Origin of the sequence: Streptomyces sp. NPDC056527, from assembly GCF_042794475.1 — a bacterium.
GTDB lineage: Bacteria > Actinomycetota > Actinomycetes > Streptomycetales > Streptomycetaceae > Streptomyces.
Genome location: NZ_JBHTTQ010000008.1, coordinates 1 through 115,343 on the forward strand (window position 1 = coordinate 1; position 115,343 = coordinate 115,343).

General features: G+C 71.5%; 89 protein-coding genes and 2 pseudogenes. 47 read left to right on the plus strand and 44 right to left on the minus strand.

From position 1 onward, the window contains the following. Positions 1 to 69 precede the first annotated feature (69 nt). On the minus strand, positions 70 to 2,121 hold the full coding sequence (locus ACFQ7Q_RS06690) for a discoidin domain-containing protein (protein WP_383550917.1): 2,052 nt from the start codon (positions 2,119 to 2,121) through the stop codon (positions 70 to 72). Positions 2,122 to 2,398: 277 nt separating this feature from the next. Between ACFQ7Q_RS06690 and ACFQ7Q_RS06695 the strand changes: the two genes are divergently transcribed. After that, positions 2,399 to 3,205 (plus strand): pectate lyase, encoded by an 807-nt coding sequence (locus tag ACFQ7Q_RS06695; protein WP_383550662.1) that lies wholly within the window; start codon positions 2,399 to 2,401, stop codon positions 3,203 to 3,205. Here the strand turns inward: ACFQ7Q_RS06695 and ACFQ7Q_RS06700 are convergent. Continuing rightward, a complete protein-coding gene (locus ACFQ7Q_RS06700) occupies positions 3,196 to 4,467 on the minus strand; it encodes an MFS transporter (RefSeq protein WP_383550664.1) in 1,272 nt (423 codons plus the stop codon). The genes ACFQ7Q_RS06695 and ACFQ7Q_RS06700 overlap by 10 nt on opposite strands. Before the next feature lie 106 nt (positions 4,468 to 4,573). On the opposite strand from ACFQ7Q_RS06700, the gene ACFQ7Q_RS06705 reads away from it, so the two are divergent. Next, positions 4,574 to 5,089, plus strand: coding sequence for a hypothetical protein (locus ACFQ7Q_RS06705; RefSeq protein ID WP_383550666.1), 516 nt, complete (start codon positions 4,574 to 4,576; stop codon positions 5,087 to 5,089). On the opposite strand, the gene ACFQ7Q_RS06710 is transcribed toward ACFQ7Q_RS06705, so the two are convergent. Continuing rightward, positions 5,032 to 6,477 carry a purine-cytosine permease family protein gene (locus tag ACFQ7Q_RS06710; protein ID WP_383550668.1) on the minus strand — a complete coding sequence of 482 codons (1,446 nt, stop codon included), beginning with the start codon at positions 6,475 to 6,477 and terminating at the stop codon, positions 5,032 to 5,034. The two genes, ACFQ7Q_RS06705 and ACFQ7Q_RS06710, sit on opposite strands and share 58 nt — an antisense overlap. A gap of 69 nt (positions 6,478 to 6,546) precedes the next feature. Between ACFQ7Q_RS06710 and ACFQ7Q_RS06715 the strand changes: the two genes are divergently transcribed. Further along, positions 6,547 to 7,266: a TetR/AcrR family transcriptional regulator gene (locus ACFQ7Q_RS06715; protein ID WP_383550670.1), complete on the plus strand. Its 720-nt coding sequence runs from the start codon at positions 6,547 to 6,549 to the stop codon at positions 7,264 to 7,266. A 162-nt stretch (positions 7,267 to 7,428) separates the two neighbouring features. Next, positions 7,429 to 9,051 carry an amidohydrolase gene (locus ACFQ7Q_RS06720; RefSeq protein ID WP_383550672.1) on the plus strand — a complete coding sequence of 541 codons (1,623 nt, stop codon included), beginning with the start codon at positions 7,429 to 7,431 and terminating at the stop codon, positions 9,049 to 9,051. Between the two features lie 19 nt (positions 9,052 to 9,070). On the opposite strand, the gene ACFQ7Q_RS06725 is transcribed toward ACFQ7Q_RS06720, so the two are convergent. The 4 genes from ACFQ7Q_RS06725 to ACFQ7Q_RS06740 form a co-directional block, all read right to left on the minus strand. Continuing rightward, complete coding sequence (locus ACFQ7Q_RS06725; protein ID WP_383550674.1) at positions 9,071 to 10,708, minus strand: amidohydrolase; 1,638 nt, start codon at positions 10,706 to 10,708, stop codon at positions 9,071 to 9,073. Between the two features lie 108 nt (positions 10,709 to 10,816). Next, a complete protein-coding gene (locus ACFQ7Q_RS06730) occupies positions 10,817 to 11,512 on the minus strand; it encodes a formylglycine-generating enzyme family protein (protein ID WP_383550676.1) in 696 nt (231 codons plus the stop codon). Between the two features lie 5 nt (positions 11,513 to 11,517). Next, a complete protein-coding gene (gene bla, locus ACFQ7Q_RS06735) occupies positions 11,518 to 12,486 on the minus strand; it encodes a class A beta-lactamase (protein ID WP_383550678.1) in 969 nt (322 codons plus the stop codon). A 61-nt stretch (positions 12,487 to 12,547) separates the two neighbouring features. Then, complete coding sequence (locus ACFQ7Q_RS06740; protein WP_383550680.1) at positions 12,548 to 13,483, minus strand: hypothetical protein; 936 nt, start codon at positions 13,481 to 13,483, stop codon at positions 12,548 to 12,550. A 221-nt stretch (positions 13,484 to 13,704) separates the two neighbouring features. On the opposite strand from ACFQ7Q_RS06740, the gene ACFQ7Q_RS06745 reads away from it, so the two are divergent. Further along, the gene (locus ACFQ7Q_RS06745; RefSeq protein WP_383550682.1) at positions 13,705 to 14,088 is read left to right on the plus strand and encodes a hypothetical protein; all 384 of its coding nucleotides are present in this window, start codon (positions 13,705 to 13,707) and stop codon (positions 14,086 to 14,088) included. 110 nt (positions 14,089 to 14,198) lie between these two features. Then, entirely contained in the window at positions 14,199 to 15,080 is an 882-nt protein-coding gene (locus ACFQ7Q_RS06750) for an alpha/beta fold hydrolase (RefSeq protein WP_383550684.1), read from the plus strand. Between the two features lie 100 nt (positions 15,081 to 15,180). On the opposite strand, the gene ACFQ7Q_RS06755 is transcribed toward ACFQ7Q_RS06750, so the two are convergent. Next, complete coding sequence (locus ACFQ7Q_RS06755) at positions 15,181 to 15,834, minus strand: Tat pathway signal sequence domain protein (protein WP_383550686.1); 654 nt, start codon at positions 15,832 to 15,834, stop codon at positions 15,181 to 15,183. A 464-nt stretch (positions 15,835 to 16,298) separates the two neighbouring features. Here ACFQ7Q_RS06755 and ACFQ7Q_RS06760 point away from each other — a divergent pair, with 464 nt between their 5' ends. From ACFQ7Q_RS06760 to ACFQ7Q_RS06775, 4 genes are all read left to right on the plus strand, one after another. Then, entirely contained in the window at positions 16,299 to 16,973 is a 675-nt protein-coding gene (locus ACFQ7Q_RS06760) for a TetR/AcrR family transcriptional regulator (protein ID WP_383550688.1), read from the plus strand. A gap of 212 nt (positions 16,974 to 17,185) precedes the next feature. Beyond that, positions 17,186 to 17,842: a DUF6230 family protein gene (locus tag ACFQ7Q_RS06765; RefSeq protein ID WP_383550690.1), complete on the plus strand. Its 657-nt coding sequence runs from the start codon at positions 17,186 to 17,188 to the stop codon at positions 17,840 to 17,842. A gap of 2 nt (positions 17,843 to 17,844) precedes the next feature. Next, positions 17,845 to 18,303: a DUF6114 domain-containing protein gene (locus tag ACFQ7Q_RS06770; protein ID WP_383550692.1), complete on the plus strand. Its 459-nt coding sequence runs from the start codon at positions 17,845 to 17,847 to the stop codon at positions 18,301 to 18,303. Positions 18,304 to 18,462: 159 nt separating this feature from the next. Beyond that, on the plus strand, positions 18,463 to 23,214 hold the full coding sequence (locus tag ACFQ7Q_RS06775) for a hypothetical protein (protein ID WP_383550694.1): 4,752 nt from the start codon (positions 18,463 to 18,465) through the stop codon (positions 23,212 to 23,214). A 134-nt stretch (positions 23,215 to 23,348) separates the two neighbouring features. Here the strand turns inward: ACFQ7Q_RS06775 and ACFQ7Q_RS06780 are convergent, their stop codons facing one another. The 6 genes from ACFQ7Q_RS06780 to ACFQ7Q_RS06805 form a co-directional block, all read right to left on the minus strand. Beyond that, the gene (locus tag ACFQ7Q_RS06780; RefSeq protein ID WP_383550696.1) at positions 23,349 to 24,434 is read right to left on the minus strand and encodes an aldose epimerase family protein; all 1,086 of its coding nucleotides are present in this window, start codon (positions 24,432 to 24,434) and stop codon (positions 23,349 to 23,351) included. An 86-nt stretch (positions 24,435 to 24,520) separates the two neighbouring features. Continuing rightward, positions 24,521 to 25,576 carry a LacI family DNA-binding transcriptional regulator gene (locus ACFQ7Q_RS06785; RefSeq protein ID WP_383550698.1) on the minus strand — a complete coding sequence of 352 codons (1,056 nt, stop codon included), beginning with the start codon at positions 25,574 to 25,576 and terminating at the stop codon, positions 24,521 to 24,523. Between the two features lie 80 nt (positions 25,577 to 25,656). After that, positions 25,657 to 26,715 carry an ABC transporter permease gene (locus ACFQ7Q_RS06790; protein WP_383550700.1) on the minus strand — a complete coding sequence of 353 codons (1,059 nt, stop codon included), beginning with the start codon at positions 26,713 to 26,715 and terminating at the stop codon, positions 25,657 to 25,659. Next, the gene (locus ACFQ7Q_RS06795; RefSeq protein ID WP_383550702.1) at positions 26,712 to 27,683 is read right to left on the minus strand and encodes an ABC transporter permease; all 972 of its coding nucleotides are present in this window, start codon (positions 27,681 to 27,683) and stop codon (positions 26,712 to 26,714) included. Before ACFQ7Q_RS06795 ends, ACFQ7Q_RS06790 begins: the two co-directional genes overlap by 4 nt. Then, entirely contained in the window at positions 27,680 to 29,554 is a 1,875-nt protein-coding gene (locus ACFQ7Q_RS06800; protein WP_383550704.1) for an ATP-binding cassette domain-containing protein, read from the minus strand. The genes ACFQ7Q_RS06795 and ACFQ7Q_RS06800 overlap by 4 nt, the downstream gene beginning before the upstream one ends. A 167-nt stretch (positions 29,555 to 29,721) precedes the next feature. Further along, positions 29,722 to 30,807 (minus strand): ABC transporter substrate-binding protein, encoded by a 1,086-nt coding sequence (locus ACFQ7Q_RS06805; RefSeq protein ID WP_383550705.1) that lies wholly within the window; start codon positions 30,805 to 30,807, stop codon positions 29,722 to 29,724. 568 nt (positions 30,808 to 31,375) lie between these two features. Here ACFQ7Q_RS06805 and ACFQ7Q_RS06810 point away from each other — a divergent pair. Both ACFQ7Q_RS06810 and ACFQ7Q_RS06815 read left to right on the plus strand, forming a co-directional pair. Then, a pseudogene (locus ACFQ7Q_RS06810) lies at positions 31,376 to 34,650 on the plus strand (LamG-like jellyroll fold domain-containing protein). Between the two features lie 156 nt (positions 34,651 to 34,806). Further along, positions 34,807 to 35,949, plus strand: a complete 1,143-nt coding sequence (locus ACFQ7Q_RS06815; RefSeq protein ID WP_383550706.1) for a S1 family peptidase — start codon at positions 34,807 to 34,809, stop codon at positions 35,947 to 35,949. A 93-nt stretch (positions 35,950 to 36,042) separates the two neighbouring features. Here ACFQ7Q_RS06815 and ACFQ7Q_RS06820 read toward each other — a convergent pair whose 3' ends face one another. Together ACFQ7Q_RS06820 and ACFQ7Q_RS06825 are read right to left on the minus strand one after the other, a co-directional pair. Then, positions 36,043 to 37,050, minus strand: coding sequence for a LacI family DNA-binding transcriptional regulator (locus ACFQ7Q_RS06820; protein ID WP_383550708.1), 1,008 nt, complete (start codon positions 37,048 to 37,050; stop codon positions 36,043 to 36,045). A 425-nt stretch (positions 37,051 to 37,475) separates the two neighbouring features. Then, positions 37,476 to 38,627 carry a HEAT repeat domain-containing protein gene (locus ACFQ7Q_RS06825; RefSeq protein WP_383550710.1) on the minus strand — a complete coding sequence of 384 codons (1,152 nt, stop codon included), beginning with the start codon at positions 38,625 to 38,627 and terminating at the stop codon, positions 37,476 to 37,478. 485 nt (positions 38,628 to 39,112) lie between these two features. Here ACFQ7Q_RS06825 and ACFQ7Q_RS06830 point away from each other — a divergent pair, with 485 nt between their 5' ends. The 3 genes and pseudogenes from ACFQ7Q_RS06830 (at position 39,113) to ACFQ7Q_RS06840 (ending at position 41,579) form a co-directional block, all read left to right on the plus strand. Then, a complete protein-coding gene (locus ACFQ7Q_RS06830) occupies positions 39,113 to 39,619 on the plus strand; it encodes a hypothetical protein (RefSeq protein ID WP_383550919.1) in 507 nt (168 codons plus the stop codon). A gap of 57 nt (positions 39,620 to 39,676) precedes the next feature. Further along, positions 39,677 to 41,109, plus strand: a pseudogene (locus ACFQ7Q_RS06835) (flotillin family protein). Between the two features lie 143 nt (positions 41,110 to 41,252). Continuing rightward, complete coding sequence (locus ACFQ7Q_RS06840; protein ID WP_383550712.1) at positions 41,253 to 41,579, plus strand: hypothetical protein; 327 nt, start codon at positions 41,253 to 41,255, stop codon at positions 41,577 to 41,579. Between the two features lie 61 nt (positions 41,580 to 41,640). Here ACFQ7Q_RS06840 and ACFQ7Q_RS06845 read toward each other — a convergent pair whose 3' ends face one another. The 3 genes from ACFQ7Q_RS06845 to ACFQ7Q_RS06855 all read right to left on the minus strand — a co-directional run bounded on the left by ACFQ7Q_RS06845 (position 41,641) and on the right by ACFQ7Q_RS06855 (position 43,799). Beyond that, complete coding sequence (locus ACFQ7Q_RS06845) at positions 41,641 to 41,955, minus strand: DUF3040 domain-containing protein (RefSeq protein ID WP_383550714.1); 315 nt, start codon at positions 41,953 to 41,955, stop codon at positions 41,641 to 41,643. Between the two features lie 109 nt (positions 41,956 to 42,064). Further along, on the minus strand, positions 42,065 to 43,324 hold the full coding sequence (locus tag ACFQ7Q_RS06850) for a cation:proton antiporter (protein WP_383550716.1): 1,260 nt from the start codon (positions 43,322 to 43,324) through the stop codon (positions 42,065 to 42,067). A 4-nt stretch (positions 43,325 to 43,328) separates the two neighbouring features. Continuing rightward, on the minus strand, positions 43,329 to 43,799 hold the full coding sequence (locus ACFQ7Q_RS06855) for a cation:proton antiporter regulatory subunit (RefSeq protein ID WP_383550718.1): 471 nt from the start codon (positions 43,797 to 43,799) through the stop codon (positions 43,329 to 43,331). A gap of 266 nt (positions 43,800 to 44,065) precedes the next feature. On the opposite strand from ACFQ7Q_RS06855, the gene ACFQ7Q_RS06860 reads away from it, so the two are divergent. Together ACFQ7Q_RS06860 and ACFQ7Q_RS06865 are read left to right on the plus strand one after the other, a co-directional pair. Beyond that, a complete protein-coding gene (locus tag ACFQ7Q_RS06860) occupies positions 44,066 to 45,022 on the plus strand; it encodes a HAMP domain-containing sensor histidine kinase (protein ID WP_383550720.1) in 957 nt (318 codons plus the stop codon). Next, the gene (locus ACFQ7Q_RS06865) at positions 45,019 to 45,678 is read left to right on the plus strand and encodes a response regulator (RefSeq protein ID WP_383550722.1); all 660 of its coding nucleotides are present in this window, start codon (positions 45,019 to 45,021) and stop codon (positions 45,676 to 45,678) included. The genes ACFQ7Q_RS06860 and ACFQ7Q_RS06865 overlap by 4 nt, the downstream gene beginning before the upstream one ends. A gap of 144 nt (positions 45,679 to 45,822) precedes the next feature. Here ACFQ7Q_RS06865 and ddaH read toward each other — a convergent pair whose 3' ends face one another. Both ddaH and ACFQ7Q_RS06875 read right to left on the minus strand, forming a co-directional pair. Next, entirely contained in the window at positions 45,823 to 46,635 is an 813-nt protein-coding gene (gene ddaH, locus ACFQ7Q_RS06870) for a dimethylargininase (protein ID WP_383550724.1), read from the minus strand. Positions 46,636 to 46,652: 17 nt separating this feature from the next. Then, positions 46,653 to 47,600: a methionyl-tRNA formyltransferase gene (locus tag ACFQ7Q_RS06875; protein WP_383550726.1), complete on the minus strand. Its 948-nt coding sequence runs from the start codon at positions 47,598 to 47,600 to the stop codon at positions 46,653 to 46,655. A gap of 249 nt (positions 47,601 to 47,849) precedes the next feature. On the opposite strand from ACFQ7Q_RS06875, the gene ACFQ7Q_RS06880 reads away from it, so the two are divergent. The 4 genes from ACFQ7Q_RS06880 (at position 47,850) to ACFQ7Q_RS06895 (ending at position 64,951) form a co-directional block, all read left to right on the plus strand. Next, on the plus strand, positions 47,850 to 49,202 hold the full coding sequence (locus tag ACFQ7Q_RS06880) for a lysine N(6)-hydroxylase/L-ornithine N(5)-oxygenase family protein (protein ID WP_383550728.1): 1,353 nt from the start codon (positions 47,850 to 47,852) through the stop codon (positions 49,200 to 49,202). 123 nt (positions 49,203 to 49,325) lie between these two features. Continuing rightward, positions 49,326 to 50,375, plus strand: a complete 1,050-nt coding sequence (locus tag ACFQ7Q_RS06885; protein ID WP_383550730.1) for an iron-siderophore ABC transporter substrate-binding protein — start codon at positions 49,326 to 49,328, stop codon at positions 50,373 to 50,375. 102 nt (positions 50,376 to 50,477) lie between these two features. Beyond that, positions 50,478 to 64,745, plus strand: coding sequence for an amino acid adenylation domain-containing protein (locus ACFQ7Q_RS06890; RefSeq protein ID WP_383550732.1), 14,268 nt, complete (start codon positions 50,478 to 50,480; stop codon positions 64,743 to 64,745). Continuing rightward, a complete protein-coding gene (locus tag ACFQ7Q_RS06895; RefSeq protein ID WP_383550734.1) occupies positions 64,742 to 64,951 on the plus strand; it encodes an MbtH family protein in 210 nt (69 codons plus the stop codon). Before ACFQ7Q_RS06890 ends, ACFQ7Q_RS06895 begins: the two co-directional genes overlap by 4 nt. Positions 64,952 to 65,159: 208 nt before the next feature. Here the strand turns inward: ACFQ7Q_RS06895 and ACFQ7Q_RS06900 are convergent, their stop codons facing one another. Next, positions 65,160 to 66,956, minus strand: a complete 1,797-nt coding sequence (locus ACFQ7Q_RS06900; RefSeq protein WP_383550736.1) for an ABC transporter ATP-binding protein — start codon at positions 66,954 to 66,956, stop codon at positions 65,160 to 65,162. Between the two features lie 101 nt (positions 66,957 to 67,057). Continuing rightward, a complete protein-coding gene (locus tag ACFQ7Q_RS06905; RefSeq protein ID WP_383550738.1) occupies positions 67,058 to 68,746 on the minus strand; it encodes an ABC transporter ATP-binding protein in 1,689 nt (562 codons plus the stop codon). 266 nt (positions 68,747 to 69,012) lie between these two features. On the opposite strand from ACFQ7Q_RS06905, the gene ACFQ7Q_RS06910 reads away from it, so the two are divergent. From ACFQ7Q_RS06910 to ACFQ7Q_RS06940, 7 genes are all read left to right on the plus strand, one after another. Further along, positions 69,013 to 70,080, plus strand: a complete 1,068-nt coding sequence (locus tag ACFQ7Q_RS06910) for a FecCD family ABC transporter permease (RefSeq protein WP_383550740.1) — start codon at positions 69,013 to 69,015, stop codon at positions 70,078 to 70,080. Continuing rightward, positions 70,077 to 71,183 carry a FecCD family ABC transporter permease gene (locus ACFQ7Q_RS06915; RefSeq protein WP_383550742.1) on the plus strand — a complete coding sequence of 369 codons (1,107 nt, stop codon included), beginning with the start codon at positions 70,077 to 70,079 and terminating at the stop codon, positions 71,181 to 71,183. The genes ACFQ7Q_RS06910 and ACFQ7Q_RS06915 overlap by 4 nt, the downstream gene beginning before the upstream one ends. Continuing rightward, on the plus strand, positions 71,180 to 72,076 hold the full coding sequence (locus tag ACFQ7Q_RS06920; protein WP_383550744.1) for an ABC transporter ATP-binding protein: 897 nt from the start codon (positions 71,180 to 71,182) through the stop codon (positions 72,074 to 72,076). The genes ACFQ7Q_RS06915 and ACFQ7Q_RS06920 overlap by 4 nt, the downstream gene beginning before the upstream one ends. Before the next feature lie 18 nt (positions 72,077 to 72,094). Continuing rightward, complete coding sequence (locus ACFQ7Q_RS06925; RefSeq protein ID WP_383550746.1) at positions 72,095 to 73,675, plus strand: amidohydrolase; 1,581 nt, start codon at positions 72,095 to 72,097, stop codon at positions 73,673 to 73,675. A 128-nt stretch (positions 73,676 to 73,803) separates the two neighbouring features. Beyond that, positions 73,804 to 74,229: a hypothetical protein gene (locus ACFQ7Q_RS06930; protein ID WP_383550748.1), complete on the plus strand. Its 426-nt coding sequence runs from the start codon at positions 73,804 to 73,806 to the stop codon at positions 74,227 to 74,229. Further along, positions 74,229 to 75,587, plus strand: coding sequence for a hypothetical protein (locus tag ACFQ7Q_RS06935; RefSeq protein ID WP_383550750.1), 1,359 nt, complete (start codon positions 74,229 to 74,231; stop codon positions 75,585 to 75,587). The genes ACFQ7Q_RS06930 and ACFQ7Q_RS06935 overlap by 1 nt, the downstream gene beginning before the upstream one ends. A 4-nt stretch (positions 75,588 to 75,591) precedes the next feature. Next, the gene (locus ACFQ7Q_RS06940) at positions 75,592 to 76,059 is read left to right on the plus strand and encodes a hypothetical protein (protein WP_383550751.1); all 468 of its coding nucleotides are present in this window, start codon (positions 75,592 to 75,594) and stop codon (positions 76,057 to 76,059) included. A 102-nt stretch (positions 76,060 to 76,161) separates the two neighbouring features. Here the strand turns inward: ACFQ7Q_RS06940 and ACFQ7Q_RS06945 are convergent, their stop codons facing one another. The 8 genes from ACFQ7Q_RS06945 to ACFQ7Q_RS06980 all read right to left on the minus strand — a co-directional run bounded on the left by ACFQ7Q_RS06945 (position 76,162) and on the right by ACFQ7Q_RS06980 (position 85,270). Continuing rightward, positions 76,162 to 76,662, minus strand: coding sequence for a hypothetical protein (locus tag ACFQ7Q_RS06945; RefSeq protein WP_383550753.1), 501 nt, complete (start codon positions 76,660 to 76,662; stop codon positions 76,162 to 76,164). 54 nt (positions 76,663 to 76,716) lie between these two features. Then, positions 76,717 to 78,117, minus strand: coding sequence for an aminobutyraldehyde dehydrogenase (locus ACFQ7Q_RS06950; RefSeq protein ID WP_383550755.1), 1,401 nt, complete (start codon positions 78,115 to 78,117; stop codon positions 76,717 to 76,719). After that, positions 78,110 to 79,426, minus strand: a complete 1,317-nt coding sequence (locus tag ACFQ7Q_RS06955) for a flavin monoamine oxidase family protein (RefSeq protein ID WP_383550757.1) — start codon at positions 79,424 to 79,426, stop codon at positions 78,110 to 78,112. The genes ACFQ7Q_RS06950 and ACFQ7Q_RS06955 overlap by 8 nt, the downstream gene beginning before the upstream one ends. A 34-nt stretch (positions 79,427 to 79,460) precedes the next feature. Continuing rightward, positions 79,461 to 80,561, minus strand: a complete 1,101-nt coding sequence (locus ACFQ7Q_RS06960; RefSeq protein WP_383550921.1) for an ABC transporter ATP-binding protein — start codon at positions 80,559 to 80,561, stop codon at positions 79,461 to 79,463. Positions 80,562 to 80,566: 5 nt separating this feature from the next. Further along, positions 80,567 to 81,649 (minus strand): ABC transporter permease, encoded by a 1,083-nt coding sequence (locus ACFQ7Q_RS06965; protein WP_383550759.1) that lies wholly within the window; start codon positions 81,647 to 81,649, stop codon positions 80,567 to 80,569. Further along, on the minus strand, positions 81,646 to 82,518 hold the full coding sequence (locus tag ACFQ7Q_RS06970; RefSeq protein ID WP_383550761.1) for an ABC transporter permease: 873 nt from the start codon (positions 82,516 to 82,518) through the stop codon (positions 81,646 to 81,648). Before ACFQ7Q_RS06970 ends, ACFQ7Q_RS06965 begins: the two co-directional genes overlap by 4 nt. A gap of 1 nt (position 82,519) precedes the next feature. After that, the gene (locus ACFQ7Q_RS06975; protein WP_383550763.1) at positions 82,520 to 83,650 is read right to left on the minus strand and encodes a spermidine/putrescine ABC transporter substrate-binding protein; all 1,131 of its coding nucleotides are present in this window, start codon (positions 83,648 to 83,650) and stop codon (positions 82,520 to 82,522) included. 279 nt (positions 83,651 to 83,929) lie between these two features. Then, the gene (locus ACFQ7Q_RS06980) at positions 83,930 to 85,270 is read right to left on the minus strand and encodes an SRPBCC family protein (RefSeq protein ID WP_383550765.1); all 1,341 of its coding nucleotides are present in this window, start codon (positions 85,268 to 85,270) and stop codon (positions 83,930 to 83,932) included. A 440-nt stretch (positions 85,271 to 85,710) separates the two neighbouring features. Between ACFQ7Q_RS06980 and ACFQ7Q_RS06985 the strand changes: the two genes are divergently transcribed. The 10 genes from ACFQ7Q_RS06985 to ACFQ7Q_RS07030 all read left to right on the plus strand — a co-directional run bounded on the left by ACFQ7Q_RS06985 (position 85,711) and on the right by ACFQ7Q_RS07030 (position 95,069). Further along, positions 85,711 to 86,148, plus strand: a complete 438-nt coding sequence (locus ACFQ7Q_RS06985) for a hypothetical protein (RefSeq protein WP_383550767.1) — start codon at positions 85,711 to 85,713, stop codon at positions 86,146 to 86,148. Then, positions 86,145 to 87,473, plus strand: coding sequence for an NADH-ubiquinone oxidoreductase-F iron-sulfur binding region domain-containing protein (locus ACFQ7Q_RS06990; protein WP_383550769.1), 1,329 nt, complete (start codon positions 86,145 to 86,147; stop codon positions 87,471 to 87,473). Before ACFQ7Q_RS06985 ends, ACFQ7Q_RS06990 begins: the two co-directional genes overlap by 4 nt. Then, positions 87,470 to 87,661 carry a ferredoxin gene (locus ACFQ7Q_RS06995; protein ID WP_383550771.1) on the plus strand — a complete coding sequence of 64 codons (192 nt, stop codon included), beginning with the start codon at positions 87,470 to 87,472 and terminating at the stop codon, positions 87,659 to 87,661. The genes ACFQ7Q_RS06990 and ACFQ7Q_RS06995 overlap by 4 nt, the downstream gene beginning before the upstream one ends. A 1-nt stretch (position 87,662) precedes the next feature. Further along, on the plus strand, positions 87,663 to 89,879 hold the full coding sequence (locus ACFQ7Q_RS07000) for an acetate--CoA ligase family protein (RefSeq protein ID WP_383550773.1): 2,217 nt from the start codon (positions 87,663 to 87,665) through the stop codon (positions 89,877 to 89,879). Between the two features lie 169 nt (positions 89,880 to 90,048). Then, on the plus strand, positions 90,049 to 91,221 hold the full coding sequence (locus ACFQ7Q_RS07005; protein WP_383550775.1) for an acyl-CoA dehydrogenase family protein: 1,173 nt from the start codon (positions 90,049 to 90,051) through the stop codon (positions 91,219 to 91,221). Between the two features lie 55 nt (positions 91,222 to 91,276). Further along, complete coding sequence (locus tag ACFQ7Q_RS07010) at positions 91,277 to 92,464, plus strand: acyl-CoA dehydrogenase family protein (RefSeq protein ID WP_383550777.1); 1,188 nt, start codon at positions 91,277 to 91,279, stop codon at positions 92,462 to 92,464. Next, positions 92,461 to 93,345: a 3-hydroxybutyryl-CoA dehydrogenase gene (locus ACFQ7Q_RS07015; protein ID WP_383550779.1), complete on the plus strand. Its 885-nt coding sequence runs from the start codon at positions 92,461 to 92,463 to the stop codon at positions 93,343 to 93,345. The genes ACFQ7Q_RS07010 and ACFQ7Q_RS07015 overlap by 4 nt, the downstream gene beginning before the upstream one ends. 70 nt (positions 93,346 to 93,415) lie before the next feature. Next, complete coding sequence (locus ACFQ7Q_RS07020) at positions 93,416 to 94,027, plus strand: TetR/AcrR family transcriptional regulator (RefSeq protein ID WP_383550781.1); 612 nt, start codon at positions 93,416 to 93,418, stop codon at positions 94,025 to 94,027. Positions 94,028 to 94,097: 70 nt separating this feature from the next. Beyond that, a complete protein-coding gene (locus tag ACFQ7Q_RS07025) occupies positions 94,098 to 94,289 on the plus strand; it encodes a hypothetical protein (protein ID WP_383550783.1) in 192 nt (63 codons plus the stop codon). Positions 94,290 to 94,412: 123 nt separating this feature from the next. Further along, on the plus strand, positions 94,413 to 95,069 hold the full coding sequence (locus ACFQ7Q_RS07030; protein WP_383550785.1) for a hypothetical protein: 657 nt from the start codon (positions 94,413 to 94,415) through the stop codon (positions 95,067 to 95,069). A 12-nt stretch (positions 95,070 to 95,081) separates the two neighbouring features. Here ACFQ7Q_RS07030 and ACFQ7Q_RS07035 read toward each other — a convergent pair whose 3' ends face one another. Then, positions 95,082 to 95,981 carry an aminoglycoside phosphotransferase family protein gene (locus ACFQ7Q_RS07035; RefSeq protein ID WP_383550787.1) on the minus strand — a complete coding sequence of 300 codons (900 nt, stop codon included), beginning with the start codon at positions 95,979 to 95,981 and terminating at the stop codon, positions 95,082 to 95,084. A 476-nt stretch (positions 95,982 to 96,457) separates the two neighbouring features. Further along, positions 96,458 to 97,579 (minus strand): serine hydrolase domain-containing protein, encoded by a 1,122-nt coding sequence (locus tag ACFQ7Q_RS07040; protein ID WP_383550789.1) that lies wholly within the window; start codon positions 97,577 to 97,579, stop codon positions 96,458 to 96,460. Between the two features lie 130 nt (positions 97,580 to 97,709). Here ACFQ7Q_RS07040 and ACFQ7Q_RS07045 point away from each other — a divergent pair, with 130 nt between their 5' ends. After that, positions 97,710 to 98,363, plus strand: a complete 654-nt coding sequence (locus tag ACFQ7Q_RS07045; protein ID WP_383550791.1) for a TetR/AcrR family transcriptional regulator — start codon at positions 97,710 to 97,712, stop codon at positions 98,361 to 98,363. Between the two features lie 70 nt (positions 98,364 to 98,433). On the opposite strand, the gene ACFQ7Q_RS07050 is transcribed toward ACFQ7Q_RS07045, so the two are convergent. Next, positions 98,434 to 98,796, minus strand: a complete 363-nt coding sequence (locus ACFQ7Q_RS07050) for a hypothetical protein (protein ID WP_383550793.1) — start codon at positions 98,794 to 98,796, stop codon at positions 98,434 to 98,436. Positions 98,797 to 99,018: 222 nt separating this feature from the next. On the opposite strand from ACFQ7Q_RS07050, the gene ACFQ7Q_RS07055 reads away from it, so the two are divergent. Continuing rightward, positions 99,019 to 100,203: a S1 family peptidase gene (locus tag ACFQ7Q_RS07055; RefSeq protein ID WP_383550923.1), complete on the plus strand. Its 1,185-nt coding sequence runs from the start codon at positions 99,019 to 99,021 to the stop codon at positions 100,201 to 100,203. 65 nt (positions 100,204 to 100,268) lie between these two features. Here ACFQ7Q_RS07055 and ACFQ7Q_RS07060 read toward each other — a convergent pair whose 3' ends face one another. Further along, a complete protein-coding gene (locus ACFQ7Q_RS07060; protein ID WP_383550795.1) occupies positions 100,269 to 101,795 on the minus strand; it encodes a hypothetical protein in 1,527 nt (508 codons plus the stop codon). A gap of 140 nt (positions 101,796 to 101,935) precedes the next feature. Beyond that, the gene (locus ACFQ7Q_RS07065; RefSeq protein ID WP_383550797.1) at positions 101,936 to 102,982 is read right to left on the minus strand and encodes an alpha/beta hydrolase; all 1,047 of its coding nucleotides are present in this window, start codon (positions 102,980 to 102,982) and stop codon (positions 101,936 to 101,938) included. A gap of 249 nt (positions 102,983 to 103,231) precedes the next feature. On the opposite strand from ACFQ7Q_RS07065, the gene ACFQ7Q_RS07070 reads away from it, so the two are divergent. Then, a complete protein-coding gene (locus ACFQ7Q_RS07070; RefSeq protein ID WP_383550799.1) occupies positions 103,232 to 103,732 on the plus strand; it encodes a MarR family transcriptional regulator in 501 nt (166 codons plus the stop codon). 94 nt (positions 103,733 to 103,826) lie between these two features. Here ACFQ7Q_RS07070 and ACFQ7Q_RS07075 read toward each other — a convergent pair whose 3' ends face one another. Then, positions 103,827 to 104,804 (minus strand): helix-turn-helix transcriptional regulator, encoded by a 978-nt coding sequence (locus tag ACFQ7Q_RS07075; RefSeq protein ID WP_383550801.1) that lies wholly within the window; start codon positions 104,802 to 104,804, stop codon positions 103,827 to 103,829. Positions 104,805 to 104,932: 128 nt separating this feature from the next. Between ACFQ7Q_RS07075 and ACFQ7Q_RS07080 the strand changes: the two genes are divergently transcribed. The 3 genes from ACFQ7Q_RS07080 to ACFQ7Q_RS07090 all read left to right on the plus strand — a co-directional run bounded on the left by ACFQ7Q_RS07080 (position 104,933) and on the right by ACFQ7Q_RS07090 (position 107,721). Next, positions 104,933 to 105,673: an NIPSNAP family protein gene (locus ACFQ7Q_RS07080; protein WP_383550803.1), complete on the plus strand. Its 741-nt coding sequence runs from the start codon at positions 104,933 to 104,935 to the stop codon at positions 105,671 to 105,673. A gap of 36 nt (positions 105,674 to 105,709) precedes the next feature. After that, the gene (locus ACFQ7Q_RS07085; protein ID WP_383550805.1) at positions 105,710 to 106,090 is read left to right on the plus strand and encodes a hypothetical protein; all 381 of its coding nucleotides are present in this window, start codon (positions 105,710 to 105,712) and stop codon (positions 106,088 to 106,090) included. A 113-nt stretch (positions 106,091 to 106,203) separates the two neighbouring features. Beyond that, complete coding sequence (locus ACFQ7Q_RS07090; protein ID WP_383550807.1) at positions 106,204 to 107,721, plus strand: hypothetical protein; 1,518 nt, start codon at positions 106,204 to 106,206, stop codon at positions 107,719 to 107,721. A 24-nt stretch (positions 107,722 to 107,745) separates the two neighbouring features. On the opposite strand, the gene ACFQ7Q_RS07095 is transcribed toward ACFQ7Q_RS07090, so the two are convergent. Together ACFQ7Q_RS07095 and ACFQ7Q_RS07100 are read right to left on the minus strand one after the other, a co-directional pair. Next, on the minus strand, positions 107,746 to 108,219 hold the full coding sequence (locus tag ACFQ7Q_RS07095) for a GNAT family N-acetyltransferase (RefSeq protein ID WP_383550809.1): 474 nt from the start codon (positions 108,217 to 108,219) through the stop codon (positions 107,746 to 107,748). A gap of 192 nt (positions 108,220 to 108,411) precedes the next feature. After that, on the minus strand, positions 108,412 to 108,960 hold the full coding sequence (locus tag ACFQ7Q_RS07100) for a GNAT family N-acetyltransferase (protein WP_383550811.1): 549 nt from the start codon (positions 108,958 to 108,960) through the stop codon (positions 108,412 to 108,414). Between the two features lie 277 nt (positions 108,961 to 109,237). Between ACFQ7Q_RS07100 and ACFQ7Q_RS07105 the strand changes: the two genes are divergently transcribed. Further along, the gene (locus ACFQ7Q_RS07105) at positions 109,238 to 110,827 is read left to right on the plus strand and encodes an MFS transporter (protein ID WP_383550813.1); all 1,590 of its coding nucleotides are present in this window, start codon (positions 109,238 to 109,240) and stop codon (positions 110,825 to 110,827) included. A 54-nt stretch (positions 110,828 to 110,881) separates the two neighbouring features. On the opposite strand, the gene ACFQ7Q_RS07110 is transcribed toward ACFQ7Q_RS07105, so the two are convergent. Then, positions 110,882 to 112,045, minus strand: coding sequence for a Rieske 2Fe-2S domain-containing protein (locus ACFQ7Q_RS07110; protein ID WP_383550815.1), 1,164 nt, complete (start codon positions 112,043 to 112,045; stop codon positions 110,882 to 110,884). Between the two features lie 219 nt (positions 112,046 to 112,264). On the opposite strand from ACFQ7Q_RS07110, the gene ACFQ7Q_RS07115 reads away from it, so the two are divergent. Beyond that, positions 112,265 to 112,504 (plus strand): hypothetical protein, encoded by a 240-nt coding sequence (locus tag ACFQ7Q_RS07115; RefSeq protein ID WP_383550817.1) that lies wholly within the window; start codon positions 112,265 to 112,267, stop codon positions 112,502 to 112,504. After that, complete coding sequence (locus ACFQ7Q_RS07120; protein WP_383550819.1) at positions 112,504 to 112,881, plus strand: fic family toxin-antitoxin system, toxin component; 378 nt, start codon at positions 112,504 to 112,506, stop codon at positions 112,879 to 112,881. The genes ACFQ7Q_RS07115 and ACFQ7Q_RS07120 overlap by 1 nt, the downstream gene beginning before the upstream one ends. A gap of 31 nt (positions 112,882 to 112,912) precedes the next feature. On the opposite strand, the gene ACFQ7Q_RS07125 is transcribed toward ACFQ7Q_RS07120, so the two are convergent. The 4 genes from ACFQ7Q_RS07125 to ACFQ7Q_RS07140 form a co-directional block, all read right to left on the minus strand. Then, positions 112,913 to 113,485, minus strand: a complete 573-nt coding sequence (locus ACFQ7Q_RS07125; protein ID WP_383550821.1) for a GNAT family N-acetyltransferase — start codon at positions 113,483 to 113,485, stop codon at positions 112,913 to 112,915. A gap of 129 nt (positions 113,486 to 113,614) precedes the next feature. Beyond that, positions 113,615 to 114,073 (minus strand): PaaI family thioesterase, encoded by a 459-nt coding sequence (locus tag ACFQ7Q_RS07130; RefSeq protein WP_383550823.1) that lies wholly within the window; start codon positions 114,071 to 114,073, stop codon positions 113,615 to 113,617. Between the two features lie 414 nt (positions 114,074 to 114,487). Continuing rightward, positions 114,488 to 114,781, minus strand: coding sequence for a hypothetical protein (locus tag ACFQ7Q_RS07135; protein WP_383550825.1), 294 nt, complete (start codon positions 114,779 to 114,781; stop codon positions 114,488 to 114,490). A gap of 168 nt (positions 114,782 to 114,949) precedes the next feature. Next, positions 114,950 to 115,201 carry a hypothetical protein gene (locus tag ACFQ7Q_RS07140; RefSeq protein WP_383550827.1) on the minus strand — a complete coding sequence of 84 codons (252 nt, stop codon included), beginning with the start codon at positions 115,199 to 115,201 and terminating at the stop codon, positions 114,950 to 114,952. Positions 115,202 to 115,343 lie beyond the last annotated feature (142 nt).

The following is a 115,343-nucleotide window of genomic DNA, read 5'->3' on the forward strand; positions in this document are numbered from 1 at the left end:
GGGCGCCCCCGAGCCCCCCCCCCCCGCCCGGCCCGGGGGCCGTGCCTTGTCGCTCCGTCTCGCCGCGGCTCAGCCGCTGTAGACGCCCACCTCGTGGAGCGAGTACCCCCAGTCGGTGGCGCGTTGCACTCCTTGGATCCGTACGTACCGGGCGGTGGTGCCGGAGAATCTCGCCGTGTCCAGGCCGCCGTCACCGGCCTCCGTCGACCAGACGGTACGCCACACGGCGCCGTCGTCGGACACCTCGATGCGGTACGCCCTGCCGTACGCCCGCTCCCAGTCGAGCGTGATGCGCTTGACCAGCTGCGGCTGCCCGAGGTCGATCCGCAGCCACTGGCCCTCCCTCCACTCGCTCGCCCAGCGGGTGCCCCGGTCACCGTCCACGGCCCGGCCGGGTGCGTAGGTGACGAACGGGTTCCACCACTCAGTGGTGGAGGCGGAAGCCGCAGCGCCCGCGGCCAGGTTCACCCCGGCCCGATGCTGCTCGGAGGCGCCCCAGGTGTCGAGGTAGGACTCGGCGCCGCGGAACAGGTCGTCCACCACGCCCTGACCGCCGACCTTGCGGATGTCCTCGATCCAGTCCGGCACGAGCCCGACGTGCGAGGCGCCGTCGGTGTTCAGGTCCCAGGTGCGCTGCCCGGTGGTCTGCCGGTCGATGACCGAGCCGCCGTCGACGCTGCGGAAGGGGTACGTGACCTTGTTCGGCGCGTCGGCGCCGCGCGGGCCGGGCCAGCCGCCGACGCCGTTCATGTCGGTCCCGTAGCCGTAGCCGACCCCGTACTTCTCGCGCAGGGCGTCCTTGGCCTTGGCCTCCGCGCTGAACGCCTCGGATCCGTTCATGTACTGGGCGGCGAACCCGCCGAGCTTGTACAGCCGCTCGGTCCAGCTGCTGTCCATCCAGCTGTGCGAGGAGATCGCGCCGGGGTAGGACTCCGACTCCATGATGTCGAAGGCCCGGCCGGCGGCCTTCACACTCATGTGGTCCAGTTCCAGCATCATCTTGCGTTTCATCATCCCGCGCACCGCGTACTCGCCGAGATCGGTGAGTCCGCGGGTGTTGCACCGGGCGTCCTGGCTGTACCCGGGCACGCTCACACCGGCCGGCAGCTCCTTCTGCGCGTTCGGCGCCGCGGCCAGGCCGATCGGGTTGTCCTGCTGCGGGCCCGCGCACTGCTCGGTCTTCCAGAAGGTCCCGGTGGAGAGGAACTGGCCCACGTTGATCGCCGTGCCCAGCGCCCCGGAGTCGAAGCGGACCCCGCAGAGCGCGTTGTCGAACTTGTGGCACAGGAACATGCTGCGCACGCCCAGCCCGTGCAGCTCGTCCAGGCCGCGGTCGATGTCCGCCCGGGAGCACTGCGCGATGTCCAGGATCTGCTTGCAGCCGAAAGGCTCCGAGGTCTCGACGCCGAGCACCACGGCCAGCTTGCCCTGCGCGATGACCTCGCGGGCCTGGGCGCTGTCGGTGACGATCCGGAACCAGCCCTTCCCGGGGCCGCCGAACATCTTGTCGACGTAGTCCTGCATCTCGTACGTCTTCCTGGCCTGCAGGCGGATGGAGTCCATCTCGTCGCAGCCGCGGTCCTTGAAGAAGTAGACCGAGCAGATCACGCCGTTGGTGACCAGGTCGTTGACGAGGACCCGCTGGCCGCCGCGCCAGGCCCGCTCGACCCAGGCGTAGTAGTTCTGCTGGTGGGTCAGCGAGTCATGGGCGGGCCAGTCCTTGAAGGTCGGCCAGCCGTTCGGGTCGTGCTTGCCGTCGCCGCCCTTGGTGATGAAGTCGAAGATCGCGAGCGAGCCGTCGGGGTAGTGCTCGGGACAGTCCTTGAGCGCGTCGGCGACGCCCAGTTCGGAGAAGGTCTTGCCACAGATGAGGCGCCCGCCGAAGGCCTCGTTCGACATCAGGTGGTTGTGCGCGTCGACGAACCCGCGCACCTCGCCCTGGGCGTTGGTGCCCTTGAAGGGCTCGCCCGTGACGTTGACGGCGGAGTCGGGCTGGGGGCGCGCGGAAGGGTTCCACCAGCTCTCTTCGGCGGCGGAACCGGGTGCGGGGCCGAGCAGCATGGCGGCCACTGTGGCCAGGAGCAGCGACAGGACGGCCAAGGCCCTGCCTCTGGCGGTCATGGAGCTGCGTGGGGGGCGCGTCAGGGACATCGCTCACGTCCTCGGTCGACGGGTCGGCGGCGCGGCGTGTGAGTTGTCATGTTCCGCGCTGAGGGTGTGACGAGAATCCCGACTGCCGCGACCCGAGTCAAGAGTCCGGGACACTTGACCTGATGGACCGTCGGATCGAGCCGACGCAGAGAAGGGATCCCGATTCCCACGGCAACCTTCGGCCGACCGGTGACGACAAGGAGGCGCAAGGAACGAACAGACCCCCCACATCGAAGGCATGGGATACATGAGCAGACACAAGAGACGGCCCAAGCGCGTCGTCGTCCTCTCCGCGGCCGCCGCCACGCTCGGGCTGACCACCGCCGTGCTGGCGACCACCCTGATGAGCCCCGCGAGCGCGGCCGGTGCCTGGCCCAAGGCCAAGGGTGACAAGCCGGTCACGAGCACGATCGAGGTCTCCGGGACGTACGACGGCAAGCTGCAGCGCTTCCACGGGAGCGGCGCTCTCGGCGGGGACGGGCAGGACGAAGGGCAGGCCCCGCTCTTCAGGCTGAAGGACGGCGCCGTCCTCAAGAACGTCGTGCTCGGCTCGCCGGCCGCCGACGGGATCCACTGCATGGGCAGTTGCACGATCCAGAACGTCTGGTGGGAGGACGTCGGCGAGGACGCCGCCACCTTCAAGGGCACCTCGGCGGACTCCGTGTACTCGGTCTACGGTGGCGGCGCCCGCAAGGCCTCCGACAAGGTGTTCCAGTTCAACGGAGCCGGCAAGCTGGTCGTCACCAGGTTCCAGGTCGCCGAGTTCGGCAAGCTGGTGCGCACCTGCGGCAACTGCTCCAAGCAGTACCGCCGTTCGGTCATCGTCAACGACGTGGACGTGACCGCACCCGGCAAGTCGCTCGTCGGCATCAACACGAACTACGGGGACACCGCCGCCCTGCGCAACGTCCGGATCCACGGTGACGGCGGCGGGAAGATCAAGCCGTGCGTCCGCTTCCAGGGCAACACGACGGGCAAGGAGCCCGTCGAGCTGGGCAGCGGTCCCGACGGCACGCACTGCAAGTACACCGCCACGGACATCAGTTACGACTGAGGCATCGACGCCACCGGCGCCCTGCGTGCCGGTGGCGTCCGCTCGTGGCCCGCCGGGCCCTCGCCGGGGTCGAGGGGCTGATGACGCTGCGCCCAGCGGACGGCCAGGGGTGCGGCCAGGCCCGTCAGTGCGAACAGCGCACCCATGACGTACCACCCGGGTCGTCCCCAGGTGATGCAGAGCGCGATGAGCAGTCCGGGCCCGAGGGTCTCGGCGAGACCGGCACCCAGACCGAAGACGCCCAGGTACTGGCCGGTGGCATGCCTCGGCGCGAGGGCGAACGACACCTCGAAGCCTCCTGCGGCATGCCAGAGTTCGCCGACCGTGTGGACGACGACCGCGGTCATGAGCAGCGTCACGGCGGCCCATGTCGGCGCTCCGGCGGAGAGCGAGATCAGCGAGCAGGAGACGAGGAAGGCCACACCCGATCGTCGGTAGGCGGCTCCGCCGGCGACGGGGGAGTCGACGGCGCGGCTAGCGCGCACCTGGCAGGCGATGACGATGACGGTGTTGACGAGCATCGTGCCCGAGATGAGCCAGCGCGGTGCGGTGACGGCCTCGACCAGCCAGAGGGGGATGGCCACGGTGAGCACCTTGAACTGGATGGCCATGATGCCGTCGAGAGCTGTGAGAAGAAGATAGGGCCGGTCCCGCAGGGCGACCCGGCGCGGGCCGTCCACCGCGGGGACGGGTGCGACCGGCGGCAGGAGGACCAGGACCGCCGCGGAGGCCGCGAAGGCGACCGCGTTGCCGACGACCAGGAGTTGGTACGCGGTGTGGGTGCCCACCTGGACCACCCAGCCTGCCAGCAGGGCGCCGAGCGAGATGCCGATATTGGTCACCGAGCGGAGATACGCGCGGAACCGCTGCGGCCGGTCCCCTCCGTAGTGCCGGATCAGTGGACTGCGCGCGGCCAGGCCCGCCGCCTGCGCCCCGGTGGCCGCGCAGACCGCCAGGACGAACGTCCAGAAGTCGTCGGCGAACACGAAGCCGGCCGTCGCCGCCGTCCGGACCACGAGGGTGATCGCGTAGACACCGCGTGCGCCGTGGGTGTCCGCGAGGCGGCCGACGGCGATGCCCACCGCGAGCGAGACGAATCCGGCGATCCCGAGCCCGAGGCCCACCTGACCCGCCGGAAGGTGCACCGCCTGGGTGAAGTACAGGACCCCGGCGGTCAGATAGAGACCGCTGCCGACCGTGTTGACGAAGTTCGAGGCGGCGATGACTCGTTGAGGTCCGGTGTCAGGCAACAGAGGAGGCATGACGGGGCTCCGCGTCCAGGGCAGGTGGTAAGGACCCGGACAGCTTCTTGCATATTACTTGCAACAGCAAGAGGGAGGCGGAAAGTGCCCCCCGTACGCTGGTGGCATGGACCGGAACCGGAGGCGCGACCACAGGCCGGCCCGGCGCGCGCGGGTGGGCGCGGCCGGGGCGACTTTCCTGCAGGGCGTGGTTGTTGCCGGAAGTGGCGTGGTCCTCGTGGGGTTCTTCTCCGCGCGCCGGAAGGAGTTCGGCGCCCTCATGGAGGCCGCGGCCGGAGAGGTGACGGCGCGGGGCGGGCGGGTCGTGGGGGAGGTCGTCCAGCGCCGGGGCGTGTCCAGGGGCGGGGTGCGGCTGATGGGCTCGCCGTACTCCTCACGGACCGTGCTCGGCTCCGGCAAGGTGCGCGAGGCCGTCGAGCTCTGCGAGCGGACGGGGGCAGACGCCGTCGTCTTCGTGACGCCCCTGACGAAGCATCAGCGGCTCGTGCTGAACGAGGTCTTCGGTCGCCCCGTGGCGACGCTTGCCGACGCCCTCCGCGCTCCCGCCCCGACCGGTATCGACGTTCAGGCGCCCGCGCGGGCCGCGCGTACGGAAGCGGAGTTCCGCATCAGCAGCGCGTAGACGGCGGACGTGACGACGATGCCGGCGGGCAGCGCGAGGTCCACACCGGCCAAGGCGGCGGCGACCGGGCCCGTGTACACCGTGTTGACGCAGAGGGCGGCCGCGGTCACGCCCGCGCCGAGCGCGACCGCGCCGGCGCCGTTGACGCCGCCGGAGTACCAGAACGGGCTTCCCCGGGTCTCGTCCATCAGCGCGCGACCGTCGTAGCGGTTGCGGCGCAGCAGGATGTCGGTGGCGTAGAGGGCCATGGCCGGGCCCAGCAGGACGACGGTCAGCTGGAGCACGTTGCTGACGGTGTCCAGGAAGTTGGACACGAGCAGCGCGTACAGGGTCAGGGCGGAGGCGACGGTGCCGTCGACGATCACGCTGAGCGAACGGCGGATGCGGATGCCGACGGCCTGGAGGGCGAGACCCGCGCTGTACGCGGTCAGGGCGTTGATCGAGATGGTGCCGAGGACCAGGGCGATCAGGAAGACCGGGTAGAACCAGCCGGGCAGGATCTCCTCCAGCGCGGTCTGCGGGTCGGTCATGTCGACCGCCGTCGCGGCCAGTGCGCCGAGCGAGCAGACCACGACGCTCGGCAGGAAGCCGCCGAGCGCGGTCCAGCCGGCGACCGCCCGCGGGGACGCCGTACGGGGCAGATAGCGGGAGAAGTCCGCGCTCGTCGTGTACGAGAGCGGGCCGGAGGCTATGACGGTGACGCCGGCGAGGAGGGTCGCCCACAGGTCGACACCGGTCAGCGGCGCGTCGGGTCCGTGGCCGAAGTCCGCGCGCATCAGCACCGCGTAGGCGACCACGCCGAAGGCGGCGGTGAGCGCGATCGTGATCGGCAGGTACAGCTTCACGATCAGGGCGTGACCGTAGACGCTGATGGTCAGGGTGAGGGCGGCGATGGCCAGGACGACGGCGGTCTTGACCACGGTGTTCGTCGGGAGGCCGATCTTGTCGACGAGGGCGAAGGCCGCGCTCGCGGCGGCGGCCAGGTTCAGGGCGAAGTAGCAGACGGAGATCATCCAGCCGGTGACCGCGTTGTTCACACGGTTGCCGCGGATGCCGTACATCGCGCGCGTGATCACCTCGCTGGGCGCGCCCGCGGCCGGGCCCGACGTCGCCAGCACTCCGGTGAGCAGCCAGAACAGATTGCCCACCACGATCACCAGGAGGGCCTGCCCCAGGCTCAGGCCCATCAGGATCAGAGCTCCGCCGATGACCAGGCTCAGGTAGTTCACATTGGCCGCCGCCCAGATCGCGAACAGCTCACGGGGTCGTCCATGACGCTCGGCATCGGGGATGTGATCGATGCCGTGGACCTCGACCCTTCCCGCCCGGTCGGTGACCGGCGGCGCGCCATCGGCGCCGTGGCGCGGGTCGGGGATGGTGGAAGTCATGAGGTCCTCCGGATACGTGGGGTGCGCACCTGCTTGCTTATTGGTCGCACACTCAATAGCATCGCCGGTATGTCGTCAAGCGTCCAGCGCAAACGAGTTCGCAAGTCCCCGGAGGCCCGACGGGCGGAGATCGTCGAGGCCGCTGCCCGGGTCGCCCTGACCGAGGGCCTCGAAATCGTCACCCTCCGGCGCATCGCCGAGGAGCTCGACGTACGCCCCGGTCTGATCAGCCACTACTTCCCTTCGGCGGAGGATCTCGTCGCCGAGGCGTTCAGTACCGCGGCCACCGGCGAGCTCGACGCGCTGCTGCCCGCCGAGCGGTCCGACGGGACCCCCACGCAGTACCTCGCGCGCTACTTCGCCCTCTCCGTCGGCGAGGCGTACGACGACATCAGCCGGCTCTGGATCAACGCCCGGCACCTCAGCCGCTACCGGCCCCTGCTGCGCGACCGGGTCGCCGAGCAGGAGCTCGCCTCCGACGACAGGCTGGAGGGGCTCATCCGGGACGGCGTCGGCACGGGGGAGTTCCGTACGGACGACCCCCGCGCGACGGCGATCCAGATCCTGGTCGTGCTCGACGGCCTCGGCGCCCACGCGAACACCGACCGCAGCAACCGGCCGGAGGTGGTGACCCGGATGGCCGTCACCACCGCCGAGCGCGACCTCGGCCTGGCGCGCGGCACCCTCGACCCGGCCGCCCCCTCGGCGGACACGGGCGCCGGCGAAGTCCCCGGCGCTTCGGCGCCCACCGCGGCCTCGACCTCCACCGACGCTGACGGCGACCTCTAGCCCGGACGCCGACGGCAGCCCCACGCCCGCCGGGCCTCTAGCCCGGACGCCGACGGCAGCCCCACGCCCGCCGGGCCTCTAGCCCGGACGCCGACGGCAGCCCCACGCCCGCCCCCACCGACCACTGCCCCACCCCTCCTCCCGCTTCTTCCTGGAGCTCTTGTGCGCACCTCTCTCGTCCTGCTCTCCGCCCGCCTGCTCGACCCGGTCACCGGCCACCTCCTGCCGGAGACCGCCCTGGCCGTGGCCGGAGGGCGGATCGCCGCCCTGGGGGACGACCGCGAGATCCGCGCGCTCGCCGACTCCTCGACGACCGTCGTCGATCTCAAGGGAGCCGTCGTCACCCCCGGCCTGACCGACGGCCACCTCCACCCCGTCTCCGGGGCCGAACTCACCCACGGCCTCGACCTCTCGGGCTGCGCCGACCTCGCCTCCGTACGCGAGGCCCTCGCCCGCGAGGTCCGGACGCTGGAGCCCGGTGCATGGCTCTTCGGCTGGGGCCTGGACCCCAACGCGTTCGGCGACCGGCCCGTCGAATCGGCCGCACTCGCCCCCGTGCTGGACGGCGTACCGACCCTGCTCCAGCTCTTCGACGCCCACTCCATGCTCGCCAGCCCCCGTGCACTCGAACTGGCCGGAGTCGACGGACCCCGGACCTTCGACCAGGCCGCCGAAGTCGTCTGCGACGACTCGGGCCGGCCCACCGGCCTGCTTCTGGAGGACGCCGCCTGCGAGCTCGTCGAGCGCGCGGCGCCCCAGCCCACGCACGCCGAACGCCGTGACCGCCTCGCCGCCGCGCTGCGCGCCATGGCCGCGGCCGGCCTGACCGGCGGGCATGCCATGGACGCCAACGGCGAGAGCCTCGCCCTCTACACCGAACTCGACGCGGTCGGCGCGCTGCCCCTGCGCCTGCGCGTCGCCCCCTGGTGCCAGCCGGGAACCGACGCAGAGGGGCTGCGCGCGCTGATCGACCGGCAGGGCACCGGCGGCGCGCTCTGGCGGACAGCCGGCGTCAAGCTCTTCATGGACGGCACGATCGACAACGGCACCGCCTGGCTCGAGCACCCGGACTGCCACGGCGAGTCCACCCACGCCTTCTGGCCCGACCCCGCCGCCTACACCCACATCATCGGGGAGCTGCACCGGGCCGGGGTGCCCACGGCCACCCACGCCATCGGCGACGCTGCCGTCCGGCACGTCCTCGACTCCGTGGAGAAGGCACAGGCGGGCGACCGCAGCGGGGTGCGGCACCGCATCGAGCACATCGAGAGCGTGCCGGACGACACGCTGCGCCGCTTCGCCGAGCTCGGTGTCATCGCCTCCATGCAGCCCACGCACTGCTGCGACTTCACCCGCGCCGACCACACCGACAACTGGTCCCGCCGCCTCGGCGAGGAGCGGGCCTCCCGTGCCTGGCGCTGCCGCGACCTGCGCGACTCCGGAGCGTCCGTCGTCCTCGGCTCCGACTGGCCCATCGCGCCCTTCCCGCCGCTGGGTGTCATGGCAGGCGCCCGGCACCGCCGCCCGAGCCGCGACCTCGCCCAGCCCCCGCACGGCCCCGAGCAGGCGCTCACAGCCCTGGAAGCGCTCCAGGGGATGACCGTCGGCCCCGCGTTCGCGGCGGGCGAGGAGCACGAGGCGGGCCGGCTGGTCGTCGGGCACCGCGCCGACCTCACTGTCCTCGCCGACAACCCGCTCACCGTCGCCGCCACCGAACTGCCGGACCTGCCCGTCCTGCTCACCGCCCTCGACGGCCGGCCCACCCACCGCGACACGAGCCTGTGACCCGACCGACCGGACCGGCTCAGCCCTCGTAGACGCAAGCACCGCCGACGTACGTGGCCTCCACGCGCAGCCCCGCCAGTTCCGAGGCGGACACGGCGTAGGGGTCACGGTCGAGGACGACCAGGTCGGCGAGCCCGCCCGGCCGCAGCGTCCCCGTGTCGTCGAGTCCGTTGACGTACGCGGAGCCGGCCGTGTAGGCGGTGAGCGCCGTCGTGAGGTCGAGCCGCTGACGCGGCAGGAAGACGCGCTCCGGGTCACGGCCCGGCTCGACCCGGTTGACCGCGACGTGAATGCCTTCCAGGGGAGCGGCGGAGCTGACGGGCCAGTCGCTGCCCGCCGCCAGCCGCGCGCCGCTGTGGTGCAGATCCAGGAAGGGGTACTGCCACCCCGCGCGCTCCGGGCCGAGGAACGGGATGGTCAGCTCGTCCATCTGCGGCTCGTGGGCCGCCCACAGGGGCTGCAGATTGGCGACCGCGCCGAGCTGCGCGAAGCGGCGGATGTCGTCGGGGTGCACGACCTGGAGATGGGCGAGGTGATGACGGTTGCCGCGCTGTCCGTTGGCCTTCCCGGCGGCCTCGACGGCGTCGAGGGCCTCACGGACGGCGCGGTCGCCGAGCGCGTGGAAGTGCACCTGGAAGTCCAGGGCGTCCAGCTGGGTGACATACGCGCGCAGCGCGACGGGATCGACGAAGCTCAGGCCGGCGTTGCCCGTGACACAGCCGCAGGAGTCGAGATACGGAGCGGTCATGGCGGCCGTGAAGTTCTCGGCCACACCGTCCTGCATGATCTTCACCGAGTCGGCCCGGAACCGGCCGTGGCGCAACGCCGCGCGCCGCTCCACGAGGTGGGGTATCTGCTCGGCGCCGGCCTCGCGGTCCCACCACAGCGCGCCGTTGACGCGAGCGGTCAGCAGACCGCTCTCGGCGGCCGTCAGATAGGTCTCGGAGACATCGGGATGGCCGCCGTAGGAGCCGAGGATGGCGTCCTGCCAGGCGGTGATGCCGTACGAGTGCAACAGGCGCTGGGCGCGCTCGAGTCCGGCCAGCAGCTCCTGCTCGGTGGGCGCGGGCACGACCCGGCTGACCACGAGGACCGCGCCCTCCTGCAACATGCCCGAGGGGGTGCCGTCCGGCTCGCGTTCGATGCGCCCGTCCGCAGGGTCGGGCGTCGAGGCGGTCACGCCCGCCAGCTCCAGTGCGCGGGTGTTGGCCCAGGCACCGTGGTGGTCCCGGTTGGCCAGGAGCACCGGGCGGTCGGGCACCAGCTCGTCGAGCATCTGCCGGGTCGGCAGTCCGCCGGGGAAGCTCTCGATCGACCAGCCGGCACCCGTGATCCAATGCCTCTCGGGATGGGCGGCGGCGTAGGCCGTGATCCGCCGCCGGTACTCGCCGAGATCCGTGGTCCCCGAGAGGTCGCAGGCCCCCGACTCCAGCCCGGCGTACACCGGATGCACATGCGCGTCCTGGAATCCGGGCAACAGCGCGCGCCCCGCCAGGTCCACCACCCGCGTGCCCGGCCCGACCAGCTCACGCGCCTCCTCGTCCCCGCCGACCGCCACGATCCGCTCCCCGCTGACGGCCAGAGCGGTGGCACGGGGTGCTGAGGGATCCATGGTGAGGACGGCACCCGAGAGGAAGACGAGATCCGCGTGACGCATGGGGAGTTGCTCCTTGACGAGGTAGTACGAGTTGGTACGAGGTAGCACGTGGTGCTTCGGAGTGATGCTGATGTCGGCGAGGGCCGTGGTCGCGCCGCCCGTCGGCGATCAGCGCGGGGCGGGGTCCGCGAGGGAGCGGGCGACGCGGAAGCCCACGTCGTCGACGCGGAACGTCGGGTGGCTGCGCCGGCGGGCGGACGCCCGGCAGCTCCAGTGCTCGTCGAACCAGCCCCCACCGCGCAGCACCCGATAGGACCCGTAGACCTCGGGGTCGTAGACGTCCCAGCACCAGTCCCAGACGTTGCCGATCATGTCGTACAGCCCCCACGCGTTGGGGCGCCTGGTGCCCACCTCGTGAAGACGTTCGTCGGAGTTGCCGCGGTACCAGGCGATCTCGTCGAGCGGCCCGTAGCGCGGGCCGTCCGAACCGGCGCGGCAGGCGTGCTCCCACTCGGCCTCGGTCGGCAGCCGGTATCCGTCGGCCGACCTGTCCCACTCGATGCCGTCACCCTCGCTGTCATCGTCGATGCGGTAGGCGGGTGCGAACCCTTCCCGCTCGGAAAGGGCGTTGCAGAACCGGACGGCGTCCCACCACGACACCCCCTCGACGGGCAACCGCTCCCCGTGGGCGGTGCCGGGCCGCTGCCCGGTGACCTCCGCGTAGCGGTCCTGCGTGACCGGGAAGCGCGCCAGCTCGTACGGGGCGACCTCCACCGACCAGCGGCGTTGCGTCCGGCGGTCCGACAGCGTGACCTGCCCGGCGGGCACGGGGACCAGGGCCGTGTCCTCCGTCTGCTTGCTCACGCGCGTCATGACAGGGACTCGGCGACGACGGCGGCCGCGTCGGCGATCAGTTTGTTGTCGTAACGAGCCTCCTGGGTGGGGCGGTTGGACAGGACGGCCAGGACGACGGGTGCGCGACCGGGGGGCCAGGCGACGGCGATGTCGTTGCGCGTGCCGTACGTGCTGCCCGCGCCGGACTTGTCGCCGACGACCCAACCCTTGGGCATCCCGGCCCGGATGAGCTCCGTGCCCGTGGTGCTCGTCCTCAGCCAGGTCGTCAACCGGGCGCGTTCGTCGGGGCCGAGGACGTCCCCCAGGACCAGGGCGCGAAGGTCCTGGGCGAGGGCCTTCGGCGTACTGGTGTCTCGTGTGGCGCCCGGCGCCCATTCGTTCAGCTGCGGCTCACGGCGTTCCACCCGGGTGATCCGGTCGCCCCACTCGTCGAGCATCGCGTCGAGCCTCTTGGGGCCGCCGAGTCGGTCGAGCAGGAGGTTGACCGCCGTGTTGTCGCCGTGACGCACGGCGGCCTCGCACAGCTCGTTCAGGGTCATCCCGGTCCCCACGTGCTTCTCGGTCACGGGGGAGTGGTCCACCAGGTCGCCCCGCGAGTACGTGACCTTCCGGCCCATCCCGCCCGAGGTGTAGGTGCGCAGTACGGCGCCGGCGGCGAGGGCCTTGAAGGTGGAGGCGTAGGCGAAGCGGGCGCCGTCGTTGTACGCGACCTCACGACCGCTGCCGGTGTCGATGGCGTACACGCCCAGCCGTGCGTCGTACCTGCGCTCCAGCTCCCGCAGACGCGCGTTCACGGGCATCGCCGCCGCACCGCCCGCGGACGCGCGTGGTGGTGAGGGGGGTGGCGACGACGGCGTGGCCGGGGTGCCGCCCCGGCCGCAGGCCCCGAGCGGGACGAGGGTGAGGGCGGCGGCAGCGGCCAGAAGACAGCGCCGGGTGCGGCCGACGGGGTGGGCGGGGGTGCGGTTGCGGACATGCGGCATGGCCCCCAACCTACCGACACCGCCGATCAACCGCGGTGAGCGGCGAGGCGGTTTGCCCGGCTCAGCGACCGGGGGAGCGGAACCCGCCGAGGGCCGCGATCACGGAGTGGCGGACGGACTCCGGCGAGGATGCCTGCATCCAGCCGACCCAGTCGGACGACGGTCCCTGCGACCAGTGCTCCAGGGCCTCACTCCTCAGCTCGGCGAGAGCCTGCTCCGCGAGGACCGCAGGGGGTGCGAACCGTCCGCCCGCGACCCGTACATGCTCCTCCCAGCGGTCCTGCCAGAAATCGACCGTCCAGCCCGGCCAGCGGGCCGCCATGTCGTGGGCTCCTGGTACGGCGTCGAGCAGCCACCAGCCGACCCGTCGCCGCGCGGGATCGACATGGATGCCGGAATCGGCGGCAAGCGCGTACACGCCGTGATCCGGCGCGTCGGTGAGCCGGTCGACGAGAGCCGGACCTTCGGCGATCGGGTGGTCGTTGACGCCGGAGAGGACGTGGCAGCGGCCGGCGTCGCCGATCGTGAGGACACGGACGAGGGGGTCGGGTTCCTCCAACTCGTCGTCCCCCAGGTCCAGGGCCGAGTCCGGGTAGACCCTTCGAGGAGGTTCACGTACCTCTTCCGGGTCCAGGCCCAGACGGGCGGCGAGATCGGCAGCGCCGTCGCACGTCCAGCGCAGCTCCCACCCCTGCCAGGCCCGACGCAGCAGCTCCCAGGTGGCAGCGCGAAGACGCATCTGTGTGACCGGACCTTCCCGGGCGAAGAACAGAAGGGTCTTGCTCCGCAGATCGATCAGCGCCCCGGCCTCGCAGATCCCCTCGTCGCGCCACCGTCCCTCCACCCGGCCGCGTGAGCGGAGCAGAGGCACCACGACATCGGGCCCGGCCAGCAGGTCGAGATCGAGGCCCACCGCTCCGAACCGTGCCTCGTACACCTCGTGACGGTCCGCATCGCCGTCCTCCGGCACCACCACGTACGTCGCCCAATCGGCCATGCCGGGAATGATCCCCTGCGCCGGACCCGGAAGCCCAGCGAATTCCGCGAGCCCGGCGTGCCGACGGTGGGATCCCGGAGCATTCTGGAAGCAACGGAAGGTACGGGGAACGTACGGGGGCGGATCGAGTACGGAGAGAGGACACCATGACGGCTCCTCCCAGCGGTCCGCAATGGTCGGCTCAGCCGCCGCCAGGCCCGCCGCGACGGCGCCGCACGTGCTTGACCACCAGCCTGATCGTCCTCGTCGTGCTCGCCCTCGTGTTCGTCGGTGGGATCGTGGCGGTGGTCCTCTCCGTCGACGACCCGGGGAGTGACGATCCCGACGGGCCGCGTGGCGACGTGCGGATCACCGCCTGCCAGGTCGACGCCGTCACGAAGTGGCCGCATGCGGACGTGACGGTCACGAACCGCAGCGGCAAGCCCAGCGACTACCTCATCGGCGTGGAGTTCGTGGTGCCCTCGGGCGACCGGGTCGCGGAGGCCGACACGACCGTCGATCACCTGGCGCCGGGCCAGGTCTCGCAGGGACGCGCGCAGAGCCTGTCCCAGGTCACCGGCACCGTGGAGTGCAGAGTGACGGACGTGATCCGCACGGCCTCGTGACCGCCGCGACCCTCCCCCCTGCTTGTTTCAGGGGATTCCCGAGCGAGCGATGACTTCCTGAGGCGGAGACGGTCCATACCCAAGACACCGTTACGTCGGAAGGAATGGTCATGGTTGATGTCGAGACCCGTACGATCGAGGCCGTCGGCGCCACGCTGCGCTACGACATCCGGGGGAGCGCGGACGGAGCGGCCGCCGGTCGCACCCCGCTGTTCATGATCGGCTCGCCCATGGATGCCACCGGCTTCGCGACGCTGGCCTCGCACTTCACCGACCGGGTGGTCGTCACGTACGACCCTCGGGGCGTCGGTCGCAGCGACCGTACCGACGGCGCGACGGAGTCGACACCCGAGGAGCACGCCGACGACCTGCGGCGAGTCATCGAGGCGCTGGGCGCGGGGCCGGTGGATCTCTTCGCGAGCAGTGGCGGGGCGGTGAACGCCCTCGCTCTGGTGGCGGCGCACGGAGACCTGGTGCGCACGCTGGTCGCGCACGAGCCGCCGACGGCGCAGGTCCTCCCGGACCGGGAGGCCGCGCTGGAGGTCTGCGCGGACGTTCACGCCACGTACCTGCGGGAGGGGATGGGGCCCGCGATGGCGAAGTTCTTCGCGGTGGCGAGCCGCAAGGGTCCCTTCCCGGCGAACTGGGCCGACGAGCCGGCTCCCTCACCGGCCGACTTCGGGCTGCCGACCGAGGACGACGGCTCGCGCGACGACCCGCTGCTGGGTCAGAACATGCGCGGCTGCACGAGCTACCGGCCCGACATCGACGCGCTGCGTGCCGCGCCGACGCGCATCGTCATCGCGGCCGGCGAGGAGTCCGAGGGAGAGTTCCCCGCCCGCGCCGCGGCGGAGATCGCCACCGGGATCGGCACGGAGCTGACGCGATTCCCGAGCCACCACGGCGGATTCCTGGGCGGCGAGTTCGGTCAGCAGGGAGCGCCGGCGGACTTCGCGAAGACCCTGCACGAGGTGCTCGACAGCGATCGCTGACGCACCGTCACGGCGTCGAGCACTGCCGTGGAGACGAGGGTTCCCCGGACCCGAATCGGTCCGGGGACCCACGTCTCCTTGATTGTGTGGCCGGTCGCGGTCAGTTCACGAAGACCGCGGCGCCGCCCTGGGTGATGTCCTGGACGGGGCCGTACTTCGCCGAGAAGTAGCCGTTGGCCGGGCAGGTGCCCGGGCCGCTGGCCTTGGTGAACAGCTGGTTCGTGAAGGTGAGCGAGTTGTCGGTGTTGGAGGGGGAGGCGGTCAGGCCGGTGGCCCGGTAGACGCAGGTCGTCACGCCCAGGACGGTGTTGATCTTCAGCGTGGTCTGGATCGGCCCGGTGCTGCCCGCGCTGACGGTGAGGCTGCCGCCGGAGGTCACGGACGTGGTGTACGGCAGGTTGTTGACCGTGATGCTCTGCACGCCGGTCGCCCCGAAGATGTTGGTCGTACAACTGCTGAGGGTGTGGGAGTTGAGCGTCTCGGTGGCGGTGCCGGGCGCCGCGGGGTTGCCGGTGACGGTGGCCGAGAAGCCGGAGGCGTTGCAGGTGATGCCGGTGCTGCCGCCCGAGGTGGTGGCGATCTTGGCGGTCGTGCCGGAGGACAGCGACGCGGCGACGACATCGCCGACCGCGACGGCGGGGCCGCCCGCGCTGCCGGTCGTCAGCACACTGCCGGCCGCGGTGGCCGCGGACGTGGCCGCCAGGACGGCGGCGACGGCAGCACCGGCGGTGGCTGACAGGGCTCGCTTGTTCATGGTGGGGGTCCTTTCGATCCAGCGGTGAGGGTGGTGGAACTCGGCACAGCCGGGGGATGCCGGACATCGCCGAGCACGGCTCCCAGCGGCGTCCGCCGCTGGGGTTCGGCGGGCGTGGGCGAGGGGGAGCGCGGGTGAAGGGGAGCGAGGGAAGGACGGCGCGGCCGGGCAGCGTGGGGTGCGGACGCGGCGGAGTACGCCGATCAAGGGGGAACGCGGCTCGTACGGTCGTGCGGGCGGTACGCGATCGCCGCCGGGCCGATCCGGCGCCACGGATCGGCGGAGCGTGTCGCGGGACACGGAGGAGCGTGATACACGGAGGAGCGGGATAGGCCGTGCGGTGTGCGGTGGTGGAGACGATCCCGTCTCGTGGAGCCCCTCCACCGGACACACGAGAGGAAAACCCATCAGGGTTGTAAACCTGTCGAGTATGTGACGTCAACAGCCCTGGAGGGATGTGGCCGATGAAGAGCGCTCGCCCGACCGAGGAGCGGCAGATCCTGCCGGGAGCCCGTACGGGCCGCGACCCGGAACGTTCCCTGCGCCCGGGGCCGCGCCGGCTGACGCCCGAACAGGTCGCGTCGCGGCAGCGGGAGAGGCTCCTCGACGGAGTCGCCCGTACCGTCGCGGCCAATGGGTACGGCGGTGCCCGGATCAGTGACATCTGCGCCGCCGCCGGAGTGACCCGGCCGGTGTTCTATGCCCTGTTCACGGGCAAGGAGGACGCCGTGCTGGCCGCGTACCGCGGTGGTACGCAGGTGGTGGTGCGGGCCATGCAGGAGGCCTACGACGAGGCGGGCGGCGGAGCGGAATGGGCGGCGGCCGTACGGTCCGGACTGCGAGTGATGCTGTCACTCCTGGGCCAGACGCCCGCCTTCGCGAGGATGGTGGTCGAGATCGAGTGCGCCGGGCCTGCCGGGCGTCGGGCACGCGCCGAACTTCTGGCCAGTTTCCGCCGGTTCTTCGTGGACGCGCCTCCCGCACCGCCCGACGTGGAGAGGGACGAGCTGGTGGCCACCGTCGTCGGGGCCGTCTACGCGGCGGTGCACCGCGCGGTCGACGAGGACCGGACCGGGGAGCTCCCGCGACTGCTCGACATCCTGGTGCATGTCGTCGTCTCGCCCTTCACGCGTCCCTGAGCGCCCCAGCGGAACCATCGACACCGATGAGCAACACCCGCTATTCGCACAGTAGTTGACTCTGGAGTAATGACGGGCGTACGGTCCGAGAGGTTCCCTGCGGCATGCCGCCTCGGCACGAGTCCGAGGAAGACCCGGGCAGGTTGGGGAACCGTCCGCGCCAGGACATCGCCGCCACAGGTCTGTTTCCTCACTCATGTCAGGAGCACCTCATGGCTCTGTCCGAAGACTCCACGGACACCACCTCCTCCTTACCCCTGGGCGACGGCTCCGAGCGCCGCGGCAGAGTGCGCTTCCGGCGCGCGGCCCTGATGGGCGCACCCGCCTTCGCGATCGCCTCCACCCTCGTCGTCCTCACCGCACAGGGAGCGCTCGCCGCCCAGTTCGCCATCTCCGGGATGCCGTTCACCGTGACGGCAGACACCCTGCAGGGCACCGGCTTCGGTCAGTTCGGGGGCCTGGACAACATGCCGGAGGGCAGCCCCAACGCCGGCGACACCGGCGGGCAGGTGCTTGTCATCATCACCGCCATCCGCGAGGCGGAACTCACCAACCTCTGCCAGAGCGTGGAGCTCGGCGGCACCTTCCTGCACATCACCGCGGGCAACAAGGGCACACCGGTCAAGGCGTCGGGCCTGACCACCGACTCCACCGAGATCTCCGGCAAGCTCGCCGCGTTCGACAACATCGAGATCGGCGGCGACGCCAGCACCTTCGACAAGCCCCCGGTCAAGGGGCCGCTCGGCGTCTTCGGCCAGCAGGCCGACACCGTCACCATCAAGAACGTGCGCCAGACCAACTACGCCACGACCGCGACCCGGTTCACCCTGCCCGACCTGCACATGAGCTTCAGCTCCAGGGGCTGCTGACGATGACGGCCGGGTCGGAGACCACCGTCGAACCCGCGGACACCGGCCCGCCCGCCCCGAGCGGCCGGCACCCGTGGCGGACGTTCCGCCGATGGCGCCACCGCCGCCCCTTCGGAGCGGGCCTCGCCGTCGCCCTGGGCGGCGTCGAGATTCTGTTCACCCAGCAGGCGAGCATCTCCGTCATCCTCACGGCGGGCGCGGACAGTCTCGTCGGCTACGTACTGCCCGTGATCATGATCCTGTCGGGTGTGCTCATCGTCCTCAACCCAGGTCAGCGGCTGTTCTACTCGATCGTCGCCGTCCTGGCCTCGCTGGGAACCTGGGTCACGTCGAACCTCGGCGGCTTCTTCGTCGGCATGCTCCTCGGCCTCGTCGGCAGCTCACTCGCCTTCGGCTGGCTGCCGGACCAGCCGAGGCGCCGTCGGCTCCGCGCCAGGGCCCGCCCTGAGAAGCGGGCGTAAAACCCGACCGATACGTGACCCGCGCACCCGCCGGGCGCCGGCTCCAAAGGGCCGGCGCCCGGCCTCACAGCGGTGGTGGGCGGCCGGGCGCGGCCCGAGCGCTTCCGTCCGCAAGTCGACCCCCGGGGCGATGTCGGTAGGGCATGCGACGATCCAGGCGTGATCGTCTCGCTCGCTTCCCTGTTGCCCGCCGCCGCTCCGCACGTCTCGACGACCTATGCCGACTGGGTCACCGCCCACGACCCGGACGCGGCCGGGATCGCGCGTGGCCTGATCGACGACATGGGCTCCGAACTCAACCGGTCCCGGGCGAAGCCCGGCCGGTTCGTCGACGCGATGGCCGCCCGCGCGCGGCGACTGCCGGCGGCCCACCTGCCGTGGTTCTGGGACACCGTGGGCCACCGGCTGATCGGTCATGGCAGCCGGCCGGGCGGACGCGCGTACGCGGCGGCGCGGGCGGCGGAGGCGCAGCACGGACTGCCGGTGGATGCCGGCTACCGCCGGGCCAACGCGCTGCTGTTCGCCAAGGGCGGGGCCATGCCCGCCAAGGAGTTCGGGGCCCACCAGCGCTTCCTCGCCGAGACGTTGAATCCGGACGCGGCGCATGTGGCCCTGGACGCGTTCCTGACCGCCTGGGCGGGCTCGCCTGCGGACCTGCCGGCGGATCTCGTGCGACGGGTGCGCGCTTCGGCCAAGGCGGCCGGGCACGGGGACGAGGAGGTCGCGCGGCTGGTGGGCTCGCTCTTGTCCGTCACCAGGAAGAAGTCGGTGCCGGACGCTCTGCTCACCGCGGCGGCCCCGGTCCTCCGAGCCCATCCGCCGACGGACACGGTCGCGGCCGGGCTGGTGGAGGTCTTTCCGGACGGCGTCACCGACGGCGGGGCGTGGCTCCGGATGCTGATCGCCTGCGGCGCGACGGAGGCGATGGAGTCCGGGCGCGTGGTCCCGGAGGGCGGGCCGCACCACTGGGTCGGACACTTCGTGCACATGTACCAGTACGCGGCCCAGTCCGGCGGCGGGGTCGCGAGGCAGCCGCTGCCGGCCGAACTCCTCGATCTGATGGGTCGGTTGGGGCCGCGACTGCGAGCCGCGGGCGAGCCGGTGACCTTGCACACCACCCGGCACCACTACCAGGGCTTCGACGCGGATGTACTGGACGCCGCCCTGGCGGCCGGGGTCACGGTCGTCGACCCGGGTCCGGCGGTCCGGATGCGCTTCTGGGGCGAGGGGTCCCGGCGGGACCTCGCCGCGCTTGCCGCGGATCCGGTCTTCGGCAGCAGACTGGAGGGGACCGTGCACGCGAACCTGCTGCCGAACTGGTCCATGGCCCGCCGGCAACCCGGTTCGGCCGTGACCCTCCTGCCGGGCAACGAGGGCATCGCCCATGAAGTGGCAGCGCGGGTCGGCAAGCTTGTCGACACGGTCGGGGGCGGCGGCATGGCCGGAGCCGAGGAGGCCGTGACCGAGCTGGAGACCCTGCTGGACCGGCCGACGGTGACGGCGCTCGGCGGCATCGCCGACGCCCTCGCCGGGGCGGGCGCCGCGGGTGCGCTGAGGCGCTCGCTGACGGCCGGGCTTCCGGAGGAACTGGCCTGGCCGGCCCTGGAGTCGGTGTACGCCGAGTTCGCGGCGGACGCCGGGCCGGAGGAGGCGGACGCGAGGCTGCCGGGCGTGGCCGGTGTGACGTCCACCTGGCCGGTGCTGACGGTGTTCGGGCGGGACCGGGCGGTCGCCGTCGCGCCCGAAGGGGTGCGGGGTTCCTGCCGGTTCACGGTGCCGCAGGACGCGAGCAGGTTCGCCGTCCACTACGTGGGCGGTTCCTTCTTGGTGAGCTGGACCCTGAAGGCCGGCTCCTTCTGCGACACCGCGGTGTGGGCCGACCGCCCGGAGGAGCGTTTCACGCCTGAAATGGTCGGCGGGCTGGTGCCGTTCGGCGGCAGTCTGGACGGGGCGTACGGCTTCCAGTTCGAGACTGCCGACGGTGGCGGACGGCACGGCGGCACACGCGTGCTGCGCCCGGGCGGTACGGAGGGCATCGACCGGGAAGAGCTGCAGCTCGGCGACGGCTCCCGGATCTGGACCAACGCCGTCCACAGGAGGAAGCCCTGGGAGGTGGTGGACCCGGTCACCGGGGTCCGCCAGGGCCCGACGGTCCTGCCGGACTTCCCGGGGCGCGCCGCGAGCGCCGCTCCGGCGGCGGAACCGTCCGAGGAGGGCATGAGCCTCGCCGTGGAAGCCCTGCAGCTGGCTCCGCTGCCTGCCGCTCTCACCGACTCGCCGCTGGGCAGCCGGGACGGGCTCGTGGGCACCCGGGTGCTGTTCGGCACCCGGTACCGCGATCACACGCCCGACCGCTTCCTGGTGGAGAGCATCGACGGGCGCACCGCGCGGTTCGCCATCGACCGGCCGGGGCAGGAGCCCTGGGGCCTGTGGGCGCCGCCGGAGGGTGCGGTGGAGGACGTGGTCCTCGCCGAGGCGGAGACCCGGACAGGCGTGCGCGCGTACGCCGCCGACGGCGCACTGCTGTGGGAACAGGACGGGCACCGCTCACCCCGGCACACGCGGGTGAGTCCGGCCCGGCGGGCCACCGTGTCGGGCGGCGTGGCCCTGCCACCGGCTTTCTGGTACCTCCTGCGGACCCGGGACGCGGCCGGATCCCGGGCGCTGCGGTCCGTGGGACCACGGACGGCGGACGCGTTGCTGACGGCCGCCCTCGACGGCGCGGAGGCGTTGCGCGCGGCCGTGGTCAGGGAACTGCCGGACGTCGCCGACCCGGTGCTGACGGAAGCCGTCGTGGCGGTGGCCCGACGGGCCGCGCGCGTGGAGGAGCGGCGGCGAGCCCTGCACCGGCGCGTCACCCTCCTCGGCGAGGCACCGCCGACCGGACCGCGCCGAGCAGCGCCGGACACCGAACTGATGCCCGCCTTGGCCGGGTTGGTCTCGCACGGAGCGCCCGACCCGTGGCGCAGGACCCCGGAGGCGGCCCTGCCGGCGACGCTGAGCGCGCTCGCCGCCGACGGCGCCTGCCTGGCGGGGACGATCGTGGAGGAGGTGCGCAGGCTCTCTCCTTCGGCGGCCCCGCACGACTGGTCACAACTGCTGGGCACGATCGACGCCGTGGCGTGGCGGGCGGCAGTGGCACCCACCCCGGAGGCGGCGCGGGCCGCTCTGCTGGCGCTCCTGGACACCTGGGCCGACCAGCCGTTCGCCCGTTCGGGCAGCCGGTGGTGGGTGGGTCGCGCACCCGATTCCGGCGCTCTGGACGGACTGCGCGAGGGAGGTCTCCCGGTGGCATCCGCCACCGTGCGGGGCAGTGGGCCGGAATGCTGGTTCACCGCACCCGCGGCTGACGACGGTCACGACGATCCGGTACCGGCGGCGGTACCGGAGGCGCGACCGGTCCGCGTGGAGCGGGACGACGCCACCCGGCTTCGGGCCCTGGTGGCGGCGATCGACGCGCACGGTCCGGTCCCGTTGCCGGAGGCGGCGGCCGCGAGGTTCGCCGAACTGACGGGTGTTCGAAGGGCTGTGGCCCGGCTGGTGGTGGCCGGGCTGGTCGGCGGGAGCGCCGGGGACGAGGACCGGGCTCTGGCGCGCAAGGCCCCCTACAAGGCCACTCCGATGACGGTCGAGTCGTACGAGCGCCTGCACACGCGGCTAGGGAGCGCCGGTCGGCGCGCCGTCCTGGCGGCAGCTCTGCCCGAGGATCCGGCCCAGCTGTGGCGTCCGGGCGGTGTCGAAGCGGCGGTGGAACGGATGGCCGTCGTCTGGCGGCGACTTCTCGGTGCGCTGCCCGCCGTGCACGACGACACGGCCGACGCCCTGGAGGTCGACCTGGGGCTCTGCGAGGTGTGGGCCCGGCGGCTGGCGGGCGGGTACGAGGCGGCCGAGGACGCGACCGTGGAGGCCACCGACTGGGAGCTGGCGGCGACGCCGTACGGCATCGGGGTGGAGGTCCGGGCCGTGCCGCCGGCGGGACCCGATCTGCCCTACGGCACCCCGGTGGGCATCCCGGTCGACCGGATCGCGAGCGCGCTGGTGTGGGCGTGGACGGACCGTCCCGTCGGCGACCCGGCGGTGGCCGGCGCGACGGCCCTGTACGAGCGGCTGCTGGCCGAACTGGAGCGTCCGGAGCTCCTGCTGGCGCTGCCCGGCGGACGGGTCCAGGACACCTCGGAGCGGATCGCCGAGCGGTTCGGGCCCGGGCTGCTGCCGGTGGCGATGGGCCGTCGCAAGGAAGCGGGGCCGGTCCCGGTCACCGCGTACGACTCCGGGCCCCTCGTGGTGTGCGCGCCCGGTGGCGCCTCCTTCCTCCGGCCCGCGGCGGTTGCCGATCCCGATGTGTGGCGGCGAGTGAAGGAGGTCGCCGATCTGACCGAGGAGCTGAACCGGGTGGCACCGCTGCTGCCCGGCGGAGGCCTTGAGCGGATGATGCGGCGGGCCCGCTCGGGGGCCGTGCGAGCCGGCGCGTACGAGGCGGATCCGCGGCAGTCCTGCCCGGAACTGATCACGCGGGTGTCGCGGGAACTCGGCGTCGGGTCGGACGCGGCGGCGCTGTATCTCCAGGTGGCGACGCTGGCGGCGCCCTCCGACCGCAACGTGCGGCGTTGGAACGGCTGGTCGGCCAAGCGGCACGCGGAGGTCCGGACGGAGCTGCTCGCCACCGGCGCGGTGGTGGAGGCAAAGCGCGCGCGGGCCGGTCGTACGGTGTTCCTGCCGGGTGAGTGGAGCGAGCTGAAGGCCCCGCATCTGCCGTTGGAGACGGTGAAGCTGGCGGCGCACGAGGTGCGCCCGCTGTGGGGCAACGAGATCCGTGCCCCGTTCGGCCGGATCCTGCCGACGGCGCCGCTGCACGAGATGTTCACCGCCGCCTGGGAGCGGAGGGCCGGCGGGAACGGAGGCGCCGGCTAGACCGCTCGCTTCGATCCCGTTCACGGCCGAGGGGGGCACATGGGCGGAAGAGCTCGGCACCGCTGCGTCCACTCAGGCCGCCCCGGCGAGGGCACCCTTGCCGGGGCGGCCCGACCGGCGTCGGGCCCGTGGCGTCAGCGGCCCGCTCCGCCGCCCGCGAGGTGGGGGAAGCGGAACTCGGTGCGGCGGTGAGCCGTCGCACCGGGGCGCAGCACGGCGCTGGGGTAGGCGGGCCGGTTCGGAGCGTCGGGGAAGTGCTGCGTCTCGAGGCAGACCGCGCCATGCCGTTCGAAGGCACGGCCGGTGTCGCCGGTGAGCGAGCCGTCCAGTTGGTTGGCGGTGTAGACCTGGAGCCCTGGCGCCGTGGTCCACACGTCCATGACGCGGGTCCCCGCCGGAGCCGCCAGCCGGGCGGCGCGCCGCGGCCGCCCGGTCTCCTCGCCGGACAGGGCCCAGCAGTGGTCGTATCCTCCGGCCCGGCGGATCTGTTCGTCGTCCGACCGGACGGGCTCCCCGAGGAGTCGGGGCGAGCGCAGATCGAAGGCGGTGCCCGTCACGTCCTGGAGTGGGCCGAGCGGAATCCCGTCGGCGTCGACCGGCAGATAGGCGGGAGCGTCGACCTGGAGGGTGTGACCCAGGACGTCCCCGGCCCCGGCCAGGTTGACGTAGGCGTGGTTGCTGAGGCTGACCACGGTCGGGCGGTCGGTCGTGGCCGCGCATGCGAAGGACAGCGTGCCGGCCGCGTCGAGGGCATAGGTGACCGTGACGTCGAGCGCGCCCGGGAACCCCATGTCGCCGTCGGGGCTGTGCAACGACAGGCGCAGCGCGGCCGTTTCGTCGCCCGCGACGGGAGTGGCCCGCCACACCCTGGTGTCGAATCCCTCGGGACCGCCGTGCAGGGCGTGGCCGCGGTCGTTGGCCGGGATGTGATGCGTCGCGCCGTCCAGGGTGAAGCGGCCGTGTGCGATGCGGTTGGCGTACCGGCCGATCAGCGCGCCGAAGTAGGGGCTCTTCTCGGCATACTGGTCGACCGAAGGGAGCGACAGGACCACATCGGCCGTCTCGCCCCGCGTGTCGGGCACGCCCAGCGCGTGCAGGACGCCTCCGTACGTGAGGATCTCGGCGTACACGCCGGAGGGGGATTCCAGCCTCCAGAGGCCGACGTCCTCACCACTCGGGGCGGTGCCGAACGGCCGGTGGCGGACGGTGGGTCGGGGCATGATGAGTCCTCGGTGCGAGCGGTGGCCGGACGGAGCCGGTACGAAGGGACGCGAGCGGGAGCGATGGGCGCGGACAGGCCCGCGGGTCAGTCGGCTGCCGGGGCGCCGCCGCCTGCCTGGTGCTTGCCGGAACGCCCTCCCCCGGTCGACTCCCTGACGACGAGTCGATGCCCGGGGCTGATCCTGCGGGGCTCGGACACCGGTCCGCCGCTGAGCCGCTCGACGAGTCGGTCGACGCAGAGGCGGGCGATGGCCTGTTTGTCGGGGCGGACGGTGGTCAGACTGGTCGCTCCGTAGCGGCTCTCCTCGATGTCGTCGAAGCCGACCACGGCGACGTCGTCGGGGACCCGGAGGCCGCGTTCGGTGAGGGTGCGCATGGCACCGAGGGCGATCAGGTCGTTGTACGCGAAGACCGCGTCGGGCCGTTCCCCTCGTTCCAGGAGCTCCGCCATGGCCGCCGCCCCGTCGGCGCGACCGTAGCCGTCCGTGGCCACGACCAGTCTCTCGTCCGGTTCCCGGCCCGCCGCGGTGAGCTCCTCGCGCCAGCCCCGCAGCCGCAGATGCGCGGGCCGGCGTTCGCGGCCGGTGCGTGAGCCGAGGAAGGCGATACGGCGGCGGCCGAGGTCCAGGAGGTGGCGGACCGCGTCGCGCGCGGCCGCCACGTTGTCGATGGCGATCTGGTCGTAGGGCGCGTCGTACTCGCGCTCGCCGAGCAGCACCAGGGGCGAGGTCTCCTGCCGGGCGACGAGGTCGGCGGTCTCCAGATGGATGGGACTGAGGATCAGCCCGTCGATGACATGGGAACGGAACTCCTGGCAGACCAGCAGTTCCCGCTCGCGCAGACCCGCGGTGTGGTCGACGAGCACGGTGTAGTCGTGCAGGGCCGCGGCGTCGATGACGGCGCCGGCCAGCTCCGCGAAGTAGGGGTTGCCCAGTTCGGGCACGGCGAAGGCGATGATGCCGGTGCGCCCCTTGCGCAGATGCCGGGCGGTGAGGTTCGGCCGGTAGCCGAGTTCGTCGATGGCCTGCTGCACCTTGGCGCGCATCCGGGGTGTGACGTGGGGGTAGTTGTTCACCACGTTGGACACGGTCTTGATCGACACGCCTGCCCGCTGCGCGACGTCCTTGAGGCTGACGCCCACGGCACTCCTCTTGTTCGGCTCTGATCGGCATGGGCCCGGAGGCCGGGGCCCGGTGGTATCCGGGTCCCGGGGAGCCGGCGTCAGGTGCTCTTTCGGCTGCGTGACAGGTACCGCTGCGCGACCACGACGAGGATGAGGAATCCGCCGCTGACCACCGACTGGTACGAGGAGTTGAGCGAACCGATCTGGTTGATGAGGTTCTGGATGACGGCCAGCAGCAGGACGCCCCACAGGGTGCCGCTCACCGATCCGGCGCCTCCGACGAGCAGGGTCCCGCCGATGACGACGGCGGCGATCGCGTCGAGCTCCATGCCGGTGCCGATGATCGTGACACCGGACGAGAGCCGCGCCGCGTTCACGGCCCCGGCGAACCCCGCCAGGAGTCCGCTCAACAGATACACCGTCACCTTCGCGCGTACGACGGGCAGTCCCATCAGCGTGGCCGCGTCGGCGCTGCCGCCGACGGCGAACAGGGTCTGGCCGAACGACGTGCGCTGGAGCACGAGTCCACCGACGCCGAAGAGGACGAGCGCGATGAGTATCGGGTAGCCGAAGCCCCCGACGCCGCCCTGGCCGAGAGTGGCGAACGCCGAGTCCTTGGGGACGAGATAGGTGGTGGCCCCTTCGTCGGTCAGGGCGAGCAGCAGCCCGCGCGCCCCGAGCAGTGAGGCGAGTGTGACGATGAAGGGCGCCATGCCCGCTCGGGCGATCAGCAGCCCGTTGACCATGCCGATCGCTCCGCACACCACGAGGGGGACGAGCAGTGCCGGGAGGATGCCCCACTGCGAGGCCCACGCGGCGAGCACGCCGCCCAGCGCGAAGACCGATCCGACGGAGAGGTCGATGCCACCCGTGATGATCACGAGGGTCATGCCGAGCGCCACGATGGCCAGGAAGGACGCCTGTACCGTCACGCCGCGCGCGTTGTCCAGTGTGGCGAACGTCGGGTAGACGAAGGAGGCGATCACGACGACGAGGAGCAGGACGGCGAGCACGCCCTGGCGCTGCAGGAGCGCGGCGAGCCGTTCCCGGCCGGAGACGTCGGCCCCCCTGCGGTCCGCGGCGGCTCCGCTCCCGGTGGGCGGCACGGGTGACGTGGGGCCCGTCCCCGGTGAGGCGAGCGAGGAGATGAGGTTCATCGGGATCGGCGCTCCCGTGCGACGTAGACGGCGGCGACGATGATGGCCGCCTGGGCTATCTGGGCGGTGGAGTCCGGCAGGTCGTGCTTGACGAGCGTGGCGCGCAGCAACTGCATCAACAGCGCACCCGCGACGGTGCCCAGTACGCGGATGGACCCCCCGCTCAGCGGGGTCCCGCCCACGACCACGGCGGTGATCGCGGACAGCTCCATCAAGGTGCCCAGTGAAGACGGGTCGCTCGCGGTGAGGCGGGCGGTGGCGAGGACGCCCGCCAGGGCGGCGAGCACCCCGCACAGGATGTAGACCCCGGTCAGCACCCGCTTGACGGGCAGCCCGGCGAGGGCGGCCGCGGACCGGTTGCCGCCGATCGCGACGACCTGGCGCCCGAACGTGGTCCGGTGGACGAGGAAGGCCACCGCGAGCGCCAGCACGGCCGCGATGAGGACGACCAGCGGAATGCCGAGGAAGCTGCCGGTGCCCAGTGACAGCAGGTCCGGGTTGACGATCTGCTTGAGCCGGCCGTCCGCCATCACGAGGGCGAGACCGCGCCCGCCGACGAACAGGGCCAGGGTCGCGACGATGGGTTGCAGTCCGACGACCGAGACGAGGGCGCCGTTCACGGCCCCGACCACCGCGCCGGCGAGCAGCGCGATCAGCAGGGCGGGCACGAGGCCGTAGCCCAGGTACAGCGGCAGCAGCGCCGCCGCCAGTGCCATGGCGGAGCCGACCGACAGGTCGACCCCCTCGGTGCCGATCACCAGCGCCATGCCGAGGGCGACGATGACGATCGGGGCGACCTGGATCAGCTGGGTGCGGAGGTTGTCGACGGTGAGGAAGTGCTCGGTGAAGACCGCGTTGAAGAGAAGGAGCGCGGCCACCGCCGCGTAGACGCCGTACTCCTGGAACCACGCGGGAGCGCTGAGTCGTGCGGAGGCGCGGGCCGGAGCCGCGGTCGCCTGGGTGGTCATCGTGGGTCCTCCTTGAGGCCCGTGGCCGTGGTCGTGGCCGAGGCGGGGGCCGGGACGTGCTGATCGTTCACCAGCGCCTCGCCGGCAGAGGCAGGCCGGGTGTCGGCCTGTCCTTCGGGGGCCGGCGGGGTGGCTGCTTGTCCTTCGGAGGCCGGCCGGGTGTCGGCCTGTCCTTCGGAGGCCGGCGGGGTGGCTGCTTGTCCTTCGGAGGCCGGCGGGGTGGCGGCCCGTTCCTCCGTGGCAGGTCGGGTGCCGGACGGCCCTCCCTCCGTGGCCGCCGAGGCCGGAGTGGGGGAGTGGTCGGCGAGCACGGCGAGCAGCGCGCTCTCCGACACCTGATCGCCGGTCAGCTCGCCGACGGTGGCCCCGCTCCTCAGCACGACGATCCGGTCGGAGCCCTCGACGAGCTCCTCGATGTCGGACGAGATGAGCAGGACGGCGAGGCCCTCCTGGGCCAGCTCGTCGATCAGCGCCTGGACCTCGGCCTTGGCGCCGACGTCGATGCCGCGGGTGGGTTCGTCGAGCAGCAGCACCTTCGGTTCCAGGCACAGCCAGCGGGCCAGAAGGACCTTCTGCTGGTTCCCGCCGGACAGCTCGCCGACCTTCTGCTCGGGGCTCGACGCCTTGATCCGCAGCCGCTTCATGAAGATGTCGACGACACGGTCCTGCTGTGTGCGCGAGACGATGCCGGCGCGGGAGAGGCGGGGGAGCGCAGCGAGCACGATGTTCTCGCGGACCGAGAGACCGGGCACGATGCCCTCGGCCTTGCGGTCCTCGGGCAGCAGACTGATCCCGGCACGAATGGCGTTCGCGGAGGAGAACCGGCCCAGCGGTGCGCCGTCGATGGCGATCCGCCCCGCGTCCAGCGGCAGGGCGCCGGCGAGCGCCTTCGCGGTCTCGCTGCGGCCGGAGCCCAGCAGACCGCCGAGGCCGAGCACCTCGCCGGGGTGGAGCTCCAGCGACACGTCGTCCAACTGGTGCTTCCTGACGAGCCCTTCGGCCGTGAGGACGGGCTTGCGTGCGATGTCGTGGCCCTCGCCCGCGAAGCTCGTCACGCCGTCCCGGCGGACCTCGGACATCTCCCGGCCCAGCATCATGGACACCAGCCGCATCCGGTCCAGGGCGGCCAGATCGCCGGTGTGGATGTGCCGGCCGTCGCGCAGCACGGTGACCCGGTCGCAGATCCGGTACAGCTCGTCCATGCGGTGACTCACGTAGACGACGGCGATGTTCTTCCGCCGCAGATCGCCGATCACCCGGAACAGCGTCTCCACCTCGCGCGGTTCCAGGGACGAGGTGGGCTCGTCCATGACGACGACGTGCGCCTCGACCGACACCGCGCGGGCGAGCGCCACCATCTGCTGCGAGCCGATGCCCAGGGTGTGCAGAGGCCGACGCGGGTCGACGGACACGCCGAACCCGCCGAGGAGGGCGGTGGCCTCGTCGTGCATGCGCGTGAAGTCGATCAGCCCGAGGCGGGTCCGGGGCTCGCGGCCGAGGAAGATGTTGCGCGCCACGCTCATGAGCGGGACCAGGTTCACCTCCTGGTAGATCGTGGAGATGCCGGCCTGCTGCGCGTCGAAGGGGCGCGAGAAGTGGACCGGGCGGCCCGAGAGCAGCAACTCGCCGCTGTCCGGCCGGTGCACGCCGGTGAGTACCTTGATCAGGGTGGACTTGCCCGCGCCGTTCTCTCCGACGAGCGCATGGGTCTCGCCTGCGCGGAGCGTGAACGAGACGTCGTCGAGGGCGACGACGCCGGGGAATCGTTTCCCGACGCCGCGAGCCTCCAGCACCGTCGGCGCGGCCGACGGCTCGGTCCCGCTCGCCGTGGACGGTGCCGCTTCGGGGGGTGCCGCTTCGGGGGGTGCCATGAACGTGGCCTTCCGGAGATCGATCGTGTGGGTGGGGCGGGGCGGCCCCGGTCGGCGAGGGCCGCATGCCCGGGGGCGACTCGTGGCCCGCGCGGCCCGGGGTACGTGCTCCGGGCCGGCCGCCGTTCACGCGGGGGCGGCGGCCGGACCCGGACGAGACCCCGGGGTCAGTACGCGCCGCCGAGGGACTCCTTGGCGTTGGCCGGGTCGTAGGCGCGGTCCGAGATGATGACGTCCTCGGGGATGCCTTCGCCGGCGTAGAACTTCTGGGCGGTGGCGAACGCGAGAGGACCGAAGCGCGGGTTGGACTCGATGACGGCGTTGAGCTCGCCGTTGGCGAGGGCCTGTACGGCGTTCCGGGTGCCGTCGATGGAGACGACCTTGACGTCCTTGCCCGGAGCCTTGCCCGCGGCCTTGAGAGCGGTGACGGCACCGAGGGCCATCTCGTCGTTCTCCGCGTAGACCGCCGTGATGTCGGGCTTCGACTGGATGAGCTGCTCCATCACCTGCTGGCCCTTGTCACGGGAGAACTCGCCGGTCTGCTGCGCGACGATCTCCAGCCCCGGCGCCTGGGCCTTGACCTGGTCGACGAAGCCCTTGGTGCGGTCGGTGGTGACGCTGTTGCCCGAGGTGCCGAGGAGGATCGCGACCTTCCCCTTGCCGTCGGTCGCCTTGATCATCGCGTCTGCGGCACGCTTGCCCTGCTCGACGAAGTCCGAGCCCAGGAAGGTCAGATAGTCCTTGCAGGCTGTCGCGTTGACCTTGCGGTCGATCGTGAGGACCGGCACCTTCTTGGCTGCGGCCGCCTGGAAGGCAGGTTCCAGTCCGTCGGAGTTGAGCGGGGCGACGATCAGGAACTGCGCGCCCTGGGCCAGCATGTCCTGGATGTCGCTGATCTGCTTGGGGAGCTGCGACTGGGCGTTCGTGGTCAGCAGCTTCTTCACGCCGATCTTCGCGGCCTCGTCCTTGATGGACTGCGTCTCCGCGATACGGAAGGGGTTGGCCTCCTTCTCCGACTGGGAGAAGCCCACGACGGCGTTTCTGAGGTCGAGCTTCGGGGCGCCGTAGCTCGTGAGCGTGCAGCCGGGGCCGGCCGAAGCCGAGGGCGTCTGGACCGACTGCGCCCCCTGGCTGCTGTCGCCGCCCGCGTTGTCCGAGGTCTCGGACTTGGCGCAACCGGACAGCGCCAGCGAGGCGGTGGCGGCCACGAGGCAGGCGACGGCGAGCGTGCGGGTTCTCTGCGGAAGGGTCATCTGAGGGCACTCCTTGGCGGGGGACAGCACCGCCGAGTGGCGTGCGGTCGCGCGAGGTGGGAAAACGTTGTCAACCTGCCGTGGAAGACCGACAGGCTTGGTGAGAGCGGGCCTGACCTGGGAGAACCAGGGTTCGAAGCAGTCACGTGGCGGAGCGGCCGCGGCGGCTTTACAACGTTATAACCGCGTCCTGCGATGTGCGGCAAGAGTGCGGCGCAAGGTTTCCGCGATGTGTCCGGGAGCGGCAACCGCGTCCCGGGGCAAGGTGTGTGACGGGCGATCAGTCAGGGACTGCCGGAGGTCTGGACAGCCGCCGGACGGCGTGCTGTCATTCCGCTGCACACAGTTTTCCAACGTTGGAATGACGGCTGGTCGTTGCTGGCGACCACCCTGTGCCCGCGCTGCGTCGGGCCGGGACGCCGTCGGCCCGGGCCCGCCCACGCGACCGCGCGGCGACTGCCGGGCATACCCGGGCGCCGGGACGGACATGGCACCTCGCACGGGCGGTTCAGCCGTCACGCCCTCCCGGGTCCCGCTCCGATTCCCCTCTGTCACGAGGAAAGATTCGATGACACGACGACACACCCGCTCCCGAACCAGAATGTGGGCGCTGCTCGCCGCGGCCGCCCTGGTGCTGCCCACGAGCGCCCTGATCCCCACCGCATCCGCCGCGGAGCCGACCCGCGCCGCGTCCGCCCCCGCCGCTCAGAGCCCCGCCATCGAGGTGCACGGCCTGAAGGGCGAGTACTTCAGCATGTCGGCCCCGGGCGCACGGGACTTCGCCGAACTCGGCGGCACGTCCCTCGATCCGCAGATCGACTTCTCCGGTCTGACCGGCACCTTCCAGAGTCTCACCGGACAGGCCGAACACACCACCGCCCGCTGGACGGGCCGGATCCAGGCCCCGGCCACCGGCGACTACACCTTCCACGGCATCGGAGACAACGGCTTCCGTCTCTTCATCGACGGAGAGCCGGTCATCGATCACTGGATACCCGACTGGGACAAGGAGCAGACCAGCGCGCCGGTCAGGCTCACCGCCGGCGAGAAGCACGACTTCCGTCTGGAGATGTTCCAGGACGTCGGCGGGCGAACATGTTCCTGCGCTGGTCGACTCCGACGATGGCCAAGCAGTTCGTGCCGGAGTCGGCGTTCACCCCGCCCGCCGACTTCGAGGTCTACCCGGTGGAGCTGACCGTCGACGAGAGCGGCCGCCGGCTGCGCGCGCGGTTCGAGAACGAGGTCTCCGGCCTCGGAGCGGTCAAGGACCATCTCACGGTCGAGGCCGACACCACGCCGATGCCGATCCGCTCCGTCTCGGTCGCCCCGGACGACCGCGACTCCCTGCTCGTCACGCTCGCCGAACCCATCCAGAAGAACCAGCGGGTCCGGATCGACTACGACGGACAGGGCGGCCTGAAGAGCGGCGAGGAGACCGTTCCGCAGATCCTCCGCTCCGCGACGAACGCCTCCGCTCACCGGCTCACCACCGAGTGGGGCGACGGGCTGGACGAGAAGAACCCGCTGCCCGAGTACCCGCGCCCGCAGCAGGTGCGCGGCAAGTGGAAGAACCTCAACGGTCCCTGGCAGTTCGCCGGTGCCGGCGCCGGCGAACAACCGGTCTTCGGCAAGGACCTCGGCGAGAAGATCACCGTGCCGTTCCCGGTCGAGGCGCAGCTCTCCGGAATCGAGCGGCACGAGGACCACATGTTCTACCGCAGGCTCGTGAACGTGCCGAAGGACTGGAAGGTCGGTACGGGAGAGAAGAACAACCGGCTCAAGCTCAATTTCGGCGCCGTCGACTACCAGGCCCGCGTCTGGGTCAACGGCCGGCAGGTCGCCGAGCACACCGGCGGCTACAACGCGTTCAGCGCCGACGTCACCGACGCGATCAAGGGGACCGGACCGCAGGAGATCGTCGTCGCGGTCACCGACACCGGCGGCCGGAACCAGCCGACCGGCAAGCAGTCCACCAACCCCGGCGGTATCTTCTACACCCAGTCCTCCGGCATCTGGCAGACCGTCTGGATGGAACCGGTCGCCCCCGTCTCCATCGACGACGTCGTCACGACCCCCGACATCGACACCGGCAGCCTCGCCGTGACCGTCGCGTCCGACGACGCCTCGGGCGGGGCCCGCGTCGAGGCCGTCGCCCGCGACGACCGCGGCAAGGTCGTCGGCCGGGTCACCGGCCCGGCCAACAGCGAGCTGCGCCTGCCCGTGGCGAAGCAGCGGCTCTGGAGCCCGGACGACCCGTACCTCTACGACCTCGACGTGAAGCTGATCGACGGCAGGTCGACCGACAACGTCGAAAGCTACTTCGGCATGCGGAAGATCGGGATCGAGAAGGTCGGCGGCTTCCGGAAGCTGGTGCTCAACGGCAAGCCGGTCTTCTCCCTGGCCACTCTCGACCAGGGATTCTGGCCCGACGGCCTCTACACCCAGCCCAGCGACAAGGCGCTCGCCTTCGACCTGGAGGCGCACAAGAAGCTTGGCTTCAACGCCGTACGCAAGCACATCAAGGTGGAGTCCCCGCGCTGGTTCTACCACGCGGACCGGCTCGGCCTGCTCGTCTGGCAGGACTTCGTCTCGGGCGACCTCACCGACGAGACGGGCCGGAAGGCCTTCGTCGACCAGGGCCGGGAGATGATGCGCCAGCACCACAGCGCGCCCTCCGTCATCGGCTGGATCGTCTTCAACGAGGGCTGGGGCGAGTGGAACCGCGAGGAGACCGGACGCATCGCCGAGTCCGTCGAGCAGGCCGATCCCTCCCGTGTCGTCAACGCTCACAGCGGTGTCAACTGCTGCAATTCCAAGGGGGATTCGGGCAAGGGCGACATCATCGACCACCACGACTACAACAACACCGACCCGGCCTACCCCGACGCGAACCGAGCCGCCATGGACGGTGAGCACGGCGGGTTCACCCTGCGCACCCCCGGCCACATGTGGCCCGGCGCGCCGACGGTGATCTACAGCGGTGTCGCCGACAAGGAGGCGCTCACTCGCAAGTACGTCGAGAACACCGAGAAGTTCTACCTCGAGGCCGCCGGCGCCGAGCTCTCCGGTTCCGTCTACACCCAGATCTCCGACCTGGAGAACGAGCTCAACGGCCTCTACACGTACGACCGCCGGGACATCAAGGTCGACCCGGCGCGCGTCCGCGAGGTCAACCGCAAGGTCATCGCGGCCGGCGCCGCCGCGGGGGAGCGCGATCAGCTGAAGGGCGGCGGCTCCTGGGCCCTCGACGAAGGCACCGGAACGACCGCGCGGGACGCCGGTCCCAACGCCAAGCCCCTGAAGCTCACCGAGGGCACCACCTGGAGCCCCGGGGTGAGCGGCAGCGCCCTGACGTTCGACGGCCAGGGTCGGTACGCCCAGACCGACGGCCCGGTGCTCGACACCACCACGAGCTACTCCGTCTCCGCCTGGGCGACGCTCGGCTCCCTGCCCGGCAACTACGCCACCGTGGTCAGCCAGGACGGACGGCGCCAGGAGAACCCCTTCTATCTGCAGTACGGGCAGGGCGCCTTCGCCTTCAGCACGCCCGGCGGCAACCGCGCCCGCTACGTCACGACGCCCGAACCGGGCCGCTGGTACCACCTCGTCGGAGTCCGTGACGCCGCGAAGAACGAGATCAGGCTCTACGTCGACGGTGCCCTCGTGGCGACCGCCACCCCCGGACCGGCGGACGTGAGCACCGGACCGCTCTCCGTGGGCAGGGCCAAGTGGAACGGCGGCAACGTCGACTTCTGGAACGGTTCGGTCGACCAGGTCCACGCCTACGACAGGGCACTCACCACCGAGGAGGTGGCCGCACTCAACGCCCAGGAGAAGCCGTAGGACCGAGCGGCGCGGCCTGAGGGCCGCGCCGCGCCATCCGGGTCGACCGTGAGCCCATCGTTGGTATGGGCCTGACAACGTTCTCCCGCTAGCGTGGTCGCGGCGCTCGTTGAGAGCGCTCTCAGGTCGATCCGATTCCCCTCACCTGGAGGCCCCGTGAGACGCACATCCGCCCTCCGCGCCGCCGTCGCGGCCCTGATGCTGACCGTCGGACTCGGCGGGGCCCACTCGGGCACCGCGAGCGCCGCCCCGGCGGCCGACCCGCCCACGGTGTCGTCCGGACTCCTTGACGCCATGCAGCAGGACCTCGGCCTGACGAAGAACCAGGCCGAGAAACGGTTACGGGCCGAGAAGACCGCGGCGCGCGTGGAGAACGACGCACGCCGGATCAGCGGCAGCTCCTACGGCGGAGCCTGGTTCGAGGCGACCACGGGACGGCTCGTCGTCGCCCTCACCGACCGGAACGACGAGGCCGACGTACGCGCCCTGGGCGCCGACACACGACTCGTACGCCACAGCGCCGCCGCGCTCGACGGCACCAAGTCCCGTCTGGACGCGCTCGCCGCTCCCGTCGGCGTCGCAGGCTGGCACGTCGACCCGAGGTCCAACAGCGTCGTCGTCACGGTGGTCCGCGCGGCCCGGACCGAGCCCGCCGTACGCGCCTTCGTCGCACAGGCTCGCACGAAGGGCCCCGTCACCGTCGTCGAGACGGCGAACGCCCCGCGGACCTACGCCGCGGGCACCGTGGGCGGCGACCCGTACTACACCGGCAACGTCCGCTGTTCCATCGGCTTCTCCGTGCACGGGGGGTTCGTCACCGCCGGGCACTGCGGGCGTGCCGGCGCCGCCGTGCGCGGCTGGGACGGGTCCGCCATGGGCACCTTCCAGGGCTCCTCGTTCCCCGGCGACGACTACGCGTACGTCAGCATTCACAGCGGCTGGTGGACGGTCCCCGTGGTGCTCGGCTGGGGGACCGTACCGGACCGGCTCGTCCGTGGATCCGCGGAGGCTCCCGTCGGCGCGTCGATCTGCCGCTCCGGCTCCACGACCCGCTGGCACTGCGGAACCGTCCTGGCCAAGAACGAGACCGTCAACTACAGCCAGGGCGCCGTCCACCAGATGACGAAGACGAGCGTCTGCGCGGAGGGCGGCGATTCCGGCGGGTCCTTCATCAGCGGCGACCAGGCCCAGGGGGTCACCTCCGGCGGCTGGGGCAACTGCTCCTCCGGCGGTGAGACGTGGTTCCAGCCCGTCAACGAGATCCTCGGACGATACGGCCTGACCCTTCACACCGCCTGATCGGACGCTCGACGGCGCACCCGGCCGCGAGAGGTCGCGCGCGGTCCGGGGCGGGAGAGTACGCGGGTGGTCCCGTTCCGTCCCGGGGCCGGGTCAGCGACGGCCGAGCGTGCTCTCCCGCTCCACCAGCTCGAAATCCGCCTGCACGCGCCGGGGTACGTACGCCTTGTCCTGGAGGCCGGCGAGGACGGCCTCGACGGCGGCCCGAGCGATGGCCGGCTTGTCGGGCGAGACGGACGTGAGCGTCACCGCGCCGTAGCGCCCTTCGACGACGTCGTCGAACCCCACCACGGCGACGTCCTCCGGCACGCGCAGCCCGCGCTCGGACAGCACCCGCATGGCGCCGATGGCGATCAGGTCGTTGTACGCGAACACGGCGTCAGGGCGCCGTCCCGAGTCGAGGAGGTCTGCCATGGCGCGTGCCCCGTCGGCATGCCCCCAGCCCTCCGTGGTCGCCACCAGGCCCTCGTCGTGGGGCAGCCCCGAGGCGGCGAGCTCCTCGCGCCACCCCCGGAGCCGCAGCAGGGCGGGACGGCTCTGCCCGCGCCGAGCCCCGATGAAGGCCAGGTCCCGGCGGCCCAGGTCGATCAGATGCCGCACGGCGACCCGGGCGGCGGCGACGTTGTCGATGGCGATGTGGTCGTACGGCAGGTCGTAGTCGCGCTCGCCCAGCAGGACCAGCGGCACCTGCTCCGAGCGGTGAGTCAGATCCTCCGGCTCCAGCTCCAGCGGACTCAGGATGAGGCCGTCGATCACACGGGAGCGGAAGCCCTGGCTGACGAGGACCTCCCGGTCGCGCCGGCCTCCGGTGTGGTCGAGGAGCACGGTGTATCCCCGCTCGTCGGCCGCGTCGACGACGCAGGCGGCCAGCTCGGCGAAGTAGGGGTTGCCCAGCTCGGGCAGGGCGAGGGCGATGATCCCCGTGCGACCCTTCCGCAGGTGCCTGGCCGCCAGGTTCGGCCGGTATCCCAGCTCGTCGATCGACCGCTGCACCCGTGCGCGCATCGCCGGCGTCACGTGAGGGAAGTCGTTCACGACGTTCGACACCGTCTTGATCGACACACCCGCGTGCAACGCGACGTCCTTGAGGCTGACCCGCACGACGTTCCCCTCCGATCGATTCCAGCCCTGGGACGGATCCGCCCGCACCCCTTCGTCCCGGACCGGACAACGGCCTGCCACGTTATACGGTCCGCCCCGGAACAGGGGCAACACCCGGGCGTCGTCAGGACCCGACCCGTGGTCGGCGTCGGGGAGACGGACTTCGGCACCGCCATCCCCGGTGCCCCCTCGACCCGAAGCCGATGGCCGCCGAAGTTCCCCCATTCGACGTCGACAAGCATCCCTGAAACCCGGTTCTGGCACAGACCTTGGAGAACAGTCACAGAGAGTGACGGACGCTCGAATCTACGCACCGGATGGCTGTTCGAGGGCCAGGTAGTCAGGTGACGGATGAACAAGCTCGGGATGATCCACCTCGTACCGATCGCCGTGGATCGCCAGCATCGTCGAGACGAGCGTCGAGCTCAGGTCGATGCGGTGCGCGCGCGAATGCGGTCCGCGGTCCGCAGTCCTTGCTTGGCGGCGGTTGCCACGAGGCTGCCGAGGGTGGTTCTGGCGAGGTCGTGGGCGGCGAGACGTTCCAGCGCTGGCAGGGCCCGGTCGTCGGCGGTGGAACCAAGAGCGCGGCAGGCCAGTGCTCGGAGGTCCGGGTCGGGATCGGTGGTGAGGGCGATCAGGTCGTCCACCACCGGCGGGCCGAAGGCAGCGATCGCTGAGGCGAGATAACTGGCCTTCGGGTTCCGGCGTTCCATCATGGCCTGCCAGAGCACTGCGAGTGCCCGGTCGCCGCCGATTTGGCCGAGCGCCAGGGCGGCCCTGCTGCGTACCCAGCTTGTCTCGTCGTTCAGCCGGGCTGTCAGGGCGGGCACGGCGGCGTGTTCCTCAAAGAGGCCGAGCGCCTCGCAGGCACCCTCGCGGACCATCGGATCGGGATGCTCCAGCAGCGCGGTGATCAGCGGAACGGCCCGGCGGAAGCCGAGTTCGGCACAGGCGAGCGCCGACCACCGCACCCCGCGGTGCCCGGTGTCGGCGAGCGCGCGCAGTAGCCCCGGTTCGACGCTCGCGTCGCCGAACAGGGCGATCCGGTTGAGTGCCTTGGTCCAGACGGTGACATCCTGCGTCCGGTGGTCGGAGGCGACCTCGGACAAGGCCGCCCGGGCCTGCGGATGGCCGAGCTCGGCCCACTCCAGCAGGGCGTCGATCGCCCGCAGCCGGATCGTGCGGCTGCTGCTCAACTCGGCGGCGTGTACGGTGACGAGGGATGTCGGCCCGTCCGGCGGGTGGCCGAGTGCGTCCCCGAGCGGGCCGGCGAGCGGTGGTTCGAGCTCGCCCAACCACAGGGCCAGTGGGCCGATTCGGGTGCCGACGTCCGCGTCGTAGCAGCCGTCGCCCCGCAGGTTCGCGGCCAGCTTGGCGACCGTACGGAAAAGCAGCGATGCGCGGTCCGATGGGTAATCAGCGAGGGCGCCGAGTCGGCCGGACACCGCCGCGGTGACGGCGGTCGGCGGCCGACCGGTGGCTTCCAGGACCGCCTCTGCCCAGGCGAGTGGCTCGCCCTGACGCTCGTAGAGCTGGCGACCCCACAGGCGGAGGACAGCGTCACGATGGTCGCTCATCCCAGGATCATTCCAGCAGGGAACACCGACAGCCAACGGCTTTTCCTCGCAGTCGTTCAAATGCGCCGTCGCCGACTCATCCGCCCTACACAATCGAACACTCCGACCACGCTCCGCGATCGCTCCCCAAGATCTGTGCCAGAACCCGAAACCCACGGAGACATCTGCCGGGGACAAAGCGAGGAAGCGGCGCTGCACATGGGCAGGCGCATGTCAATGGGTGTCGGCACCCATGCTGAATCGGTTGATTGCATGGAACAATGAGAGGGCTTCCGCGTGATTCGCCGAACGCCGAGTCGGGTGGGCGCATTCGTCAATTCGCTGAGCGGGGTGCCTCGATCGCGACTGAGTGCCCCGCAACCCTGCGATGGTCATGAATGCCGTTCGGCGGCAGAGAATGCGCAATGACTTCCGGGCTCCGGTAAATGAGTCGTCGTACTGCCGCGTCAAGCGTGAGCCGAGTCCGGATCGAGGGGGGACGGTGCATGGGTTGGTTTCTCGCGTTCGGATTCGCGGGTCTCGTTCTGTTGGTGTCGGCCCTGGTTTTCGACGGGATCCTGGAAGGTGTCCTCGACGGATTCGGGGGCGCCGTCGACGGGTTCCTGTCCTTGCCGGTGATCGCCGGATTCGTGTCGATGACGGGATTCACCGGCGCGATCATGCTCGGAACAACCGGTTTGGGCGCGGGGGCCGCCGTCGGTGCGGGAGTGCTCGCCGGTTTCGCCGTGGCCTGGCTGACCTGGCGTATCGGCCGGGTGCTGATGCGCCACGGCACCGTAACCGCTCCACGCGGCGATGACCTGGCCGGGACGTCCGGCTCGGTCGTCACGGCGATTCCGGCCGACGGCTACGGCGAAGTACTGCTCTTCCTGGGCGGGCAGCCGATGAAGTTCGCCGCCAAGGCGAGCGCGCCCGTGCCGAGCGGCGCCGAGATCTGGGTCGAGACCGTGCTTTCGCCGACCTCCGTCGAAGTCCGCCCGGTCGAACGCTGAGGGCCCCACGCCCACCTTTTCCGCTCCTACGCACCGCAATTCAAGGGGGATTGCCTCATGAGTCCCGTACTCACCGCCGTGTCGGGCATCGTCGTACTCGTCGTCCTGCTCGCCCTCGTGGTCATCACGCGCTACAAGGTCGCCGGGCCGAGCGAGGCGTTCATCATCACCGGACGCCGCGGCAAGCAGGCCACCGATCCACAGACCGGTCGGGTCTTCACCGACAACAGCGGCCAGAAAGTCGTGGTCGGCGGCGGTGTCTTCGTCGTGCCTTTCGTGCAGCAGAAGTTCACCCTCGACCTCTCCAGCCGGCACATTCCGGTCGCCGTGCGCGGTGCGGTGACCCTCCGCGGCGTCAAGGCCAATCTGGAGGGCGTCGCGATCGTCAAGGTCGGCGGCACCGAGGACTCGATCCGGGCCGCGGCACAGCGGTTCCTGATGCAGCAGGACGGCATCGTCGGCTTCACCCAGGAAGTGCTCTCCGGAGCGCTCCGCTCCATCGTGGGACGCATGTCGGTCGAGGACATCATCCGTGACCGCGCCGCCTTCGCCGGCCAGGTCGCGGAGGAGGCCGAGGCCAGCCTGTCGGGGCAGGGACTCGTCCTGGACGCCTTCCAGATCCAGGACATCACCACCGAGGGCTCCTACCTGGAGGACCTCGGCCGGCCGGAGGCCGCCCGCGCCAGGCAGGAGGCCGACATCGCCGAGGCCGTCGCCCGCCGCGCCGCCGAACAGGCCAGGCTGAAGGCCGAGGAGGAGATCGCGATCGCCCAGCGGACCCTCTACCTGAAGCAGGCCGAGATCAAGGCCCAGACCGACGAGGCCGCCGCCCAGGCCAACGCCGCCGGTCCGCTCGCCGAGGCGGCACGGCAGCAGGACATCCTCACCGAGCAGGAGAAGGTCGCCGCCCGCCAGGCCGAGCTGACGGACCGCCAGCTCGACACCCGGATCCGCAAGCCCGCGGACGCGGCCCGTTATCAGGCCGAGCAGGAGGCGGAGGCCCGCCGCATCGCCCTGGTCAAGGAGGCCGAGGCCGACGCCCAGCGCTCCCGTCTCACGGGTGAGGGCGAGAAGGCCCACCGCGCCGCGCTCGCCGACGCCGTACGCATCGAGGGCGAGGCCGAGGCAGCCGCCATCGCCGCCAAGGGCTCCGCCGAGGCCGAGGCCATGCGGAAGAAGGCCGACGCCTTCGACCGGTACGGTGACGCGGCCGTCCTGCAGATGCTCGTGGAGGTCCTGCCCCAGGTCGTCGCCAAGGCGTCCGAACCGCTGTCCGCCGTCGACAGGATGACCGTCATCTCCACCGACGGCGCGAGCCGGTTGACCCGTACGGTCACCGACAACGTCGCCCAGGCGTGGAACTCCTCAACTCCACCACCGGCGTCGACCTCGCGGCACTCCTCCAGGGCATCACGCGGCCCAAGCCGGCACCGAGCCCCACGGCGGCCACTCCGTCCGACGACGGAGCGGTCGAGATCACCGACCACTGAGACGCCATGCCAGGAGCGGGAGGGGAGGCAATCCCCTCCCTGTCGGCCACGATCACCACACGACAAGGATCGTCCGCGGGGACGACGCACTCGCGCACCGCATCGCGGCGGAGCTCGCCGACGTCTACCGGCAGAGCGTCTGCTTGATCGCGCCCCCGGCCCAGGGCCTGGACGGCGCCGCAACTCCGCTCATGGGCGTACGAGAAGTGCTTGCCGACGCACCCGGCGAGCAGACCCTCAGGGAGGTCGGGGTCGGCCGGGCCGTCGCCCTGGCCCTGCTCTACGAGGACGACGAGATCAACATGCCTCACCACCGCCCAGGACGCCGGCGACGCCCCGGTCTGCTGCGGGACCTCCACCCCGGCTACGTCCTGCGCCCGGAGGACCGGGTCGTGGTCGCCGCCGCGACCCGGGCGGGACTCGCCGTCCTCCTCGGGCATTCCCCGGCTCCCTCCCGGCCAGGCACGTGAGCGTGGCGGTGCGGCGGCCAGGGGCCCGGGCACGTGAGCGTGGCGGGGCGGCGGACGGGCGCTAGACCTTCGTCGTGGACACGGATGCGGACAGGGTGAGCGGGCCCGGTCCGGTGTCGTCGGCGGGTGGGGCCGGGGAGGCGGTCCAGATCATGGTGAGGAGGAGGGCCAGGATCGCGATCACGGCCAGGACGATCGCCACGACCACGCGGCGATCCCGCCGGGGCCGTACGTCCTCGTCACCTGACTCCGGTTCAGGTTTCTGAGGAACCCGCGGGTCCAATGTGCCGAACAGCGATGCGAGGTGGGGGTCGTCGCGTATCAGACCCTGCTCGATCTCCGAGAGGATCTGTCGGTCGTCTGCATGAGGACTCATAGCGGCCCCCTCCGGGTCGGCACACGAGCCGCGTCCTCTTCTATTGTGACCGCGAACCCTCGATCCGGCAGCCCAGTGCCCGGCACCCTCGCTCACGTGCGACGCTCGCTCACGCGCGCTCCGCCGCCCCGCGCCCGTCCGCGTCCTCCACGAGCTGCGGCGCCCCGGTCACGGGGACGGACTCCGTGGCGTGGAGCGGCGACGGGGACGGGCCGCGACCCCGGGTGAGACGGGTGGCGATCGGCTCGGCGTAGCGGGCCGTGAGCGGTCCGATCACGACGAGCACCAGGACGTACGCGGTGGCGAAGGGGCCCAGCTCGGGCTGGACGCCGGCGGTGACGGCGAGGCCGGCGATGACGATGGAGAACTCGCCGCGCGCCACGAGCGTGCCGCCCGCCCGCCAGCGTCCCTTCGCCCCGATGCCGGCGCGCCGGGCGGCCCAGTATCCGGTGGCGATCTTGGTCAGGGCGGTGACGACGGCGAGGGCGAACGCCGGGAGTATCACCGGCGGGATGCTGGCCGGGTCCGTGTGCAGGCCGAAGAAGACGAAGAAGACCGCCGCGAACAGGTCCCGCAGGGGGCTGAGCAGGGCGTGGGCGCCTTCGGCGACCTCACCGGACAGGGCGATGCCGACGAGGAACGCTCCCACCGCCGCCGAGACCTGCAGCTGCTGCGCGATGCCCGCGACCAGCAGGGTGAGACCGAGGACCACCAGGAGCAGCTTCTCCGGGTCGTCGCTGGACACGAAGCGGGAGATGACCCTGCCGTAACGGACCGCGACGAAGAGCACCAGGCCCGCGACACCGAGCGCGATCGCCAGGGTCGCGCTGCCGGCCGCGAGGCTCACGCCCGCGAGCAGCGCCGTGATGATGGGCAGGTACACGGCCATCGCGAGGTCTTCGAGGACCAGGATGCTGAGGATCACCGGCGTCTCGCGGTTGCCGAGCCGCCCGAGGTCGCCGAGGACCTTCGCGATGACGCCGGACGACGAGATCCAGGTGACGCCGCCGAGCACGACGGCGGCCACGGGGCCCCATCCCAGCAGCAGTGCCGCCGCTGCGCCGGGCAGCGCGTTCAGGGCGAAGTCGACCAGCCCGGCCGGGTACTGGGTCTTCAGATTGGAGACGAGGTCGCTGGCCGTGTACTCCAGACCCAGCATGAGGAGCAGCAGGATCACACCGATCTCCGCGCCGATCGCGACGAACTCCTCGCTGGCACCCAGCGGCAGCAGACCGCCCTCGCCGAAGGCGAGGCCGGCAAGCAGGTACAGAGGTATAGGGGAGAACTGGAAGCGGCCCGCGAATCGTCCCAGCAGGCCGAGGGCGAGGATGATCGCGCCGAATTCGATCAGGAAGATCGCGGAATGCACGCGATCACTCCTGTCCGAGTATCAGGGCGGCGGCGTCGACGCCCTCGCGGGTGCCGATGACGATGAGGGTGTCTCCGCCCGCCAGCCGGAAGTCCGGCGTGGGGGAGGGGATCGCACCTGACCGGCGCAGTACGGCGACGACGGAGGCGCCCGTCTCGGTACGCATCCGCATCTCGCCGAGGACCCGCCCGTTCCAGTGCGACTGTGCGGACAGCTCGATGCGTTCGGCGACCAGCCCCAGGTCGGTCGTGTGCAGCACGTTCGGGCTGTGATGGGCGGGCATCAGCGCGTCGATCAGCGAGGCCGTCTCCGCCTCGGTCAGATGGAGCGACTGGGCACACGCGTCGGGGTCGTCGGCCCGGTAGACGTTCACCGACCGGGTGCCGTCGCGGTGCGCGATGACCGACAGATGGCGGTGCTCACGCGTGGTGAGGTCGTACTGGACACCGATGCCGGGCAGGGGTGTCGTTCTCATCCGCGGAGCAGGCACAGGCCCGTCCCTTCTGTTCGTCTCAACCAGGGTTCCGCCACGGGGAGCGACGTTTCGCTCGCTCCGTGGCCCCGACATGGTGCCATCCGCGCGGAGGTGTCGGACATGGGTGTCGGCACGGATGGACATGACCCTGGGACACTGGTCAGGATGGAGCGGGGACGTGGGTCCCGCCGCAGGTCACAGGGTGCCTGCGGGACGAATGTTCCATGGGTCGGGCGGGCGGACAGCCGGTCGGGAGAGGCGGGATCGTGTCGTTGTACTGGCGGATCTTCCTGCTCAACGCCGCCGTCCTCGTCGTCGCGGTCCTTCTGCTGCTGGGCCCGGTCACCGTCTCCACCCCCGTGCTCCTCGGTGAGGCGATCGTGCTCGTGTCCGGGCTGATCGCCATGCTCATCGTCAACGCCCTCCTGCTCCGGGTCGGCCTCGCACCGTTCCAGCGGCTCACCCGGGCGATGCTGACCGCCGACCTTCTCAAGCCGGGCCGCCGCCCCGCGGTGACGGGCCACGGCGAGATGGCCGAGCTGACCCGTACGTTCAACACGATGCTGGACCGTCTCGAAGCCGAACGCGCCACCAGCAGCGCCCGCGTCCTGTCCGCGCAGGAGGCGGAACGCCAGCGCATCGCACAGGAGCTCCACGACGAGGTCGGGCAGACCCTGACCGCCGTACTCCTCCAGTTGAAGCACTCCGCCGACCACGCGCCCGACGCGCTCCGGGACGAGCTGCGACAGGCGCAGGAGACCACCCGCGGGAGTCTCGACGAGATCCGGCGCATCGCGCGCCGGCTGCGGCCCGGAGTGCTGGAGGAGCTGGGTCTGCTCAGCGCGCTCAGGTCCCTGGCCACCGAGTTCTCCACCCGCGGGCTGACCGTACGTCCCCATGTCGACGCCGGTCTGCCGAAGCTCGACCAGGAGACCGAACTCGTCCTCTACCGCGTCGCCCAGGAAGGGCTCACCAACACCGCGCGTCACTCGGGCGCGAGCCGCGTCGACCTCCATCTGCGCCCCCTGTCCCAAGGGGGAGTGCGCCTGCTGGTCCGGGACGACGGCCGGGGGATCGGACGGGCGGCCGAAGGCGCCGGCATCCGAGGGATGCGTGAACGCGCCCTGCTCATCGGTGCGGACCTGACGATCGGTCCTGGCGAGAGCGGAGGCACCGAGGTCCGCCTGGACGCCACCGGCGGAGCGAAGGGGAGGACGGCATGACCGCGGCGGGCCCCACCCGAATCCTGCTGGCGGACGACCATGCGCTGGTACGCGGCGGGGTACGCCTCATCCTCGACGCCGAGCCCGATCTCACCGTCGTGGCCGAGGCCGCGGACGGAGCGGAGGCGGTCGCCCTCGCTCGCACCGAGCGGATCGACCTGGCCGTCCTCGACATCTCCATGCCCCGCCGGACCGGCCTGCAGGCCGCCCGTGAACTCAGCCGACTCCAGCCGCAGGTGCGGATCCTGATCCTCACGATGTACGACAACGAGCAGTACTTCTTCGAAGCGCTCAAGGCCGGCGCGAGCGGTTACGTGCTCAAGTCCGTGGCCGACCGCGATCTCGTCGAAGCGTGCCGGGCCGCCATGCGCGACGAACCCTTCATCTACCCCGGGGCGGAGACGGCCCTGATCCGCAGGTACCTGGACCGGGCCGAGCAGGGCAGGCCACTGCCCGACAAGGCCATCACGGACCGGGAGGAGGAGATCCTCAAACTCGTCGCCGAGGGTCACACCTCCAAGGAGATCGGCGACCTGCTCTTCATCAGCGCCAAGACCGTCGAACGCCACCGGGCCAACCTGCTCCAGAAGCTGGGGCTGCGCGACCGACTGGAACTCACCCGCTACGCCATACGCGTCGGACTGATCGAGCCCTAGGGGCTGTTGCGAAGGTAGCGCCGCTCGCCCGCGGGCCAGGCGGGACTTTCGCGACACGCCCTCCGGAGTGGTGCCGCGCGGGGATTCTCGCCCCACGCGGCACCGTCCGCCGAGGGGCCCAGGACCGGCTGGGCCCCCCGGTGCTCAGCCGGCGCTGCGCAGCTCCAGCGTGCAGCACTTCACGCTGCCGCCCGCCTTGAGGAGCTCCGACAGGTCCACCCCGATCGGGTCGAAGCCACGGTCGCGGAGCTGCTGGGTCAGCCCGGTGGCGTTGTGCGGCAGCACCACGTGGCGGCCGTCGGACGTGGCGTTGAGTCCGAAGACGGCCGCGTCCTCGTCCGTGGCGATGACGGCGTCCGGGAACAGGCGCCGCAGCACCGAGAGGCTCCCCGGCGAGAACGCGGGCGGGTAGTACGCGATCGTGTTCTCGTCCAGTACGGACAGAGCCGTGTCCAGGTGGTAGTAGTTCGGATCCACCAGGGTGAGGCCGATGACGGGGCGTCCGAAGAACTCCTGCGCCTCGTCGTGCGAGCGGGGATCGCTGCGGAATCCGGTGCCGGCGAGCAGCCAGTCCCCGGTGAGGAGATAGTCGCCCTCACCCTCGTTGACGAAGTCCGCCGTGCGCAGGTCCGGGAAGCCGTTGTCGCGCAGCCAGTCGTGGTAGGCCGGGCCCTCGGCGATGCGCTCGGCGTCCCGGAACCGGGCCACCAGGGCGCGGCCGTCGACGACCGTGGCTCCATTGGCGGCGAAGACCATGTCGGGCAGTCCGGGCACGGGGTCTATCACGTCGACGGTGTGCCCGAGGCTCAGGTAGACCTCGCGCAGCCGTTCCCACTGGTCGATCGCCAGCTGGGTGTCGACGGGCTTCGCCGGGTCCATCCACGGGTTGATGGAGTAGACCACGTCGAAGTGGGTGGGCGGGCACATGAGGTAGTGCCGCGGCCGTGCGGTACGCATGAATGCGGATCCGATCGTCAGGGGCGGCTGGAGAGGTAGCCGCCCATGGAGGTGAAGTACTCGGTCGCGCCCATCTCGTGCCCCTCCTCGGTGCGGACGCGAGTGATGGCCAGGCCGTGGTTGCGGCCGGTGCGGGCGTCGGCTCCCGCGACGATGACGACACCGTCGCCCTCGCGGTAGAAGATCCGGCCCGGGGTACCGCCGTAGCGGCCTTCGGAGACCACGGCGGACAGCACTTCGAGGCGCTTGCCCTTGTGGAAGGTGAACGCGGCGGGGTACGGAGCGGACTGGGCGCGGACCAGGCGCTCCAGTACGTCGGCGGGCCAGTCCCAGTCGATCCGGATGTCCTCCTCGGCCCGCTTGTGGAAGAAGCTGGCCTGGGAGCGGTCCTGCCGGGTGAACTCGGTCTGCCCGGAGGCGATCAGGTCGAGGGCGCCGATCGTGACGGGGGCGATGAGGTCGACGGTCTTGTGGAACAGGTCGGTGGTCGTGTCGGTCGGCCCGACGGTGACCGCCCGCTGGACGACGATGTCGCCCGCGTCGAGCTCGTCGTCCATCAGGTGGGCCGTGACGCCCACTTCGGGCTCGCCGTTGATCAACGCCCAGATCAGGGGTGAGAAGCCGGCGTACTTGGGCAGCAGGGAGTCGTGGACATTGAGCGTGCCGTGACGGGGGAGGTTGAAGATGCGCGGCGGGATCCAGGTGCGCCAGTTGTTGGCGACGATGATGTCCGCGTCGGCCTCCTTGAGGCGCTGGAACAGTTCCTCGTCGTCGGGCCGGTTGCGGATGACGACGGGGACGCCGTTCTCCTCGGCCAGCTCGGCGACCGAGTCGCTCCAGATCTTCTCGTAGGCGTGCTCGCTCTTCGGGTGTGTCACGACAAGGACCACGTCGTGCTCGGACTCCAGGAGTGCTTGCAGGGTGCGATGCCCCCAGGTCTGGTAACCGAACATGACGACCCGCATGGGGATCCTCCTCGAGAGAGCGACTGACCGGCGCCAAGTAAAGCAAGGCTTACCTAACTCTGCAACAGGCGTGATTCTGAAGGCTGTTGAGGTCGATTTTCGGCCAAGCGGCCTCGCTCAACCGTCTCGACAGGGCGCTTAGATCAGGTTAGCCTCACCTAAGTTCCGATCGGGTGTCGCTCTTGGCGTGCCCGACGCCTCGTATTCCCCCACGCCTCGCAAGCGGCCGTCCTGCACGATGGGAGTGACATGTCTCAGGTTCATCCTGGCGACGCACCTCTGGTCCACGACCTCATAGGAATCGGCTTCGGGCCGTCCAATGTGGCCATGGCGATAGCGCTCAGCGAGCACAACGCGCGCGTCGGCAGGCAGGAGGCGGTCACCGCTCACTTCTTCGAGCGCCAGGCCGGCTTCGGCTGGCACCGCGGCATGCTGATCGACGACGCGACCATGCAAGTGTCGTTCCTCAAGGACCTGGTGACGCTCCGGAACCCGGCCAGCGAATACAGCTTCCTCTGCTACCTGCAGAGCAGGGAACGCCTCGTCGACTTCGTCAACCACAAGAACCTCTTCCCGCTGCGCGTGGAGTTCCACGACTACTTCGAGTGGGCGGCGGCGAAGGTCGACGACATGGTCTCCTACGGCCACGAGGTCATCGCCGTCGAGCCCGTCGTACGGGACGGAGTGACCGAGTACCTGGACGTGACGGCCCGTTCCGGATCCGAGACGGTGGTTCACAGGGCCCGAAACCTGGTCATCGGTACCGGACTTCGCCCGCTGATGCCGGAAGGCGTCGAGCGCACCGACCGCGTCTGGCACAACTCCGAACTGCTGGCGAAGGTCGACGGCCTGGAGGGCGCCGACCCCACCCGGTTCGTCGTCGTCGGCGCCGGCCAGAGCGCCGCCGAGAACGTCGCGTACCTGCACCGGCGCTTCCCCGAGGCCGAGGTCTGCGCGGTGTTCTCGCGCTACGGCTACAGCCCGGCCGACGACAGCAGCTTCGCCAACCGCATCTTCGACCCCGCCGCCGTCGACGAGTACTTCACGGCCCCCGACGCCATCAAGCGCAAGCTGATGGACTACCACGGCAACACCAACTACTCCGTGGTGGACATCGACCTGATCGACGACCTGTACCGACAGGCGTACCAGGAGAAGGTGCTCGGGAAGGAGCGGCTGCGCTTCATCAACGTCTCCCGGCTCACCGGCGTCGAGGAGACGGACGGCACGGTCCGCGCCACCGTCACGTCCCTGGTCACCGGGGAGGAGTCGACCCTGGACGCCGACGTCGTCGTCTACGCCACCGGCTACAGCCAGGCGGAGCCCCTCGGTCTCCTCGGCGAGGTCGGCGACCGCTGCCACCGGGACGACCAGGGCCGCGTCCGGGTCGAGCGGGACTACCGCCTCGCCACCGACGCCGCACTGCGGTGCGGGATCTACCTCCAGGGCGGCACCGAGCACACCCACGGCATCACGTCGTCGCTGCTCTCCAACACCGCGATCCGGGTCGGCGAGATCCTCGACTCGATCGTCGAACGACGCCCGCAGAGTGACCCCGACGACCTCCGACCGGTCGCCGACGGGATCGGCACGGCCCGCTAGCGGCCGCTCCCCGGGCCCGACGCCCCCCCCTCGCACGCCACCCCCACACGCCCCGCCCGCCGCGATGCCCTCGTGCACGGCGGTCGTGGCACGCACCGTGAAACCCCCGTGAAAGGAACATCCGTGTCCACTGGACCACGTCCCGCGCTCGCGCGGTTCGCCGGAAACATCCCCCGCGTGGCCGTCGCCGCCGTCGCCGCGCTCGCTCTGGCCGCCTGTGGGGGCGGCACCGAGAAGACGGAGTCCAAGCCGTCGGCCGGGGCCGGCGACGGCTCGAAGACCGCGGCCTTCCCCGTGACCGTCGCGCACAAGTACGGCAGCACGACGATCGACAAGGAGCCGAAGAAGATCGTCACGCTCGGCCTCTCCGACCAGGACGCCGTGCTGGCCCTGGGGATCAAGCCGGTCGGTTCGGTGGACTGGTTCAAGGAGAAGCCGTACGGCAAGTGGCCCTGGACGAAGGACAAGTGGGGATCCGACCAGCCGCAGATCGTCGGTGAGCGCGACGAGTACAACATGGAGAAGATCGCCGCGCTCCAGCCGGACCTGGTCATCGCCCAGTACTCGGGCATGAAGAAGGAGCAGTACGACACGCTCTCCAAGTTCACCAAGGTCGTCGCCCAGCCCAAGGAGCACCCCGACTACGGTGCGCCCTGGCAGGTCATGACCCGGCAGATCGGCAAGGCGCTCGGCAAGGACACCGAGACCGAGAAGCTGATCACGGACATCGACACGCGCTTCAAGGCCGTCCGGGACAAGCACCCCGAGTTCGCGCAGAAGACCCTGGCCGTGGCCGACAGTTTCGAGGCCGGCAAGTACTCCGCCTTCACCAAGACCGACCCCAAGGCGATCTTCTTCTCCGAACTCGGCTTCAAGCCGAAGCCCGAGATCGACTCCCTGGCCAAGCCGGGCTACAACGTAGCCGAGCTGAGTGCCGAGAAGCTGAACGTGCTCGACGTCGACCGGCTCGTCTGGGTCACCTCCAGCACCGAGGCCAACGACCGGATCAAGGCCGAGCCGCTCTACACGAAGCTGAAGGTCCAGCAGGAGAAGCGCGACCTGTTCGTGCCGTACCAGGACCCGGACATCGGCGCGGCCTTCTCCTTCAACACGGTCCTGTCGATCCCGTACGCGATCGACCAGATCGAGCCGCTGCTGGCGGCCATCAAGTAGTCGCAGCACCACCGCGGGTCCCATCCCGCCGCCGGCATTCCGCGGCGGGGTGGGGCCCGCACCGACCACCGGCGCACCACCAGGGAAAGGCCCTTTCGAACGATGTTTGACGTCGAGTCGGACCGGACGTCCGCCGCTTCCGGGATCCCCCTCACCGGTGGGCAGTCCGGGATCTGGCTGGCCCAGCAGATCGAACCCGACAGCTCCGCCTACAACATCGTCTTCGTCCTCGACCTGCGTGGCGACACCGACCTCGACCGGCTCACCGCCTCCGTGCGCACGGCCGTCGAGGAGGCCGAATGCCTGCACGTACGCGTCGGCGCCGATGACGGCACCCCCCGGCAGACACCCCGCCGCGCCCCCGTCGACATCCCCGTCGTCGACCTGCGCGGCGCCCCGGATCCCGAAGCCGCCGCCACCGCCTGGATGACCGCCGACCGCGACCGTCCCGTCGACCTCGCCGGTGACCCGCTCTTCGCCCAGGCACTGCTACGGCTCGCGGACGACCACGTCGCCTGGTACCAGCGCTACCACCACATCGTCACCGACGGCATGGGCGTCGCGCTCATCACCCGCCGGGCCGGCGAGCTCTACACCGCCGAAGAGCAGGCACCCGCCCCGCGCGACTGGTCCCTGACCCACCTGGTGGACGCCGACCGCGCCTACCGCGCCTCCGACCGCCACGAGCGTGACCGTGCCTACTGGCTGGGCCGCATGGCCGACCGGCCCCAGCCCGTACGCCTGGTCGAGCGGGCGCCCTCGCCCATGACGCGGCGCCTGCGCCGCACGACCGAGCTGTCCGCCGAGGCCACCGACCGGCTGAACGCCGCCGCCGACACCGCCGGTGTACGCACCTCCCGACTGCTGATCGCCGCCGTCGCCGCCTACTTGCACCGCGTCAGCGGTGAGCAGGACCTCGTGCTCGGCCTGCCGATCGCCGCCCGCGAGGACACGGCGTCCGCCACCATCCCCGGGATGGTGTCCAACATCGTCCCGTTGCGCGTCTCCGTCCCCCCCGGCACGACCGGCGTCGAGCTCCTGACCGAGATACGGCACGCGATCGCCGAAGCCGTCGCCCACGGGCGCTACCGCGCCGAAGACCTGGCCAGGGAGCTGGGACTGACGGACGGAGTGCCGGAACTCGTCGGCCCGACCGTCAACATCCTGCCCCGCGCCGAAGACCTGCGATTCCCCGGCCAGGAGGCCGAACTCGCGCCGATCTGGCTCGGCCCGGTCAGCGACCTGGCCCTGAGCTTCGCCGAGCGCGCGCCGGGCAACGGCATCCGTGTCTACTTCGACGCCGACGCCGAGGTCTGCGACGAAGAGGCACTGCGCCACCACGAGCACCGCTTCCTCGCCGTCCTGCACGCCCTCGTCTCGGACCTCGACCGCCCACTCGGCCACATCGAACTGACGTCTGACGCGGAGCGCGCCCGACTCCTCGACGAGTTCGGCGTGTCACCGCGCGAGGTCCCCGAGCTGTCCTGGCCGGCCGCCTTCGAGCGGCAGGTGCGGCGGGCGCCCGACGCCGTCGCGCTCGGGTACGAGGACCGGGACCTCACGTACGGCGAGCTGAACGCGGCCGCCAACCGGCTGGCCCGCCTCCTCGCCACCCGCGGAGTCCACACCGAGGACGTCGTCGGCGTGGCGCTCCCGCGCTCGCCCGAACTCGTCGTCTCCCTGCTGGCGGTGATGAAGGCCGGAGCCGCCTACCTGCCGCTGGACGCGGACCACCCGCAGGACCGCATCGCCTACATGCTGACCGACGCGGGCGCGCGCACCGTCATCACCACGCGCGAGCTGTCCGGCACGCTCCCCGACGCCCCCGGCGTCGCACACCTGCTGCTCGACGAACCGTCCGTGACGGCCGAGTGCGCCGGCCTCGGTGACGCGGACCTCGACCTGCCCATCGCCCTGGACCAGGCCGCGTACGTCATCTACACCTCCGGCTCCACGGGCCGCCCCAAGGGGGCCGTCGTCTCGCACGACGGCGTCGGCAGCCTCATCGCCACCGCCACCGACCGCATCGGCATCACCCCCGAAAGCCGTGTCGTCCAGTTCGCCTCCGTGGGCTTCGACGTGACGGTCTGGGACCTGATCATGTCGCTGTGCGTCGGCGGCCGCGTGATCGTCGTACCCGCCGAGCGGCGCGTCGCAGGACCGGCCCTCACCGACTACATCGCCCGCCACCGCGCCACCCATATGATCCTGCCCCCCTCGCTCGTCTCGGCGCTGCCCCGGGACTGCGAGCTGCCCGAAGGATCGGTACTGGTCGTGGGCACCGAGGCGGTGCCCGGGGAGCTCATCGCCCGCTGGTCCGGACGGGTCCAGGTCGTGGTCGCCTACGGCCTCACCGAGGCGACGGTCAACTCCACCCTGTGGCTCGCCGAACCGGACCGCCCGGGACCGGCCCCCATCGGCCGCCCTGACCCCAACACCCGTGCCTACGTGCTCGATTCGGCGCTCCGGCCCGTCCCCGTGGGCGCCGAAGGCGAGCTGTACGTCGCCGGGCGCGGCCTCGCCCGCGGCTACCTCGGCAGGCAGGCGCTCACCTCGGAACGCTTCGTCGCCGACCCGTACGGCGAACCGGGCAGCCGCATGTACCGGACGGGCGACCGGGTGCGCTGGGGCGCCGACGGCAACCTGGAGTTCCTCGGCCGCGCGGACGGCCAGCTCAAGATCCGAGGGCACCGGATCGAGCCCGGCGAGATCGAGAGCGCCTTCATGGCCTGCCCCGGCATCGCCCAGGCCGCCGTCCTCGTCCGCCAGGACCACCGGAACGTCAACCGGCTCGTGGCCTACCTCGTCGCCGAGAGCGGTACCGCCGCCGACCCCGACGCCGCCGTGGCGCGGGCACGCGCCCAGGTCGCGGAGACCCTCCCGGACCACATGATCCCCTCGGCCCTCGTCCGTCTCGACGGGCCGCTGCCGCTGACGCCGAACGGCAAGCTCGACAGCCGCGCCCTGCCCGCTCCGCAGTGGACGGCGATGGCCGGGGGCGACGCGCCCACGACGCCCACCGAGACCGCGCTCGCCGCGCTCGTCGCCGAGGTGCTCGACCTGCCGTCGGTCGGCGTCCACGACAGCTTCTTCGAGCTGGGCGGCGACAGCATCGTCGCGATCCAGCTCGTCAACCGCGCCCGCACCGCCGGACTCGCGATCACGCCCCGTGACGTGTTCCGCCGGCGGACCGTGGCGGCGCTCGCCAGGACCGCCGAACGGACGGCGGCCGAAGCCACGCCGGCGACCACCCGGAAGGTGGAGCTCGACGAGGACGCCCTGCCCGTCTCGCCGCTCCAGGAAGGTTTCTTCTTCCACGCCGCGTTCGACCAGGAGGTCGGCGACCTCTACGTCGTCCAGGAACTCCTCGACCTCGCGGACACCGTCGAACCGGACCGGCTGCGCCGGGCACTCCAGCTGCTGCTGGACCGGCACCCGCTGCTGCGCGCCTCGTTCCGCCAACTGCCCGGCGGCGACGTCGTCCAGCGGCTTGCCGACCACGTGACCCTGCCGTGGGCCGAGGCCGACACCGAGCGGACCGCCCTGGAGGACATCCTGCGACAGGACCGCTCCGAGCGGTTCGACCTGGCCCGGCCACCGCTGATGCGGGCCACGCTGATCCGGGACGGACAGCGCCACCGGCTGCTGCTCACCCTGCACCACATCATCGCCGACGGCTGGTCGGTCTCCGTCCTGCTGCGGGAACTCACCACCGCCTACCGGGGCGAGACCCTCCCGACGCCCACCGGCCCGTACGGGTACCTGTCGTGGCTGGCAGGCCGGGACAGGGACGCCGCCCGCGACGCGTGGCGCCAGGCCCTGTCCGGTCTGGAGGGCCCGACCCGGCTTCCCGCCCTCGCCGGCGCGCGGAACGACGACACGCCGACGCCCACCGGACACGAGCGCGTCGACGTCCGGCTCTCCGAAGCCCTCACCGACGAACTGACCGGGCGCGCCCGCACCCTCGGCATCACCCTGAGCACGGTCGTCCACGGAGCCTGGGCCCTGCTGCTCGGCGGTCTCACCGGCAGTCAGGACGTCGTCTTCGGCACCACCGTGTCCGGTCGCACCACCGAGGTCGAGGGCCTGGACTCGGCCGTGGGCCTCTTCATCAACACCGTTGCGGCCCGGGTGAACCCGCGGCCCGAGGAGTCCCTCGCCGAGCTGCTCCAACGGATCCAGGACGAGCACGCGGCGCTCCTGGACCACCAGCACCTCGGTCTCGCCGACATCCAGCGGATCGCCGGCCACGGCCCGGGCGAACTCTTCGACACCCTCGTGGTCTTCGAGAACTACCCGACGGGCGCCGGGCAGGCCGCCGAGGAGCCCCTCGTCACCGGCACCGAAGTGCTCGACGCCGTGCACTACCCGCTCGCGCTGATCGTCGAGCGGCGCGAGGGACATCTGTCGCTGCGGCTCACGTACGACGCCGCCCGGCTCGACCGGATCTCCGCCGCCGTGCTCGCCCACCGCCTCGAAGCGCTGCTGCGGACCCTCGCCGACGACCCCGAGCGCCGTGTGGCCCGCACCGGACTGCTGTCCGAGCGCGAGCGGGAGCGCCTCACCGAGCTGAACGCCACCGGACACCCGCTCCCCGACCCGGACGCCACCCTCGCCACGCTCCTTGCCGCACAGGTGGCGCTGACCCCCGACGCACCGGCCGTCGTCTTCGAGAACACCACCCTGACCTACGCCGAACTCGACCGGCGCGCCGAAGCCCTGGCCCGCCGGCTGAGGACGCGCGGTGCGGGCCCCGAACGGTTCGTCGCCGTCGCCGTGCCGCGCTCGGCGGAACTCATGGTCGCGCTGCTCGCGGTGGTCAAGACCGGCGCCGCCTACCTGCCCGTGGATCTCGACTACCCCGCCGACCGGGTGGCCTTCATGCTCGGCGACTCAGGGGCGCGTACGGTCGTGACCACCGTCGAGGCGGCCCGGCGGCTGCCGGACGCGCCGGGGCTCCACCACGTTCTGGTCGGCACGGAGGACGTCGCCGGCACGGCCGTGGAGCCCGACACGGACGTGCCCGACGCGCCCGTGGCACAGGCGGGGCCCGACCACCCCGCGTATCTGATCTACACCTCCGGCTCCACCGGCCGCCCCAAGGGGGTCACCGTCACCCACCGGGCCGTCGTCAACCGACTCGCCTGGATGCAGGGCGAGTACGGGCTCGGCGCCGACGACCGGGTGCTCCAGAAGACCCCGTCCAGCTTCGACGTCTCGGTGTGGGAGTTCTTCTGGGCCCTGACCGAGGGCGCGACCGTCGTCCTCGCCCGACCCGACGGCCACCGCGACCCCGCCTACCTGGCCGAGCTGATCCACACCCGGCGGATCACCACAGCGCACTTCGTCCCGTCCATGCTGGCCGCCTTCGTCCGGGTCATGGAGGCCGGTCCGGGCACCGCGGACTGGGCGGCGAGCCTGCGCCGCGTCTTCTGCAGCGGCGAGGCGCTCACCGGCCCGGACGCCCGGCGCTGGTCGGAGCTGACATCCCGCCACGGGCGAGGCCCCGTACCCCTGCACAATCTGTACGGGCCCACCGAAGCGGCCGTGGACGTGACGTACTTCCCGTACGAAGGCGGCACCGAGCCCGCCGTCCCCATCGGCCGGCCGGTGTGGAACACCCGGCTGCACGTGCTGGACACTCTCCTGCGTCCCGTGCCGGACGGGGTGCCGGGCGAGCTCTACCTCGCCGGGGTCCAGCTGGCACGCGGCTACCACGACAGGGCCGGCACCACCGCCGAGCGGTTCGTCGCGGACCCGTTCGGCGCGCCGGGCGCGCGCATGTACCGCACCGGTGACCTGGTCCGCCGCCGTGTCGACGGGGCCGTGGAGTACCTCGGGCGCACCGACCGGCAGGTGAAGATCCGTGGCAACAGGATCGAGCTGGGCGAGATCGAGAGCGCCCTCGCCGCCCTCCCGGGCGTCGCCCGAGCCGCCGTGATCGTCCGCGACGGTGCGCTCCTCGGTTACGCGGTTCCCCGCCCCGGCACCGCTCCGGACACCGCCGCCCTCCACGGGGCGCTCGCCGAGGCGCTGCCCGCGGCGATGGTGCCGAGCGCCGTCGCGGTCCTCGACGAACTGCCGCTGTCACCGAGCGGCAAGCTCGACCAGAACGCCCTGCCCTCGCCGTCCGTCGCCCCCGTGGCCGGCGGCCGCGCGCCCCGCGACGAGCGGGAGAGCGCCCTGTGCGCGATCTTCACCGACGTCCTCGGCCTGCCCGGGATCGGTGCCGACGACGACTTCTTCATGCTCGGCGGCGACAGCCTCACCTCGATAGCCGTCGCCACCCGGGCCCGTGAGAGGGGACTGACCATCAGCCCGCGCGATGTGTTCGAGCACCGCACGCCCGCCGCGCTCGCCGCGGCGGCCGCGAGCGTGCCGGACGAGCCGACCGCACCGACCGCGGAGACGCCCGCCACCGGTGTCACCGTCTCCGCCGCCGACGCCGGACAGGCCGCCGCCGCCCTCCAGGCGATGCTGGCCGCCCAGGCACAGTCCGGTGCGCAGGTCGACCCCGCCCTCCAGGCGCTGCTCGCCCAGCTGACCGCCGGCGCGCCGGCCGGGCCCGAGGCCCCCGGCCCGCTGGGCGGCCTCGAACTGTCGCCGGAGGAGACCGCGCGCGTCGAAGCCGCCGCCGGGCTGCCGGTCGCCGATATCTGGCCGCTCTCCCCGCTCCAGGAGGGCATGTACTTCCACGCCACGTACGACGCCGGCGACGCGCTCGACGTCTACCTCTCGCAGGAGACCCTGGACTTCGACCACCGGCTCGACACCGAACGACTGCGGGCCGCCGGCCGGGCGCTGCTGGAGCGGAACACCAGCCTGCGCGCCGGGTTCACCAGCGACGGTCTGCCCCGGCCCGTGCAGTTCATCGCCGACGGCGCGGAGATACCCCTGGTCGAGATCGACGTGTCCGGCCTGTCGGCCGAGGAGCAGCGCGCCCGCGTGGACGAGTTGTCGGCCGTCGACCGCCGTCGGCGCTTCGACCTCTCCGCGGCTCCGCTGTGCCGGCTGCTGCTCATCCGGCTCGGCGACGGCCGTGACCGCCTCGTCGTCACCCACCACCTCATTCTGTGGGACGGCTGGTCCGCGTGGCTGTTCCTGGAAGAGCTGTTCACGCTGTACGAGCGGGCCGGCGACACCACCGGTCTGCCCGCCCCCGGCTCGTACCGCGACTACCTGGCCTGGCTGGACGAACAGGACACCGCGCAGGCCCTCGACGCCTGGCGCGGCGCGCTCTCCGGATTCGACGAGCCGACCCTGGTCGCCCCGACCGGGCGTGACGCCGGACCGGTCATCCCGGTCGACTTCGACGACGTACTCACGAAGGACACCAGCGACCGGCTGCGTCAGCTGGCCCGCCGGCACGGACTCACCCTCAACACCCTGCTGAACGCGGCCTGGGGCCTCGTCCTCTCGGCGATGACCGGCCGCGGCGACGTCGCCTTCGGTACCGCCGTCGCCGGACGGCCCGCGGACGTACCGAACGCCGCCGGCATCATCGGCATGTTCCTCAACACGATCCCGGCACGCGTCGCGTTCGCCCCGGACGAGCCGCTGCTCGACCTGCTGCGGCGGATGCAGACCGAGCGCGCCGACGTCATGCCGTACGAGTACGTCGGTCTCGGAACCCTCCAGCAGGAGACCGGTCACCGCCGTCTGTTCGACACCCTGTTCGTGCTCCGCTCGGCCGACGGCGAGGACCGGGCCGCGACGCTCCGGCAGCGGCACGGGATCACCGACGTGTCGAACGTGGACGGCACCCACTTCCCGCTCACCCTGATCGTGACGCCCGAGACCCGGCTGAGGGTCACGCTGGCGGCCCGCCCCGACCTGTTCGACACGGAGGACGCCACCGCGATCCTCGGACGGTTCACGACCGTCCTCGGGCGGCTCGCCGAGACCCTGGACGGCGCGTCCGCCGCCAACGCCCGGACCGTCGACGTCGACCTGCTGCTGCCCGCCGAGCGTGCCGCGCTGCGCGCCGGCTGGGAGGGGGGCCGCGAGCCCGTACCGAACGAGACCGTCGCCGACATGCTCGCCGACCAGGTCGCCCGCACCCCCGACGCGGTGGCGCTGGTCTTCGGCGAGCGTGCTCTGACGTACGCCGAACTGGACGAGCACATCAACCGGATCGCCCGGCTCCTGCTGGCTCGCGGCGCGGGACCCGAGAAGGCCGTCGCACTCGCCCTGCCCCGCTCCATCGACATGGTCGCCGCCCTGTTCGCCGTGCTGCGCACCGGCGCCGCCTATCTGCCGCTCGACCTCGACCACCCCGCCGACCGGCTGCGGCTGATGGCCCAGGACACCGGACCGCTGTGCCTGGTGTCCACGACCGCCGTCGCCCCGAGCCTGCGCGGCGACACCGGCCCGGTCGCCCCCGAACTCCTCCTGGACGACGAGGCCGTGGCCGCCGAACTGGCCGCCCTCTCCGGCAGCGGGATCACCGACGCCGAACGGCCCGCCTTCGCCCACGACGTGACCGACCGCCTCGAGCACCCGGCCTACATCATCTACACCTCCGGCTCGACCGGCCGCCCCAAGGGCGTCGTCACCCCCTACCGGGGCCTGACGAACATGCAGCTCAACCACCAGAGGGAGATCTTCGACCCGGCCATCGCCTCGGCGGGCGGGCGGCGACTGCGCATCGCGCACACCGTCTCCTTCGCCTTCGACATGTCCTGGGAGGAGCTGCTCTGGCTCGTCGAGGGCCACGAGGTCCACGTCTGCGACGAGGAACTGCGCCGCGACGCCGAAGCGCTGGTCGCCTACTGTGACCGGCACCGCGTCGACGTGGTCAACGTGACGCCCACCTACGCCCAACTCCTCATCGAGGAGGGCCTGCTGGACCGGGACGACACGACCGGGAAGCACCGCCCCGCGCTCGTCCTGCTCGGCGGCGAGGCCGTCTCGGACACGGTGTGGACGCGACTGCGCCGCACCGAGGGCACCTACGGCTACAACCTGTACGGCCCCACGGAGTACACGATCAACACCCTCGGCGGCTCCACCACCGACAGCGCGACCCCCACGGTCGGCATCCCCATCCGCAACACCCGCGCCCACATCCTGGACGCCATGCTGCGGCCGGTCCCGCCCGGCTGCCCCGGCGAGCTGTACATCGCCGGCACCGGCCTGGCCCGCGGCTACCACGACCGCCCCGGTCTGACCGCCGAGCGCTTCGTCGCCGACCCCTTCGGCGAGCCCGGTGAGCGGATGTACCGCACCGGAGACCTCGTACGGCAGCGCCCCGACGGCCTCCTCGACTTCCTCGGCCGCACCGACGACCAGGTCAAGATCCGCGGCTACCGCATCGAGCTGGGCGAGATCTCCTCCGCCCTGTCCGCCCATCCCGACGTCGCCCACGCGGCGGTCGTCGTGAACGAGAGCACCGGGACGAAGCGCCTGGTCGGCTACTTCGCCCCGGAGGACGGCACGGAGGCGGACGACGCCCTGATCCATCGGCTGCGCGAGCATCTGAAGGCCGGCCTGCCCGACTACATGGTCCCCACCGCGCTCGTCGCCGTGGACACGCTCCCGATCACCGTCAACGGCAAGCTCGACGTCAAGGCCCTGCCCGCCCCCGAATTCGGCGGCACCGGCACCAGCCGCCCACCCCGCACCCCGCGCGAGGAGACGCTCTGCGCCCTCTTCGCGGAGGTCCTGGGCCTCGCGGAGGGCAGCGTCGGCATCGACGGCGACTTCTTCGAGCTCGGCGGCCACTCGCTGCTCGCCACCCGCCTCGTCAGCCGCGCCCGCACCGCCCTCGACGCCGAACTCGCCATCCGTGACCTGTTCGAGGCACCCACAGTCGCCGAACTCGTGGAGCGCGCGTCCGCCTCCCACGGCGCCGCTCGCCCCGCACTGACGGCGGGGGAGCGGCCCGACGAGCTGCCGCTGTCCCACGCCCAGCAGCGACTGTGGGTCATCCAGCAGATCGAATGCACTTCGGCCGCGTACAACTTCCCGCTGGTCATGCGGTTGCGTGGGGCCCTCGACGTCGAGGCGTGGGGGGCCGCCCTCGCCGACGTGACGGCCCGGCACGAAGCCCTGCGGACGGTGTTCGTGGAGCCCGACGGCCAGGCCGTCCAGCGCGTGCTGCCCGCCGACGAGGCACGGCCCGTGGTGGAGCGGCTGCACGCCACCGAGGACCAGCTGCCCGCGCTCGTCGAGGCCGCCGTCAACAGGCCGTTCGACCTCGCCGCCGAGCTTCCGCTGCGTGCCACGGTCGTCGAGCTGGCGCCCGAGGACCACGTCGTCGTCCTGCTGCTGCACCACATCACCACCGACGAGTGGTCGGACCGCCCCTTCCTCCGCGACCTGGCCACCGCCTACGCCGCCCGCGTCTCCGGCACGGCACCGGACTGGGAGCCGCTGCCCGTCCAGTACGCCGACTACGCCCTGTGGCAGCAGCGGCTGCTCGGCGACCCGGCCGATGCGGACAGCCTCGCCGCCCGGCAACTGGAGTACTGGCGCACGACCCTGGACGGCGCGCCCGAGGAGCTGGAACTGCCGACGGACCGGCCCCGCCCGGCCCGGCCGGCCTTCTCCGGCGCCGAACTGGACATCGCGTTCGACGCCGACGTCCACGAGGGCTTGAAGCGGCTCGCCCGCGAGACCGGCGCCAGCATGTTCATGGTGGTGCACGCGGCCGTGGCCGCCCTGCTCCACCGCATGGGCGCCGGGACGGACATCCCCCTCGGTTCGCCCATCGCGGGGCGCGGCGACGAGGCGCTCGACGACCTGGTCGGGTTTTTCGTCAACACGCTCGTGCTGCGCACCGATCTGAGCGGCGACCCGAGCTTCACCGAACTGCTCGCCCGGGTCCGGGAGACCGACCTGGCCGCGTTCTCGCACGCGGACGTGCCGTTCGAGTCCGTGGTGGAGAAGCTCCACCCCACCCGCTCCCTCTCCCGCAACCCGCTGTTCCAGGTGATGGTCGGCTACCACGCCCGTACCGGCGACGCGCTGGAACTGCCCGGCCTCCACGCCGACTACGTGCCGTTCCGCATCCACTCGGCCAAGTTCGACCTGGTGTTCAGCTTCACCGAGACCACCTCGGCCGACGGCGGCTCCGGCTCCCTGGGCTGCCGCCTGGAGTTCGCCACGGAGCTGTTCGACCACGCGACCGCCGAGCGTCTCGGCGACCGCCTCCGGAGTCTCGCCGCGGCCCTCGTCGCCGCACCCGAGCAGCCCGTCTCGACGGCGGAGATCCTCGGCGACGGCGAGCGGCAGCTGGTCCTGGAGGGCTTCAACGACACGGCCCGCGAGGTCGACGAGGATTCCTTCCCGGCCCTGTTCGCGCAGCGGCTCGCCGAGCGCCCCGACGCGGTCGCCGTCGTCGACCGCGACCGGTCGGTGACGTACGCGGAGCTCGACGCCCGCGCCAACCGCCTCGCCCGGCTCCTCGCGGCGCGCGGTGCCGGCGCCGAGAGCGTGGTCGGCGTGGCCGTGCCCCGCTCGGTCGACATGGTCGCCACGGTGCTCGCCGCGCTGAAGCTCGGCGCCGCGTTCCTGCCGCTCGATCTCGTCCACCCGGCCGACCGCCTCGCCTACATGATCGAGGACTCCCGGGCGGCGCTCGTGGTCGGCACCGAGCCGGTCGCGGGCAAGATCCCCGAGGTCGCCGGCGTACCGGTGGTGCTGCTCGACGAGCCTTCCGTGGCCGCCGAGCTGGAGAACCTGCCGGAGACCGCGCTCGACGGGAAGCCGGTCCTCCTGGACCAGGCCGCGTACGTCATCTACACCTCGGGCTCCACCGGCCGGCCCAAGGGCGTCGTCGTCCCGCACGAGGGCATCTCCAGCCTGGTCGCCACCGCCGTGGACCGGATGGACCTGGAGAGCGACAGCCATGTCCTGCAGTTCGCCTCGATCGGCTTCGACGTCTTCGCGTTCGAACTGTCCATGGCGCTCTGCCACGGCGGTCGGCTCGTCCTCATCACCGACGAGGCACGGGTCGCCGGACCGGCGCTCACCGACTTCCTCGCCGTGCAGCGGATCACCCACATGATCCTGCCGCCGTCGCTGGTGTCGGCCCTGCCGCCCGGCTGCGAGCTGCCCGAGGGATCGACCGTCCTGGTCGGCACGGAGACGGTGCCGCCGGACGTCTTCGAGCGGTTCGGTGCCACGGCCCACCTGATCTGCGCCTACGGACTCACCGAGGCGACGGTCAACTCCACGCTGTGGCCCTCGCGCGAGCACGCGGGCCGCCCCGCCGGCAGGGTGCCCATCGGCCGGCCCGACCCCAACACCCGCGCCTATGTCCTGGACGACCACCTGCGGCCCGTCCCGCCGGGTGTCGTCGGCGAGCTGTACGTCTCCGGACGCGGCCTCGCCCGCGGCTACCTCGGCAAGCACGCCCTGACCTCCGAGCGGTTCGTCGCCGACCCGTACGGCCCGCCCGGCAGCCGGATGTACCGCACCGGTGACCGCGCCCGCTGGCGCGCGGACGGCAACCTCGACTTCCTCGGGCGCGTCGACACCCAGGTGAAGGTCCGCGGCTTCCGCATCGAACTGGGCGAGATCGAGGCGGCCCTCGCCGGGCACCCTGCGGTCGCCCAGGCCGCCGTGCTCCCCGACAGGGACGGCGACATCGTCCGCCTCGTCGGCTACGCCGTCCCCGAGGCGGGGGAGTCCGTGGAGCTGGACCCGCAGGAGCTGCGCGCCCATGTGGCCGGGCAGCTGCCCGAGTACATGGTCCCGGCGCTCGTCGTGGCGCTCGACGGCCCGCTGCCGCTGACCCCCAACGGCAAACTGGACCGCAAGGCGCTGCCCGTCGCCGACTGGGCCGCGATGACCGGCGACGCGCTGCCCGCCAACGAGACGCAGACCAGGCTCGCCACGCTGTTCGGCGAGATCCTCAAGCTGGAGAAGGTCGGCGTCCACGACAACTTCTTCGCGCTCGGCGGCCACTCCATGGCGTCGATGCGGCTCCTGGGCCGGATCCGTGCCGAGTTCGGCGTCGAGCTGAGCATCCGGGACGTCTTCGACGCGCTGACCGTCGCCGGGATCGAGGGCAAGCTCAAGGGCGCGTCCAGGGCCCGCCCGGCGCTGCGCCCGGTCGCGGACCGTCAGGAGCCGCTCCTCGCCGCCCCCGTCCAGCGCTGGCAGTGGGACGCCTACGGCCGTACCCCCCGCTTCGACCACGCCCTCGTGCTGCGCTCGCCCGGCGGTCTGGACGCGGACGCCCTGTCCGCGGCCCTCACCGACGTGGCGGGCCGTCACGAGCCCCTGCGGACGGCGTTCGCGGAGCAGGACGGCGTGCTGCACCACCGGACCGGCCGGCCCCCGACGCTGCTCCTGGAGGAGTGCGCGGACCTGGAGGCGCGGCTGACCGAGCGGGCGGCCGGGTCCCCGGAGCCGGAGCACGCCGCACCGTTCACGGCCCGTCTGCTGACGGCGGCCACGGGCGAGCAGGCGCTGCTGCTGACCATGCACTACCTCACGGTGGACGAATGGTCCGTGGTGCCCCTCTTCCGTGACCTGACGACTGCCTACGCGGCGCGCACGGAAGGCAGGGCGCCGGAGTGGCGGCCGCTGCCCGTCTCGTACGGGGACTACGCCGTGTGGGCCCTGGAGGTCCTGGGCGACCCGGACGACCCGGACAGCAGGGGAGCCCGCCAACTCGCCTACTGGCGCGAGACGTTGAAGGACGTACCGGCCGAGCTGGCCCTCCCGGCGGACGGACCGCGCTCGACCTCCCCCGGCGCGGACCACGTGGGCTTCGTCCTGGACGAGCGGCTGCACGCTGCCGTGGACGACCTGGCCCGGGCGACCGGCACCAGCATGTTCATGGTGCTGCACTCCGCCCTGGCGGCGCTGCTCACCGCCCACGGCGCGGGCACGGACCTGCCCATCGGCACGATGGTCGCCGGCCGTACGGACGACCGGCTGGCCGATCTCGTCGGCTGCTTCTTCAACACGGTCGTGCTGCGCACCGACACCTCCGGCGACCCGACCTTCGCGGAGCTGCTGTCCCGGGTACGGGAGACCACCCTCGGCGCCCTCGACCGGCAGGAAGTCCCGTTCGAGGAGGTCGTCCGGGCGACCGGACTGCCACAGGAGGGCCCGCAGGTCATGGTGATCCACCATGAACAGGCCGACCTGGAGCAGCTGGAGGGCGGTGTCGGTTCCCTCGACGCCGTACCGACCGGCTCGACCAGGGCGCGGCTGACCCTCAGCTTCTACGAGCCGCAGGGTGACGGGCCGGTCCACTGCGGCCTGATCCACGCGACCGACCTGCTCGGCACGGCCAAGGCACGACGGCTCGCCGACGAACTTCAGAGGCTGCTGCGCACCGTGGCAGCCGACCCCGGACAGCCGCTCTCGGAGCTGTTCACCGCCATGTCCACAAGGAGTGACAACGCATGAGCACCAACCCGTTCGAGGACCCGCAGGGCCGCTTCCTGGTCCTCGTGAACGACGAGAACCAGCACTCGCTGTGGCCTTCCTTCGCGGAGGTGCCGGCCGGTTGGCGGACCGTGTTCGGCGAGGACACGCGTGAGGCGTGCACCGCCTACGTCGAGACCCACTGGACCGACCTCCGCCCGGCGAGCCTCGTGGCCCAGCAGGGCTGACGCGGAGCCGGCGAGATACGAGTCCGCCGTCCCCGGGAGAGCGCAGCCCGAGGACAGCGGTCTCGTGCGTCCATGTGGCGGGGCCATCGGCGAGAGTCGGTGGGAGGTCGGATCGCCGTCGCATGCGGTCGGAACGAACGAAGCCGCCCGCGGGGAGACTTCCCCGCGGGTGGCTTCGTTCCGTGACGGCGTTCCGCGCGCCCCGCCGTCACCCCGTAGCGGCGCCCTGCTCCGCCGACTCCTGCCGGCTGTTCGACCAGGCGGCCCAGAGTGACGCGTAGCGGCCGCCGGCCGCCACCAGCTCCTCGTGGGTGCCGGTCTCCACCACCCGGCCGTCGTCCAGGACGACCACGCGGTCCGCGGTGGCCGCCTGGGGGAGCCGGTGGGCCACCACCAGGCCCGTACGGCCCTCCAGCGCCTTCAGCGCGGCGGTCTCCAGGACCCGGGCGCCCGCGCTGCCCGCGTCGGCGGTGGCCTCGTCGAGGATGGCGATCGGCGGGTCGGCGAGCACGAGGCGCGCCAGGGCCAGATGCTGGGCCTGGCTCACCGTCAACTGGTGCCCGCCCTCGCCCACGACGGTCGCGAGGCCGTCGGGAAGCGCCCCGGCCCACTCCAGGGCGCCGACCCGGTCCAGCGCCGACCGCAGATCGTCGTCGGTGGCGTCCGGCCTGGCCAGTCGCAGATCCTCGGCGAGCGGGCCGGCGAACACATGGACCTCCTGGCTGATCAGCGTCACCGCACGCCGTACGCCCTCGGGACCCAGCTCCCGCGTCTCCACCCCGCCCAGCGAGATCGACCCGCCGTCCGGCTCGTGGACACCCGCGACGAGCTTGGCCAGGGTGGTCTTGCCCGCCCCGCTCGCGCCCACGAGCGCGACGCGTTCGCCGCTGCGCACATCGAGGTCGACGTCGCGGAGCACGAGGTGTCCGGGGACGTAGGAGTGGTTGAGGGCGCTGACCTTGACCGAGCCGTCCACCGGTGTGCCGGGCCGCTGCGGCGCGTGCTCCGCCGGGAGGTTCGAGACCCCGACGAGACGGGCGAAGCTGGCGCCCGCGGACTGCGCGTCGTCGAGGAGGAACAGCGCGGCGTTGACCGGGTTGAAGAGGCTGTGGAAGTACAGCGCGGCGGCCGTCGCCGTACCGATGCTCACCGAGCGGTTGTCCACGAGTACGAATCCGGTGGCCAGGACCGCCGCCAGTCCGATGAACTCCGCCAGGTTCAGCCGCGAGAAGAACCCGGTGACGATGTGGATGCCGCGCAGCGCGAGGTCGCGCGCGGCGCTCGACCGCTCCTCGAGGAGGCCCGTGTGGCTGTCGCTCAGCCGGAAGGCGCGGACGGTCCGCACCCCGCCGACACTGTCGAGCAGCTGGTGCTGCAACGCCCCGGTGGCGACGCGGTGTTCGGCGTACACGAGGGCGGCGCGGCGCAGATACCAGCGTACGGAGAGCACCTGCACCGGCATGGCGAGCAGCGCGGCCGGCAGGAACCTCCAGTCGAGCACGGCGAGGCCGACGAGGGTGAGGACGATGGTGAGGGCGGAGCGGGAGAACTCCGGCAGCGCCTGGCGCACCGACTTCGCGATCACGGAGACGTCGCTGGTGACCCGGGAGACCAGGTCGCCCGAGCCGGCGGCCTCGACGCGTTCGAGCGGGAGCCGCAGCGCCCGTTCGATGAACCGCTCCCGCAGCGTCGCGAGCACGGTCTCGCCGAGGCGGGCCACGAGCGCGCTGCCGAGTGCGCCGGCCGCGCCGCGCGTCAGTGCGACCACGATCAGCAGGACCAGCGGGACCGTCAGCGCCTGCGACCCGCGCTTCTCCACGACCAGGTCGACGATGTGCCCGAGCAGGGGGGCCGTCAGCAGGCCGATGCCGGTTCCCGCGACGAGGACGGCGAACGCGACCACCGCGAGGACACCGTGGCCGCGCAGCATCGTGCGCAGCGCGGCGAGGCTCTCGGCACCGGTCGCGGTGGGCAGGAGTGCTCGCTCGGTGCCGGTTGCGGTCATGGCCTCTTCCGCCTCTGTCTCTCTCGCGGGTGATTCGTCCTGTCGTCGCGCGGTGGTGCCGGGCCCGGTCTTCGTGTCGCGGGCCGTGGCGTGTCCGGACGTCATGCCAGGACCACCGCCCGGTACGTCGCGTCCGCGGCGGCCAGTTCGGCGTGCCGGCCCTCGGCCGTCACGGCACCGTCGTCGAGGACCACCACGCGGTCGGCGACGGCGAGGAGCGCCGGGCTGGTGGTGACCAGGACCGTGGTGCGGCCCTTGCGGACGTCGCGCAGACGGGAGGCGATGCGGGACTCGGTCACGGTGTCCACCGCGGTGGTCGGGTCGTGCAGGACCAGGACGCGCCGGTCGGCGGCGAGTGCCCGGGCGAGCGCCACGCGCTGCCGCTGTCCGCCGGAGAGGGAGCGGCCGCGTTCGGCGAGCACCGTGTCCTCGCCCTCGGGCAACAGCCGTGCGACCTCGTCGGCGGCAGAGGCCCGCAGGGCCTCTTCGACCGCGGTCGTCCCGGATCCTGCGCGTACGTTGTCCAGGAGGCTGTTCTCGAACAGGTCGGCGTCGTGGTGGGCGACCAGGATGTGACGGCGCAGGGCGTCGGGGTCGAGGTCGGTCAGCGGGATCCCGTCGAGCGCGACGACTCCGCCGGCGGGGTCCGTCTCCCGGGACAGGCAGCGCAGCAGGTCGACGGCGGCGGCCGGGTCCCGGGTGACGATGCCGGTCACGCTGCCGGGCTGGATGTCCAGGTCCAGCGAGCGCAGGGTGCCCAATGAGACGCCCCGCAGGGTGAGCAACCCCGCCGCTTCGGCCGGGGTGTCCTGTCCGCCCTCCACGGCGGCGGGCGAGGCCAGGACCTCGGCGATACGGCGGGCGGACGCGCGGCCCTGGGCGAACTCGGCGTTGACGTAGGTCAGGAGCTGGAAGGGACCCAGCAGGAACTGGGCGAGCCCGACCGCGGCCACCAGCTCGCCGACGCTGATGGAGCCCCGCATCGCGAGGTACGCGCCCACCAGTCCGATGAGTGCGATGAAGACCCCGGTGAGGGCGAGTACGGCGCCTTCGTGGCCGGCTCGGCTCCGGGCCGCCCGCAGAGCGGCGGCGAGCGAGTCCTGGCTGGTCCGGCGGTAGCGGTCCACGGCGGCGGACTCGGCGCCCATGCCCTTGAGCACGCGCAGGCCGGTGACCAGGTCGGCGGCGATTCCGGAGGCGTGTGCCGCGCGCTCCTGCTCGGCCTCGCTGCGGCGTTCCAGCGGCATGCTGATGCGGTGTCCGAGCCAGAGCAGCGGCGGGATGCCGAGCAGGACGAGCAGGCCGAGGGGTACGGAGATCCGGATGAGCGCGATCGCGCTGACCGCGAGGGCGGCGAGTGCCGAGAGTCCGTAGGTCAGCACGGTCGCCACCGACCCCACGCGGCGGGCGTCGTTGGTGGCGATGCTGGTGAGCGCGCCCGGCAGGCGGTTGGCGTCGGCGCCGCCCCGCGGGTCGAGCACCCGTGTGGTGAGTCGGAGCCGCAGTCGGTGCGCGGCGTGCTCGCCGGCGCCCTCGGTGATCCGGGCGCTGGTGCGGTAGCACGTGGACAGGACGAGGAAGAGCCCCGCGAGGACCAGGAGCCAGCGCAGCAGGGTGCCGGAGGAACCGGTCGCCACCGCCGTGTCGATGATGACGCCGATGACGACGGGAACGAGCGCCTCGCACACCTGGTGGGTCATGCCCAGCAGGGAGGCCGCGACGACCCGGCGGCGTTCCCCTCTGATCGCCTCGCGGAGGACGTGTCCTCCCGTCGGCCCTTCGGCTGACATACGGCTCTCCTCCGTGAACATGGGGAATAGTTAGGTAAGGCTATACTAAGTAGATCCTTCGGGGGAGGGCCCCGGGCCCCATTGTCGGCCTCCGGTCCCACGGTCAAGGCGGCTGCGGAGGCGGGGAGTTGCTTCCGTGCCGTCGCCGGGTGGGCACGTTGACCGACCTGCCACATTCACTTAGCCTTACCTAAGTTCCGTCGATCTGTCGTCGGTACGGCCCATGTCGTGCGGTACACCCGAGTTGACACCAGGGGGAGTCGTCGTTGTCGGTGGAAGCCCGGGCGGTGTCCGGAGAGCAGGCGGCCCCTGCGGCCCTCCCCCGAGCGGGCAGAGGCGCGACCGCCCTCCGGGGCACGGGGCTCCTCGTACTGCTGGGCGCCCTCGTACTGGTCTCGTTGCTCAGCGTCTGGGTGGGCACCAGAGGCATCCCGTTCACCGCGACATGGAGCGTGCTCTGGAATCCGGACGGTTCGGAGACCTCCGTCATCATCCATGACTACCGCATCCCCAGAACCGTCCTCGGACTGCTCGTCGGCATGGCACTCGGCCTGTCGGGTGCCCTGATGCAGGCCCTGACACGCAATCCGCTCGCCGACCCCGGAATGCTCGGCATCAGCCTGGGCGCCTCCGCCGGCGTCGTCGTGGCCATCGCGTTCCTCGGCGTCGGATCCGTCCTGGGATACGTCTGGTTCGCCTTCCTGGGCACGGCCGTCGCGTCGGTCGCGGTGTACCTGCTGGGCTCCTCGGGGCGGAAACTGGCCACACCCGAACGCCTGGTCGTCGCGGGCGCGGCGGTGACCGCGGTGCTCTACGCCTTCAACTGGGCGGTCCTGCTGCTCAACCCGCGCGCCTTCGACCAGTTCCGCTTCTGGACGGTCGGATCCCTCTCCGGCCGGTACTTCGACGTCGTGTACGTCATCCTGCCGTTCGTCGCCGTGGGACTGCTGATCGCCCTCGTACTCGCCCCGGCCCTCAACGCCCTCGCGATGGGCGACCAGGTCGGCCGCGCCCTGGGACTGAACGTCGGCCGTACCCGTGCGCTCGGCGCCGTCGCGGTCATGCTGCTGTGCGGCGCCGCCACCGCCGCGGCGGGGCCGATCGGCTTCGTGGGGCTCGCGGTCCCGCACGTCGCACGCTTCGTCGTCGGCCCGGACCAGCGCTGGGTGCTCACGTACTCGATGCTGCTCGCGCCGGTCATGCTGATCGGCGCGGACGTCCTCGGCCGCGTGCTCGGAGCGCCCGGCGAGCTCCAGGTCGGCATCATCACCGCGTTCCTCGGCGCGCCGCTGTTCATCGCGCTGTGCCGCCGCCGGAAGCTGGTGATGCTGTGAGCCCCGCACGTCCCGTAAGGGAGACCGAAGCCCCCGCCAAGGGCGGCAGGCGCGATGCGCGCGTCGTCAGCGGGCTGGTCCTGCGCACCCCGAAGGGTGGCCTGTCCGTCCGCGTCCAGGGCCGGACGCTGGGCCTCACGGCCGGCGTGCTCGCCCTGCTCATGGTCGTCATGGCCGTCACACTGACCAGCGGCGACTACGAACTGAGCGTCGGTGAAGTCCTCCAGGCCGTGGTGGGCAACGGCTCGGGCGGCGCGGACTTCATCGTCAACACCCTGCGGATGCCGCGCCTGCTGACCGCGGTGTGCGTCGGCGCGGCCCTCGCCGTCAGCGGGGCGATCCTGCAGAGCCTCACCGGCAACGCCCTGGGCAGCCCGGACATCATCGGCTTCACCAACGGCTCGGCCGTCGGCGCGCTCGTGGTCATCATCGTGCTGCACGGCAGCATGACCCAGATCGCCGTCGGCGCACTGATCGGCGGACTCGCCACCGCCGTCGTCATGTACCTCCTCATGCTGGGCAGGGGACTGCAGGGCTTCCGGCTGGTGGTCGTGGGCATCGGCGTCAGCGCTCTGCTGCTCGCCGTCAACTCGTATCTGATCACCCGTGCGACCTGGCAGGAGGCCCTGGAGGCCCAGGCCTGGCTGATCGGCAGTCTGAGCAACCGCGGCTGGCCGCACGCCAACGCCATCCTCGTCGCCGTCGCCGTACTGCTCCCGCTCGCCCTCGCCCTCTCACGCCGCCTCTCCATGGTGGAGATGGGCGACACCACGGCCATGGCCCTCGGTGTCGGCGTGGCCCGCACCCGCACGGCGTTGCTGGTCATCAGCGTCGCTCTCGCCGCATTCGCCACCGCCGTGACCGGTCCCATCTGGTTCATCGCCCTGGCCGCGCCCCAACTCGCCCGAAAGCTGACCCGCGCGTCCGGTCCCGCGCTGCTGCCCGCCGCGCTCATGGGCGCCCTGCTGCTGACCGCGAGCGATCTCCTCGCGCAGCGCCTCTTCGCTCCCGCACTCCTCCCGGTCGGTACGGCGACCGGCATCATCGGCGGGCTGTACCTCATCTGGCTGTTGGTCACCGAGTCCCGAAAGAGCCGCGTATGACGCGCACGACGCACCCCGACGGCACGACCGGCACGCCCGCGGCGGGGCCTCGGACCCCGCGCCTGCGGGCCGAGGACCTGACGCTCTCCTACGACCAGCGCGTCGTGGCCACCGGGCTCGGCGTCGACATCCCGGACCGCTCCTTCACCGTGATCATCGGTCCGAACGCCTGCGGCAAGTCGACCCTGCTCACGGCGCTCGCGCGGATGCTCAAGCCCCGAGCCGGCCAGGTCTACCTCGACGGCGCCGCCATCGCGTCGTACCGCTCCCGCGAAGTCGCCCGCCGACTCGGACTGCTCCCGCAGTCCTCGACCGCGCCCGGCGGGATCACGGTCGGCGACCTCGTCGCCCGCGGCCGCTATCCCCACCAGCGGATGCTGAAGCAGTGGTCCGCCGAGGACGAGGCGGCGGTGGTCGAGGCGATGCGGCAGACCGGCGTCCTCGACCTCGCCGACCGGCCCGTCGACGACCTCTCCGGCGGCCAGCGCCAGCGGGTCTGGCTGTCGATGGTGCTCGCCCAGCAGACATCCATCCTGCTCCTGGACGAACCGACGACCTTCCTGGACATCGCACATCAGGTCGAAGTCCTCGACCTGTGCGCGGAGTTGCACGCACGCAAGGGCCACACCGTCGTCGCGGTGCTGCACGACCTGAACCAGGCCTGTCGCTACGCCACCCATCTCATCGTCATGAAGCCCGGCGGCACCGTCGCCGCCGAGGGGCACCCGGCGAGCGTCATGACCGCCGAGCTCGTCCAGGACGTCTTCGGGCTCCCGTGCCGGATCATCGAGGATCCGGAGACGGGGACGCCGCTGATGGTGCCGGCCGCGCCGAGGCGGTACGAGCCGGCCGTGCCGGTCGCCGACGCGATGACGGTTGCCGAATCCTCCTAACCCAGGGACGGACCACCCATGCTCTGTACGAGGCTGACCAACGCGCACATCATCACCATGGACCCCGACCGCCCCGTCGCCCACGACCTCGGCATCTGGCGGGGCCGGATCGTGGGCCTGGACGAGGCCGTCACCTCGCTCCCGGCGCGCGAGGTGATCGACCTCCAGGGCGCCACCGTGCTGCCGGGGTTCATCGACAGTCATGTGCACCTGGCCTGGGCGGGGTTGAAGGCCGGCACCCCGAGCGTCGCACCCTGCGAACGCGTCGAGGACGTGCTGGCGGTCGTCGACGCGGCCGCCTCCCGGAGGGCGTCTCCCGGCGCGTGGGTGGACATCGCCGGCTACGACCAGCGGTCCCTGGGGCGCCACCTGACCGCGCGGGAGCTGGACCGGGTCAGCCACGGCCGCAAGGTGTTCATGATGCACGACTCCGGACACGCCTGCGTAGTCAACAGCGCCGTCCTGGAGATGCTCCCCGCCGACATCCCGCAGCAGGACGGCTTCCTCGCGGAGAGCGCCATGACCGCGGCGCGGCGGCTGCGCCTCCCGTACGCGCAGTCCGAACTCGCCGACGCGATCGAGCACGCCGCCCGAGTCTGTCTCTCCGAAGGCATCACCGCCTGCGCAGAGGCCGGGATCGGAGGGGGCCTGCTCGGCCACAGCCCCGTCGAACTCGGTGCCTACCAGCTGCTGCGCGACCAGGGCCGACTGCCCTTGAGGATCCAACTCATGGCGGCCGGAGACACCTTGAGGCCGCTCGGCGCCCACACGGACGACGGCATCCCACGCGCCCTGGACCTCGGTGTGCGCACCGGCTTCGGTGACGACTGGCTCTCCCTCGGCGCCCTGAAGATCTACACCGACGGCGGCATGATGGCGCGTACCGCCGCCCTCACCACCCCCTACGAAGGCACCTCCCAGACAGGGCAGTTGCAGGACGCCCCCGACCGGCTGGCCGACCTCGTCGTCGACGGACACCTCGCCGGCTGGCAGCTGGCCGTCCACGCCATCGGCGACCGCGCGGCCGACCTCGCCCTGGACGCCCTGGAGCGGGCCCAGCGCCTCCGACCCCGCCCGGAAGCGCGCCACCGCATCGAACACGCGGGCCTGATCCGCCCCGACCAGCTCCCCCGCATGGCGCGCCTCGGAATCAGCGCCGTGATCCAGCCCAACTTCCTGCGCTACTTCGGCGACGACTACGCGACGATCATGGGGGAGGAGCGGGCGAACTGGATGTACCGCGGTCGCGCCTTCCTCGATCACGGCGTCACCCTCGTCGCCAGTTCCGACCGCCCCGTGACGGACGGCGCGCCACTGCGCGCGATCCAGTTCATGGTGGAACGAGCCTCCACCTCCGGCCGGATCATCGGCCCCGACGAGACCGTCACCGTCGACGAGGCCCTCCGCGCCTACACCGTCGCCGGCGCCTACGCCTCCCACTGGAACGACACCGCCGGCACCCTCACCGCGGGGAAGCGCGCCGACTTCGTGGTCCTGGGGGACGACCCCCACCGGGTGGATCCGTCGAGGATCGGCGACATCCAGGTCGTGTCGACCTTCGTGGACGGCCGGAACGCGACGGACGGCTGGAAGCCCTGACCGAGCCCTCCCGGGTGTGGCCGACGCGCGAAATACCGTGCGACACAACAACGTTCACGCAACTCGTACAGGTGTGCGTGTAGCGTTGCAGCACTCCGCAACTGCTGATGCATGTGCAAAGGGGGGACATGTCATTCGATGAGGAGTGGGCGCAGCTCAGGACCGAAGCCGCCCACAAGCAGGACGCGTCCATGCACCTCGCCTCCACAGGGGGCGGTGCCACGCCGCGGCCCAGCCTGATGGATATGGATCTGGGCCTGACGGACGGCCCGATACGGACCAAGGCATCCGGCATTCGCACCGCGAACTCCGACGCCAAGGACAAATCCAAGCTCGACGACGCGGAAGCGGTGGGGAAGCTCCACTCGGGATGGGTCGCCGGCCCCGCGAGCAACGACTGCGTGACCGCCTGGCAGAAGCGGCTGCACGACCTCAGCGACCTCGTCGAGGACGCCGCCGCCGCCCTGACCACCGCGATGGACAAGCAGATCAGTGACGACGGCTCCATCGCCCAGCGACTCAGGGCGCAGGCCGACTGGCTGGAGGACGCCTGATGGTCTCCGTCAACGAACTCAGCGGTGCCAAGCCCGACAAGTGGCGGGCCGCCGCGGACGACGCGGTGGCAGCCGCGAAGCAGTGCGAAGGAATCGGCTCCTACGCGAGGGACGAGGTCGCGTCCACACTCCGTCAGTGCTGGGTCGGCGACACCGGAACCGCCGCCCGTACCCGCTTCGTCAAGCACGCCGACGACTACGAGGCGGCGGCCCTGGCCCTCAGAGCCATGGCACGGGCCTACGACGACCTGGCCGACGACATCACCGACGCGCAACGCGACCTCACCAGCGCGCTCGACTACGCCCGCACCCACGAGCTGAAGGTCGACGACAGCGGACGGGTCCAGCTGGCCAAGGCCGTCGCCGTTCCCGCGGGCAGTACCGAACATCTGGAACCGGTGCGCCACGCCCAGGGCATCATCGACGACGCCCTGTCGAAGGCGACCCGCGCCGACACCGAGGCGGCGCGCGCCCTGCGGACCGTCGAGGGCCTCACCGCCATCACCGATCCGAAGCTCGTCAAAGAGGCACTCGACAGCGGTAGTCCCTTGAGTATCGCCCTGCGCCTGTCGGGTGGCCTCGACGGGCTGCATCCGATCAACGTGTCACCGGCCCAGCTGGCGGCGGTGGAACGCGCCGCCCGCGAGACGGGCATGAGCAAGCGGCTCCTCCTCGCCATCCTCTGGCAGGAACAGCAGTGGTACCAGAACCACAACCCCAGTCTGCGCGGACCGCTCAGCTCCTTCGGCCGATTCTTCGACTGGACTCTTCAGCAGACCATCAAGCCGGACAAGTCGCTCGGCATCACCCACATGAAGCTGGAGACCGCGCGGTCGGTCATCGAGAACAACAGGGAACGCTTCACGCTCGCCGACGGCACCTACCTGGGCGACCTCAACGACTCCCAACTCACCAAGTACATAGAGGAGAACCCGAACGAGGACGTCCGGCTGAGCGCGTACCACCTCAAGCAGCTGCAGGAGCAGCCCTACGGCGCCGAGACCGACAAGCAGCTGTTCACCCTCTACGCCGCCGACACCCCGGACGTCCGGGAGAAGAACGAACAGCACGGCGACGAATCCGGAGCCCGAGGCGGGGACATCAAGATCCGCGGAGAGAACTGGGACAAGATCCAGCCCCACCTCGACGACGCGATGGCCTGGGAGGCGCTCAGCGACGAAGAGCGGTCCAAGGCGATCAAGCAGCTGGAATCGGACACCCCCGCGGGACATCATGTCTCCATCGAACCGATCTACGCGGCGGGCGGCCCCACCACGGGCACCGGCAGCGGTGAACCCGAACCGGGAACGCCGTCACCCAGCCCGAACGCGCCGCCGACACCGCCCGGGAACGACTGAGCACATGAAGAAGATCACCCTCGCCCTCGCGGCCGTCACGCTCTCGGTCGGGCTGACCGCATGCGGCACGACCGAGACCGGCGGCCCTCGCCCGAAGACCCCGATGCCCAGCGTCGTCCCGAACGGGCCGGAGTACGCCGACGCGGACGCCGTGATGAAGGCCATGGGCGCAGGCGGCGTCGAGTGCAAGCTGCTGCGCCGCGCCCAGGCCAACTTCGGCTCGGGACTCGACTGCATGGCCGAGGTCGACGGAGCGGAGGTGGAGAACGAGATCCATGTACTCGATCCCGCCAGGTTCACCCGGGACGACATCGGCGACTCCATCGCCGGCCGACGCCAACCCCCGTACAGCCACACCATCGTGGCCGCGGGCAACTGGTACGTCTGGGTCAGGAATCCGGACTACGCGCCCCAGGTCGCCAAGGCGTTGCAGGGCGTGGTCCTGAAGCCCCTGGGGAAGGGCAAGAGCTGAAGGAATTCCTGGCCGGTGGGCTGCCGCACACGCTCGGCGTGTCGGCGCCCACCGGCGGGTCCTGGAATGCTCCGTCACAGTGACCGGCATGTCACTTCGGACTCAGCGCCCGTACGTGTCGCGGCAGAGGCCGACGATGTCCGGTGAGACGACACCGTGGGCCTGGCGGCACAGCGATCGCATTCCCGGATTCTGCTGAGGGGTGCGCTTCGGCGTCGACTTGCGCTTCTTCTTCGGTGCGGGAGCGGGTTTCGCGTGCCTGCGCTGCGGCGTCGTCTGCCTGCGCTGCGACGGGTCGGCGTGGACCGGGCGCCGGGGCGGCACGCTTCGGTTCTGCTTCCTTTCCGGTTCGGTGGATTCGAGCGCTTCGCGCGGTGCGGCCTGCCGGGGGACCGGCCAGTCCGCCACCGGAGCCGGAGGGCGTACGGCGGCGGGCGCGAGGTCGGCAGGGCGGGCGGACGGCGCCGGGGTCGGGGCCTGGGGGAGCGAGACGCATCCTGTGGTGATCAGGAGCGCGGCCAGGAGGAGCGGCACGGCGGTGCGGCGAGGGTGCATGTGCCCACGCTGCCGGATCTTGGACCGTTCGCGTACGACGCGGGGCATCGGTCCACCGTGACGAGTGAACGAAGACCCGGCTGCGGACACCGCATGCCCGGACTACAGCATGACGTGTTTGACCTGGGTGTAGTCCAGGAGGCCGGACAGGGACAGGTCACTGCCGTAGCCGGAGTGCTTGACTCCGCCGTGGGGCATCTCGGAGACCGTCGTGCCGTGCGTGTTGACCCAGACGATCCCGGTGTGGAGCGCCCGCGTCGCGCGCATCGCGCGGTCGTGGTCCCTGGTCCAGACACTCGCCGCGAGGCCGAAGCGGACATCGTCGGCCAGACGGAGGGCCTCGGCCTCGTCGGTGAAGGGCTGGACGGTCACGACCGGGCCGAAGATCTCCTCCTGCACGATCTCGTCGTCCTGGCGCACCCCCGCGACGACCGTCGGCTCATGGAAGAAGCCGGGCCGTGGGACCGGTCCGCCGCCCGTGACGATGTCGGCATGCGCCGGCAGTCTCGCCAACAGGGATCGCACCGAGGCCAGTTGAGTGGCGCTGTTCAGCGGACCCAGGTCCGTGCCGACGCGGAGTGCGCTCGTCGCCGCCGTGAAGGCCGCGAGGAACGCGTCGTGGATCCGTTCCTGGACCAGGAACCGCGTGGGAGCCGTGCAGTCCTGGCCCGCGTTGTAGAAGGCGACCCCGGCGAGCGCCGACGCGGTGGACTCGATGTCGACGTCGTCGTGCACGATGACGGGGGCGTTGCCGCCGAGCTCCAGATGGACCCGCTTCAGACCGGCCGCCGCGGCGGCCGCGATCTCCTGGCCCGCTCGGACACTGCCGGTGACCGCGATCAGGGCGACGGAGCGGTGGGCGGTGAGGGCCCGGCCGGTGTCGCGGTCGCCGCAGACCACGTTGAGGACCCCCGGGGGCAGATGGGCCGCCGCGATGCGGGCCAGCAGCACGGACGAGGACGGGGTCGTGTCGGCGGGCTTCAGGATGCTGGTGTTGCCCGCGGCGAGGGCGGGGGCGATCTTCCACGCCGCCATCATCAGCGGGTAGTTCCAAGGGGTGATCTGGGCGCAGACACCGACCGGCTCACGGCGCAGCAGCGAAGTGCGGCCCTCGGTGTACTCGGCCGCGGCGGCGCCCGGAAGGTTCCGGGCGGCTCCGGCGAAGTAGCGGACCGTGTCGACGATCGCGGGCAGCTCCTCCGTACGGAACTGCTCCGGCGGCTTCCCGGTGTCCGCGGACTCCGCGGCCGTCAAGGCGTCCGCGTGTTCCTCGATCGCGTCGGCGACGGCGAGCAGGGCGCGCTGCCGGGTGGCCGGAGTGGTCGTGGACCACCGCGTGTACGCGGCCGCCGCCGCGGCGCAGGCGGCGTCCGTGTCCGCCTGGCCGGAGCGCGGCGCGTAGCCGTGCACGCGCCCGGTGGACGGGTCGACCAACTCCATCGTCTCGCCCGAGACGGACGGGAGGTCCTCACCACCGATGTGGTTCCGCAGAGCGTCAGCCACGGCGCAGCGCCTCCTCGGCGGCGGCGCGTCCGGTGCGGACCGCGCCCTCCATGTAGCCGGCCACCCACTGGTCGGATCCGCAGACGTAGAAGGGCGGTTCGTGCGTGCCGTGCCGGGGCCCGACGGCCATGACGTCGCCGGGAGTCCACTGGGTCACGTACCCCTGGGTCCACGGGTCGGTACCCCACAGCCGCAGGTACGTGGCGAGCGGCCGATGCGCCTCCTCGCCGTAGAGACGGGCGATGTCGGCGAGCAGCTCGTCCGTGCGCGACGGCCCGGGAATGCCGAGCAGCACGCCGTAGCGTTCCGGCGGGACCAGGGCCGAGAGGATCCCGTCGCTCTGCGGCCAGGTACTGCCGACGATGCCTTCGCACTCCGAGAGGCCACTGAGGCCGCGGTCGCGCCAGAAGGGGCGGTCGTAGGCGGCCGTGAACTTGGCGGCGAGGGCGTGGCGTTGGCGGTGGAGCGAGGCCAGGCGCTCGTCGGTCACACCGGTGACGGCGACCGAGCGGAGCGGACCGACGGGGAGCGCGCTGACGACCGCGCCCGCCGTGAGGGTCTCGCCTCCCGCGAGGCGGACCGTGCAGCCGCCGGGCCGGCGGACCGCCACAGCCTCGACGGGTGCGCCGGTCCGCACCCGGCCGTCGAGCTCCGCCGCCATGCGCAGGGCCACCGTCGCCGAACCCTCGGCCACGCGCAGTCCCTCCCACGCCTCGTAGTCGTAGTGTCCGGGGCCGGGAACGGCCGCGTGCTTGCGGAGCGCGGCCAGCGAGGAGGTTCGTTCGTACGAGCCGTCGGCGAGGGCGAGTTGGCCGATCTCCCAGAGGCGTACGACCGCCGGGGTCGCGCCCTGCCCGCGCAGCCAGTCGCCGACGGACAGCCGGTCGAGGGCTCGGGCGTCGGGGTGGCCCCACGGGTCGTCGGGGTCGACGCCGCCCGCGAGTGCGGAGAACGCGGCGGTGACCTTCTCGTGGCAGGCGTCGTCGCCGGGACCGAACCAGTGGGGTGGATCCCCGGCGGAGATCCCTTCCGCCGTGGCGCGCACGAGGTCGCCGGGCTCGGCGACGTAACTGGGGACGAGGGTGAGGCCCAGCTCCTCGGCGAGGGCCGTGTACGCGGTGTGGGCCCGGCCGACCACCTCCCCGCCGAGCTGGACGAGACGGCCGTCGGGGAGCGCGGCCTGTTCGACGCGTCCGCCGACGCGGTCACGGGCCTCGACGACGAGGACGTCGGCTCCGCCCGCGGCCAGGTCGCGCGCGGCGACGAGGCCGGCGAGCCCTGCGCCGAGCACGATGACGTCGTGGTTCATGGGTGTTCTCCGATCGGTGCCGAGGGCGGGCGGTTCAGTCGAGGACCAGGCAGTGTTCGGGCTTCCAGCCGATCTCGACCTGCTCACCGCCGCTCCAGCGGTCCTCCATACGGGAACGGAAGGTGTTCTGCTCCAGCACGTGCACGGTGATGCCGGGGGCCAGTTCGATCAGATACGTGGTGGTCGGGCCGGAGTAGACGGTCTCCCGTACGACGCCGGTGACCTGGGCCATGCCGGCTTCGAAGTCGGAGAGCCAGATCTTCTCGGGGCGGATGGAGAGGCTGACCCTGCTGCCGTCGACGACCCCGGAACGGGTGCCGACGGGCAGGGCCGGGCCCTGATCGAGCACGACCTCACCGGAGCGGTAGGTGCCGGGGACGAGGTTGGAGGTGCCGAGGAAGGAGGCGGTGAAGCTGCTGGTGGGCCGCTCGTACACGTCCTCCGGTGTGCCGCACTGCTCGATACGGCCCTCGTTCATGACCGCGAGACGGTCCGACATGGTCAGCGCCTCGTCCTGGTCGTGGGTGACGAAGAGGAAGGTGATGCCGACCTCGCGCTGGATCTGCTTGAGCTCGACCTGCATCCGGCGACGGAGCTTCAGGTCGAGGGCGGCCAGCGGCTCGTCGAGCAGCAGGACCTGAGGCCGGTTGACCAGCGCGCGGGCGAGCGCGACGCGCTGCCGCTGACCGCCGGAGAGCGTGGGCGGCTTGCGGTCGGCGAGACCGCCGAGCTGGACGAGGTCGAGCATGTCGGCGACCCGTCGGCGCATCTCGCCGCGCGGGACACCCTTGCGCTTGAGGCCGAAGGCCACGTTGTCCGCGAGCGAGAGGTGGTCGAAGAGGGCGTAGCTCTGGAAGACGGTGTTGACGTTGCGCTTGTTGGGCGGGAGGCCGGTCACGTCCTCCCCGCCGAGCAGGACGCTGCCTTCGGTGGGGTCGGCGAAACCGCCGATCATGCGGAGGAGTGTGGTCTTGCCGCAGCCGGAGGGCCCGAGCAGGGAGAAGAACTCACCCGGGGCGATGTCGAGACTGATGTCGCGGACGGCGTACGCGTGAGGAGAGGAGGCCCGGGAGGCGGGCGCGCCGGCGTACTGCTTGCTGACCCGGTCGAGCCGGACGGCGGGGTGCGGGTGCATGGAGGTCACTTCCCGGAGAGAAGGTCGAGGCCGCCGCGCCGGCCGAAGAGACGCGGGATGGCGAGCGCGAGGACGATGAGTCCGATGGAGCCGGCCAGCATGAGGGTGCCGACGGCGTTGATGGTGGGCTGGACGCCGAACCTGATCGCCGAGTAGATGCGGACCGACAGGGGCTGCGGGTCGACTCCGGTGGTGAAGTAGGCGAGGACGAAGTCGTCGAAGACCAGGGCGAAGATCAGGACCGCCGAGGCGAGGATGCTGGGGAGCAGCGCGGGCAGGGTCACGAGCCGGAGTGCCTGGCGGCGGGTGGCCCCCAGGTCCATCGCGGCCTCCTCGATCTCCGGGTTGAGGGCGGCGATGCGCGAGCGCAGGATCACCGTCACGTAGGAGATGGAGAACGTGATCTCGGCGAGCATCACGGTCGTGGTGGACAGGGTGATGCCCAGGCCCTTGAACAGGAGCATCGCGGCGACACCGGTGACGATCTCCGGAGTGATCAGCGGGACGAGCATGACCAGACCGGCGAAGGAGCCGAGCCGGCCGCGGCTCCGGACCAGGCCGAGCGCCAGGGCCACGCCGAGGATCAGCGAGCCGGCCATGGCGACGAGGGAGACGCGCAGGCTCATGCCGAGCGAGTCGAGGAGCACGTCGTCGCGGAGGAACGCCCCGTACCAGCGCAGACTGACGTCCTCGAAGACGGTGAGCGACTTCTGCGAGTTGAAGGAGAAGAGGACGACGACACCGACGGGGAGGTAGAGCAGGGCGAAGAAGACGGCGGTGACCGCGATCGCGAAGCGGGGCCGGCCTTCGGCTCCCCGGCGCGCTCTGGACCTGCGGCGAGCCGGGGGAGGGGCGCTTGAGGGCTTCTCCTGCAGGGATGTCGGTGGCCCGGCAGGCCGGTTGCTCCGGGTGTCGGACGGCGGTGCGGGCTCCGGGTCGGTCGGGGGCCCCGCCTGGGGCTCCGGCCGAGGGTCCGCCTGCGGATCGGGCTGCGGGTCGAGCGGCGGGTCCGTCTCTGGGTCCGGCTGCTGCGCGGTCTGAGCGTTCGCCGCGTCGGCGGACGGTGACGGAGGAACCTGTCGGGTCATCGGGCCGCCTCCGCCTCGTCCTTGCGGGTACGTCGCAGATAGCCGAGCATCCCGAGGAACAGGACCGCCATCAGCAGCATGGTCAGGGCCGAGCCGAGCGGCCAGTTCTGGCCCTGGAAGAACTTGTCCTGGATCAGGTTGCCGATCATGATCTGGTCGGGGCCTCCCATGAGTTGGGCGCTGACGAAGTCACCCATGGCGGGCAGGAAGACGAGGACGCAGCCGGCGGCCGCGCCCTGCCGGGTGGCGGGGACGGTGACGAAGAGGAAGGTCCGCAGAGGGCCTCCGTACAGATCGCGTCCGGCCTCGATGAGCGAGGTGTCCATGCGTTCCATGGCCGCGTACAGCGGGATGATCATGAAGACGACGAAGCCGTAGACGAGTCCGGCGACGACGCCGACGCCGGTCTGCAGGATGCGGGTGCCGTCGTCGGCGAGGCCGATCGCGCGGAGGGCCGTCAGCAGGGGGCCGTCGTCGGAGAGGACGACGGACCAGCCGTACATCCGTACCAGGTAGTTGGCGAAGAACGGCACGACGATCGCGGCGATCAGCAGGTTCTTGAAGCGTCCGCCGCTCATCGCGATGGCGTACGCGACCGGGTAGGCCACGGCCAGGCAGATGACGCAGGTGATCAGCGCGTAGCCGAGGGAGCGCAGCAGGACGGTGCGGTACGCCGGGTCGGCCAGCGCGACGATGTTGTCGAAGTGCAGCCCGAACTGCGGGTTCCCGAGCGGGTCCGTGGTGCCGAACGCGAGGGTGGCCACGAGGATCAGCGAGGCGACGAGGAAGCCGGTCATCCACAGGGTGCCGGGGAGCATCAGCCAGGTCCACAGCCGGTCCGGCCCTCGCCGTCGATTGCGTACTTGCATGTCAGCCGGCCTTCACATCGGTCCAGGCGGCGTCGCGGGCCTTCTCGCCCTGCGCGGTGCCGTTGCGGTAGAAGAGGTCGTCCTTGAGGTCGGACGTGGTCACCTGACACTCGGGGAAGGGCTCCACGAGCGCGGCGTACGTGTCCTCGCTGCCGCGGACCGGCATCGGGTAGCCGATGTACTCGATGTTCTTCTTCACGTTCTCCGGGCGGAGCATGTAGTCGATGAAGAGCATCGCCGTGCCGGGGTGTGGCGCGTCGGCGGGGATGGCGTAGCAGTCGGAGTTGACGGGAGCGCCCTCCCGGGCGGTCTGGAAGCCGAAGATGGAGGGGTCCTTGGCCTGGGCGAGCATGGCGGCCATGTCCCCGCTCCACGCCTGGGTCATGTCGGCGTTGCCGTTGAGGAGGTTGTTGTAGCTGTCGCTGGAGAAGCCGCGCAGCCGGGGGCGGAGCGAGCGGAGGGTGTCGGTGACGAGTTCGAGGTCGTCGGGGCGATCCGTGGTGAGACGGAGGTTGTGCTTGAGCGCGCCGATGCCTAGCACCTCGTCGCGGTCGTCGAGGACGAAGACCTTGCCCTTGGCCTTGTCGTTCCACAGGTCGTCCCAGGAGCCGGTCAGATCGCCGAGCCGGTCCCTGCGCCAGCCGATGCCGGTCTTGTACATGGTGAAGGGGACCGTGTGCTGGGACAGCGGGTCGTACCAGGGGTTGGCGAAGTAGTCGTAGGTGCCGAACACCGCCTCGGCGTTCTTCAGCCGGGTGTGGTCGATCCGGCGGAGTCTGCCTCCCTGGGTGAGGCGCTCGGCCCACTTCGCGGTGGGGAAGACGATGTCGTAGCGGTTGCCGGCGTTGAGCTTGGCGACCATGCCTTCCATGGAGTCGAAGTTCGACTGGACGACCTTGACGCCGTACTCCTTCTCGAAGCCCGCGAAGACGGCGGGGTCGACGAAGTCGGCCCAGTTGAAATAGACCAGGTCGCCGTCGACCTTGACGTCGATCGGCTTGTCCTCGGCCGCCTTTCGGGCCGGGTCGCCGCCGGATGCGAATCCGCAGCCGGCCGCGGTCAGGCCGAGGGCGGCGGCGCTGCCGGCGCGGAGCAGTGAACGTCGGGACAGGGAACGTGCCTCGGGGGACATCTGGGTCCTCTCCGTAGGGCCGCAGGGGGACGGCGGAGGAACGAACGGGGCGTCGGGGGCGCGGTGCGCGAGGACGCGGTGCGTGCGGCGGCGCTGTGGGGCGGGTGGGTGGAACGGCGTGCGGCGCTGACGCGGGTGACGTGCGTGCGGTGTGGCGGTGGGTGCCGCTGGAGGCGGCTGGGGCGATGTGGTCGCGCGGTGTGTGCGGGGTACGGATCGGGGCCGTACGGCACGGGTCGCGGACGGTGGCCGGGAGCGTGGCCACTCAGCCGCGGCGGCTCACCCGTCCGCCGTGTCGAGATCCGCTCGGATCCGCTCGGCGAACCAACCCACCGCCGACTCGCGGCGCGACAGGGGACCGGGCTCGAACCCGGGGGTCGAGAGCCCCCGTTGGACGCGGGCGACCAGCTCGGCGTCCTCGTCGTTGGTGATCCAGCCGATGTGGATGTTGAGGCGCCGGGCGAGCCGGGTGCGCAGGCTCGTCCCGCGGCGGGTGTAGAACCCACCGGGTACGGCCACGCGCTCCGTCGCCGTCGGGATCGCGGTCCACGCCAGGACGTGGTCGGGGTAGAAGTCGATGAGGGTGTTGGGGTAGATCACCGCGTACCGCCAGACCCGCCGGTCGGCCTCGGCCAGGCCGGGCATGGGTGCGGCGATGCGCTGGTAGAGGCGTTCGGCCCAGTTCGAGGACGGCTTGTCCCTCAAGGGCGAGGTGAAGAGTACGTAGGACTCCTCGATCTCGCAGGTGTAGCCCTGGTAGTCGAGCAGCCGCATCAGACCCGGATGGGCCACCGGGACGTGGTAGCCCTCCAGATAGTTGTCGACCGCCACCTTCCAGTTGGCTTCCTGCACCTCGGCGCCGGCCAGGTCGTGGATCCGGTCGTTGCCGACGGGCACCAGATCGGCCCCTGCGTAGTGGCCGACCGCCTCGGCGAGTCCCGCGCACTGCTCGGCCAGCGGCACGGCGTCGAGATCGAGATTGACGAAGACGAAGCCGAGGAACGACTCGACGCGGGCCGGGAACAGACCGAGACGGGGCTTGTCCAGGCAGGGGATCTGCCGCGCCTCCGGGGCTCCGACGAGGCTTCCGTCGAGTCGGTACGTCCAGCCGTGGTACGGGCAGCGGATCGCCTTGCCGGCCGGTTCGGGGTCGGTGACCAGGCGCGTTCCCCGGTGGCGGCACACGTTGAGGTGGGCGGCCAGGCCGCTGTCCTCGGTGCGCACGACCAGGACCTCCCGGTCCGCGACCTTGGCGGCGAGCCGGGCTCCGGGGTTCGGCAGGTCGGATTCGTGGCACACGACCTGCCAGGACTTGGCGAAGACATGCCGCATCTCCGCGGCGCCGGTGTCGGGGTCGGTGTAGTACCGGGCCGAGAGTGCGGGAGCGGGGACGTCCTGGTCGGACGGGTTGCGGTCACGAGTGCCCTGGCTCGGAGCGCTCCGGCTCGGAGCGCTCCGGGCGGGGGAGGCCAGGGTGGGGGCTTCCTCGGCGGGGCCCACCAGGGGCGTGGAGCTCTCGGCGGGAGCTTCCTGTACGGGGGTTTCCCGGGCCTGAGCGTCCTGGCCGGACGGCTTCCGGCCGGGCGGGCTGAGCGGTGTTTCGGGGGCTCTGGAATGCATCGTGTGACTCCTCCGTGCCGGCCGTGCGGCGATCGGTGTCGGGCATCGATGTCGAGACGACCCAGCTGAGGGCAGGTGGTCGGGGCGGGCGCCGGGACCAGACTGACCGATTGGACAGCCACTGTGCTGGCTGAATTCCGTCGGGTCAAGACTTGTACGCTGACCGATCGGTCAGCTAGCGTTGTTCTTGGCTGACCGACCGGTCAGTGAATGCGTTCTATGTCGCTGCTCCGGCGTCTGTACGCCTCTGACCTGCGCATACGCTCGTCGGACCGGAAGCAGCCCGGCGCGCCCCGGCATCCGCCAGGGCTCACGCACCTCTTCCTCCCTCTTCCGCCGTACGCCCCACGGCACCCCCGTGGCGAGCTCCGGGCTCCGTACCCCGCCCTCGGCCCGCCGGTCCCGTCGGTCACGGCACCCCACCTCTCGCGGAGGCACCCATGAGCGCTCGTCGGCGTCTGGACTGGCTCGGGCTCACCCCCGAACCGGAGCGGGAACTGCCCGCGGCGGTCGCCGCGCTGCGCGCCGCCTCGCAGGCAGCGTCGGGCGCCGCGTACAACCCGCCCGCCGTCCGGGCGGAACTCGCGGCCGCCGAGCGGCGCCGCGTGGAACGCCTGGTCCTGCGGGGCAGCCGGCACAGCTGGCTGCGCTACCTCGCCGAGGTCACCGCCCTGGTCACAACCGTCGCGGCTCGGACGTCGCGGGCCGACGACCGCGCGGCCGCCCTGCTCGCCGGCGAGGTGGTCCTCGACCACCACCGCATGCTCATCGGCCTCCCGGGCACGGGATACGGCCGCACCTCCGGCGACCGCGCCGTGCTCGAACGGGCGGTACGGACCCTGCGCACCCAGCACCCCAGCACTGGAGAGAGCCGATGACCACGATCCGCCACCCGACGGCACAGTCCCCGGGATCCGTACTCGGAGCGGCCCCGGACGTCACCGAGAGCGCCGCGGCCTACCGAGCGACCGGCGGGTATGCCGACGCCACCGGCCCGGACGAACTGCTGCGCCACCTGGAAGCGTCCGGACTCCGGGGCCGTGGCGGGGCCGGTTTCCCGGCCGCCGTCAAGCTGCGCGCCGTACGTGAGCGCGGCGGCGCCCCGGTCGTCGTGGCCAATGGGGAGGAGGGTGAACCCGGTTCGGTCAAGGACCGCTGGCTGCTGCGGGCCCGTCCCCACCTCGTCCTCGACGGCCTCGCCCACGCGGCCGCGATGACCGGCGCCGTACGCGGCTACGTCTACCTCTCGGACCCTGAGGCGGGCGCCCGCGTCCGCCGGGCCCTCGCCGAACATCCTGCCCGTCTGCCCGTCGAGGTCGTGGAGACCGCCCACGCCTATGTCGCGGGCGAGGAGTCCGCGGTCGTACGCAGGATCGACGGCGGCCCGGCCCTGCCCACCGCGAAACCACCCCGCCCCTTCGAGAAGGGCGTAGGGGGAGCGCCGACCCTGGTCGCGAACGTCGAGACGCTCGCCCGCATCGCCCTGACGGCAGCGCGACCCGGTCTGCGCGAGCGGATCGCCGACACCACCTTGATCACCATGTCCGGCGGGACGGCGACCGGAATGCTCACCGAAGTCCCGTACGGCGTCCCGCTGCGCACCCTCGCGGCGCTCCAGGGCACGCCGGACGCGACCGGCGCGCTCATGGGCGGACTGTTCGGCGGACTCGTCGATGCCCGCGCCCTGGACCTCCCCCTCGAACCCGACGCCCTCGCCGCCGCGGGCACCGCCCTCGGCTGCGGCGCGATGCGCTTCCTCGCCGCCGACACCTGCCCCGTGTCCGCCGCCGCCGACGCGGTCGGCCACCTCGCGGCCGAGAGCGCACGGCAGTGCGGAGTCTGCGTGTCCGGTACGGGGGCGATCCGCGACGCACTGGACGCCCTCGCCGCGGGTTCGGCCGGCCCCGACACCGCCGCCCGGCTGCACCGCTGGGCGCAGGGCCTGCCGGGGCGCGGCGCGTGCGGCCTGCTCGACGCCGCCGCGGGCACCGCGGGCAGCCTCCTGCGGGCCTTCCCCGACCTCGTCCCGTACCACCTCGACCTGCCGTGCGCCGCCTGCGCCGCACGGCCCCGGGCGGGCACTCCCGGGCGACTGACCGTGGCCGTACCCGAGGTCATGGACGCCACCGCCTCGGCCAGGGCGACAGCCACCGCCACGCCGACCACCCGCCATCCGCTGCCCGCGCTGAAAGGAACGCCGTGAAACTCCTGTTGGACTCCACCCTCTGCCAGGGCTACGGACTGTGCCAGGAACACGCACCCGAGCTCGTCGAACTCGACGAGTGGGGGTACGCCAACGTCATCACCGTCTCCGTCCCGCCGGCCGCCGAGGACGAGGCGCGCGCCTGCGCCGCCAGCTGCCCCAACTCCGCCCTGCGACTGGAGCGTTGACATGGGACGTGACCTGACCTCGCTCTTCGACCCCGGCTCCGTCGCCGTCGTCGGCGCCAGCGACGACCCGGCCAAGTACGGCCACGCCGTGGCCTCCCAGGCGCTGCGTGCCCCTGACCGGCGCCCCGTGCACCTCGTCAACCGGCGCGGCGGCACCGTCCTCGGCCGGACGGCGGCCACCTCCCTCGCCGAGATCGGAGAACCCGTCGAGCTTGTGGTGATCTCCGTCCCCGGCGCCGGTTTCGAGGCCGCCGTCGACGACGCACTGGCCTGCGGGGCGAAGGCGATCGTCGGCATCACGGCCGGATTCGCGGAGGCAGGCCCCGCCGGACTGGCCCGGCAGCGGGCGGTCGCCGCACGCGTCCGGGAGGCCGGCGCCGTCCTCGTCGGCCCCAACTGTCTCGGCATCGCCGACAACACCACCGAGCTGTACCTCGCCTCGGACCGGTTCGCGCCGGGCGGCGTCGCCCTGCTGAGCCAGAGCGGCAACCTCGCGCTCGAACTCCAGCTCCGCGGCGCGCCGCACGGCCTCGGCTTCTCCCGCTTCGTCTCCCTCGGCAACCAGGCCGACGTCACCCTCGTCGACCTCGTCGAGGACTGCGCCCGCCACGAGGCCACGTCGGTGATCGCCGTGTACGCGGAGGACTTCGGCGACGGCAGGGCCTTCGCACGTGCCGCGGCCGATGCGGGCAAGCCGGTGGTCCTGCTGACCGCCGGCCGTGGCACCGCCTCGGCCCGCAGTGCCCAGTCGCACACCGGCGCGCTCACCACCTCGGCCGACGTGGTCGCCGCCGCCTGCCGCGACGCGGGTGTCGAACTCGTCCGTACACCACGGGAGATGACCATCGTGCTGGCCGCACTCAGCGGCGGGGTGCATACGAACGGACGGCGGACCGCGGTCTTCACCGACGGCGGCGGCCACGGAGCCATCGCGGCCGACGCCGCCGAGGACGCCGGCCTCGACGTGCCGGAGCTGGGCGCGTCGACGCAGGACCGGCTGCGGACGGTGCTGTGGGAGCAGTCGGCGGTCGGCAACCCGGTCGACCTGGCGGGGATGGGGGAGCAGCGCCCCCTCTCGTACGCCGACACCGTCGCGGAACTGCTCGCTGCGGAGGAAGTCGACGCCGTCCTGATGACGGGGTACTTCGGTGGCTACGCCGCCTCCGACGGCGGCCTGGGCGGCGGCCCGGCCGGTGGCTCCGTCCTGGCGGAGGGCGAGACGCGCGCGGCGAAGGAGATCGTGGCGCACCTCGCCCTCCTGTCGAAGCCGCTGGTCGTGCAGTCGATGTATCCGCAGTCGCCGAGCTGCAGGGTGCTGGTCGAGGGTGGTGTGCCGGTGTTCTCCGCCACGGAGGACGCGGCCCGTGCCTTGGCGGCGATGACGGGCCGGCCGACGGCCGGTTCGTCGCCCGGGGCGCCTTCCAAGCCCTCGGCCGGGCCGCCCGCCGGGCCGTCGGGACAGCTGTCGTCGGGATCGGCGTCCGGGGTGCTCTCCGGGTCGTCCGCCGAGTCCTCTGCACAGCCGTCGTCCGGATCCTCCTTGGCCGCGTCGCCCAGGATCGCCCCGCTGCCCGCCGCTCAGCCGCCGCTGCGGGACCCCGGCTACCACGGGATCCGGGCCCTGCTCGAAGAAGCCGGAGTGCCGTTCCCGCCTGCCCGGGAGATCACCGACGAGGCCGGACTGCTGGCCGCGGCAGGGGAGTTCGAGGGCCCGTACGTCCTGAAGGCCCTCCACGTCCTGCACAAGTCCGACGCGGGCGGCGTGGCGCTGCGCCTCGCCGACCGCGGTGCCCTCCTCGCCGCGTACCGGGACATGCATGCCCGACTCGGTGCCCCCTCGTACTCCGTCGAGGCGATGGCCGACCTCTCGGACGGCGTCGAGCTGATCGTGGGAGTGAACCGCGACCCGCGGTTCGGGCCGGTGGCCATGGTCGGGCTCGGCGGAGTCCTCACGGAGACCCTGCGTGACGTCGCCTTCTCACTCGCGCCCGTCCCGGCCGCACGCGCCGAGGAGCTGCTCCGCAGCTTGCGGACCGCCGCGCTCCTTGCGGGAGTACGGGGCCGTCCGGCCGTCGACGTGGCCGCCGCGGCCGCCGTGATCGAGCGCATCACCGCCGTCGCCGCCGCCCACCCGGAGATGGCCGAGCTGGAGGTCAATCCCCTCCTCGTACGCCCGGAAGGCGCCTTGGCCCTGGACGCCCGGGCCGTCCTGGGCTGACAGCCCGCTGGAGCCGCCGCCATCCCGTCAGCCGCACCCCTATCCCCATCCCTGGCCCGACCAAAGGCGTGCCGGGTTTCCCGACCCCGCCCCCCGGGACACGCAGGCCGTCCCAGGCCGCCCGTACCGCCCCACCCTCATCCCCACCACCTCTGCCCTGGAGGACACGATGGACTTCCGCTACACACCCGAGCAGGCCGACCTCAAGGCCCGGGCCGCCGCCTACACCCGGCTGCTGATGGCGTACGAGGACCAGTCCGAGGAGGCCGGCGGCCCGCTGCCCGCCGACACCGTCCGCGAACTGACGCGCGCCGCCATCGACGCGGGCGTCTACGCCATCAACATGCCCGCCGAATGGGGCGGGGCCGGCCTCTCCCTCCTCGACCAGGTGATCGTCGAGGAGGAGTTCGGCAAGGTCACCAACTGTCTCTGGGACATCCCCTGGCGGCCCGCGAACGTCCTCGCGTACGGCACCGAGGCGCAGCGCGAGAAGTACCTGCTGCCCGTGATACGCGGCGAGCGCTTCGACGCCTTCGCGGTGACCGAGCCCGGAGCGGGCTCCGACCCCGGCTCGGGCACCAGCACCGCGACCCGTACCGACGGCGGCTGGCTGCTGAACGGCGAGAAGTGGTTCGTGACCTGCGGGGACATCGCCGACTTCCTGCTCGTGCAGGCCGATGCCGGTCCGGAGCGGGCCGCGACGCTGTTCTTCGTCGACAAGGAGGCGCCCGGGGTGGAGATGACCCGGGTCCCGCGCTTCATGCACTCCGCGGTCAACGGGCATCCCGAATTCACCTTCACCGACGTGTTCGTCCCCGACGAGGACGTGCTCGGCGGGGTCGGCAACGGCTACGAGCTGACGAAGGAGTGGTTCACCGACGAGCGGCTGATGATCGCCGCCCGGACCGTGGGGGCGGCCGAGCGGGCCCTGGAACTGGCCCGCGACTGGGCGGTGGAACGCCGCCAGTTCGGTTCCCCCATCGCCGAGTTCCAGCTGATCCAGGGGATGCTGGCCGACTGCGCCGTCGACATCGCCGTCAACCGCGCCTACACCCACCAGGTCGCCTGGGAGGCCGATCAGCCGCACACCGACCGCAAGACCCTGCATGCCAAGGCCTCGACCGCGAAGCTCGCGGCGAGCGAGGCCGCCGGGCGGGTCGTCGACCGCTGCGTGCAGATCTTCGGTGGCCGCGGTTACGACCGCTCGTACCCGGTCGAGCGGATGTACCGCGAACTGCGCGTCGACCGCATCTGGGAGGGCACCTCCGAGATCCAGCGCCTGATCATCGCCAACGAGCTGATCAAGCGCGGCACTCGGGCACTCGCCCTGCCCGGCTCCTGACGACCGCCGTCCCTTGAAGACCCACCTTCACCCCGACCCAGAGGACAGACAGCACATGGACTTCCGTCTCACCGCCCGCCAGGAAGAGCTCAAGGCCTCGGCGCGTGCCCTGACCGACTTCATCACGAAGTACGAGCTCGACTGTGAGGAGAACAACGGTCTGCCCCCGCGGGCCCACACCGAGATCCGCGACGCCGTCCTCGAGAGCGGTCTGCAGGCGGTGAACATGCCGGCGGAGTGGGGCGGCGCGGGCCTCACCATCCTGGAGCAGGTCACGGTGCAGGAGGAGCTGGGCCGGCTCACCGGCGCCCTGTGGGACATGGTGTGGCGCCCGGCCAACGCCCTTTCCTTCTGCACGCCCGAGCAGCGCGAGCGCTACCTCGTGCCCGTGATCCGGGGGCAGCGCCGCGACTGCTACGCCGTGAGCGAGCGAGAGGCCGGCTCCGACCCGCAGAGCCTTCGGACCACGGCGACGCGGACCACCGGCGGCTGGGTGCTCAACGGCGAGAAGTGGTTCGTCACCGTCGGCGACCATGCCGACTTCATGATCGTGCTCGCCGTGGCGGGGGAGGAGCGGGCCCCGACGCTCTTCCTCGTCGACAAGGACACACCTGGTGTCGAGATGACCCGTGTGCCCCGCTGGATGCACACATTCGTCTACGAGCACCCCGAGTTCACCTTCACCGATGTGCACGTCCCCGACGACGCCGTGCTCGGGGAGGTGGGCAACGGTTACGACATCACCCGCTCCTGGTTCTCCGAGGAACGGCTGATGATCGCCGCCCGGACGATCGGGGCGGCCGAGCGGGCGTTGGAGCTGGCTCGCGACTGGGCGATCGAGCGCCGTCAGTTCGGCTCCCGTATCGCCGACTTCCAGCTGATCCAGGGGATGCTGGCCGACTGTGCCGTCGACATCGCCGTCAATCGCGCCTACACCCACCAGGTGGCCTGGGAGGTCGACGAGGGCCGGATCGACCGCAAGACGCTCCACGCCAAGGCGGCCATCGCCAAGCTGTCGGCGAGCGAGGCGTCAGGGCGGGTCATCGACCGCTGCCTCCAGATCTTCGGAGGCCGCGGTTACGACCGCTCGTACCCCGTCGAGCGCCTCTACCGCGAACTGCGCGTCGACCGTATCTGGGAAGGCACCTCCGAGATCCAGCGTCTGATCGTCGCGGGTGAACTGGTCAAGCGGGGCACAGGAGTTCTGCAGATGCCGGCCGCGCGGGAGACGGGAAACCGATGACCGACGTCGAACGGGTCGGGATCGTGGGATGCGGCCTGATGGGCTCCGGCATCGCCGAGGTCTGCGCCCGCGCCGGCCGGGACGTCGTGGTGGTGGAGTCGGACGGGCCGGCCGCGGAGGCCGGCCTGCGCCGAGTCACCCGTTCCCTGGCGCGGGCCGAGGCCGCCGGAAAGCTGACGGCGGCCGAACGGGACGCCGCGACAGGCCGGATCACGCTGACCACGGAGTGGGACCGGATGGCGGACCGGGACCTCGTCGTCGAGGCGGTGGCCGAGGACGAGCGGGCGAAGCTGGAGGTCTTCGCCCGGCTCGACGCGACGGTGGAACGCAGGGACGCCGTGCTGGCGACCAACACCTCCTCCATCCCGGTCATCCGGCTCGCCGCATCCACCTCGCGGCCGGCTCAGGTCGTCGGACTGCACTTCTTCAACCCCGTACCGGTGCTTCCCCTGGTCGAACTCGTACCGTCCCTGCTCACCGGGGAGGAGACCGTACGGCGCGCAGGGGCCTTCGCCTCCGAGGTCCTGGGCAAACGGGTCATCCGCGCGCAGGACCGGTCGGGGTTCGTCGTGAACGCGCTCCTCGTGCCGTACCTGCTGGCCGCGGTGCGGATGGCGGAGTCCGGTACGGCGTCCGCGGAGGACATCGACCAGGGGATGACCCTGGGCTGCGCCCACCCGTTGGGTCCGCTCGCGCTGGTCGATCTGATCGGTCTGGACACCGTCCAGGCGATCGCTCGGTCGATGTACGCGGAGTACCGGGAGCCGCTGTACGCGCCACCCCCGCTGCTGGCCCGGATGGTGGACGCGGGCATGCTCGGCCGCAAGACGGGTCGGGGCTTCCACACCTACCCGGCCCGAACGGGCGACCAGCAGGGATGATGGTCCGGCGGGCCCGGCCGCCCGGGCCCGCCCACCCGCTCCACAAGCATCCACACGGGGAGTAGCCAACGTGACCAAGGCCGAGCGCGCACTCGAGACGCGTGAGCGAATCCTCACGGCCGCGTGCGAGGTGATCGCCGACATCGGCTTCGAGAACATCAGCATGCGCAAGGTCGCCGAGCACGCCGGAGTGTCGAAGGCCCTGCTGCACTACCACTTCGACACCCGCGAGAAGCTCTTCGCCGAGGCGATGACGCACTCCTTCGCCCAGACCGGGACGGACCTCGACGCCGATGCCGACGAGGTCCCGGCGGCCGTGGTCCTGGCCCGCATCGTGAGCACCATGCTCCCGACGGACGCCGTACTCCGCCAGGACTGGAAGCTCTGGCAGGAGCTCTGGGTGCGTGCGGGCCGCGACACGACGGCCCGTCACCTCGCCGTCGACCTCTACGACCAACTCCACACCTGGGTCGGCGGAGCGGTCGAACGAGGAATCGCCTCGGGCGAGTTCACCGACTGCGACGTCGCCTCGGTCAGCACCCTGACCCTGGCGCTCTGCGACGGTCTGGGCATCCGCGTGATGCTCGACGACCCCCGGGTCGATCTCGCCACGGCCAGATCGACGATCTGGCGAACGATCGCCCCCACCCTCGGAATCGCACCGGACTTCCCGGAGATCTGATGCCGTCCCGGACCGTCGTGCTCGTCGCCGGGCTGTGGCACGGTGGGTGCGGGCTCGCGGGAGGAGCAGGATGACACGCAGGCAGGTATGGGGCATGGCCGCGGCGGCGTTCGTGGCGGGTGGCGCGCTGGGGTTCGCGGTGGCGGCCGTGCAGGAGGACAAGTCGCCTCCGGTGACGGTCGGACTGCCGCAGCCGCCCGAGTCCGTCGTCCCGAAGACCCGGGCGGGACTGGTCGACACGTGGACGGCCGAGTCGAGGTGACCGGAAAGGGCGCCCCACCTCGTGGGCGTCCGAGGTGGCCTGAGATGTCGGGGTGGCCCGACGAGACCGTCGGCCCAGGGAATTCGTGTGCGACACCGGGTGTTCGTGCCGCATCATCCCTGGATGATCGTCATGCGGCCCGTTCTCGAGATGTGCGTCCCCGAGGGGTTCGATCTGTGGCCGGTCGCCGCGGTGGAGCCGTACGGCTTCCTTCCCCTCGGCGGACAACTCGGCCCCGCCGAGGTCGGCGCCGCGGTGATGGCCCTCGCTGCCGGCAACAACGTCGACCCCGATGACGACCACCACCCGCCGCGCCCGGCCGACCCGCTGGGCGGCTTCCTGCACGGCCTGCTCACCATGGACCCGCTCTTCGCGTCGGGCGGACTCCAGGTCACGGACACGGCCACCGGCACAACCCTGTCGCCGGGATGCTGCAACGGACTGGACGAGCGCCAGGACTGGTTCGAGGTCATCGACGGCGGCTGGGCCGGATTCGGGCACGACCCCTCACCGATCGCCGAACGGCTGGGCGACACCATCCGTCTGACCGTCGACGCCGATGCGGACGACAGTCCGCGGATCGAGCTCCCGGTCGCCGAGCTGCGCCCGCTGCTCGCAGGGGCCGAACGCGATCTGACCGAGTTCCTGAACCTCGCTGGGGCCTGGACCGCCAGTCACCTGCCCGCCCACGCCGACCGTGTCACCGACGCCCTCGCCCGAGCCCTGATCCTGCCTGCGGGGGCCGTGCCGACGGGGACGTGGGCGCCGGGGCCGGCATGAGGTGAGGGATGGTCAGGCATAGGCGTGCACCATGCGCGTGAGGATCATCCGGCCGCGAAAGATGAGTTTCGGCTCCTGCTGCGTGACCCCCGCATCGACGTAGGAAGCGCCGAGGCGCGCGGTGAAAAGGGGCAGGGCCCGCTGTTCGGCGTCGGACAACCCGCGGCCGTAGCCGTCGAGGAAAGTGGGCTTGAGATCCGCATTCGTGGGCCAGGCCCCGCAGCACAGCCATACGAAGTCCTCGACGGCGATCCCGTGGTCGGACTTCTCGAAGTCGATCAGACTGTGGGTGCCACGCTTCTGATCCCAGAGCCAGTTGCGCGTCGAGTAGTCGCCGTGCCGGAAGACCAGCGGGAGATCCGCGGCCAGCCGAGGCAGCTCTCGGCCCACTTGCCCGACCAGGTCACGCTGGGCGTCGGTGAGGTACCCGGAGGTGCGCGCCAGACAGGCTGTCGCCTCATCCGCCTTCTGGGCGACCGACGTCATGATGGCATCGCGTACGCCGGGGGCGGCCGGGACGGGGTGGTCGTGCCATCGTCTGAGCAGCCGGCCGGCGAGCTCGTGTACGCGGGATTCGGTATCGGCCGTGAGGGGGAACCCACGGACCACGTGGCCCGGCAGCGGCGAGGTCATGACGGCCCGCAGAGCGAGATCCGAGGCCAGGAGACGAGGGGCCTCACCGGGGGCGAGGCAGTGGGCCGCATGTCGGTAGCCACGCACCTCGCGCGCGAAGTCCTCCGGGGTCGGGCTCAACTTCACGTAGGCCGTTTCCGAGCCGGACGCCACGCGCCAGACCCTGGAGTCGCCGCGCGGCCAGGAGACGTCGAGAACGTCCATGGCATGCGCAGGGCCGGGCAGACGACGGGTGACCCATTGCTGCAGGTCGGCGGGCATGGGGTCGTCGAGCGTCACGGACGGCCCTTCTCCGGATCGCACGAGCGCGGCGGCACCGGCCTGTCGTGCGCCGCTCGCCCCGGCGATCGATCCCGCTGCCGGTCGCACAGGTGCGTGCAGTCGCGGAACCGCTGGACGGGTCGCGATCCCGGCCCGGTCCGGACCCCGCCGAACGCACGACGAAGGGGGAGGAGCCGTCGCACCTCCTCGGTGACGCGAGGCGACTCGTCGCTCTCCGTTCCTCGGGCTGTGCCCTGGGACATGGTGCCTGCCTCGTGATCAGGGGTGCGGATGGTGTCCTCCGACGTTCCGGACTACCCGCGCCGCGCCCCGTCCTAAGCGGGGTTCGCTCCAGGTTCATCCGAAAAGGATCACCTGGCAGCCATCCGAGAACTCTCGGCGCGGGGCCGGCGCCACAGAGGGGCCGCCGTTCCCCCGCCTGGAGCCCAGCCCTCCGGAAGGCCGGACCGCCAGCCACGCCCGCGGGCGTCCGGTCATCGTGGATCGCTGCAGTACCCCTGCTGGAAGGCAGCCCAGAAGTCCTTGTCGATTCCCGAATCGACGAGCGAGTTCCAGTTGGTGTGGGCGACGAGTTGGTGGTGACCGTCGCGGGTGTTGAGGGCGAAGGTCTGGAACCCGGGTGCGGTGCCGCCGTGGCCGTACGCGAGGCCGCATTCGGTGGCGTAGACGTACATGCCCAAGCCGTAGGCGACGACCGGTGGGGCGCTTCCGGTCGCGGGGACGGTGTCGGTGAGCATGGTGCGGAGGAGGGGCTCAGGCAGCAGACGGCCTTGCAGCAGGGCCCGGTAGAAGCGTGTGACGTCGGCCGCGGTGGTCACGAGAGCGCCCGAGGCGCCGGCCTCGGACGGGCTGACCCCGGTGACGTCGAATCGCGTGGCGTCCGGCGCGTTCGGCAGCAGGAACGAGACGTCCGCGTAGCCGTGGACGTGAGCTCCGCCGATGGTCGTCCGCGCCAGCGGGTACGAGGTGTCCCGCAGCCCGAGAGGCTCGAAGAGGCGGCGTTCGAGGTTGGTGCGCAGATCGCGGTCGGTGATCCGTTCGACGATCAGGTCGAGCAGCAGGTAGTTGGTGTTGGAGTAACGGAACCGGGTGCCGGGAGTCGGGAAGTACCGGGGTTGGGCAAGCCCGATGCCGATCAGCTGCTCGCGGGGCCAGTACTGGTCGAGGCTGCGGAAGTGCGGAAGCAGCCCGTCGATGTAGTCGTACAGCCCGCTCGTGTGGTTGAGCAGTTGGCGGACGGTGATGGGCGCGCTGGACAGTGCGTTGTCCGTGCGGACCTGGTCGGGCAGCAGGCTCTGCACGGTGTCGTCGAGTCGTAACCGCTGCTCGGCGACGAGTTGCAGGACGACCGTCGCGGTGAAGGTCTTGGTCACGCTCCCGGCGCGGAACTTCAGCTCCGGTGCCATCGGCATGCGGGTGGCCCTGTCGGCCACGCCGGCCGCGCCGAAGCGGTCGGTCAGGCCGTCGCGGGCGAGCAGGAACGCTCCCGGGTTGGGGTTCGGGTCGTCCACGACCTTGTCGACCAGGGCCTGCAGCGCGGGGTCGCGGTGGCGTCCGGCCGACTGTGCTTCGGCGGCCCGGCCTGCGCTGGCCATGCCGGGCGGCAGCAGAAAGGCAAGAGCAAGTGCCAGACCTAACAGGCGGGTTGAGCGTCGTCGGATCATCGGAGGCTCCCTTCCGATAACAATATAGGCGTACGGTTATAGCACGCGGTACCGTCCTCTCGTGCCGAGAACCGCCGACCATGACGCCCGCCACGGGCAGATCACCGATGCCGTCCAACGCCTGATCGTGCGGGACGGCCTCGCCGCCGTGACCGTCGCGCGGACCGCCGCGGAGGCGGGCATGTCCGTGGGCCTGGTGCAGCACTACTTCACGGCGAAGGACGAGATGTTGTCGGCCACGTTCGCCAGGGTCAACGGGTCCTTCACCGCACGAGTGGACGAACTGGTGGCCCGGGGTGAGGGCGAGGGGCGCACCATCGCCGAGATGCTTCGGCAGGCGTTGGCCGAGCTGATTCCGCTCGACGACGCCCGCCGCGCCGAGTTCCTGGTCCGACTCGCCTTCGCCGGGCAGGCCGCACACGACGCCCGCCTCGCCGCCGTCCAGCGAGAGACGCTCGCGGGCATCCGTTCACGCGTCGCCCAGGCCGTCGTGAACGGCATGGCATGCGGCGAGGTCGTCCAGGGCGTCGACGCGGACGACCAGGCCCGGCGGATCGTCGCGTACACGGAAGGCCTCGCCCTGCACACCCACGTCGACCCGGACGGCACACCGGGAACGGCGACGCTCGCCGCGCTGGACGACCAACTCGGCCGCGTGTTCACCGGACCCTGCCGACACGCCCGGCTCGCCCAGAGAGCGGTCGACCACGAGTGAGTGGCCCGCGGACTCGGCGCACGGGAAGCCGCTGAGTCACGGTCGGACACCGGCAGTACAGCCGCAGACCCTACGACGAGACTTCTGGATCCGTGCGGCCGAGCATGTCGGCCAGTGGAGTGCCGGTTCGGGCTGCCGCGATTCGGCGTGCTCGCAGTTGGGCGCGGGTACGGGGGCGGAACTTGGGTTCCTTGCCGCAGCCGCAGGATTCGCGCCCCTCATAGCGCAGCCCCGCGTTCAGCACGACGGCCACCACACTCCATGCCTTGGTGTCTCGACGCCGTGGGGCCGCGAAGTCGTGGCCGGCGCAGAGCATGGGCTCGGAGCATCGAGGGCATCGGTGCCCGTCGGCCCCGGGGTGCCGCTTGAACGCGACGCGGCAGGGAACGCACGCGTAGTGCAGCTTGTAGGGGTGCTCGGCGTAGTGGCACATGAGAGGAACGTACCCCGTCGGGAAGTGCCGCACCGGCTCGTCTCTTTCTCACTTCTTTGCGGAGGCGATGAACAGATCTCCTCCCGCCCCCGTATGAAAGGCCGGACGCGTCCCCCCGGTCGCCCTCGCGGCGATCGCAGTCCGTACCCCCACACAGGAGGCGAAGAGTTGAGTCACAGGCGAATACCCAAGCGGAAGGCCGTTCTCGCGGGGGCAGGGGCGGTGGGAATCGTCGCGGCGGCGATCCTGCTGCCGCAGGCCAATGCCTCGCAGGACGGTGCGGGGGAGCAGTCGGGCTCGCCGAGAAAGATGAGCGCCGCATCGGCCGCACAACTCCTGCAGCAGCTGGGCAAGCAGCTCGGCGACTCCTACGGCGGCGCGTACTACGACGCCGGCAAGCAGCAGCTCGTCGTGAACGTCGTGGGCGACGACAACAACGTGAACGTCGAGGTCACCAGGGCCGGCGCCGTCGCACGCAGCGTGCAGAACAGCCGCTCGGCACTCGTCTCCGCGATGGACTCGCTGGGCGACAAGGCGTCGGTTCCCGGCACCGCGTGGGCCATCGACCCGAGGACGAACCAGGTCATCGTCACCGCCGACCGCACCGTCACCGGCGAGCGTTGGGACAAGGTCGAGGGCGCGGTACGCGCCTTGGGCGACGGTGTCGCGCGGATCCAGAAGTCCAAGGGCGAGTTCAAGCCCTTCCTCGAGGGCGGTGACGCCATCTTCGGCGGCGGCTCGCGCTGCTCGCTCGGCTTCAACGTCACCACCCAGGACGGTCAGCCCGGCTTCCTCACGGCGGGACACTGCGGCGTCGCCGTCGAGCAGTGGTCGGAGGAACAGAACGGCGATCCGATCGGCACCGTGCAGGAAGCCGTCTTCCCCGGCGAGGGCGACTTCGCACTCGTGACGTACGACGACCCGAACACCCAGGCCCCGAGCGCCGTGGACATCGGCGACGGTCAGATCGTCGAGATCGGGCAGGCGGCCGATGCGGCGGTCGGCCAGGAGGTGTTCCGCATGGGCAGCACGACCGGTCTGCGGGGCGGCCAGGTGACCGGCCTCAACGCGACCGTGAACTACCCCGAGGGCACGGTCTCGGGACTCATCCAGACCGATGTCTGCGCGGAGCCCGGCGACAGCGGTGGCGCCCTGTTCACCCGGGACGGGAACGCCGTCGGCCTCACCTCGGGCGGCAGCGGCGACTGCACCTCGGGCGGCGAGACGTTCTTCCAGCCGGTGACCACCGCCCTGGCCGCCGTGGGTGCCCAGATCGGCGCGGGTGGTGCCGGTGACGGTGGCATCGGCGAGGGTGACGGCGGCGACGGCGACGGCGGCGGTGTCGAGGAAGGCGGCGACGGCAACGGTGGCGTCGAGGAAGGGGGCGACGGGAACGGCATGGGCTGACGGCGACGGAGGGGAGCGGCCCCGGACTCCGACGGATGTCCGGGGCCGCCGGCCGTCCCGCACGCTCAGCGGCCCCCTCCGGGCGGACGAACGCCCGAGACATAGGCGCGCAGGCCCGTCCAATCACCCAGGCTGGGCAGGGGATGGACGGGCCAGGCCGCCGGATACGCCGGGGGCCGGCCCCCGTCCCACACCACGATCGCGACCGGCTGGTGGAGGGCGGTGGCGGCGAGTCGGGCCGGCGTGATGCTCTCGTCGTGGCCATCGGGCCGGCGGGAGGCGCATCCGGCGCGGAACGCGATGCGGACGGCCTCCACACCGCTGACCACACACGGCGGCCGCACGCCCAGGGCGTTCAGTTCGGCGGCGACGCGCCCCAGGTCGGCGGTGTCGCGGCGCACCCGGTCGGCCGTGCTGTCGGCCACCCTGTACTGGATCGCCGTGTGCGCGGTCAGGGCCAGGACCACGAACCCGACCACGATCCGGCGCCCGCGCGGCCGAGGCCGACACACGCGGACCAGTCCGTACGCGACGGGCAGCGCGAGGAGCGCGTAGGCGGGCAGCAGGAAGCGCGGTGCCGCGTATCCGACGGCGAACAGATAGGGGGCGGCGAGCGCCGTACCGACCACGGTCGCGACCACCAGCTCCGTACGGTGGCGACGCGCGCGGAGGGCGGCCCGGACACCCACCGCGACGAGCAGCGGCAGGACGAGGAACCACAGGGTGGCCACGGGATGCCGCCAGGGCACGTCACACGGGCGGCACAGCAACCGCCCGGCCAGAGCACGCACATGATCGTCGACGGAGAAGTACCAGCCGAGTCGGCCCTGGATCTCGCCCGCCCGGTGCAGCCGGGCTGCGAGACCGCCGTACGAGACGTACGCCTCCACGATCCATTCGGCGCATCCGACGGCGAGACCCGCGCCCAGTGCGACCACCAGCAGCCGCCGCCTGGTGCGCATCGCCACGGCGGCGATCGCGAGCGGCAGGGCGAGCCACACGGCGTCGGTGGGCCGCATCAGCGCGGCGAACGCCACCCCGGCGGCCATGCCGGTCGGCGCCCAGCAGTCGTTCGGGTCCCGCACGGCCCTCAGGAAACAGCCCACCGCGGCGAGCGCTCCGTAGGCGACCCAGAGGTTGGGCATCGCCTGCGAGGCGTAGAGCAGGGTCACCCACAGGCCGGCGAACAGGCCGCCCGCGCCCCCGAGAACGGGCGCGGGCAGCAGTCGACGCCACACCCACAGCGCGAGGAACAGCCCGCCGCCCGCAAGCACGGCCATGTACACGCGCAGCGCCGCGACGGAGGTCGTCAGCGCGGCGAGCGGGGCGACGAGGTAGGTGATGCCCCGGGCGCGCGGCGCGCTGAAGAACGCCGCAGGTGCCTCCCCGCTCACCTGGCTGACGTACACCGTCTCGTCCCAGCCGAGCCCGAGACCCGGCGCGATCAGGGCGAGATGGACGAGTGTCAGGGCGGCGGAGACGCAGGCGAGCCATGGCAGCGGGTTGCCGGCGACCGAGCCCACTGGCCGGCTCCGCCGTGCTCGGCCTGCCGCACCGGCCCGCGCCTCGCTGATCACGCCGTTGTCCCGCATGACAGCCAGGCTGCCGTCGGCCGTTGTCCGAGGCCGGACCCGACGCGCGTTCCATTCAGGTGAGCCACCACCGCGGGCCCAGGCGACTGCGAGGCACGGACGACAGGGGACCGGAAGGTTCCCCCGCCGTCGAACGGTGGTCAGCGGCCGGGCTCGCCGTTCACTCCGGACTGCGTGAGGATCCGTCGAAGCCAGCGTGTGCGGGCGGCGCGGGCGTCCTCGCTGAGAGCCGCCTCCGGCGCGAAGGTGTCGAAGCCATGGAAGCCCCCGGGCCACACATGCAGTTCGGCCTGGCCGCCGGCCTGCCAGAGGGCATTGGCGTACGCGACGTCCTCGTCCCTGAACGTCTCCGCCGACCCGACGTCGATGTAGGCCGGCGGGAGTCCCGACAGATCCGTGGCGCGGGCAGGAGCCGCGTAGGGCGGCAGGTCCGCCGCACCGCACCGGTCGCCCAGCAGTGCCCGCCAGGCGGTCGCGTTGGATGTCCGGTCCCAGGTGTCGACGCCGGCCATCTGGTGACTGGAGAACGTGTCGTTACGGTCGTCGAGCATGGGGCACAGAAGCAGCTGCCCGATCGGTGTGGGACCGCCTCGGTCACGGGTCAGCAGCGCGAGCGCGGCGGCGAGTCCACCGCCGGCGCTCTTCCCTCCGATGACGATGCGGTCCGCGTCGATGCCCAGTTCCGCCGCGTGTGCGGCCACCCAGGTGAGTCCGGCGTAGCAGTCCTCCACAGGTCCGGGGTACTGCACCTGCGGTGCCAGCCCGTACTCGACGGAGACGACGGCCAACTCCATGGTGGCGGCCCATTCGTGAAGGAGCTGTGGCAGCACGGACTCGGCATTGCCCATGATCATTCCGCCGCCGTGCATGTAGTACAGCAGCGGCAGCGGCCCGGAGACCCCGGCGGGCCGTGCACTCACGAGCGTGACGTCCCGCTCGCCCGAGGGTCCCGGCACCCGTAGCTCATCCACCTCGAAGCGGCCGCCGGCCCGGAGATCATCGACCGTCGGCCTGGGCCGGACGGCCGCATCCAGTTCCTGCCGGGCAGCGAGGTTCTCCGGGGTGAACGGCTCCCTCGCCTCGTCCCCGAAACCGGCCAGCACCACACGCAGTTCGGGGTCGATCGGAGGTGCAATCCGGTCCGCCGGGACGGGCCCCGGCTCCGACGGCGTACCGCCGCCGGTCACGACAGGTCCCCCTGCCGGTCGAAGGAGTACCGGCCGACAACCCGACCGGAACGCCCCGACGGCCCGGCCGCCATGCACGCAGGGAATGCTTGCGCCTTGTTCATGCGGCGTAGTCAATCACCCACCGGGGCACAGACCGCACCTTTCTCCCGAGTGCCGCCGCAGGCTCCCGTCGACTCTTGACCTCAACCAAACTTCAGATTCTACGGTGCTCAAGCCAAGGGATTCCTTCGATAGGGAGCACCGCACATGACGACGCAACACCTCTCCGACACCGGCACCGACACCGACTCGGGTCGTACTGACGCCGCCCTCGCCGCGCAGCCGGCCGCGTACTGGACCGGACTGGCCTACGAAGCCCTCATCGCGTCCACCCGAGCCGAGCTGGCCGAACTCGGCGTCACTCAGCCTCAGTTCTGGCTGCTGCGCAATCTGTCGAAGGATGACATCTCGCCCGACGGCCACGGCATGACGATCCCCGAGCTCCGGCAGGCCATGAGCACCTACATCAGGCCCGAAGACGACCTCAAGGCCGAGGCCGAGATCCTCGTTGAGCGCGGCTGGCTCACGCAGGACGACAGGGGACGGCTGTGGATCACCGAGGCAGGGGACGAGGCTCGGGCCGACGTCAGGCGGCATGCCCCGGCGATCCGCGGCCGCCTCCACCAGGGCATCGACGACGTCGACTACGTCACCACTCTCAAGGTGCTCCGGCAGTTGATCCGCAATGCCGGCGGCACTCTGCCCTAGCCATCGGCCGGAGAGCCCCCGCCCGCCACAGCGGCGCCCTGGTCGATTGGTCGAGCAGTCCGCGCCGCCACGCCCCCGGATGCGCGTCCAGACGTCAGCGCTGTCCGTAGGACCGGGCGAGTACGTCCACGGTGGTGGCGATGGCCTGGCGCAGTTCGGGCGGTGCGACGACCTCGACGTCGACGCCGAGCCGCAGCAGTTCGCCGCAGGCGTGATCGACGCTCTCCGTCGGGATGACGGCCTCGACCCACCCTTCGTCACCGACGGCGGTCGCGGTGGACTCGACGGCGCGTGCCACCTCCGGCGGGACGTTGTCCGGCAGGCGCCGCAACCCGCGCGGGGACAGCCGGATCGTGGCCGTGCCGGTGTAGCGGCGGCTCTGGAAGTCTTCGAGATACGAGGACCAGTAGGCGCCCAGGTCGAATCCCTGCGGCCGTTCGAACCGCTCGTCGCTGAGCACGGCGTCGAGGACCTGAGTGACCCGATAGGTCGCGATCCGGCTCTTCGTGGCGGCCACGACGTACCAGACACCGGACTTGAGTACCAGGCCGTAGGGGCGAAGGCGCCGATTCACCTCCTGCGGTACGCGCCAGCGGCGGTAGCACACGTCCACCGCACGTCCGGTGAGCACCGCGTCGACGAACAGGGGCAGATGAGGCGTCTCCTCGGGCTCCCGATACCAGCCGGGTGCGTCCAGGTGGAACACCGCCGCGGTCCGCGCCGCCTCCTCGCGCAGTCCCGTCGGGAGCGCGGCCAGCAGCTTCAACCGTGCCGCCGTCACCTCCGCCGCGAAGCCCAGATCGGCGGCGGGCCCGGGCAGTCCGGCGAACAGCAGCGCCCGCGCCTCGCCCTCGCTCATCCCCGTGAGGCGTGTGCGGTAGCCGTCGAGCAGCTGGTAGCCGCCGCTGCGGCCGGGCTCCGCGTAGACCGGGACCCCGGCGGTCTGCAGACGCTCCACGTCGCGGTAGGCGGTCCGCACCGACACCCCCAGCTCGTCGGCGATGCCGCGTGCGGATATGCGGCCTCGGGATTGCAGCAACAGCAGCAGCGACAGCAATCGACCGGCAGACATGGACGCATTCTCCTCGGAAACACTGACAGCCCCTGGCACACGGCTTGCATACCGTCGATCCGCGCCCAGGCTCCGAGCGAACGAGCCGGGAACCGCATCCGGGACGAACCATCGAACAGGAGCCCGTCGTGCCCTCCACCGACCCCGCAGGCCACCCCGCGGTGATCGAGCTTCGTCAGTACACCCTGCGTCCCCGTCGGCTCGACGAGCTCATCGAACTCTTCGACCGAGAGTTCGTCGAGCCCCAGGAAGAGACGGGGATGATCGTGCTCGGCCAGTTCCGGGACCTCGACGATCCGGACCGCTTCGTCTGGCTGCGCGGATTCCAGGACATGGCGGTACGTCACCGCGCACTGACGGCCTTCTACGGCGGCCCCGTCTGGGCCGAGCACGGACCCCAGGCCAACGCCACCATGATCGACTCCGACGACGTGCTGCTGCTGCGTCCCCTGCCCGCCACGAACCGTCTCCCCGTCTCCCCGGCGGAGCGGCCACGTGTGGGTGCTCCCGCACCGGACCGGTTCGTGTCCGCCACCGTGTGGTCCTTCCCGCCCGGACGGCCCGACGGCACCGCACTGATCAGGGACGGCCTCCTTCCCGTCCTGCAGAAGACGGGACCGGCGCCGCTCGCCGTCCTGACCACGGAGACGGAGTACAACACCTTCACCAGACTGCCGGTCCGTACGGGAGAGAACGTCACCGTGGTCATCACCTCGTACCCGGACGAGGAGGCTCATCGCCGACACGTTGCCGAACTCCGGATCCATCCCCTCGCGCGGGACGAGATCCTGCCGGGTATCGAGCACGAGCAGACATCAGCCCCCCAGGTGCTCCGACTGGCACCCACCGGCCGCTCCCTCCTCTGCTGAGGGGGCGGCGCCGAGCGGGAGAGGTACTGTTCCGGCGTGACGTCAGCGCCGCGCCGGTTCCCGCCGTACCCGATTCGTGGCGTGCGGATCCTGCATCAACGACAGAACTGCGCGCCGCACTTCGCAGAGATCGAGGTGGACTTCGAGCCCGCGGCGGAGGGCTTCTCCTTCGAGGTGGCCGAAGGGCTGACGGTGGAGTACGAGCCCCGGGGCGATCTTCCCGGCTTCTTCGCGGCGATCGCCGAGGGGATCGAGGAGCAGCTGAGCCGGCCCGAGCACGGAGTCGTGACCGCCGCTCATGCGGTGCTGCGCCGGGCCCGGGCAGAGGAGTTCGGCTCCCACGACCTCGCGTTCAGAATCGCGGGCTACCTGGCCGCCCGGCAGGCTCTGGAGCACACGGAGTCACCGCACCCCTGAGGACGGCGACGCGCGGGAGGGCTTGTGAGGTGGCGCCGGAACCCACCGCACGGCGCCTCGCCCGCGTCGAAATTCGCGAGCCACTCGGTCGTCTGCCAGGCAGGATGCCCTCTGTGAACCATGTTCTGTGCGGGCTCGCCGCCAACCCCGCACTCCCGTCCGAGCTGGTCGACCGGCTCATCGCGCTCGCCCACACCGACCATGACATCGCCTCAGCGCTGGCCGGTCGCGAGGACCTCAGCCATGCGCAGGCGGTCGCGTTGGTGTCGGGTGTCGAGGAGAGCGCGGGGCAACTCGCCTGCGAGCACAAGCTGACCGCCGCGGACATCGATCCCGCAGCGCAGCCGCAGGCCGCCCTCGCCCTGCTCCATGAGGGTGCCGGTCGCCCGGGATGGGCGCGCCGTCTCGCCACGGATCCGGTGGTCCAGCGTCGGGAGCGGCTGGCTGCCTGCCCCGGCCTCCCGCTCGACGTGGCGGAGACGCTCGCCTCGGACACCGACGTACGTGTCGTGGCGGAGCTCGCTCTGTGGACCACGCCGGAAGTCGCCGTCAGGCTTGCGAGCCACCCGCATGCCGAGGTCCGCCGCGCCGTGGCGGCCAACGAGGCGACGCCCCCGGCCGTGCTGGCGGCGCTGATCACCGGCGAGGGGTTGCCTCCCGCGGAGCGGTGTCTGGTCTGCGACCGTGAAGAGACTCCGTACGTGCATCATCCGGAATGCCCCCGACTCGACTGTGATCTGCTGCCGGGCGCGTCCTGCGACGGGTCCCACGAGTCCACCGTCCATGACATACGGCAGGCGGCACTACGGAACCGGGCCACACCCGCCGACGCCGTCGTCGGCTTCGCCGACCATCCATCCCCGCTCCTCCGCGGAGTTCTCGCTGTCTGCCCTGACCTGCCCTCGGAGGCGTACGAACGGCTCGCCGCGGATGATCACCCCGGTGTCCGAGCCGACCTGGCCGAGAACTCCGCGATCGACGACGCCCTCATCCGTGTACTGGCCGCCGACCGGGGCCACGACGTGCAGCGCAAGCTCGCGCACAACCCACACGTGCCCCTCGACGTGCTCACCGACCTCACCGCCACGACCAAGATCGGCCCCACACTGCTGCCGCGGATCGCCGCGGCCTCGCCCGCCGAGGTCGAGGAGTTGGCCGCGTCGCCGAACCCGGCCGTCCGGATGTTCGTGGCCCAACGACGCGATCTGCCGCCGGAGATTCGCGACGCGCTGGCCGTCGACCCCGACGCGAAGGTGGTCAAGTCCATCGCCGGGCACCCGGGTCTCTCCGAGGCCCAGTTGCGCGCCATGGTCGACCGGCACGGAGTTCGGGTCATCGCCCGGGTCGCGACCAACCCGGACGCGTCCCCGGCGCTGCTGGAGGATCTGACACGTCACGAACCACCGGTGCGGAAGGCGTTTCGGGAGGTGGCACGGCAGCGCCACGCGACCGCCCCGGCACTGCTCGCCTGTCTGACGGACAGACAGGCAAGGCCCGTCGCCGCCGGCCATCCGGCCCTCCCACCGCAGGTCATCGCCGAGTTGCTCACGGACACGGAGTGGCAGGTCGTCGAAGCCGCGGCCGCCAACCCGTCGCTACCGCTTGCCACGATGGCGGAGCTGGTGCCCTGAACGCCGATCCGGACGTGGAACTCATCATGTGCCGAGCAGCAGTTCCAGCAGTTCCTCCGGAGGATGGAATCCGGAGCGCCGATAGAGCGGGGTGCTGCGCTCGGACGGCCAGACGATCAAACCCTCGAAACCGGTGCCGCGTGAATGCCGCTTCAACGCTTCGAGGAGCGCCGAGCCTGCTCCCTTGTTGCGTTGCGACGGCAGGACGAAGAAGTTCGTGACGTAGCCGAGCGGATTGTCGTCGCCGTAGGGCTCCGGCATCCGCTCCACCGGACACAGGAAGACGTGACCGAAGATCTCGCCTCCGCTCTCGGCCACCCAGGCCAGCCAGCGGCCATCGTCGAGACGGTCGCGGATCCATTGCTCGGCCTCGTGCGGAGGCCGAGCGGGAGTCGGCGCTTGCCCTTCGTGGTCCTCCTGCTTGAACGTCCAACGCAGTTCGGCCAAGGCCCGGGCGTCGGCGGGCCGGGCGGGGCGCACGATGAAACCTGTGGTCATGGGGCGAGCTTCACCCCTGCGACACGGTGGGACAAACAGATTTCCTCGTCGGCCACAGCCGTACGGTCAACAGCCGCGACGAGCACGGTCGCCTCGCCCCGTGACGGCCTGTTCGTCGAATCCCATGGCCGCCGCCCGGCTCCACATGCGGCGTGGCCCGGCGCGATCACCATTGCGCCGGAGGTCGTGGAGCTACCCGGCCTGGATCGCGTCTGCCGGGACCTCGAAGACGATGTCGAGTCCGTCGTGCTCGTTGCCCCGCTCGCCGACGCGTGTGAAACCGAAGCCGGCGATGGTGGCCAGGGAGGCGTCGTTGTCGGACCTGATCGTGGCCCGCACGGTCCTGACATCGGGGTCGGCGGCGGCCCTGACGAGCAGCGCCGCCAGCATGGCGCGGGCGTAGCCCTGGCGACGGTACTTGGGCACGACGGTGTAGCCGACCTCGACCACGCCCGCCTCGTCCGGCGGCCCGTGGAACCCGGCGTCGCCGACGACGGTCCCGTCCGGTTCGGACACCGCGGCCCGCGTGATCCAGGGCGCGACGGACGGGTTCCCGGCGAGCTGGTCGGCGCGATAGCCGAAGATCCAGCGGGCTCGCTCGCCGACGAAGTGTTCGTCGAGGTCGACCCCGGCCTCGGCGCTGCCGCCGGCGAGGTCACCGTCGGCAAGCGCCCTCAGCGCCTTTGCGCTGAGCTCGACGAAGCGGACGCGTTTGGGGGTGGAGGGGGGTTCGCTGTTCATCGCGGAGATGATCGCTCAGCGCCGCAGGGCTGTCCACCGCTTTACGGCCTCGGCAAGGACCCGCCCTCGCGCGATCACAGGGGCGCCGAGGCGCGCCCTCCTACGCCGCCTTCCGGCACCGGCCTCCGACGCGACACGGGGCAGCGGGGGAGAGAGTCGCAAGCGGCGCGTCGGGAGCGGGGAGAGCACGGACCGTCATGCCGGGCAGCCCCGCCCACGGTCCCGGCGCGGCGTCGCCCGGCATGCACGTGCGGCGGTGCGGGGAGATCATCCCTACATGGTTGGTACTTCCACGCCGTCCGGGCCGTCCGGCGCCGCGACCGCGCAGGCGCCCCGCCAGAAGCTCGCCCTCGCGGCCATGCTCTTCGCGGTCTCGATGACGTTCATCGACCAGACCATCGTGTCCATCGCCGCCCCGAGCATCACCGACGAGCTCGGCCTGTCGGCCTCCGGCATGCAATGGGTGGTCAACGCCTACCTGCTCGCCCTCGCTGCCTTCTTCGCCCTCGGCGGACGGCTCTCCGATCTCTTCGGGCACCGTCGGATCATGCTGCTGGGCACCCTGCTCTTCGTCGTCTCGTCCGTGCTGTGCGGCTGCGCGCCCGCCGGCGACTTCGCACAGACATGGCTGATCATCTTCCGCGCCACCCAAGGTCTCGGCGCCGCCCTGATGTTCCCCGCCGCGCTGGCCGTCGTCGTCGCCGTCTTCCCGGTCGACCGGCGCGGCCGGGCCCTCGCCCTGTTCTTCGGGCTGTCGGGCGCCCTGACCGCCATCGGTCCTCTGCTGGGCGGCTGGCTGACCCAATGGACCTGGCGGGCGATCTTCTGGGTCAACGTGCCGGTCGCCGTCGTCGCGATCGTGCTCACCGTGCTGGCCCGGATCCCCGAGAAGCGCCGTCCGGAGCGGCTGGACGTCGTCGGTGCCGTGCTCGTCGCCACCGGCATGGGGCTGAGCGTGCTGGGCTTCCAGCAGGCGTCGGCCTGGGGCTGGAGCAGTGTCACGACCTGGGCCTGCATCGTCGGCGGTCTCGTGATTCTGGTGCTGTGCATCGGTTACGAGCGGCGCACCGCGCACCCGCTGGTCAATCTCGACGTCTTCCGGGACCGGGCCTTCACGGTCGACAGCCTCGTGCTGTTCTTCGCGATGCTCGCCTTCGTCCCGGTGTTCTTCTTCGCGTCCGTGTACGCCCAGGTCTCACTGAGCGCCTCGCCCAACCAGGCCGCGCTGTTCCTGCTGTACTTCTTCCTCGGCTTCGGTCTCGCCTCCCAGTGGGGCGGCAAGATTCTCGACAAGCGGGGCGCCCGCCCGGCCATGAAGATCGGCTGCGCGCTCGGGGCGGTCGGCTTCTTTCTCTGGGCCCAGAAGCTGACCGACCTGTCGATGCACGACCAGTGGCCGTACGCGGCCATTTCGGGCGCCGGCATCGGATTCCTGCTGGCCCCCGCCTCCACCGACGCCGTCAACCGCTCCATCGGCGCCTCGTACGGCGAGGTCACCGGGATCACGCAGACGGTCCGCAACTACGCGGCCGCCGTCGGCATGGCCGTCTTCGGCACCGTCCTCACCCACGTCTCCACGGACCGGATCACCTCGACCCTCCAGGAACGCGGCCTGCCGCCGGCCGAGGCCGAAGCGACGGCCGGCCACGTCGCCGAGGCGATCACCGGCCACCCGGACGGCCAGGGCCCCACCGGCGACGGGCCGGTGGCAAAGGCCTTGCAAGGCGCGGGCGACGCGATCCGCATGGACTTCGCCGAGGCCAACCAGTGGGTCTTCTACGGCATGGCGATCGCGCTGGCCATCGCCTTCCTGTGCGCACTGGCGCACCCGGGAACGCGCGTCACGGAGCAACCCCCGCAGGACTGACCCACGAAGCTCCGCGAGCACCGCCGACTCCTCGGTCCTGTCCCCGTCGGCGCCTCAGCCCTGAGTGGGAGACGACGAGAGTCCCGCGGCGCCCCCGCACGACCCAGGGGTGGCCGCGGGTGTCGGACGGAGTGGGACACCGTTGGATCGCAGCATGTCGCGGAGGTGGAGGATCAGCGGGAACACCTCTTGGTTCCAGTCCGCACCCTGCTCGTCCCAAGCGCGCTGTTCCGCCTCGACGGCCATCCGGTCCTCGGCGAAGACCCTTTCGGTGAACCGCCGGATCAACGGCCATGCGAGATGAAGGGCCCCCGGGATGGACGGTTTTGCGATCGAAAGCAGCCCGAAGGTGTGGTTGACGCGCTGCTCGGCATCCTGGGGAACGTACGCCGCCCACAGCGAGAACGCCGGGAGCGTGGCGTTCTCGGGGACCGCTTGCAGGGTTTGGTACGGGTACTGGGAGCGGACGGTGATGACGTCGGGCGTCGAGCCGCCGTTCATCCCCTCGGCGGACAGCAGACCCGCACCGCGGTCCTTCCTGCCCCCGCCCGGTACGAACAGGTACCGCGCCTCGACGAAGTTCGCACCCGTTTCGTACCCGAGGAGCTTCGGCTGGATTCTGCCGAGCACGCCCCGGTGCAGGAACTGGTGATTCATGTCCAGCAGGTTCTCGTGCATGAACGTGTAGTGGCAGCGCACGCTGCGGGAGAAGGTCATGGTCTTGTGCCCGGGGGAGTGGAACGCGGGCAGCTCGGGGAGCCCGGACCCGAACGCCTTGTCGGGATCGCCGGGAAAGACGAAGACAAGGCCGTACGCCTCGCGGACCGGATAGGCGCGCACACCGCGCGGCGGCCGATCCGTCCCCTTGGGCAGATAGGGGATCTGCGAGATACGACCGTTTCCCCGGTAGGTCCAGGCGTGGTAGCAGCAGCGCAGCGCCTCGCCCTCCACGACACCCATGCTCAGCGGCACCTGACGGTGGGCGCACCGATCCTCCAGCGCGTAGACCGTCCCGCCCTCACCTCGGTAGAGGGCGATCCGCTCACCCGCGAACACGGCCGGGAAAGTCCCTCCTTTGGGGACGCTTCCCGACACGGCCACCGGGTACCAGAAATCCGGATCGATCCCCGTGCGCCGAAGGTCGGCGACCTCGCCAGAGCCGCGATCCGACCCGGTCGGCATCGTCCCATCGCCCCTGTCAGTTCGAGCCTCGGTCATGTGCTGCTCCCTCGCAAACAGGCCAGTGGGGGAGGACCCGAGGTGCTCGTCGTCGCGCGGGCGGCCACCGTGACCGGACGGGCGAGGGGACCGCTCTGAGCACCGGGCGAGCTCCTCGCTCATGCTCTCGCCTTCCCCGGCGCCGCGCCGGGCAGGCTCCTCCCACCGAGTGATACGCGGCGTGGCATCCGGTTGGTAACATCTGTTACCATGCACGGTATGGCGAAGACACAGCTTGGTGCGCGAGTGGATCAGGACGTCGCGGAACTGGCGAAGAAGCGCGCCGCCGACCTCGGTCTGAGCATCGGGGACTACCTCGCCCGCCTGGTGCAGGACGACGCCAGCGGCCTGCGCGCCCGCGCCGTGGACGCCGCGGCCCGGTTCCTCACGGAGCACCAGGACGTCTTCGACGAAGCCGAGAACGCGGAGCAGGCGTCCCCCGGGGTGCGCGCCGCCTGATGGAACTGCACATCGACGTTCCGTGGATCCTTCAGGTCGCGGAAGCGGCCGGAGCGAACGATCCCGCCCCCGACGACTACGGCGTCCCCGTAGCCGCCGTCGCCCGCCACCGCGCCGAGATCTTCGAGCAGGCCGTCTACGACAGCCCGTACGCCAAGGCCGCGGCTCTCGTCCACACCTTGGGTCGCTGCCGCTGGTTGGAGCGCTCCAACATGGCCGTCGCCGCCGCCACCGGAGTCATGTACCTGGAAGCCGCCGGCATCACGGTCAAGCCCACCCGCGACGACGCCATCGCCCTCAAGGACCTCCTCATCGACCCCACCTGCACCGCCGGAAGGATCAACGCGCTGCTGCGCTCCTGGCCCCGGGCGACCTGAGAAGCCGGCCGAGACCTGCGAATCCCGTGTATCAGCGCAGGTCCAACCGCATCAGGACCCGCGGAAAGCCGGCCAGCACCGAGGTGGTGTCGGCGGCGTGGGTGAACCCCGCACGCTCGAAGTTCCTACTGATCCCCGCGTACGCCATCGTCATGTCGACCTTCGCGCCGCCGCTGTCGATCGGGTACGCCTCGATCACCGGCGCGCCGCCGACGCGTGCGAACTCCACCGCCCCGGCGATGAGAGCGTGCGAGATGCCGCTCTTACGGTGACCGGGCCGCACACGGATGCACCACAGCGACCAGACGGGCAGATCGTCGACGTGCGGGATCCTGCGGCTGCGGGCGAACGACGTGTCCGAGCGCGGAGCCACGGCGGCCCAACCGACCGGCTCGTCGCCGTCGTAGGCGAGCACCCCGGGAGGAAGCTGCCCGCGGCACAGCTCGGCGACGTACTCACCGCGCGCCGGCCCACGCAGCTCCTGGTTGAGCTTGGACGGGATCCGGTAGCTCAGGCACCAGCAGACATTGGCTCCGGCCGACTTCGGGCCGATCACGGCCCGGACATCCTCGAAGTCCGAAGCAGGTCGCACCTCGATCGCCATGCCCCCACGATGCCACGCCACACACGGCGATGCCGCCCGGACGGCCGCGCCGTGCGCAGGGGGCAGCGCCCCCGCCCGCCGACCTCGGCGTCGACCGGGCGTGATGGGACGGCGCTCGACGGCGTGGACCTACTGTTCGGGCCTGTGCACGCGGATGAGTGTCTGCTGGCCGTTGGCCACGAGCTTGCGCGCGCCGTCCTCCTGGACGCCGAACACCTCCAACTGGCACACGGTCAAGGTGCGTCCGGACTTCAGAACGGTTCCGACCGCCTCGAGGTGGTCGCCGGTCGCGGGCGCGAGAAGGTTGATCTTGTACTCGACCGTGAGCACCTCGCTGTCCTCGGGGAACAGCGTGTACGCGGCGTAGCCGCCGGCGGTGTCCGCGACGGCGCTGGTGGCACCGGCGTGGAAGTAGCCGTGCTGCTGGGTCACTTCGGGACGGCTCGGGAGAACGATGTGGACGCGGCCGGGCCCGATGTGGGTTATCCGGGCACCGAGATGGGCCATGAGCCCCTGGCGATCGAAGCTCGCCTGGATGCGCTTCTGCACCTCGGGGCTCGCAAGTTCCTCCTGCGTCCGGTCTTCCACGTGCTCTCCTTCGTCTGCGTGCAGGGTGAGGGCCGGTGCGTCAGCCGGCCGGGCGTCCCACCCGCCAGATCCAGCCGATGGCGATCATCATGGCAGCGGAGCCCCGGGGGGTGGCCAGGGTGGCCGAGGACCTGGTCTTGGGGACGGTGCGGGCCTGCACGCCGATGGTCAGGGTGAGCGCGCGCTGAGCAGCCCGGTCTGCGAGGCCACAGGCCGGCTGCCCGACCTCTTGAGCAGGATCTGCCCGCGCGAGGAGGCCATGGCCTCGGTGGACGTGCCCAGGACGGCGACTATCGGCGGGCGACCGCTGGGGCGACCGAGTGCCCCCGCGGCCAGGCTGGACCGCACAGGCCCAGTCCGCACCGAGGGCGCGTACGCACGTATGCGTCGGGCGCGTCGGCTGGCCTGTTCCGCTCAGGCCGCGGCACCCGGCGTCGAAGGGTTCGCCTCGGGGACGGGCGCCTGCGCGGGGCCGACGACGGTGAGAGGGATGCCCAGGTGCTCGCACAGTCGCCGGGCGCGTGTGAGTGCGCTGAGGGAGGCCGGCGACGGATCGAACGTGGGCAGCTGTACGCGGACGTGGCGTGGGCGGTGGGCGTGGACGAGCGCCTCGGTTTCCAGGGAGGCCGCGGCTCGCGTGCTGATGTCGAGGTCCCGCAGAAGCGTCACGTGCAGGACGCCGTCCTCGATGGCGTACGTGATGAGCATGACGGTCTCCTTCTGTGCCGCGTCCCTGCTGGGCGGGACGTTCCATGCCCAACGGGGGCGGCCCGCAGGGGGCCACCGATCATTGTCCGGGGTCGAGCGGCCTTCCGCACGCCGCGGAACTCCGCGCACGGTGCGGCCCCCACTCAGGACGCTGAACTGCGAAGGGATTCAGGCGGCGGCATCGCGGTCGCGAGCCGCGGAGCGCGGGGCGTGGTGGAGCTGGGTGATCCAGAGGGCCCCTGCTTCGAGCTGACGCAGGTCGAGTCCGGTCTCCAGACTCAGATCGGCCATGCTGATGCCGTAGTGATGTCGTGCCATGACCTGGGTGATCTTCGCGAACCACTGCTCCGCCTCGTGGTACGGGCGGCCTCGTACCTTCTCCTCGAGGTGCGCGAGGTGCTCGCTGCTACAGGCCAGCAAGGGGCGCTGGCCGTCGTGCCTGGGGTCTTGGGGGTCTACGTAGGAGGAATCGGGTACGCGTCCCCTGTGCGGGTGCGGGCCTATGGGGCAACCACATACCCCACAGGGGATGTGGCGGTCGTCGGAGGTCATCACGCACCCC

Excerpts from the sequence above, each read along its gene's own strand:
- ACFQ7Q_RS06690 (WP_383550917.1), bottom strand. The coding sequence starts at position 2,121 with ATGACCGCCAGAGGCAGGGCCTTGGCCGTCCTGTCGCTGCTCCTGGCC.
- ACFQ7Q_RS06695 (WP_383550662.1), top strand. The coding sequence starts at position 2,399 with ATGAGCAGACACAAGAGACGGCCCAAGCGCGTCGTCGTCCTCTCCGCG.
- ACFQ7Q_RS06700 (WP_383550664.1), bottom strand. The coding sequence starts at position 4,467 with ATGCCTCCTCTGTTGCCTGACACCGGACCTCAACGAGTCATCGCCGCC.
- ACFQ7Q_RS06705 (WP_383550666.1), top strand. The coding sequence starts at position 4,574 with ATGGACCGGAACCGGAGGCGCGACCACAGGCCGGCCCGGCGCGCGCGG.
- ACFQ7Q_RS06710 (WP_383550668.1), bottom strand. The coding sequence starts at position 6,477 with ATGACTTCCACCATCCCCGACCCGCGCCACGGCGCCGATGGCGCGCCG.
- ACFQ7Q_RS06715 (WP_383550670.1), top strand. The coding sequence starts at position 6,547 with ATGTCGTCAAGCGTCCAGCGCAAACGAGTTCGCAAGTCCCCGGAGGCC.
- ACFQ7Q_RS06725 (WP_383550674.1), bottom strand. The coding sequence starts at position 10,708 with ATGCGTCACGCGGATCTCGTCTTCCTCTCGGGTGCCGTCCTCACCATG.
- bla (WP_383550678.1), bottom strand. The coding sequence starts at position 12,486 with ATGCCGCATGTCCGCAACCGCACCCCCGCCCACCCCGTCGGCCGCACC.
- ACFQ7Q_RS06740 (WP_383550680.1), bottom strand. The coding sequence starts at position 13,483 with ATGGCCGATTGGGCGACGTACGTGGTGGTGCCGGAGGACGGCGATGCG.
- ACFQ7Q_RS06750 (WP_383550684.1), top strand. The coding sequence starts at position 14,199 with ATGGTTGATGTCGAGACCCGTACGATCGAGGCCGTCGGCGCCACGCTG.
- ACFQ7Q_RS06755 (WP_383550686.1), bottom strand. The coding sequence starts at position 15,834 with ATGAACAAGCGAGCCCTGTCAGCCACCGCCGGTGCTGCCGTCGCCGCC.
- ACFQ7Q_RS06760 (WP_383550688.1), top strand. The coding sequence starts at position 16,299 with ATGAAGAGCGCTCGCCCGACCGAGGAGCGGCAGATCCTGCCGGGAGCC.
- ACFQ7Q_RS06765 (WP_383550690.1), top strand. The coding sequence starts at position 17,186 with ATGGCTCTGTCCGAAGACTCCACGGACACCACCTCCTCCTTACCCCTG.
- ACFQ7Q_RS06770 (WP_383550692.1), top strand. The coding sequence starts at position 17,845 with ATGACGGCCGGGTCGGAGACCACCGTCGAACCCGCGGACACCGGCCCG.
- ACFQ7Q_RS06780 (WP_383550696.1), bottom strand. The coding sequence starts at position 24,434 with ATGCCCCGACCCACCGTCCGCCACCGGCCGTTCGGCACCGCCCCGAGT.
- ACFQ7Q_RS06790 (WP_383550700.1), bottom strand. The coding sequence starts at position 26,715 with ATGAACCTCATCTCCTCGCTCGCCTCACCGGGGACGGGCCCCACGTCA.
- ACFQ7Q_RS06795 (WP_383550702.1), bottom strand. The coding sequence starts at position 27,683 with ATGACCACCCAGGCGACCGCGGCTCCGGCCCGCGCCTCCGCACGACTC.
- ACFQ7Q_RS06800 (WP_383550704.1), bottom strand. The coding sequence starts at position 29,554 with ATGGCACCCCCCGAAGCGGCACCCCCCGAAGCGGCACCGTCCACGGCG.
- ACFQ7Q_RS06805 (WP_383550705.1), bottom strand. The coding sequence starts at position 30,807 with ATGACCCTTCCGCAGAGAACCCGCACGCTCGCCGTCGCCTGCCTCGTG.
- ACFQ7Q_RS06825 (WP_383550710.1), bottom strand. The coding sequence starts at position 38,627 with ATGAGCGACCATCGTGACGCTGTCCTCCGCCTGTGGGGTCGCCAGCTC.
- ACFQ7Q_RS06830 (WP_383550919.1), top strand. The coding sequence starts at position 39,113 with ATGGGTTGGTTTCTCGCGTTCGGATTCGCGGGTCTCGTTCTGTTGGTG.
- ACFQ7Q_RS06845 (WP_383550714.1), bottom strand. The coding sequence starts at position 41,955 with ATGAGTCCTCATGCAGACGACCGACAGATCCTCTCGGAGATCGAGCAG.
- ACFQ7Q_RS06855 (WP_383550718.1), bottom strand. The coding sequence starts at position 43,799 with ATGAGAACGACACCCCTGCCCGGCATCGGTGTCCAGTACGACCTCACC.
- ACFQ7Q_RS06865 (WP_383550722.1), top strand. The coding sequence starts at position 45,019 with ATGACCGCGGCGGGCCCCACCCGAATCCTGCTGGCGGACGACCATGCG.
- ddaH (WP_383550724.1), bottom strand. The coding sequence starts at position 46,635 with ATGCGTACCGCACGGCCGCGGCACTACCTCATGTGCCCGCCCACCCAC.
- ACFQ7Q_RS06875 (WP_383550726.1), bottom strand. The coding sequence starts at position 47,600 with ATGCGGGTCGTCATGTTCGGTTACCAGACCTGGGGGCATCGCACCCTG.
- ACFQ7Q_RS06880 (WP_383550728.1), top strand. The coding sequence starts at position 47,850 with ATGTCTCAGGTTCATCCTGGCGACGCACCTCTGGTCCACGACCTCATA.
- ACFQ7Q_RS06890 (WP_383550732.1), top strand. The coding sequence starts at position 50,478 with ATGTTTGACGTCGAGTCGGACCGGACGTCCGCCGCTTCCGGGATCCCC.
- ACFQ7Q_RS06895 (WP_383550734.1), top strand. The coding sequence starts at position 64,742 with ATGAGCACCAACCCGTTCGAGGACCCGCAGGGCCGCTTCCTGGTCCTC.
- ACFQ7Q_RS06900 (WP_383550736.1), bottom strand. The coding sequence starts at position 66,956 with ATGACCGCAACCGGCACCGAGCGAGCACTCCTGCCCACCGCGACCGGT.
- ACFQ7Q_RS06905 (WP_383550738.1), bottom strand. The coding sequence starts at position 68,746 with ATGTCAGCCGAAGGGCCGACGGGAGGACACGTCCTCCGCGAGGCGATC.
- ACFQ7Q_RS06920 (WP_383550744.1), top strand. The coding sequence starts at position 71,180 with ATGACGCGCACGACGCACCCCGACGGCACGACCGGCACGCCCGCGGCG.
- ACFQ7Q_RS06925 (WP_383550746.1), top strand. The coding sequence starts at position 72,095 with ATGCTCTGTACGAGGCTGACCAACGCGCACATCATCACCATGGACCCC.
- ACFQ7Q_RS06930 (WP_383550748.1), top strand. The coding sequence starts at position 73,804 with ATGTCATTCGATGAGGAGTGGGCGCAGCTCAGGACCGAAGCCGCCCAC.
- ACFQ7Q_RS06935 (WP_383550750.1), top strand. The coding sequence starts at position 74,229 with ATGGTCTCCGTCAACGAACTCAGCGGTGCCAAGCCCGACAAGTGGCGG.
- ACFQ7Q_RS06940 (WP_383550751.1), top strand. The coding sequence starts at position 75,592 with ATGAAGAAGATCACCCTCGCCCTCGCGGCCGTCACGCTCTCGGTCGGG.
- ACFQ7Q_RS06945 (WP_383550753.1), bottom strand. The coding sequence starts at position 76,662 with ATGCCCCGCGTCGTACGCGAACGGTCCAAGATCCGGCAGCGTGGGCAC.
- ACFQ7Q_RS06955 (WP_383550757.1), bottom strand. The coding sequence starts at position 79,426 with ATGAACCACGACGTCATCGTGCTCGGCGCAGGGCTCGCCGGCCTCGTC.
- ACFQ7Q_RS06960 (WP_383550921.1), bottom strand. The coding sequence starts at position 80,561 with ATGCACCCGCACCCCGCCGTCCGGCTCGACCGGGTCAGCAAGCAGTAC.
- ACFQ7Q_RS06965 (WP_383550759.1), bottom strand. The coding sequence starts at position 81,649 with ATGACCCGACAGGTTCCTCCGTCACCGTCCGCCGACGCGGCGAACGCT.
- ACFQ7Q_RS06970 (WP_383550761.1), bottom strand. The coding sequence starts at position 82,518 with ATGCAAGTACGCAATCGACGGCGAGGGCCGGACCGGCTGTGGACCTGG.
- ACFQ7Q_RS06975 (WP_383550763.1), bottom strand. The coding sequence starts at position 83,650 with ATGTCCCCCGAGGCACGTTCCCTGTCCCGACGTTCACTGCTCCGCGCC.
- ACFQ7Q_RS06980 (WP_383550765.1), bottom strand. The coding sequence starts at position 85,270 with ATGCATTCCAGAGCCCCCGAAACACCGCTCAGCCCGCCCGGCCGGAAG.
- ACFQ7Q_RS06985 (WP_383550767.1), top strand. The coding sequence starts at position 85,711 with ATGAGCGCTCGTCGGCGTCTGGACTGGCTCGGGCTCACCCCCGAACCG.
- ACFQ7Q_RS06990 (WP_383550769.1), top strand. The coding sequence starts at position 86,145 with ATGACCACGATCCGCCACCCGACGGCACAGTCCCCGGGATCCGTACTC.
- ACFQ7Q_RS07000 (WP_383550773.1), top strand. The coding sequence starts at position 87,663 with ATGGGACGTGACCTGACCTCGCTCTTCGACCCCGGCTCCGTCGCCGTC.
- ACFQ7Q_RS07005 (WP_383550775.1), top strand. The coding sequence starts at position 90,049 with ATGGACTTCCGCTACACACCCGAGCAGGCCGACCTCAAGGCCCGGGCC.
- ACFQ7Q_RS07010 (WP_383550777.1), top strand. The coding sequence starts at position 91,277 with ATGGACTTCCGTCTCACCGCCCGCCAGGAAGAGCTCAAGGCCTCGGCG.
- ACFQ7Q_RS07015 (WP_383550779.1), top strand. The coding sequence starts at position 92,461 with ATGACCGACGTCGAACGGGTCGGGATCGTGGGATGCGGCCTGATGGGC.
- ACFQ7Q_RS07025 (WP_383550783.1), top strand. The coding sequence starts at position 94,098 with ATGACACGCAGGCAGGTATGGGGCATGGCCGCGGCGGCGTTCGTGGCG.
- ACFQ7Q_RS07030 (WP_383550785.1), top strand. The coding sequence starts at position 94,413 with ATGATCGTCATGCGGCCCGTTCTCGAGATGTGCGTCCCCGAGGGGTTC.
- ACFQ7Q_RS07040 (WP_383550789.1), bottom strand. The coding sequence starts at position 97,579 with ATGGCCAGCGCAGGCCGGGCCGCCGAAGCACAGTCGGCCGGACGCCAC.
- ACFQ7Q_RS07050 (WP_383550793.1), bottom strand. The coding sequence starts at position 98,796 with ATGTGCCACTACGCCGAGCACCCCTACAAGCTGCACTACGCGTGCGTT.
- ACFQ7Q_RS07060 (WP_383550795.1), bottom strand. The coding sequence starts at position 101,795 with ATGCGGGACAACGGCGTGATCAGCGAGGCGCGGGCCGGTGCGGCAGGC.
- ACFQ7Q_RS07070 (WP_383550799.1), top strand. The coding sequence starts at position 103,232 with ATGACGACGCAACACCTCTCCGACACCGGCACCGACACCGACTCGGGT.
- ACFQ7Q_RS07075 (WP_383550801.1), bottom strand. The coding sequence starts at position 104,804 with ATGTCTGCCGGTCGATTGCTGTCGCTGCTGCTGTTGCTGCAATCCCGA.
- ACFQ7Q_RS07095 (WP_383550809.1), bottom strand. The coding sequence starts at position 108,219 with ATGACCACAGGTTTCATCGTGCGCCCCGCCCGGCCCGCCGACGCCCGG.
- ACFQ7Q_RS07100 (WP_383550811.1), bottom strand. The coding sequence starts at position 108,960 with ATGAACAGCGAACCCCCCTCCACCCCCAAACGCGTCCGCTTCGTCGAG.
- ACFQ7Q_RS07105 (WP_383550813.1), top strand. The coding sequence starts at position 109,238 with ATGGTTGGTACTTCCACGCCGTCCGGGCCGTCCGGCGCCGCGACCGCG.
- ACFQ7Q_RS07110 (WP_383550815.1), bottom strand. The coding sequence starts at position 112,045 with ATGACCGAGGCTCGAACTGACAGGGGCGATGGGACGATGCCGACCGGG.
- ACFQ7Q_RS07115 (WP_383550817.1), top strand. The coding sequence starts at position 112,265 with ATGGCGAAGACACAGCTTGGTGCGCGAGTGGATCAGGACGTCGCGGAA.
- ACFQ7Q_RS07120 (WP_383550819.1), top strand. The coding sequence starts at position 112,504 with ATGGAACTGCACATCGACGTTCCGTGGATCCTTCAGGTCGCGGAAGCG.
- ACFQ7Q_RS07125 (WP_383550821.1), bottom strand. The coding sequence starts at position 113,485 with ATGGCGATCGAGGTGCGACCTGCTTCGGACTTCGAGGATGTCCGGGCC.
- ACFQ7Q_RS07135 (WP_383550825.1), bottom strand. The coding sequence starts at position 114,781 with ATGCTCATCACGTACGCCATCGAGGACGGCGTCCTGCACGTGACGCTT.